Annotated in this window: 101 protein-coding genes, 1 pseudogene and 2 riboswitches (2 of these 104 only partly in view); of the genes and pseudogenes, 49 read left to right on the forward strand and 53 right to left on the reverse strand. The window is 73.2% G+C overall.

The genetic code is table 11. The annotated features are described in order from the left end of the window. Window positions 1-239: the end of a type I glutamate--ammonia ligase gene (gene glnA / locus ACZ6Y7_RS16985; RefSeq protein WP_402223083.1), read on the forward strand. 1,123 nt of this gene lie to the left of the window's left edge; the window shows 239 of its 1,362 coding nt (coding positions 1,124-1,362); the start codon falls outside the window, past its left edge; its stop codon occupies window positions 237-239. Between the two features lie 186 nt (window positions 240-425). Continuing rightward, complete coding sequence (locus ACZ6Y7_RS16990) at window positions 426-1,553, forward strand: hypothetical protein (RefSeq protein WP_465758656.1); 1,128 nt, start codon at window positions 426-428, stop codon at window positions 1,551-1,553. An 82-nt stretch (window positions 1,554-1,635) separates the two neighbouring features. Here ACZ6Y7_RS16990 and ACZ6Y7_RS16995 read toward each other — a convergent pair whose 3' ends face one another. After that, entirely contained in the window at window positions 1,636-2,424 is a 789-nt protein-coding gene (locus tag ACZ6Y7_RS16995) for a class E sortase (protein ID WP_465758657.1), read from the reverse strand. Between the two features lie 209 nt (window positions 2,425-2,633). Between ACZ6Y7_RS16995 and ACZ6Y7_RS17000 the strand changes: the two genes are divergently transcribed. After that, the gene (locus ACZ6Y7_RS17000) at window positions 2,634-5,675 is read left to right on the forward strand and encodes a bifunctional [glutamine synthetase] adenylyltransferase/[glutamine synthetase]-adenylyl-L-tyrosine phosphorylase (protein ID WP_465758793.1); all 3,042 of its coding nucleotides are present in this window, start codon (window positions 2,634-2,636) and stop codon (window positions 5,673-5,675) included. Window positions 5,676-5,753: 78 nt separating this feature from the next. On the opposite strand, the gene ACZ6Y7_RS17005 is transcribed toward ACZ6Y7_RS17000, so the two are convergent. Beyond that, window positions 5,754-6,722, reverse strand: a complete 969-nt coding sequence (locus ACZ6Y7_RS17005) for a phosphatase PAP2 family protein (RefSeq protein WP_465758658.1) — start codon at window positions 6,720-6,722, stop codon at window positions 5,754-5,756. A gap of 316 nt (window positions 6,723-7,038) precedes the next feature. Between ACZ6Y7_RS17005 and pulA the strand changes: the two genes are divergently transcribed. From pulA to ACZ6Y7_RS17025, 4 genes are all read left to right on the forward strand, one after another. After that, complete coding sequence (gene pulA / locus ACZ6Y7_RS17010) at window positions 7,039-12,570, forward strand: pullulanase-type alpha-1,6-glucosidase (RefSeq protein ID WP_465758659.1); 5,532 nt, start codon at window positions 7,039-7,041, stop codon at window positions 12,568-12,570. A 557-nt stretch (window positions 12,571-13,127) separates the two neighbouring features. Next, window positions 13,128-15,458 carry a M4 family metallopeptidase gene (locus ACZ6Y7_RS17015; RefSeq protein WP_465758660.1) on the forward strand — a complete coding sequence of 777 codons (2,331 nt, stop codon included), beginning with the start codon at window positions 13,128-13,130 and terminating at the stop codon, window positions 15,456-15,458. Between the two features lie 369 nt (window positions 15,459-15,827). Then, window positions 15,828-17,591, forward strand: coding sequence for a carbohydrate-binding module family 20 domain-containing protein (locus tag ACZ6Y7_RS17020; RefSeq protein ID WP_465758661.1), 1,764 nt, complete (start codon window positions 15,828-15,830; stop codon window positions 17,589-17,591). Between the two features lie 191 nt (window positions 17,592-17,782). Then, complete coding sequence (locus tag ACZ6Y7_RS17025; protein ID WP_465758662.1) at window positions 17,783-18,004, forward strand: hypothetical protein; 222 nt, start codon at window positions 17,783-17,785, stop codon at window positions 18,002-18,004. Window positions 18,005-18,066: 62 nt separating this feature from the next. Here the strand turns inward: ACZ6Y7_RS17025 and ACZ6Y7_RS17030 are convergent, their stop codons facing one another. Then, window positions 18,067-18,810 (reverse strand): SDR family oxidoreductase, encoded by a 744-nt coding sequence (locus ACZ6Y7_RS17030; protein WP_465758794.1) that lies wholly within the window; start codon window positions 18,808-18,810, stop codon window positions 18,067-18,069. 445 nt (window positions 18,811-19,255) lie between these two features. On the opposite strand from ACZ6Y7_RS17030, the gene ACZ6Y7_RS17035 reads away from it, so the two are divergent. The 4 genes from ACZ6Y7_RS17035 to ACZ6Y7_RS17050 all read left to right on the forward strand — a co-directional run bounded on the left by ACZ6Y7_RS17035 (window position 19,256) and on the right by ACZ6Y7_RS17050 (window position 22,369). Next, on the forward strand, window positions 19,256-20,308 hold the full coding sequence (locus ACZ6Y7_RS17035; RefSeq protein WP_465758663.1) for an alpha/beta hydrolase: 1,053 nt from the start codon (window positions 19,256-19,258) through the stop codon (window positions 20,306-20,308). 319 nt (window positions 20,309-20,627) lie between these two features. Next, complete coding sequence (locus tag ACZ6Y7_RS17040) at window positions 20,628-21,458, forward strand: hemerythrin domain-containing protein (RefSeq protein ID WP_465758664.1); 831 nt, start codon at window positions 20,628-20,630, stop codon at window positions 21,456-21,458. A 227-nt stretch (window positions 21,459-21,685) separates the two neighbouring features. Then, complete coding sequence (locus ACZ6Y7_RS17045; RefSeq protein WP_465758665.1) at window positions 21,686-22,090, forward strand: hypothetical protein; 405 nt, start codon at window positions 21,686-21,688, stop codon at window positions 22,088-22,090. 66 nt (window positions 22,091-22,156) lie between these two features. Then, a complete protein-coding gene (locus tag ACZ6Y7_RS17050; RefSeq protein WP_465758666.1) occupies window positions 22,157-22,369 on the forward strand; it encodes a hypothetical protein in 213 nt (70 codons plus the stop codon). Between the two features lie 35 nt (window positions 22,370-22,404). Here the strand turns inward: ACZ6Y7_RS17050 and ACZ6Y7_RS17055 are convergent, their stop codons facing one another. Next, a complete protein-coding gene (locus ACZ6Y7_RS17055; RefSeq protein WP_465758667.1) occupies window positions 22,405-22,950 on the reverse strand; it encodes an FHA domain-containing protein in 546 nt (181 codons plus the stop codon). 214 nt (window positions 22,951-23,164) lie between these two features. Then, window positions 23,165-23,725: a DUF1697 domain-containing protein gene (locus ACZ6Y7_RS17060; RefSeq protein WP_465758668.1), complete on the reverse strand. Its 561-nt coding sequence runs from the start codon at window positions 23,723-23,725 to the stop codon at window positions 23,165-23,167. Window positions 23,726-23,827: 102 nt separating this feature from the next. Here ACZ6Y7_RS17060 and ACZ6Y7_RS17065 point away from each other — a divergent pair, with 102 nt between their 5' ends. Beyond that, window positions 23,828-24,298: a pyridoxamine 5'-phosphate oxidase family protein gene (locus ACZ6Y7_RS17065; RefSeq protein WP_465758669.1), complete on the forward strand. Its 471-nt coding sequence runs from the start codon at window positions 23,828-23,830 to the stop codon at window positions 24,296-24,298. A 37-nt stretch (window positions 24,299-24,335) separates the two neighbouring features. Here the strand turns inward: ACZ6Y7_RS17065 and ACZ6Y7_RS17070 are convergent, their stop codons facing one another. Beyond that, complete coding sequence (locus ACZ6Y7_RS17070) at window positions 24,336-24,692, reverse strand: arsenate reductase family protein (protein ID WP_465758670.1); 357 nt, start codon at window positions 24,690-24,692, stop codon at window positions 24,336-24,338. A gap of 325 nt (window positions 24,693-25,017) precedes the next feature. Here ACZ6Y7_RS17070 and ACZ6Y7_RS17075 point away from each other — a divergent pair, with 325 nt between their 5' ends. Beyond that, window positions 25,018-25,326: a hypothetical protein gene (locus tag ACZ6Y7_RS17075; RefSeq protein ID WP_465758671.1), complete on the forward strand. Its 309-nt coding sequence runs from the start codon at window positions 25,018-25,020 to the stop codon at window positions 25,324-25,326. Further along, a complete protein-coding gene (locus ACZ6Y7_RS17080; RefSeq protein WP_465758672.1) occupies window positions 25,326-26,138 on the forward strand; it encodes a PP2C family protein-serine/threonine phosphatase in 813 nt (270 codons plus the stop codon). Before ACZ6Y7_RS17075 ends, ACZ6Y7_RS17080 begins: the two co-directional genes overlap by 1 nt. Window positions 26,139-26,187: 49 nt before the next feature. Here the strand turns inward: ACZ6Y7_RS17080 and ACZ6Y7_RS17085 are convergent, their stop codons facing one another. From ACZ6Y7_RS17085 to ACZ6Y7_RS17125, 9 genes are all read right to left on the reverse strand, one after another. Beyond that, window positions 26,188-26,958, reverse strand: coding sequence for an FAD-binding oxidoreductase (locus ACZ6Y7_RS17085; RefSeq protein ID WP_465758673.1), 771 nt, complete (start codon window positions 26,956-26,958; stop codon window positions 26,188-26,190). Window positions 26,959-27,011: 53 nt separating this feature from the next. Next, window positions 27,012-28,259 carry an MFS transporter gene (locus ACZ6Y7_RS17090; RefSeq protein ID WP_465758674.1) on the reverse strand — a complete coding sequence of 416 codons (1,248 nt, stop codon included), beginning with the start codon at window positions 28,257-28,259 and terminating at the stop codon, window positions 27,012-27,014. Between the two features lie 172 nt (window positions 28,260-28,431). Continuing rightward, window positions 28,432-29,682 carry a hypothetical protein gene (locus ACZ6Y7_RS17095; RefSeq protein ID WP_465758675.1) on the reverse strand — a complete coding sequence of 417 codons (1,251 nt, stop codon included), beginning with the start codon at window positions 29,680-29,682 and terminating at the stop codon, window positions 28,432-28,434. Next, on the reverse strand, window positions 29,679-30,866 hold the full coding sequence (locus ACZ6Y7_RS17100; protein ID WP_465758676.1) for an ATP-grasp domain-containing protein: 1,188 nt from the start codon (window positions 30,864-30,866) through the stop codon (window positions 29,679-29,681). Before ACZ6Y7_RS17100 ends, ACZ6Y7_RS17095 begins: the two co-directional genes overlap by 4 nt. After that, on the reverse strand, window positions 30,863-32,119 hold the full coding sequence (locus ACZ6Y7_RS17105; RefSeq protein ID WP_465758677.1) for an ATP-grasp domain-containing protein: 1,257 nt from the start codon (window positions 32,117-32,119) through the stop codon (window positions 30,863-30,865). The genes ACZ6Y7_RS17100 and ACZ6Y7_RS17105 overlap by 4 nt, the downstream gene beginning before the upstream one ends. Before the next feature lie 88 nt (window positions 32,120-32,207). Next, window positions 32,208-32,963, reverse strand: a complete 756-nt coding sequence (locus tag ACZ6Y7_RS17110) for an iron-containing redox enzyme family protein (RefSeq protein ID WP_465758678.1) — start codon at window positions 32,961-32,963, stop codon at window positions 32,208-32,210. Between the two features lie 36 nt (window positions 32,964-32,999). Continuing rightward, window positions 33,000-33,272 carry a 2Fe-2S iron-sulfur cluster-binding protein gene (locus tag ACZ6Y7_RS17115; RefSeq protein ID WP_465758679.1) on the reverse strand — a complete coding sequence of 91 codons (273 nt, stop codon included), beginning with the start codon at window positions 33,270-33,272 and terminating at the stop codon, window positions 33,000-33,002. A gap of 12 nt (window positions 33,273-33,284) precedes the next feature. Continuing rightward, the gene (locus ACZ6Y7_RS17120) at window positions 33,285-34,223 is read right to left on the reverse strand and encodes a 2-dehydropantoate 2-reductase (RefSeq protein WP_465758680.1); all 939 of its coding nucleotides are present in this window, start codon (window positions 34,221-34,223) and stop codon (window positions 33,285-33,287) included. Between the two features lie 29 nt (window positions 34,224-34,252). Beyond that, window positions 34,253-34,417, reverse strand: a complete 165-nt coding sequence (locus tag ACZ6Y7_RS17125; RefSeq protein WP_465758681.1) for a hypothetical protein — start codon at window positions 34,415-34,417, stop codon at window positions 34,253-34,255. A 278-nt stretch (window positions 34,418-34,695) separates the two neighbouring features. Here ACZ6Y7_RS17125 and ACZ6Y7_RS17130 point away from each other — a divergent pair, with 278 nt between their 5' ends. Then, complete coding sequence (locus ACZ6Y7_RS17130; RefSeq protein WP_465758682.1) at window positions 34,696-35,613, forward strand: LuxR C-terminal-related transcriptional regulator; 918 nt, start codon at window positions 34,696-34,698, stop codon at window positions 35,611-35,613. A 91-nt stretch (window positions 35,614-35,704) separates the two neighbouring features. Here the strand turns inward: ACZ6Y7_RS17130 and glnA (ACZ6Y7_RS17135) are convergent, their stop codons facing one another. Continuing rightward, window positions 35,705-37,117 carry a type I glutamate--ammonia ligase gene (gene glnA, locus ACZ6Y7_RS17135; RefSeq protein WP_465758683.1) on the reverse strand — a complete coding sequence of 471 codons (1,413 nt, stop codon included), beginning with the start codon at window positions 37,115-37,117 and terminating at the stop codon, window positions 35,705-35,707. 287 nt (window positions 37,118-37,404) lie between these two features. On the opposite strand from glnA (ACZ6Y7_RS17135), the gene ACZ6Y7_RS17140 reads away from it, so the two are divergent. After that, window positions 37,405-37,872 carry an RDD family protein gene (locus ACZ6Y7_RS17140; RefSeq protein WP_465758684.1) on the forward strand — a complete coding sequence of 156 codons (468 nt, stop codon included), beginning with the start codon at window positions 37,405-37,407 and terminating at the stop codon, window positions 37,870-37,872. A gap of 105 nt (window positions 37,873-37,977) precedes the next feature. Here ACZ6Y7_RS17140 and ACZ6Y7_RS17145 read toward each other — a convergent pair whose 3' ends face one another. From ACZ6Y7_RS17145 to ACZ6Y7_RS17175, 7 genes are all read right to left on the reverse strand, one after another. Beyond that, on the reverse strand, window positions 37,978-38,676 hold the full coding sequence (locus ACZ6Y7_RS17145; protein ID WP_465758685.1) for a DUF4191 domain-containing protein: 699 nt from the start codon (window positions 38,674-38,676) through the stop codon (window positions 37,978-37,980). A gap of 123 nt (window positions 38,677-38,799) precedes the next feature. Next, entirely contained in the window at window positions 38,800-39,000 is a 201-nt protein-coding gene (locus ACZ6Y7_RS17150; protein ID WP_465758686.1) for an SCO2195 family GlnR-regulated protein, read from the reverse strand. A 260-nt stretch (window positions 39,001-39,260) separates the two neighbouring features. Then, window positions 39,261-40,214 carry a lipoyl synthase gene (gene lipA / locus ACZ6Y7_RS17155; protein ID WP_465758687.1) on the reverse strand — a complete coding sequence of 318 codons (954 nt, stop codon included), beginning with the start codon at window positions 40,212-40,214 and terminating at the stop codon, window positions 39,261-39,263. A gap of 167 nt (window positions 40,215-40,381) precedes the next feature. Then, window positions 40,382-41,179 (reverse strand): lipoyl(octanoyl) transferase LipB, encoded by a 798-nt coding sequence (gene lipB / locus ACZ6Y7_RS17160; RefSeq protein WP_465758688.1) that lies wholly within the window; start codon window positions 41,177-41,179, stop codon window positions 40,382-40,384. A 254-nt stretch (window positions 41,180-41,433) separates the two neighbouring features. Then, entirely contained in the window at window positions 41,434-43,353 is a 1,920-nt protein-coding gene (locus tag ACZ6Y7_RS17165) for a helix-turn-helix domain-containing protein (RefSeq protein ID WP_465758689.1), read from the reverse strand. Between the two features lie 66 nt (window positions 43,354-43,419). Further along, on the reverse strand, window positions 43,420-44,802 hold the full coding sequence (locus tag ACZ6Y7_RS17170) for an MFS transporter (protein WP_465758690.1): 1,383 nt from the start codon (window positions 44,800-44,802) through the stop codon (window positions 43,420-43,422). A 133-nt stretch (window positions 44,803-44,935) separates the two neighbouring features. Continuing rightward, complete coding sequence (locus tag ACZ6Y7_RS17175; RefSeq protein ID WP_465758691.1) at window positions 44,936-45,697, reverse strand: 3-hydroxybutyrate dehydrogenase; 762 nt, start codon at window positions 45,695-45,697, stop codon at window positions 44,936-44,938. A gap of 309 nt (window positions 45,698-46,006) precedes the next feature. Between ACZ6Y7_RS17175 and ACZ6Y7_RS17180 the strand changes: the two genes are divergently transcribed. Continuing rightward, entirely contained in the window at window positions 46,007-47,917 is a 1,911-nt protein-coding gene (locus tag ACZ6Y7_RS17180) for a regulator (RefSeq protein WP_465758692.1), read from the forward strand. A gap of 42 nt (window positions 47,918-47,959) precedes the next feature. Here the strand turns inward: ACZ6Y7_RS17180 and ACZ6Y7_RS17185 are convergent, their stop codons facing one another. From ACZ6Y7_RS17185 to ACZ6Y7_RS17200, 4 genes are all read right to left on the reverse strand, one after another. Next, window positions 47,960-49,189 carry a cation:proton antiporter gene (locus tag ACZ6Y7_RS17185; protein ID WP_465758693.1) on the reverse strand — a complete coding sequence of 410 codons (1,230 nt, stop codon included), beginning with the start codon at window positions 49,187-49,189 and terminating at the stop codon, window positions 47,960-47,962. After that, window positions 49,186-49,338 (reverse strand): hypothetical protein, encoded by a 153-nt coding sequence (locus ACZ6Y7_RS17190; protein WP_465758694.1) that lies wholly within the window; start codon window positions 49,336-49,338, stop codon window positions 49,186-49,188. The genes ACZ6Y7_RS17185 and ACZ6Y7_RS17190 overlap by 4 nt, the downstream gene beginning before the upstream one ends. A 258-nt stretch (window positions 49,339-49,596) precedes the next feature. Beyond that, complete coding sequence (locus ACZ6Y7_RS17195; protein ID WP_465758695.1) at window positions 49,597-50,928, reverse strand: FAD-dependent oxidoreductase; 1,332 nt, start codon at window positions 50,926-50,928, stop codon at window positions 49,597-49,599. A gap of 476 nt (window positions 50,929-51,404) precedes the next feature. Beyond that, the gene (locus ACZ6Y7_RS17200; protein ID WP_465758696.1) at window positions 51,405-52,310 is read right to left on the reverse strand and encodes a TIGR01777 family oxidoreductase; all 906 of its coding nucleotides are present in this window, start codon (window positions 52,308-52,310) and stop codon (window positions 51,405-51,407) included. A gap of 64 nt (window positions 52,311-52,374) precedes the next feature. On the opposite strand from ACZ6Y7_RS17200, the gene ACZ6Y7_RS17205 reads away from it, so the two are divergent. Both ACZ6Y7_RS17205 and ACZ6Y7_RS17210 read left to right on the forward strand, forming a co-directional pair. Further along, on the forward strand, window positions 52,375-52,872 hold the full coding sequence (locus ACZ6Y7_RS17205) for a GNAT family N-acetyltransferase (protein WP_465758697.1): 498 nt from the start codon (window positions 52,375-52,377) through the stop codon (window positions 52,870-52,872). A 96-nt stretch (window positions 52,873-52,968) separates the two neighbouring features. Continuing rightward, the gene (locus ACZ6Y7_RS17210) at window positions 52,969-54,096 is read left to right on the forward strand and encodes a DUF2510 domain-containing protein (protein WP_465758698.1); all 1,128 of its coding nucleotides are present in this window, start codon (window positions 52,969-52,971) and stop codon (window positions 54,094-54,096) included. 145 nt (window positions 54,097-54,241) lie between these two features. Here ACZ6Y7_RS17210 and ACZ6Y7_RS17215 read toward each other — a convergent pair whose 3' ends face one another. The 7 genes and pseudogenes from ACZ6Y7_RS17215 to cobU all read right to left on the reverse strand — a co-directional run. Then, window positions 54,242-54,757: a DUF4240 domain-containing protein gene (locus ACZ6Y7_RS17215; protein WP_465758795.1), complete on the reverse strand. Its 516-nt coding sequence runs from the start codon at window positions 54,755-54,757 to the stop codon at window positions 54,242-54,244. 125 nt (window positions 54,758-54,882) lie between these two features. Then, on the reverse strand, window positions 54,883-56,649 hold the full coding sequence (gene sucB / locus ACZ6Y7_RS17220) for a 2-oxoglutarate dehydrogenase, E2 component, dihydrolipoamide succinyltransferase (RefSeq protein ID WP_465758699.1): 1,767 nt from the start codon (window positions 56,647-56,649) through the stop codon (window positions 54,883-54,885). An 81-nt stretch (window positions 56,650-56,730) separates the two neighbouring features. After that, a complete protein-coding gene (gene lpdA / locus ACZ6Y7_RS17225) occupies window positions 56,731-58,137 on the reverse strand; it encodes a dihydrolipoyl dehydrogenase (protein WP_402223504.1) in 1,407 nt (468 codons plus the stop codon). 380 nt (window positions 58,138-58,517) lie between these two features. After that, window positions 58,518-60,020, reverse strand: a complete 1,503-nt coding sequence (locus tag ACZ6Y7_RS17230; RefSeq protein ID WP_465758700.1) for a leucyl aminopeptidase — start codon at window positions 60,018-60,020, stop codon at window positions 58,518-58,520. 259 nt (window positions 60,021-60,279) lie between these two features. Then, complete coding sequence (locus tag ACZ6Y7_RS17235) at window positions 60,280-61,071, reverse strand: adenosylcobinamide-GDP ribazoletransferase (RefSeq protein WP_465758701.1); 792 nt, start codon at window positions 61,069-61,071, stop codon at window positions 60,280-60,282. A 102-nt stretch (window positions 61,072-61,173) separates the two neighbouring features. Continuing rightward, the gene (locus tag ACZ6Y7_RS17240) at window positions 61,174-62,298 is read right to left on the reverse strand and encodes a nicotinate-nucleotide--dimethylbenzimidazole phosphoribosyltransferase (protein WP_465758702.1); all 1,125 of its coding nucleotides are present in this window, start codon (window positions 62,296-62,298) and stop codon (window positions 61,174-61,176) included. Window positions 62,299-62,326: 28 nt separating this feature from the next. Next, window positions 62,327-62,887, reverse strand: a pseudogene (gene cobU / locus ACZ6Y7_RS17245) (bifunctional adenosylcobinamide kinase/adenosylcobinamide-phosphate guanylyltransferase); the annotation flags it as partial. 108 nt (window positions 62,888-62,995) lie between these two features. On the opposite strand from cobU, the gene ACZ6Y7_RS17250 reads away from it, so the two are divergent. Further along, window positions 62,996-63,196 (forward strand): hypothetical protein, encoded by a 201-nt coding sequence (locus tag ACZ6Y7_RS17250; RefSeq protein WP_402223496.1) that lies wholly within the window; start codon window positions 62,996-62,998, stop codon window positions 63,194-63,196. Between the two features lie 27 nt (window positions 63,197-63,223). Here ACZ6Y7_RS17250 and ACZ6Y7_RS17255 read toward each other — a convergent pair whose 3' ends face one another. Next, complete coding sequence (locus ACZ6Y7_RS17255; RefSeq protein WP_465758796.1) at window positions 63,224-63,964, reverse strand: methyltransferase domain-containing protein; 741 nt, start codon at window positions 63,962-63,964, stop codon at window positions 63,224-63,226. Window positions 63,965-64,122: 158 nt separating this feature from the next. Next, the gene (locus ACZ6Y7_RS17260; RefSeq protein ID WP_465758703.1) at window positions 64,123-64,722 is read right to left on the reverse strand and encodes a DUF3043 domain-containing protein; all 600 of its coding nucleotides are present in this window, start codon (window positions 64,720-64,722) and stop codon (window positions 64,123-64,125) included. Window positions 64,723-65,023: 301 nt separating this feature from the next. Here ACZ6Y7_RS17260 and ACZ6Y7_RS17265 point away from each other — a divergent pair, with 301 nt between their 5' ends. Continuing rightward, window positions 65,024-65,830, forward strand: coding sequence for a PspA/IM30 family protein (locus ACZ6Y7_RS17265; protein ID WP_465758704.1), 807 nt, complete (start codon window positions 65,024-65,026; stop codon window positions 65,828-65,830). A 37-nt stretch (window positions 65,831-65,867) separates the two neighbouring features. Next, on the forward strand, window positions 65,868-66,161 hold the full coding sequence (pspAA, locus tag ACZ6Y7_RS17270) for a PspA-associated protein PspAA (protein WP_465758705.1): 294 nt from the start codon (window positions 65,868-65,870) through the stop codon (window positions 66,159-66,161). A 125-nt stretch (window positions 66,162-66,286) separates the two neighbouring features. Here the strand turns inward: pspAA and nadA are convergent, their stop codons facing one another. Beyond that, the gene (nadA, locus tag ACZ6Y7_RS17275) at window positions 66,287-67,471 is read right to left on the reverse strand and encodes a quinolinate synthase NadA (RefSeq protein WP_465758706.1); all 1,185 of its coding nucleotides are present in this window, start codon (window positions 67,469-67,471) and stop codon (window positions 66,287-66,289) included. A gap of 219 nt (window positions 67,472-67,690) precedes the next feature. Here nadA and ACZ6Y7_RS17280 point away from each other — a divergent pair, with 219 nt between their 5' ends. The 3 genes from ACZ6Y7_RS17280 (at window position 67,691) to ACZ6Y7_RS17290 (ending at window position 70,783) form a co-directional block, all read left to right on the forward strand. Continuing rightward, the gene (locus tag ACZ6Y7_RS17280; protein WP_465758707.1) at window positions 67,691-68,614 is read left to right on the forward strand and encodes an NADP-dependent oxidoreductase; all 924 of its coding nucleotides are present in this window, start codon (window positions 67,691-67,693) and stop codon (window positions 68,612-68,614) included. Window positions 68,615-68,759: 145 nt separating this feature from the next. After that, on the forward strand, window positions 68,760-69,224 hold the full coding sequence (locus ACZ6Y7_RS17285; RefSeq protein WP_465758708.1) for an Lrp/AsnC family transcriptional regulator: 465 nt from the start codon (window positions 68,760-68,762) through the stop codon (window positions 69,222-69,224). A 191-nt stretch (window positions 69,225-69,415) separates the two neighbouring features. Further along, window positions 69,416-70,783: a pyridoxal phosphate-dependent decarboxylase family protein gene (locus tag ACZ6Y7_RS17290; RefSeq protein ID WP_465758709.1), complete on the forward strand. Its 1,368-nt coding sequence runs from the start codon at window positions 69,416-69,418 to the stop codon at window positions 70,781-70,783. Between the two features lie 110 nt (window positions 70,784-70,893). On the opposite strand, the gene ACZ6Y7_RS17295 is transcribed toward ACZ6Y7_RS17290, so the two are convergent. After that, window positions 70,894-71,754 (reverse strand): GNAT family N-acetyltransferase, encoded by an 861-nt coding sequence (locus ACZ6Y7_RS17295; RefSeq protein WP_465758710.1) that lies wholly within the window; start codon window positions 71,752-71,754, stop codon window positions 70,894-70,896. Between the two features lie 246 nt (window positions 71,755-72,000). On the opposite strand from ACZ6Y7_RS17295, the gene erpA reads away from it, so the two are divergent. Further along, window positions 72,001-72,354, forward strand: coding sequence for an iron-sulfur cluster insertion protein ErpA (gene erpA, locus ACZ6Y7_RS17300; protein WP_316520866.1), 354 nt, complete (start codon window positions 72,001-72,003; stop codon window positions 72,352-72,354). 68 nt (window positions 72,355-72,422) lie between these two features. Here the strand turns inward: erpA and ACZ6Y7_RS17305 are convergent, their stop codons facing one another. Further along, window positions 72,423-73,112, reverse strand: coding sequence for a hypothetical protein (locus ACZ6Y7_RS17305; RefSeq protein ID WP_465758711.1), 690 nt, complete (start codon window positions 73,110-73,112; stop codon window positions 72,423-72,425). A 123-nt stretch (window positions 73,113-73,235) separates the two neighbouring features. Next, complete coding sequence (locus tag ACZ6Y7_RS17310) at window positions 73,236-73,442, reverse strand: hypothetical protein (protein ID WP_465758712.1); 207 nt, start codon at window positions 73,440-73,442, stop codon at window positions 73,236-73,238. 277 nt (window positions 73,443-73,719) lie between these two features. Here ACZ6Y7_RS17310 and ACZ6Y7_RS17315 point away from each other — a divergent pair, with 277 nt between their 5' ends. Further along, on the forward strand, window positions 73,720-74,697 hold the full coding sequence (locus tag ACZ6Y7_RS17315; protein WP_465758713.1) for a carbohydrate kinase family protein: 978 nt from the start codon (window positions 73,720-73,722) through the stop codon (window positions 74,695-74,697). Here the strand turns inward: ACZ6Y7_RS17315 and ACZ6Y7_RS17320 are convergent. Continuing rightward, complete coding sequence (locus ACZ6Y7_RS17320; protein WP_465758714.1) at window positions 74,690-76,087, reverse strand: aminotransferase class V-fold PLP-dependent enzyme; 1,398 nt, start codon at window positions 76,085-76,087, stop codon at window positions 74,690-74,692. The two genes, ACZ6Y7_RS17315 and ACZ6Y7_RS17320, sit on opposite strands and share 8 nt — an antisense overlap. A gap of 363 nt (window positions 76,088-76,450) precedes the next feature. On the opposite strand from ACZ6Y7_RS17320, the gene ctaC reads away from it, so the two are divergent. The 4 genes from ctaC (at window position 76,451) to ACZ6Y7_RS17340 (ending at window position 80,918) form a co-directional block, all read left to right on the forward strand. Then, entirely contained in the window at window positions 76,451-77,305 is an 855-nt protein-coding gene (gene ctaC / locus ACZ6Y7_RS17325) for an aa3-type cytochrome oxidase subunit II (RefSeq protein WP_465758715.1), read from the forward strand. After that, a complete protein-coding gene (ctaD, locus tag ACZ6Y7_RS17330) occupies window positions 77,302-79,077 on the forward strand; it encodes an aa3-type cytochrome oxidase subunit I (RefSeq protein WP_465758716.1) in 1,776 nt (591 codons plus the stop codon). The genes ctaC and ctaD overlap by 4 nt, the downstream gene beginning before the upstream one ends. Then, window positions 79,077-79,493, forward strand: coding sequence for a cytochrome c oxidase subunit 4 (locus ACZ6Y7_RS17335; protein ID WP_465758717.1), 417 nt, complete (start codon window positions 79,077-79,079; stop codon window positions 79,491-79,493). Before ctaD ends, ACZ6Y7_RS17335 begins: the two co-directional genes overlap by 1 nt. A 168-nt stretch (window positions 79,494-79,661) precedes the next feature. Then, on the forward strand, window positions 79,662-80,918 hold the full coding sequence (locus ACZ6Y7_RS17340; RefSeq protein WP_465758718.1) for a L,D-transpeptidase: 1,257 nt from the start codon (window positions 79,662-79,664) through the stop codon (window positions 80,916-80,918). Between the two features lie 42 nt (window positions 80,919-80,960). Here ACZ6Y7_RS17340 and ACZ6Y7_RS17345 read toward each other — a convergent pair whose 3' ends face one another. The 5 genes from ACZ6Y7_RS17345 to ctaE form a co-directional block, all read right to left on the reverse strand. Next, entirely contained in the window at window positions 80,961-81,332 is a 372-nt protein-coding gene (locus tag ACZ6Y7_RS17345; RefSeq protein ID WP_465758719.1) for a GntR family transcriptional regulator, read from the reverse strand. 110 nt (window positions 81,333-81,442) lie between these two features. Beyond that, window positions 81,443-83,101: a cytochrome bc1 complex cytochrome b subunit gene (qcrB, locus tag ACZ6Y7_RS17350; protein WP_465758720.1), complete on the reverse strand. Its 1,659-nt coding sequence runs from the start codon at window positions 83,099-83,101 to the stop codon at window positions 81,443-81,445. After that, entirely contained in the window at window positions 83,098-84,150 is a 1,053-nt protein-coding gene (qcrA, locus tag ACZ6Y7_RS17355; protein WP_465758721.1) for a cytochrome bc1 complex Rieske iron-sulfur subunit, read from the reverse strand. Before qcrA ends, qcrB begins: the two co-directional genes overlap by 4 nt. An 8-nt stretch (window positions 84,151-84,158) precedes the next feature. Then, entirely contained in the window at window positions 84,159-84,968 is an 810-nt protein-coding gene (gene qcrC, locus ACZ6Y7_RS17360) for a cytochrome bc1 complex diheme cytochrome c subunit (RefSeq protein WP_465758722.1), read from the reverse strand. Between the two features lie 187 nt (window positions 84,969-85,155). Next, window positions 85,156-85,776 carry an aa3-type cytochrome oxidase subunit III gene (gene ctaE / locus ACZ6Y7_RS17365; RefSeq protein WP_465758723.1) on the reverse strand — a complete coding sequence of 207 codons (621 nt, stop codon included), beginning with the start codon at window positions 85,774-85,776 and terminating at the stop codon, window positions 85,156-85,158. 396 nt (window positions 85,777-86,172) lie between these two features. On the opposite strand from ctaE, the gene ACZ6Y7_RS17370 reads away from it, so the two are divergent. The 3 genes from ACZ6Y7_RS17370 (at window position 86,173) to ACZ6Y7_RS17380 (ending at window position 89,588) form a co-directional block, all read left to right on the forward strand. After that, complete coding sequence (locus tag ACZ6Y7_RS17370) at window positions 86,173-86,598, forward strand: response regulator (protein WP_402223459.1); 426 nt, start codon at window positions 86,173-86,175, stop codon at window positions 86,596-86,598. Window positions 86,599-86,771: 173 nt separating this feature from the next. Then, on the forward strand, window positions 86,772-87,848 hold the full coding sequence (trpD, locus tag ACZ6Y7_RS17375) for an anthranilate phosphoribosyltransferase (protein ID WP_465758724.1): 1,077 nt from the start codon (window positions 86,772-86,774) through the stop codon (window positions 87,846-87,848). A gap of 192 nt (window positions 87,849-88,040) precedes the next feature. Then, a riboswitch (SAM riboswitch) is annotated at window positions 88,041-88,159 on the forward strand. Between the two features lie 52 nt (window positions 88,160-88,211). After that, window positions 88,212-89,588: an aminotransferase class V-fold PLP-dependent enzyme gene (locus tag ACZ6Y7_RS17380; RefSeq protein ID WP_465758725.1), complete on the forward strand. Its 1,377-nt coding sequence runs from the start codon at window positions 88,212-88,214 to the stop codon at window positions 89,586-89,588. A gap of 54 nt (window positions 89,589-89,642) precedes the next feature. On the opposite strand, the gene ACZ6Y7_RS17385 is transcribed toward ACZ6Y7_RS17380, so the two are convergent. Next, window positions 89,643-89,924 (reverse strand): Lrp/AsnC ligand binding domain-containing protein, encoded by a 282-nt coding sequence (locus ACZ6Y7_RS17385; protein ID WP_030240061.1) that lies wholly within the window; start codon window positions 89,922-89,924, stop codon window positions 89,643-89,645. Between the two features lie 41 nt (window positions 89,925-89,965). Then, window positions 89,966-90,748, reverse strand: a complete 783-nt coding sequence (locus ACZ6Y7_RS17390) for a rhomboid family intramembrane serine protease (protein ID WP_465758726.1) — start codon at window positions 90,746-90,748, stop codon at window positions 89,966-89,968. A gap of 201 nt (window positions 90,749-90,949) precedes the next feature. On the opposite strand from ACZ6Y7_RS17390, the gene ACZ6Y7_RS17395 reads away from it, so the two are divergent. The 6 genes from ACZ6Y7_RS17395 to ACZ6Y7_RS17420 all read left to right on the forward strand — a co-directional run bounded on the left by ACZ6Y7_RS17395 (window position 90,950) and on the right by ACZ6Y7_RS17420 (window position 98,232). After that, window positions 90,950-91,213, forward strand: coding sequence for a hypothetical protein (locus ACZ6Y7_RS17395; RefSeq protein WP_465758727.1), 264 nt, complete (start codon window positions 90,950-90,952; stop codon window positions 91,211-91,213). Window positions 91,214-91,585: 372 nt separating this feature from the next. Then, on the forward strand, window positions 91,586-92,896 hold the full coding sequence (locus tag ACZ6Y7_RS17400; protein ID WP_465758728.1) for an NYN domain-containing protein: 1,311 nt from the start codon (window positions 91,586-91,588) through the stop codon (window positions 92,894-92,896). A gap of 197 nt (window positions 92,897-93,093) precedes the next feature. Next, window positions 93,094-94,131, forward strand: a complete 1,038-nt coding sequence (locus ACZ6Y7_RS17405) for a C40 family peptidase (RefSeq protein ID WP_465758729.1) — start codon at window positions 93,094-93,096, stop codon at window positions 94,129-94,131. Between the two features lie 338 nt (window positions 94,132-94,469). After that, window positions 94,470-94,623: riboswitch (cyclic di-AMP (ydaO/yuaA leader) on the forward strand. Between the two features lie 10 nt (window positions 94,624-94,633). Then, complete coding sequence (locus ACZ6Y7_RS17410; RefSeq protein ID WP_465758730.1) at window positions 94,634-95,755, forward strand: NlpC/P60 family protein; 1,122 nt, start codon at window positions 94,634-94,636, stop codon at window positions 95,753-95,755. 225 nt (window positions 95,756-95,980) lie between these two features. Then, the gene (locus tag ACZ6Y7_RS17415) at window positions 95,981-97,027 is read left to right on the forward strand and encodes a C40 family peptidase (RefSeq protein WP_465758731.1); all 1,047 of its coding nucleotides are present in this window, start codon (window positions 95,981-95,983) and stop codon (window positions 97,025-97,027) included. Window positions 97,028-97,062: 35 nt separating this feature from the next. Continuing rightward, complete coding sequence (locus ACZ6Y7_RS17420) at window positions 97,063-98,232, forward strand: hypothetical protein (RefSeq protein WP_465758732.1); 1,170 nt, start codon at window positions 97,063-97,065, stop codon at window positions 98,230-98,232. 97 nt (window positions 98,233-98,329) lie between these two features. Here the strand turns inward: ACZ6Y7_RS17420 and ACZ6Y7_RS17425 are convergent, their stop codons facing one another. Continuing rightward, window positions 98,330-99,700: a glycosyltransferase 87 family protein gene (locus tag ACZ6Y7_RS17425; RefSeq protein ID WP_465758733.1), complete on the reverse strand. Its 1,371-nt coding sequence runs from the start codon at window positions 99,698-99,700 to the stop codon at window positions 98,330-98,332. A gap of 217 nt (window positions 99,701-99,917) precedes the next feature. On the opposite strand from ACZ6Y7_RS17425, the gene ACZ6Y7_RS17430 reads away from it, so the two are divergent. Continuing rightward, on the forward strand, window positions 99,918-101,054 hold the full coding sequence (locus ACZ6Y7_RS17430; RefSeq protein WP_465758734.1) for a glycosyltransferase family 4 protein: 1,137 nt from the start codon (window positions 99,918-99,920) through the stop codon (window positions 101,052-101,054). A 92-nt stretch (window positions 101,055-101,146) separates the two neighbouring features. Here the strand turns inward: ACZ6Y7_RS17430 and ACZ6Y7_RS17435 are convergent, their stop codons facing one another. Then, on the reverse strand, window positions 101,147-102,940 hold the full coding sequence (locus ACZ6Y7_RS17435) for an AMP-dependent synthetase/ligase (protein ID WP_465758735.1): 1,794 nt from the start codon (window positions 102,938-102,940) through the stop codon (window positions 101,147-101,149). 335 nt (window positions 102,941-103,275) lie between these two features. On the opposite strand from ACZ6Y7_RS17435, the gene ACZ6Y7_RS17440 reads away from it, so the two are divergent. From ACZ6Y7_RS17440 to ACZ6Y7_RS17460, 5 genes are all read left to right on the forward strand, one after another. Beyond that, window positions 103,276-103,737, forward strand: coding sequence for an SRPBCC family protein (locus ACZ6Y7_RS17440; protein ID WP_465758736.1), 462 nt, complete (start codon window positions 103,276-103,278; stop codon window positions 103,735-103,737). A gap of 24 nt (window positions 103,738-103,761) precedes the next feature. Further along, on the forward strand, window positions 103,762-104,934 hold the full coding sequence (locus tag ACZ6Y7_RS17445; protein ID WP_465758737.1) for an ArsA family ATPase: 1,173 nt from the start codon (window positions 103,762-103,764) through the stop codon (window positions 104,932-104,934). Window positions 104,935-105,109: 175 nt separating this feature from the next. Further along, window positions 105,110-105,508 (forward strand): DUF5304 family protein, encoded by a 399-nt coding sequence (locus ACZ6Y7_RS17450; protein WP_465758738.1) that lies wholly within the window; start codon window positions 105,110-105,112, stop codon window positions 105,506-105,508. 192 nt (window positions 105,509-105,700) lie between these two features. Beyond that, window positions 105,701-106,645 carry an ROK family glucokinase gene (locus ACZ6Y7_RS17455; protein WP_465758739.1) on the forward strand — a complete coding sequence of 315 codons (945 nt, stop codon included), beginning with the start codon at window positions 105,701-105,703 and terminating at the stop codon, window positions 106,643-106,645. A 133-nt stretch (window positions 106,646-106,778) separates the two neighbouring features. Further along, complete coding sequence (locus tag ACZ6Y7_RS17460) at window positions 106,779-107,585, forward strand: endonuclease/exonuclease/phosphatase family protein (RefSeq protein WP_465758740.1); 807 nt, start codon at window positions 106,779-106,781, stop codon at window positions 107,583-107,585. Window positions 107,586-107,813: 228 nt separating this feature from the next. On the opposite strand, the gene ACZ6Y7_RS17465 is transcribed toward ACZ6Y7_RS17460, so the two are convergent. Beyond that, entirely contained in the window at window positions 107,814-108,542 is a 729-nt protein-coding gene (locus tag ACZ6Y7_RS17465) for a hypothetical protein (protein WP_465758741.1), read from the reverse strand. A 10-nt stretch (window positions 108,543-108,552) separates the two neighbouring features. Continuing rightward, entirely contained in the window at window positions 108,553-109,347 is a 795-nt protein-coding gene (locus ACZ6Y7_RS17470) for an alpha/beta hydrolase (RefSeq protein ID WP_465758742.1), read from the reverse strand. Window positions 109,348-109,538: 191 nt separating this feature from the next. On the opposite strand from ACZ6Y7_RS17470, the gene ACZ6Y7_RS17475 reads away from it, so the two are divergent. Genes ACZ6Y7_RS17475 through ACZ6Y7_RS17485 form a run of 3 tightly spaced genes read left to right on the forward strand, consistent with a single transcriptional unit; the run spans window position 109,539 to window position 112,311 of the window. Beyond that, on the forward strand, window positions 109,539-110,366 hold the full coding sequence (locus tag ACZ6Y7_RS17475) for a lysophospholipid acyltransferase family protein (RefSeq protein ID WP_465758797.1): 828 nt from the start codon (window positions 109,539-109,541) through the stop codon (window positions 110,364-110,366). A gap of 29 nt (window positions 110,367-110,395) precedes the next feature. Then, complete coding sequence (macS, locus tag ACZ6Y7_RS17480; protein ID WP_465758743.1) at window positions 110,396-111,616, forward strand: MacS family sensor histidine kinase; 1,221 nt, start codon at window positions 110,396-110,398, stop codon at window positions 111,614-111,616. Next, entirely contained in the window at window positions 111,613-112,311 is a 699-nt protein-coding gene (locus ACZ6Y7_RS17485; protein ID WP_465758744.1) for a response regulator, read from the forward strand. The genes macS and ACZ6Y7_RS17485 overlap by 4 nt, the downstream gene beginning before the upstream one ends. 86 nt (window positions 112,312-112,397) lie before the next feature. Here the strand turns inward: ACZ6Y7_RS17485 and ACZ6Y7_RS17490 are convergent, their stop codons facing one another. Beyond that, a protein-coding gene (locus ACZ6Y7_RS17490) for an anthranilate synthase family protein (RefSeq protein WP_465758745.1) crosses the window boundary here: on the reverse strand, window positions 112,398-112,516 show its 3' end. It continues 1,819 nt past the right edge of the window; the window shows 119 of its 1,938 coding nt (coding positions 1,820-1,938); its start codon lies beyond the right edge, outside the window; the stop codon is at window positions 112,398-112,400.

Consider the following 112,516-nt stretch of genomic DNA (forward strand, 5'->3'; position numbering starts at 1 on the left):
CCGGTGCCGACGACGACGTGTGGGCGCTGACCGACTCCGAGCGCCGCGCCCTCGGCATCCAGCCGATGCCGCAGAACCTCGGCGAGGCCATCGACCTGATGCAGCGCAGCGAGCTGGTCGCCGAGACGCTGGGCGAGCACGTCTTCGACTTCTTCCTGCGCAACAAGCGCCAGGAGTGGGAGGAGTACCGCTCCGAGGTGACGCCGTTCGAACTGCGCAAGAACCTCCAGGTGCTCTGACGCCCGGTCAGGCACCCGTCGGGCCCGCTCCGTTCGGAGCGGGCCCGCGCCGTTCCTCCGGGCGGGGGTCCTCCGCGCTCGCTAATCCGTTGAGCCGATGTGATGACTCTGCAGCGGTGCGCGCCGCGACCGGGTGGCGCAGGGACGTATTCAGAAGATCCGTTTTGCGGATCATCCTGGAGTGTCATGCGTACTCGAATCACCACCCTGGTCCTGTCCGGACTCGCCTCGGCCACCCTCGTGCTGGGCGCCGGTCACACGGCCCACGCTTCGACCTTCGTCGACCACGGCACGGCCGCCGAGCCGGCGGAGGCCCAGGGCGCATGGGTCGACAGCCTCCTGAGCTTGGCCGGCGAGAGCACGGGCTCCGGCACCTGGAGCGTCACCAGCCGGAGCCTCACCCAGTGGGACGCCGCGGGCCCGGCCGACACCGCCGAGCAGGTCGACCCGTCCCTGGCGGTCGAAGGCAGCCCCGAGCGCGGCCAGTCGATGGACGAGCCGTCGGCGCTCGGGCTCCCCGGGACCCTGGGGGCCGGCGGCGAGTCCTGCGAGCAGGGCCCGCACGGGAACCCCGGGGGCCCGGACTGCGTCTGCCCCCACGGTGAGCACGGTGAGCACGGTGAGCACGGTGAGCACGGTGAGCACGGTGAGCACGGTGAGCACGGTGAGCACGGTGAGCACGGCCACGGGGACCACGGCGAGCACGGCGACCACGGCGGGCAGCAGCAGGGGCAGGGCAACGAGCAGAACCAGGGCCAGGGCCAGAACCAGGGTCAGGGGCAGGACCAGGCGCAGGGCCAGGACCAGAACCAGGCGCAGGGCCAGGACCAGAACCAGAACGTGGACCAGAACCAGACCGGGCAGCAGAGCCAGGGTCAGGACCAGCACGTCGACGTGACGGTCATCGTGCAGAACAACCTCAACAACAGCGCGAACAACAGCGCCGCCAGCACCTCGAACAACAGCTCCACCAGCAACTCGAGCAACGCCGCCAACAACTCCGCGACCAACAACGCGAACAACCACGCGCAGAACAGTCAGGCGGCCTCGCAGTCCAGCACCATGGCGAACCAGCAGAGCCAGGCCAACCAGCAGTCCGCGTACAACCTGAACAAGGTCAAGTTCGTCGCGCAGGCGCGGCCGTCGTACCCGGCGCCCCACCACGGCGGGTCCGGGCACGAGTCGAAGCCCGCACACCACCACGGGGAGCTGGCCCACACCGGCTCCGAGGGGACTCCGGTCATGCTCGGGCTCTCCGCCGCGCTCCTCGCGGCGGGTGCGGCAGCGATGAGGTTCGGCCGCCGCCGCGCGTGAGGGAACGCAAGGTCAGCGACGGGCGCCGCCCCGGCCGGTCATCGGCCGGGGCGGTGTGCTGCCCGCGTCCGCCGGACGGGCGCTACCGCAGCTCGGGGGGCGGTGTGCGGGCCGGGTCCACCGGCTCGTCCCGGACCAGGCTGCCCCAGACGGCCATGCGGTACAGCGAGGTGTAGACGGGCGTGCAGGTGGTCAGGGTGATGTAGCGGCCCGGACCGGTGTACGGGGAGCCGCCGGGCACCGGGGCGATGACGCCGGTGTCGGTCGGGGAGGTCTCGGGGAGCGTCGCGTCGACGCGGTAGACGTACCAGCGGTCGCGGGTCTCCACGACCAGGGGGTCGCCAGGCTTGAGCCGGTCCAGGTCGTGGAACACCGCGCCGTGGCCGTCCCGGTGGGCGGCGAGGGCGAAGTTGCCCTGCTCCTCCCACGGCATCGCCGCGGCGTACGGAGTGGTGTAGGCCCCCGCGACGCCCTCGGAGAGGGTGTCGTCGTCGGTGCCGAGCTTGATCATCACCTGGTAGCCGGCGCCCAGCGCCGGGGCGTGCAGGAAGCCGATGCCGCCGTCGGCGCCGACGGGGGGCGGGGCTGCCGGGCCCGCCGGGGCGGTCGGCGCGGCCGCGGGGGCGGCCGGTCCGGTCGGGGCGACCGCGGGGGCCGCCGCCGACCAGCTCCGGCGCAGCTGCTCGGCGGCGGCTCCCGCGTGCCGGGCGGCCGTGAGGTCCGTCCACCAGAGCGAGTACGCGACCAGCAGGGCGAGCAGCACACCGGCGGTGAACAGCACGTCGCCGAGCACACCGGCCGCGACCCGCAGCGGGCGTCGGCGCGCGGACGCGGTGGGGGAGCCCTCGCCGAGGGTGTCCTGGCTGGTCATGCGGGTACTCCACCGTGTCCGGAAGGCGGCGGGCAAGGCGACACGCCACCTCGGCGGGCGGAGGGCCGGTCCGCGGCCGCGCCCGGCGGTGGACCGCGAGGGCGCGTAACCTGCTAGGGCCTGTCGTCGAACTCCCGTCGTCCGCGCGGAGGACGCCCGCGGACGGGGAGTTCGAGGACGGGTCCTTGGGCGGACGGACGGAGGGGCCGATGGCGGTGGACGAGCAGCGGACCGGGAGCCGGGTCAGCCGGCCGGAGAACCGGCTGGTCCGGCGCGGTTTCGGCGACCCGGCGCGGGCGGTGCGGCTGCTGGACGGCCCCGGCCTGGAGGGCCTGGCCGACGACCCCGTGCTGCTGGACGCGCTCGGCGCCACCGCCGACCCGGACCAGGCGCTGCTCGGCCTGGCCCGGTTGATGGAGGCCGCCGACGAGACCGACCGGCACACCCTGCGCGACACCCTCACCACCTCCAAGCCGCTGCGCGACCGGCTGCTCGGCGTGCTCGGCGTCTCCACCGCGCTCGGCGACCACCTGGCCCGGCACCCGCACGACTGGCACGTGCTGGTCACCTTCGAACTGCGCGACATGCACCCCGGCCCGGAGGACTTCCACCGCGCGCTGACCGAGGGCGTCCGGTCCGGGGGCGCCGGACGTGAGGGCGACCGCAGCCCGGCGGACGCGCTGCGGATCGCCTACCGCCGCTGCCTGCTCGCCATCGCCGCCCGCGACCTCACCGGCACCACCGACCTGGCCCGGACCGCCGCCGAGCTCGCCGACCTGGCCGGCGCCACCCTGCAGACCGCCCTGGAGCTCGCCGCCGAGCAGGACCCGGAGGCCGCCGCGGCCTGCCGGCTGGCGGTGATCGGCATGGGCAAGTGCGGTGGACGCGAACTCAACTACGTCTCGGACGTGGACGTCGTCTTCGTCGCCGAGCCGCGCGAGGGCGTGGACGAGCACCAGGCGATCAAGGCCGCCACCCGGCTGGCCGCGGCCCTCACCCGGCTGTGCGCGGACACCACCGGCGAGGGCACCATCTGGCCGGTGGACGCGAACCTGCGGCCCGAGGGCCGCAACGGCCCGCTGGTGCGCACCCTGGCCAGCCACCTCGCGTACTACCAGCGCTGGGCCAAGACCTGGGAGTTCCAGGCCCTGCTCAAGGCCCGCCCGGTCGCCGGGGACGCCGAGCTCGGCGCCGCGTACGTCGAGGCGCTCGCCCCGCTGGTCTGGCAGGCCGCGGCCCGGGAGAACTTCGTCGCCGACGTGCAGCAGATGCGCCGCCGGGTCATCGACTCCATCCCCGTCACCGAACTGGACCGCCAGCTCAAACTCGGGCCGGGCGGGCTGCGCGACGTCGAGTTCTCCGTCCAGCTGCTGCAGCTGGTGCACGGCCGCACCGATCCGGCGCTGCGCAGCGGCAACACCCTGGAGGCGCTGGCCGCGCTCTCCCGCGGCGGGTACGTCGGCCGGGCGGACGCCGCCTCGCTGGACACCGCGTACCGCTTCCTGCGCTCGCTGGAGCACCGGATCCAGCTGCACCGGCTGCGCCGCACCCACCTGATGCCCACCGGGGAGGAGGACCTGCGCCGACTGGCCCGCTCGCTGGCCGCGCTGATCAACGACGACACCCGCGCCGACCCGGTGGCCGCGCTGCAGCGGGAGTGGAAGCGGCACGCGGTGGAGGTCCGGCGGCTGCACGAGAAGCTGTTCTACCGGCCGCTGCTCGACGCCGTCGCCGAGCTGCCGCCGGGCGCCGCCGGGCTGAGCCCGGACGCGGCCCGGGCCCGGCTGGAGGCGCTCGGCTACGCGGACCCGGCGGCCGCGCTGCGGCACATCAGCGCGCTCGCCTCCGGGGTGAGCCGCAAGGCGGCGATCCAGCGCACCCTGCTGCCGGTGCTGCTCGGCTGGTTCGCCGACTCGGCCGACCCGGACGCCGGGCTGCTGAACTTCCGGCAGGTCTCCGACGCGCTCGGCCGTACGCCCTGGTACCTGCGGCTGCTGCGGGACGAGAGCGCCGCCGCCGAGCAGCTCGCCCGGGTGCTGTCGGCCGGCCGGCTCGCCCCCGACCTGCTGCTGCGCGCCCCCGAGGCGGTGGCCATGCTGGGCGATCCGCAGGGCCTGGAGCCGCGCGGCCGGGCGGCGCTGCAGTCGGAGGTGCTGGCCGCCGTCGGCCGGGCCGGGTCCACCACCGCCGCGGTGGCCGCCGCCCGCTCGGTGCGCCGCCGGGAGCTGTTCCGTACGGCCGCCGCGGACGTCCTCGGGCGGCTCGGGGAGGACCCGGCGCAGGCGCTGGACGCGGCGGGGGAGGCGCTCACCGCGCTCAACGCCGCCACCCTGCAGGGCGCGCTGAGCGCGTGCGTGGCCGGCTGGGAGGCCGAGCACGGGGACCTGCCGACGCGGATCTCGGTCGTCGCGATGGGCCGCTTCGGCGGCCACGAGCTGGGCTACGGCTCGGACGCGGACGTGCTCTTCGTCCACGAGCCGCTGCTCGGTTCGCTGGAGGAGGAGGCCGCCCGGGCCGCCCAGGCGGTCTGCCACGAGCTGCGCGCCCAGCTGGGCGCGCCCTCCACCGAGCCGCCGCTGCTGGTCGACGCGGACCTGCGGCCGGAGGGACGCAGCGGACCGCTGGTGCGCAGCCTCGCCTCGTACGCGGCGTACTACCGGCGCTGGTCGCACGCCTGGGAGAGCCAGGCGCTGCTGCGCGCCGAGCCGGTGGCCGGGGACGAGGAGCTGGGCACGCGGTTCCGGCAGCTGATCGACCCGCTGCGCTACCCGGGCAACGGGGTGCCGGAGCGGGACCTGGTGGAGATCCGCCGGATCAAGGCCCGGATCGAGGCCGAGCGGCTGCCGCGCGGGGCCGACCCCACCACCCACACCAAGATCGGCCGGGGCGGGCTGGCGGACGTGGAGTGGACGGTGCAGCTGCTGCAGCTCCGGCACGGGCACGAGCTGCCGGCCCTGCGCACCACCCGGACCAGGGCCGCGCTGGCGGCGGCGGTGGACGGCGGGCTGGTGCGGCGGGAGGACGCGGAGGTGCTGGACGCCGCCTGGGTGCTGGCCTCCCGGGTGCGGGCGGCGGTGATGCTGGTGCGCGGCCGGCCCGGGGACAGCTTCCCCGGGGAGGCCCGGGAGCTGGCCGGCGTGGCCCGCTACCTCGGGTACGGCGCCGGGCACAGCGGGCAGCTGCTGGACGACTACCGGCGGACCACCCGGCGGGCACGGGCGGTGGTGGACCGGCTGTTCTACGGGCTCTGAGCCGTTCGCGACAGGGGCCCGGGTGCGCGGAAGGGGCCCCCGCACGGGAGGCCCCTTCGTGGTGAGGTCGGGTACCGGTCAGCGGCGCGCGGTGCTGACCGCGGGCTCGCTCCACTGCTCGGGGACGGTGATCGGCCGGTCCGCCTCCGTCTCCCGCGCGGGGACCTGCGGCAGCTTGTAGACCCACTCGTGGTACAGCCAGCGGGCCGCGAGGAACCCGACCGCCAGGCACAGCAGGCCGCCGACGGCGTCCATCCAGAAGTGGTTGGCGGTCGAGACGATGACCACCAGAGTGGCGAGGGGGTACAGCAGACCGAGCGCCTTGACCCACGTCCGGCGGGCCAGGAAGAAGATCGCCAGGCCGCACCAGGTCGACCAGCCGATGTGCATCGAGGGCATCGCCGCGTACTGGTTGGAGACGTGTGCGGCGGGACCGGAGGCCATCGAGCCCCAGGTGCCGTGGGTCTTCACGGTGTCGATGAAGCCGCCGTCGGTCATCAGGCGGGGCGGGGCCAACGGGAAGAAGTAGAAGCCGACCAGGGCGATCGCGGTGGTGACGAACAGGACGGTGCGGGCCGCGACGTAGCGGCCGGGGTGACGGCGGTACAGCCAGACCAGCACACCGATGGTGATCACGAAGTGCAGCGTCGCGTAGTAGTAGTTCATCCCGGTGATCAGCCACCCGACGGCGTCCACCGCGTGGTTGACCGAGCGCTCGACGGCGATGCCGAGGTGCTGCTCCAGGTCCCAGATCCAGCCCGCGTGCTTCTGGGCTATCGCCTCCTGCTCGGGGACCGCGTTGCGGACGATCGAGTAGATCCAGTAGCTGATCCCGATCAGGGCCAGCTCGAACCAGATCCGCGGCCGGGCCGGTGACCGGCGCTGCTCGCGGAGGCGGTTGCGCAGGGCCGCGCCTCGGGACTGGGCGGCACGGGTGGCTCCGTCGGGCAGCCGGCCGGGGAGGACCGTCGCCGCCTCGGAACCGCCACCGCTGGCCTCGTCGGCGCGCCGGGCGTCGCCTCGCTGGATCTCGGTCGGTTCCCCCATGGACGAGAAGTCTGCCAGACCGCTCGTAGCCGTCTGCTCATCCTCTGGAAGTGGATTCTTCACCGGCTGTCCCCCTTGAGGGCTAGGGGCCGGCTCCCACCGGGGTAGGGGGTGCTCGGGGTTCTGGTGCATACCGGTGGGACGGACATACGTCCCATTGTCACGCGCGTCGCTCCGGGGGAGTAATCGGGGGGCCCGAGACGGTCCAGGGCCTGGATTTTTCCGGTACGAAACGGTTTCTGCATCTTGCTGAAACATATTGCAGCCCGCTAGCTTCCTGGGAACCCGATCGCCCCTTCCCCTCAGGGAGCCCTCCGTGGCCGATGCCCCGCTCCGCCCCCGGCGGAGCAGATCCCCCCGCAGATCCCCTCGCAGACCCGGCCGCACGGCCGTCCTGCTGGCCGCCGCGCTGACCGCCGCCACCCTCGGCAGCGCCCCCGCGGCCCTCGCCGCCGCCCCGCCGGCCCCGCCCTCCGACGCCGCGCTCGCGGCCACCGCCGGGCGGCACGACCTCAGCCGCGAGCAGTTCTACTTCGTCCTCCCCGACCGCTTCGCGAACGGGGACACCGCCAACGACACCGGCGCCACCCTCCCGGACGGCGTCACCGGCGGCCGGCTGGAGAACGGCTTCGACCCGGCGGACAAGGGCTTCTACCACGGCGGTGACCTGGCCGGACTGATCCAGAAGCTCGACTACATCCAGGACCTCGGCACCACCGCGATCTGGATGGCGCCGATCTTCAAGAACAAGCCGGTCCAGGGCAGCGGGGCGGACGCCTCCGCCGGGTACCACGGCTACTGGATCACCGACTTCACCCAGGTCGACCCGCACTTCGGCACCAACGAGCAGCTCAAGGAGCTGATAGCCAAGGCGCACGCCCGCGGGATCAAGGTCTTCTTCGACGTCATCACCAACCACACCGCCGACGTCATCGACGCCGCCGAGCAGCAGCACGGCTACCGCTCGGCCGGCGCCTACCCGACGCTCGACGCGGACGGGAACCCGGTGGACGAGACCGCCGTCGCCGACGCGGGAGCGCCCTGGCCGCGGATCACCAAGGACTCCTTCCCCTACACCCCCGTCTTCCGCACCCCCGGCGACGCGAACGCCAAGACCCCGTCCTGGCTCAACGACCCCTCGCTCTACCACAACCGGGGCGACTCGACCTTCGTCGGGGAGTCCGCCACCGAGGGCGACTTCAGCGGCCTGGACGACCTCGACACCCAGAACCCCCGGGTGGTCAAGGGCTTCGAGAAGGTCTACCAGCAGTGGGTGAAGGACGCCGGCGTGGACGGCTTCCGGATCGACACCGTCAAGCACGTCAACATGGCGTTCTGGCAGCAGTGGGCTCCCGCTCTCAAGGACTTCGCCGCCAAGCAGGGCAACAAGAAGTTCTTCATGTTCGGCGAGGTCTACTCCGGCGACCCGGCGATCACCTCGCCGTACGTCACCAAGGGCAAGCTGCAGGCCACCCTGGACTTCCCGTTCCAGGGCGCCGCCCGCTCCTACGTCTCCCAGGGCGGCTCCGCCAAGGCCCTGGCCGACGTCTACGGCCAGGACTACCGCTACACCAGCGCCGACACCGACGCGTACGAGCTGCCGACCTTCCTCGGCAACCACGACATGGGCCGCTTCGGCTCCTTCCTGCTCGCCGACAACCCGGGCGCCGACGAGGCCACCCTGCTCAAGAAGGACCGCCTCGGCAACGAGCTGCAGTTCCTCACCCGCGGCCAGCCCGTCGTCTACTACGGCGACGAGCAGGGCTTCACCGGTGCGGGCGGCGACAAGGACGCCCGGCAGGACATGTTCGCCTCCCGGACCCCGTCCTACAACGCCGATAGGGTGCTCGGCGGCCCCTCCGGCCCGGCCGACCGGTACGGGCAGGGCGGGCAGCTCTACCAGGGCATCGCGGGCCTGGCCAAACTGCGCCGCGACCACCCGGCGCTGGCCGACGGCGCCCAGGTCGAGCGCTACGCGGCCGACGGCCCGGGCGTGTACGCCTTCTCCCGGATCGACGCGGGGCAGCAGGTCGAGTACCTGGTGGCGGTCAACAACGCCACCGAGGCCAAGACCGTCACGCTGGACACCTTCTCGGCCGGCATGGGCTTCGACCGGATCTACCCGGCGGCGGGGGAGAGGGCGACCTCCGGGGCCGACCGCATGGTGACGGTGACCGTCCCCGCGCTCTCCTCCGTGGTGTTCAAGGCGGCCGGCCGGCTCGCCGCCGCCGACGCGGCGCCGCAGCTCTCGGTGCGGCCGCCCGCGGACGGCTCGACCGGCCTCGTCACCGTCGGCGCGAAGGTCGACGGCGGCGGCTTCGCCCGGGTGAGCTTCGCCGCGCAGATCGGCAACGGGCCCTGGCAGACGCTGGGCACCGCCGACACCGGGAAGTACGCCGTCACCCAGGACCTGGGCGCCGTCGCCCCCGGCACGGTCGTGCGCTACAAGGCCGTCGTCCAGGACTCCGGCGGCCACCTGCGCTCCGCCACCGCGAGCTTCACCACCGGCACCCCCGCGCCCACGCCGGTGCCCACCGCGGGCGCCCGCCCGTACGCCGTCGTCCACTACAACCGGCCGGACGGCGACTACGACGGCTGGAACCTCTACGCCTGGGGCGACCTCGCCGACGGCGAGGGCACCCCGTGGCCGGCCGGACACGCCTTCACCGGGCGGGACGCGTACGGCGCCTTCGCGTACGTGCGGCTGAAGCCGGGCGCCTCGGACGTCGGGTTCATCGTGGAGAAGAACGGCGTCAAGGACGTGGACGCCGACCGGCACCTCGACGTGGGCAGCACCGGCGAGGTGTGGCTGAAGCAGGGCGACCCGGCGGTGCGCACCGCGAACCCGGGCCCGGCGAACACCCCGCCGGCGAACACCGCCGTCATCCACTACAACCGGGCCGACGGCGACTACGACGGCTGGGGCCTGCACGACTGGACCGGCGCGGCCACCCCCACCGACTGGGGCAAGCCGCTGATGCCGGCGCGCCGCGACGCCTTCGGCGCCGTCTTCGAGGTGCCGCTGGCCCCCGGTGCGACCAGCCTCAGCTACATCCTGCACCGGGGCAACGACAAGGACCTGCCCGCCGACCAGTCGCTCGACCTCGCGGTCAACGGCAGGGAGGTCTGGATCCTCGGCGGCCGCGAGGGGTACCTGCTGCCGCAGAACCCGGCCGCGTCCTCGCAGGTCGACCTCGGCAGCGCCAAGGCGCAGTGGATCGACGCGAGGACCGTCGTCGTCCCGGCGAACTACGGCGCGGGCGACGACGCCCTGGCCGGCGGCACCAGCGCCCAGCTGGTGTACGACCCGGCGGGCGGCATCCGGGCCGACAAGGGCGTGCTGAACAAGCCCGGCCAGTGGCTGCGGCTCACCCCCGTGAAGGGCGGGCTGACCGACGCGCAGAAGGCGAAGTACCCGCACCTGGCCGGCTACCGGGCCTTCACCGTGGACGCCCGGGACACCGCCCGCGTCCCGGCCGCGCTGCGCGGTCAGCTGCTGTTCACCGAGCACCTGCCCAGCGGCGCCGTCCTGGCCGCGACCGGGGTCCAACTCCCGGGCGTGCTGGACGACCTGTACGCCGGGCGGACCGCCAAGGTCGACTTCGGGCCGGCGTACTACGACGGCAAGGTGGCGCTCTCGCTCTGGGCGCCGACCGCGCAGGAGGTGTCCGTCCAGGTCTTCGACGGCCCGACCGGCGGAAGCCCGAGGACGCTGCCGCTGAAGCGGGACGACGAGACCGGCGTCTGGGAGATCGTCCGGGACAAGCGCGAGTTGGACGGCAGGTACTACCTGTACCAGGTGAAGGTCTGGGCGCCCTCGGTGCAGCAGCTCGTCGTCAACACCGTCACCGACCCGTACTCGGTGGCGCTGTCCACCGACTCCACCCGCAGCCTGGTCGCCGACCTGGACGCCAAGGAGCTCAAGCCGGCGGGCTGGGACGACCACGCCCGCCCGCAGGCCGTCCCGCCCGCGCGGCAGCAGATCCAGGAGCTGCACGTCCGGGACTTCTCGGTGGAGGACCCGACCGTCCCGGCCGCCGAGCGCGGCACCTACCTGGCGTTCACCGAGTCGCAGTCGGCCGGCATGCGGCACCTGCGGGAGCTGGCCGCCGCCGGGGTGACCACGATCCACCTGCTGCCGACCTTCGACATCGCCACCATCCGGGAGAACCGGGCCGAGCAGAAGCTGCCGGCCTGCGACCTCAAGTCCCTTCCCGCGGACGGGCCGAAGCAGCAGGAGTGCGTGGCGGCCGTCGCCGCCGACGACGCGTACAACTGGGGCTACGACCCGCTGCACTACAACGTGCCGGAGGGCTCGTACGCCACGGACCCCGGCGGCACGGCCCGCACCGTGCAGTTCCGGCAGATGGTGCAGGCGATGCACGCGGCCGGGCTGCGGGTGGTGCTCGACGTGGTCTACAACCACACCGCCGCCGCCGGGCAGGCCGAGCACTCGGTGCTGGACCGGGTCGTCCCCGGCTACTACCAGCGGCTGGACGCCAACGGCAAGGTGACGACGGACAGTTGCTGCGCCGACACCGCGCCCGAGCACGCCATGATGAACCGGCTGGTGGTCGACTCGGTGACCCTGTGGGCCCGTGAGTACAAGGTGGACGGCTTCCGCTTCGACCTGATGGGCCTGGACCCGAAGTCCACCATGCTGGACGTGCAGGCCGCGCTGCGGAAGATGACGCCGGACTCGGACGGCGTGGACGGGAAGAACGTCTTCCTCTACGGCGAGGGCTGGAACTTCGGCGCCGTCGCCGACAACGCCCGGTTCGAGCAGGCCACCCAGGCGAACATGGCAGGCACCGGCATCGCCACCTTCGACGACCGGATCCGCGACGCCGCCCGCGGCGGCAACTTCATGCTCGGCTCCGCGCCGCAGCAGGGCTTCGCCTCGGGCCTGTACACCGACCCGAACGGCTCGCCCGCGAACGGGACCCCGGAGCAGCAGAAGGCCCGACTGCTGCACCAGATGGACCAGCTGAAGGTGGGGCTGACCGGCAACCTGGCCGGGTACGCCTTCACCGACAGCTCCGGGAAGGCCGTCACCGGCGCCCAGGTCGACTACAACGGCGCCCCGACCGGGTACGCGGCCGAGCCGGGCGAGGCGGTGGAGTACGTGGACGCCCACGACAACACCGACCTCTTCGACGCCCTCGCGTACAAGCTGCCGACCGGCACCGCACCCTCCGACCGGGCCCGGATGCAGGCGCTCGGGCTCTCGCTCACCGCGCTCACCCAGGGCGCCGGCTTCGCCCAGGCGGGCAGCGACCTGCTGCGCTCCAAGTCGCTCGACGCCAACTCCTACGACTCGGGCGACTGGTTCAACGCGATCCACTGGGACGCCGCCGCGGGCAACGGCTGGGGCCGCGGCCTGCCACCGGCGGCCGACAACAAGGAGCTGTGGCCGACCGCCCAGTCCCTGTTGGCGAACCCGAAGCTGACCGTGGGCGCGGCGGACATCCGGGCGACCTCGGCGCAGTACCGGGAGTTCCTGCGGATCAAGCAGTCCTCGCCGCTGTTCTCGCTGCCCACCCTGGCCGCCGTGCAGCAGCGGCTGTCCTACCCGCTCTCCGGCACCGCCGGCGAGACGCCCGGTGTGATCACCCTGCACCTGGACGGCACCGGGCTGGCGGGGGCGGAGAAGGGCCTCACGGTGGTCTTCAACGCGACGCCCACCGCGCAGGCGCAGACCGTGGCGGCCCTGCGCGGCACGGACCAGGCGCTGCACCCCGTCCAGGCGGGCGGGGCGGACCAGGTGGTGAAGCGGTCCGGTTTCGACGCCGCGACCGGGACGTTCACCGTGCCGGGCCGCACCGTGGCGGTGTTCGTCCAGCACTGATCGGTGCACGACGCGATTCCCGGGCCCCGTACCGCCGTTGAGGCGGTGCGGGGCCCGGTTCCGTTCCGGCCGCAGAATGGCCGGAAAGCTCCACTGGCACGGCCGGAACTGTGACGTGCCGCGCCCGTTCGGCGCTGCGGGCCGCCCGGCGGTACGACCGGCGGCCCCGACCGCTGGTCAGTGACCGCCGATAGTGATCGAACCTTGCGCCGGGCATGAAAACCGTGTTCACGAGTTTGCAAAGGCGTAGCACAACTGACGAACCGCCATGCATACGGTTTCGGTAATGAATCGGCCAATCGGTGGCATGCATCTGTCATTGCCAGCCGGTTTGCTGCCACGATTCCTCCCGGCTGCAGACGAGGGGGCCCCACCTCCCGGTGCAGCTGTTCCAGCCAAGGTGCAGCGCGTCCCGACCTGCAACGGGTTGTGAGCACCGCAACCCGCGAAAACCGCACCCCCGTCGCACCCGCCGGGGGCCCCCACTGCGCCGCAACCCCGCGGCCCAGGTTCTCTCCACCGTGCGCGACCCAGCGCCGGTCGGAAAAGGAGTCCGCATGTCCCGTTACGCTCACGCCCGGAAGGCGGCGGTCGTCCTGGCCGCCTCCACGGCGCTGCTGGTCACCGGCATACCCGTGATCGCCCAGGCGGCCACGCCGGACGCGCCGGCCGTCGTCGCCGCGCAGCAGAGCCGGGCCGCGCTGATCGCCTCGGCGAACCAGCAGACCGCCTCCCTCGCCCAGGCACTCGGCCTGAGCGGCCAGGAGAAGCTGGTCACCAAGGACGTCGTCCAGGACGCCAACGGCGGTCGCCACCTGCGGTACGAGCGCACCTACGCCGGACTCCCCGTCCTCGGCGGCGACCTGATCGTCCACCAGGACGCGGCCGGCGCCACCAAGAGCGTGACCAAGGCCAGCGAGGCCAGCCTCGCGGGCGTCGACACCACCCCGGCCCTGGCCGCGCCGAAGGCCCAGGCCGCCGCGCTGGCCGTCGAGGCGGGCTCGGTCGACACCGCGCCGCGACTGGTCGTCTGGGCCGCCGACGGCACCCCGAAGCTCGCCTGGGAGACGGTCGTCAACGGCCGCGAGTCCGACGGCACCCCGAGCAAGCTGCACGTCGTCACCGACGCCAAGACCGGCGACGTCCTCAGCAAGGCCGACGGCATCCAGCGCGGCTCCGGCACCGGCGTCTTCGTCGGCAACGTCCCGCTGACCACCACCCAGAGCGGCTCGACCTACTCGCTCAAGGACGCCAGCCGCGGCGGCCAGTACACCACCGACATGAAGAACGGCACCTCCGGCAACGGCACGCTGTTCTCCAAGTCCTCCGACACCTGGGGCAACGGCCAGGCCAGCAACCGCGAGTCGGCCGCCGTGGACGCCCAGTTCGGCGCCGCGGTCACCTGGGACTTCTACAAGAACACCTTCGGCCGCAACGGCATCCGTAACGACGGCGTCGGCGCCATGAGCCGGGTCCACTACGACACCGGCTACGTCAACGCGTTCTGGGACGACTCCTGCTTCTGCATGACCTACGGCGACGGCTCGGGCGACACCCACCCGCTGACCGAGCTCGACGTGGCCGGCCACGAGATGAGCCACGGCGTCACCGCGGCCACCGCCAACCTGAACTACTCCGGCGAGTCCGGCGGCCTCAACGAGGCCACCTCGGACATCTTCGGCAACATGGTCGAGTTCTACGCGAACCTGCCCGCCGACAACCCGGACTACCTCGTCGGCGAGCTCATCGACATCAACGGCAACGGCACCCCGCTGCGCTACATGGACAAGCCCTCCAAGGACGGCCAGTCGGCCGACTCCTGGTACTCGGGCGTCGGCAACCTGGACGTGCACTACTCGTCCGGTGTCGCCAACCACTTCTTCTACCTGCTGGCGGAGGGCAGCGGCGCCAAGGTGATCAACGGCGTCAGCTACAACAGCCCGACGGTCAACAACATCACCGTCACCGGCATCGGCCGGGACAAGGCGCAGCAGGTCTGGTACAAGGCGCTGACCGCCTACATGACCTCCACCACCAACTACGCCGCCGCCCGCACGGCCACCCTGAACGCGGCCACCGACCTGTACGGCGCGAACAGCGCCGAGTACAACGCGGTCGCCACCGCCTGGGCCGCCGTCAACGTCGGCAGCCTGCCCAACCCGGGCGGCGTGACCGTCACCAACCCGGGCAACCAGTCGACCGCCGTGGGCACGGCCGTCAACCTGGCCATCAAGGCCTCGGGCGGCACTGCCCCGCTGTCCTACTCGGCCACCGGCCTGCCGGCCGGCCTGGCGATCAACGCCTCCACCGGCGCGATCACCGGCACCCCGACCACCGCGGGCACCTCCAACGTCACCGTGACGGTGAAGGACTCGGCCGGCAAGTCCGGCACGACCAGCTTCACCTGGACCGTGACCAGCGGTGGTGGCGGCACCTGCACCCCGGCGCAGCTGCTGGGCAACGCGGGCTTCGAGACCGGATCCGCCGCGCCGTGGACCTCCACCTCGGGCGTGGTGGACAACAGCGCGAGCCAGGCCGCGCACGGCGGTTCGTGGAAGGCGTGGATGGACGGCTACGGCTCCAGCCACACCGACACGCTGTCGCAGACGGTGAGCATCCCGGCGGGCTGCAAGGCGACGCTGAGCTTCTGGCTGCACGTCGACACCGCGGAGACCGGCACCACGGCGTACGACAAGCTGACCGTGTCGGTGAACGGCACCACGCTGAAGACCTACTCCAACGTGGACGCCGCGAGCGGCTACCAGCAGCGCAGCTTCGACCTGTCGGCCTACGCGGGCCAGACGGTCACCGTGAAGTTCAACGCGGTCGAGGACTCCTCGCTGCAGACGAGCTTCGTGATCGACGACACCGCCGTCCAGACCGGCTGAGGCCGGACCGGCTCCTCGCGGGGCCGGTGAACCAGGACAGGTGAGGGGCCCGGCAGCCACGGCTGCCGGGCCCTTGTCGTGTCCGACGCGGGGTGGGTGGTGCCGACGCGCCCGTGGGTCGTGCCCGAAGCGGACGCCGGGTGGCGCCCCGGGCGGAGGCCGGTCGTGCCCGAAGCGGGTCGGCGTCGGGCCCGTACCGCGCCCGTGTGGGCCTGGACCGCCTGCGGCCTGCAGAAACGTTACTGTCCTACATCTTGACGATGTCTCCCGGCGATCCTAGGTTCGGCGCTGCAAGTTTCCGGCAAGTTACAGAAACTTCCTGCAGGCTTCACCTCGGCTGCCCCACCCCAGCCACCCCCAGGAGACGACGTGGTCACCACCGCCCCCATCCGCCCCCGGCCCTCGACCGGGAGGACCCGCAAGCCCGCGCGCGCGGCCGGCGCCCTCGCCGCGTCGGCGGCGCTCGCGCTCTCGCTCGCCACCTCCCTGGGCGCCCCCGCCGCCCAGGCCGCCCCGCCCGCGAACAACGGCAAGGACGTCACCGCCACCCTCTTCGAGTGGCGCTTCGACTCCGTCGCCCAGGCCTGCACCTCGACCCTCGGCCCGAAGGGCTACGGCTTCGTCGAGGTCTCCCCGCCGCAGGAGCACATCCAGGGCCCGCAGTGGTGGACCTCCTACCAGCCGGTCAGCTACAAGATCGCCGGCCGGCTCGGCGACCGCACCTCCTTCAAGAACATGGTCGACACCTGCCACGCGGCCGGCGTCAAGGTCATCGCCGACGCGGTGGTCAACCACATGTCGGCGGGCTCCGGCACCGGCACCGGCGGCACCGCGTACACCAAGTACACCTATCCGGGCACGTACCAGGACCAGGACTTCCACGGCTGCCGCCAGCCGATCACCAACTACCAGGACCGCACCAACGTGCAGACCTGCGAGCTGGTCAACCTCTCCGACCTGGACACCGGCAGCGCGTACGTCCAGAGCACCATCGCCCACTACCTGGACGACCTCGGCTCGCTCGGCGTGGACGGCTACCGGATCGACGCCGCCAAGCACATCGCCGCCGCCGACCTCGCCGCGATCAAGGCCAAGACGGCCAACCCGAAGGCCTACTGGGTCCAGGAGGTCATCTACGGCGCCGGCGAGCCGATCCAGCCCGGCGAGTACACCGGCAACGGCGACGTCGACGAGTTCCGGGTCGGCACCGACCTCAAGCGGATCTTCACCAGCGACAAGCTCGCCAACCTCAACGGCTGGGGCGCCTCCTGGGGCTACCTGCCGAGCGACCAGGCGCGCAGCTTCGTCGACAACTGGGACACCGAGCGCAACGGCTCCACCCTCAACTACACGTACGGCAACACCTACACGCTGGCCAACGTCTTCCTGCTGGCGTCCACCTACGGCTCGCCCAACATCTACTCCGGCTACTCCTTCACCAACAAGGACGACGGCCCGCCGAACGGCGGCACCGTCAACGCCTGCTACCAGGACGGGTGGAACTGCACCCACGCCTGGCGGCAGATCGCCAACATGGTCGGATTCCGCAACGCCGTCGCCGGCACCGGGGTGACCAGCTGGTGGTCCAACGGCAACAACGCGATCGCCTTCGGCCGCGGCAACAAGGGCTACGTCGCCATCAACCACGAGAGCGGCGCGATCACCCAGACCTTCCAGACCGGGCTGCCGGCCGGCACCTACTGCGACGTCCAGCACGGCGACCCGCAGCCCGGCGGCGGCTGCACCGGCCCGACGTACCAGGTGGGCGCCAACGGGCAGTTCACCGCGACGGTCGGCGCGGGCGACGCGATCGCGCTGTACGTTCAGCCCGGTACCGCCGTGTCGGGCGCCTCGTTCAACGTCAACGCGACGACGGCCTTCGGGCAGAACGTCTACGTGGTCGGCGACATCGCGGCGCTCGGCGGCTGGGACCCGGCGAAGGCGCTGCCGCTGTCGTCCGCCGGCTACCCGGTCTGGTCGCTGGCGCTCTCGCTGCCGGCCGGCACCTCGTTCCAGTACAAGTACGTCCGCAAGGACGCGAACGGCGCGGTGACCTGGGAGTCCGGCGCCAACCGGACGGCGACGGTGCCCGCCGGCGGGGTCGTCACGCTGAACGACACCTGGCGGCCGTAGGACACCTCCGGCCGTCGGCCCGCCGCTGTCGGCCCGCCGCCGTCGGCCCACCGCCGTCGGCCCACCGCCCGTCCGGTGCCGTCCGGCCGCCGAGGGAACCCCGTCAGCCTGACCTGACGGGGTTCCCCCGTGGGGGTGGACGCGTCGTTGCGGACCCCCGGCGCGGGGCGCGCCGCTGGCACCATCGCGGCATGAGCACCGCCCCCCTCGTCCTGGACGTCGAACTCCGCGGCGGCCGCTGGGACGGCCACCGCAAGCGCGTCAACGCCTCCGCCCCGCCGCCCGCCCTGCGGATGGTGCTCCGGGCCGAACTCCCGGCCGCCGAGTGCGGCGAGTACTGGCCGACCACCAGCGTCTACCGGTTGGACGAGGACGGCGGGGTGCTGCGCTACCGGCACTCGCACGACGAGTGAGCGCGCCGTGACCACGCGGGGATGGGCGCCGTGAGGGCGTTCCCGGGGCTCCGGCCCCGGTGTCAGCCGCGCCCGATGTACGGCATGGCCGTCGCCATCACCGTGGCGAACTGCACGTTCGCCTCCAGCGGCAGCGCGGCCATGTGCCGGACGGTGCGCGCGACGTCGGCCACGTCCATGGTCGGCTCGGGGGCGATCCGGCCGTCCGCCTGGCGGACGCCGGCACTCATCGCCGCCGTCATGTCGGTCGCCGCGTTGCCGATGTCGATCTGCCCGCAGGCGATCCGGTACGGGCGGCCGTCCAAGGACAGCGACTTGGTCAGGCCGGTGACCGCGTGCTTGGTCGCGGTGTAGGCGATCGAGTGCGGGCGCGGGACGTGGGCCGAGATCGAACCGTTGTTGATGATCCGGCCGCCCTGCGGGTCCTGGGCCTTCATCTGCCGGAACGCCGCCCGGGCGCACAGGAAGGCGCCGGTCAGGTTGAGGTCGACCACCGCGCGCCAGGCCTCGACCTCCAACTCCTCCACCGGGACGGCCGGGCCGAAGCTGCCGGCGTTGTTGAACAGCAGGTCCACCCGGCCGTGGCGCTCGGCGACGGCGGCGAACAGCGCGTCCACGGCGGCCGGGTCGGTGACGTCGGTCGGCAGCACCTCGGCCCCGGCGCCGCAGAGCCGGGCGGTCTCGTGCAGCGGCTCGGCCCGGCGGCCGGCCAGCACGGGCAGCCAGCCGGCCGCGGCCAGCTCGACCGCGACGGCCCGGCCGACGCCGCTCCCGGCTCCGGTGACGATGGCGATCTGCTGCGGCATGGCACTCTCCTCGGTGGCGGTGGCGGTGGCGGTGGCGGTGGCGGTGGCCCGGTCGGTGGCGATGGTCACAGCCGGGGCTGCGGCCGGTCCCGGGAGAGATCGTTCCGGATCCGGCGGCCCTCGTCACTGGTCGAAAGCACCCAAAACGCGGCGTCCGGACGGGCTCGTGGCTGTGACCCCCGCCGTCCGGCCCCCGCCGTCCGACGGGCGCCGTCAAGGGCTTTACCCGATCGCGAACAAACATTGGATTCCCGGTGGCCGACGCGCAACCGGCCCGCCCCGGCCCACGTCATAAGATCGCAGGAAGGCGCGCCCCCCCGAAGGACGGCGCGCCACCATTCCGGGGGCCGCACCAGCGCCGCGCCTCCGGGTCTGTCCGGCCCCACCGGGGGGCCGCCGCCCGGTCAGACGGACCGGGCGCGACATCGGTCGGAGAGTCCTCACCGTGCTTAGGCAGTCGTCCCGTTCCCGTGCCGTCCTGTCCGGCGCCGCCGTCCTCGCCCTGGCCGCCGCGCTCGCGGCCTGCGGGAGCTCCGGTGGTGGGAAGAGCAACGACAAGGCGGACGCCCCGGCCGCGGCCGGAAGCACCTCGGGCACCCCGAGCGCCGCCGGTGCCGCCTCGGGCACCCCGGGCGCCGCGTCGCCCACCGTCGGCAGCGGCAAGGTGCTGATGCCGACCGGCCCGGCCGCCACCCTCGCCAAGGCCCGGGACACCGCCGCCGGACCGATCTTCCTGACCACCGTGACCGGCGCGAAGTCCGGCGTCTCCGGCAAGGTCTGGGTCTGGCTGCCGCCCGAGTACAACGACCCCAAGTACGCCAAGGTCGGCTTCCCGGTGCTGACCCTCTTCGCCGGCGGCCAGAGCAACGGCTACAACACCTGGACCGACAACCAGCTGCCGATCCAGGAGGAGAACGAGCGGCTGGTCAAGGAGGGCAAGTCCCACCCGTTCATCATGATCATGCCGGTGCAGAACTTCAACGGCGACGAGAAGAACGCGCTGGACTGCTCCGACATCCCGGGCCAGCCCAAGATGGGCACCTGGATGGCCGAGGACATCCCGGACTTCGTCCGCGCCAACTTCCGTACGGTGGCGGGTCGCGACGGCTGGGGCGTGATGGGGGCCTCCACCGGCGGCTTCTGCAGCGCCAAGCTCGCCCTGCAGCACCCCGAGGTCTACAAGGCCGCGGTGCCGATCGACGGCTACTTCATCCCGGACTCGCTGCTCTGGAAGGGCCACGACGCCGAGCGCGCGGCCAACAACCCCGACGTGCTGGTCACCCAGGGCAAGGCCGACGTGAAGATGCTGGTCACCGCGGGCGGGGCCAACCCGTACGAGACCAAGGTGGTCAAGTCCTGGGTGGCCAAGGCCGTCCCGCCGGTGGCCATCACGTACTACGAGCAGCCCGGCGGCAAGCACCTGACCTCGGACTTCAAGAAGATGATCCCGGACACCCTGGAGTGGCTGACCAAGAACCTGGCCGGACCGGCCGACTGAGCCGGCCCGCGCCCCGGGGGCCGACGGCTCCTCCCGCGACCCCGCGACCCCGCGACCCCGCGACCCCGCGACCCCGCGACCCCGCGACCCCGCGACCCCGCGACCCCGCGACCCCGGCCCCCGACCGCCCGACCCCCCGACCGCCCGAGCGGTCAGGGGGTCGCGGTCTGTCGGGGGGCCTCCTGCACCCCTGGTAAACGCCCTGACCTGCGCGTCAATCGGACATTGATTCGCTTCTGATCGACTGCGGGCACCTTGGCTGGGGTGGTCCTCACCGGCCGCCACCACCCGTCCTGCCCCAAGCCGTGAAGAGAGTGCCATGCCCATCCACCTGCTGCCCCAGCCCGCCCCCGCCGTGCCCGAGCAGGGTCAGCCCGGCGCCGACCCCCGGGGCGCGGACGCGTACGGGCGGTCCGCGGACGACGACCCGGACACCGCGCGGTTCGCCGGGTTGCGGCTGGTGCACGCCGCACTCCGCCGGGACCTCGCCCGGCTGCCCAACGCGCTGCGTCTGCTGCAGCCCGAGGAGGAGCACAAGGGCGAGGCGCTGCTGCGGCACTGGAACTTCATCACCGCCATGCTCACCTGCCACCACGAGCAGCAGGACACCCGGATCTGGCCGATCGTGCGCCGCTTCGCGCCCGAGCTGCGGCTGCTGCTCAACTGGCTGGAGGCAGACCACCACAACCTCGACCACTCGTTCACCCGGGTCACCACACTGGTGCGGATCGCCAGCCGGGACACCGGCAGCGCCTGGCCGGTCGCGTACGCGATGGAGGACCTGGCGGCCCGGCTGGAGACCCACCTGCGGATCGAGGAGCGCCAGTTGCTGCCCCGGATGGAACGGGTGGTCGCCGACGGCTCCCGGCTCGGCGGCCTGGGCGAGCTGCTGGACCTGCTGCGGGCGGCGGACGGACCGGGCACGGCGGACGCGCTGGCCTGGCTGCTGGACGGCGTCGAGCCGGCTGCGGTGGAGCGGCTGCTGGCCGAGTGCGACGACGACGTGGCCCGGAACTGGCCGCACTGGAAGGCGACCTACCAGCGCTGCACGGCGCCGCTGTGGGGGCCGGGCGCCGGTGCGGAGGACGGCGCGGCCGTCAGCGGTGCCGAGGGCGTCGTCGGCGGCGCCGTGGGGGCCATCGCCGACTGACCGCCGGTCCTTTTCGCGGGCCGTCGATCTACGCGCGTGGCATATGCCGCCCGGCTATGCCGGCGGACCGTCCGTTCGCCGGGCCGATGGTCAACTGCCGCTGTCCCCTAGGGGATTGGGTCCGGTTCCTTCGGGGTTCGATCGCCCGGCCGATCCGGGTCGGACCAGGGCAGGCCTCCCGCCGACGGCCGATGGCGGGCCGGCTCCGCCCGGTTACCGTCGACGACGTGACCACAGCGAGCAGCAGCAGGGCCGAGGCCCACCGCACCAGCCGGCGGACCCGCTTCCGGTTCGGCACCACGTTCCTCGCCGCGGGCGCCGTCCTGACGCTCGGCGTCGGACTGGCCGCCTGTGAGGGCGGCGTGGCGCTCTGCCCGGACGACCACACGTGCACCGTCGGCATCAAGACCGACGGCGCGGACGCCTCCAAGACCGTCAAGGTCTTCGACGGCGACAACCCGGTGCGGATGACGGTCGGACACATCACCGACGAGTCGGCCGAGGTGACCATCGGCGGCGACAAGAAGACCGTCCACGAGGGCTCCGAGACGACCGTCGGCACGCTCAAGGTCACCATCCGCAAGGCGGACAAGGGCGACCACGTCGCCGAGGTGCACGTGGAGCGCGACTGACCCCTTCGGCGGCCGGCCCGGGTGCCCCCGTCGTCGGCGGCCCGCCCGGGGAGGCCCAGCCGCGCGGTGCCACCGTCCGAGCGGACGGGCGGCAGCCGGCTGTTCGTCAATCCGCTGACGGCGATCCACTTCGGCGTCGCCGTCGAGGCGCTGGCCGCCGAGAACCGCTACCTGGACCGGCTGGAGGACACCGTGGTGATGCGCCAGCTCGCCACCGTCATCGCGCGCTTCCAGGACGACCTGCCCCGCCAACGGCCGCCCCGGCAGTTCCCGCACTGAGCCCCCCGGGGCGGTCGGCGCCGAGTGGTGCTCCGTCAGGCCGCGGAAAGCCGGAACTCCAGGTTGCCGAACCGCACCTGGTCGCCCGGCCGGACCCGCACGCCGCCCGCGATCCGGCGCCCGTTGACGTGGGTGCCGTTGGTCGAGCCCAGGTCGTACAGCACCCAGCCGCCGTCCTCGTACCGCAGTTCGGCGTGGTGCCGGGAGACGGAGGCGTCGTGCAGCCGCAGCCCCGAGCCGGGGATCCGGCCGATGGTCAGCAGCGCGGCGCCGGCCTGCGGCAGGCTCAGACCGGGCAGCCGCTCGGTCCGCCAGGCCCGGTTGATCCGGTCGCCGAAGCCGGAGACCCGGCCGACCGTGCGCAGCACGAAGCGCTCGACCGGCCCGCCGGTCGGCAGCCCGGCCACCGCCGCGTCCAACTCGCTCCGGCTGGTGGCCTGCAGGACGATGTCCATCCGGCCGAGGAAGGTGTCGTGCGAGAGCCGCCCGCTGCCGGCGCCGTCCTTCAGTACCCCGAGCGCCTGGTCCCGTTCGGCGTCGGAGGGGCGTACCCGGCCGGTGGGGTACTCAGGAGGCGTCATGGCCGAATTGTCGGCGCGGCCGACCGGGGCTGTCCAGATCACGCCGGGCGCGGGCGCTTCGTTCGTACGTCACGGGAGTCCAGACGCGCCGTCCGGTCACGCGGTTCCGTGCCGCCGGCCGGGCGGTTCCATGCCCACTGCCACCCCGTTGCGTGCCGTCGGCCACGCGCTTCCATGCCGTCGGCCGGGCGACCCTCGCAGGCCGTACGGGTCGTCAGGCCTTGCGGGCGGCGGCCAGGATCTTCTCCGTGGTGTGCAGGAACCGCGAGGTGACCGAGCCCCGGTAGGCCTTGCCGAACAGGTCCTTGGTGACCCACTTGCCGTTCTGCAGGTGGACCACCACGTACGCCGCCCCCGGATCGGCGCCGAGCACCTCGACGTCGCCCTTGGGCGAGCGGTACGGAAGGGCCAGCCCGGCGGGCAGCGGCTCGGAGAGGAAGGCGACGACGAGCCGGACGTCCGGCGTGACCTCGACGCCCCGGAACGGCTCGGCGGCGAGCAGCTGGGCCACCTCGTCGACCGTCCGCAGCATCACCGGCACGGGGTAGCCGAGCGCCTGCTCCAGGTGCTGCTCGATCCGCCTGGTCAGCGCGGCGCGCTCCGGCCCGTCGGCCCGGCCCTCGGTGGTGAAGAAGACGTTGCCGCTCTGGATGTACGAGCGGACGTTCCCCAGCCCCAGCTCGGCGAAGAGCGCCCGCAGCCGCTCCATCGTCACCGTGCGGCCGCCGACGTTGATGGCCCGCAGGAACGCGATGTACGTGGTCGTGGTGGTCACCCCGCCAGTCTGGCACCGGCCTGTGACAACGGCCCGACCGGTACCGCGCCGGTCCGTACCGGAGGGAGGGCGGCTGTCGGTGCCCGGTGCCAGACTGGCGCCATGGCTACCTGGCAGGACTTCGAGCAGCAGGCTCCGGATCTGGCACCCCTGGTGCGGGCCCGGTTCGAGGCGGCGAAGCACCACGTCCTGGCGACGCTGCGCAGGGACGGCTCGCCCCGGGTGAGCGGGACGGAGGTCGACTTCGTCGGCGCCGACCTGTGGCTCGGGTCGATGTACGGCTCGGCCAAGGCGCGCGACCTGCAGCGCGACGCCCGCTTCGCCCTGCACGCGCACCCGGGGGACGAGACCCTGGCCGGCGGGGACTCCAAGGTCTCCGGCCGGGCGGTGGAGATCACCGACGAGACCGAACTCGCCGCGTTCGCCGCCGACCTGCCCGAGCCGCCGCCCACCCCGTTCCACGCCTTCCGGCTGGACCTGGAGCAGGTGGTGCACACCGCCGTCGAGGGCGATCACCTCGTCGTCCACAACTGGCACCCGGGCCGGCCGGTGGAGCGGATCCAGCTCCGCTGACCGGCCCGGCGGCGGGCCGCGGCCCACCTCACGAGCCCTACGGCAGAACGGACTTGAGCGCCTCGGGGGTGCGGGCCACGACGGCGTGACCGTCGTCCGCGGTGATGATCGGGCGCTGGATCAGGATCGGGTGCTCGGCCATCGCCGCGATCCAGCGGGCCCGCTCGCCCGCCTCCTTGGGCCAGTCCTTCATCCCGAGGTCCTTCGCGGCCTGCTCGTCGGTGCGGGTGATGTCCCAGGGCTCCAGGCCCAGGCGCTGCAGCACCTGCTCCAGCTCGGCCGCGGTCGGCGGCTCCTCCAGGTAGCGCCGCACGGTGTACTCGACCCCGGCGTCGTCCAGCTCGCCGAGGGCGGTCCGGCACTTGCTGCACCGCGGGTTGATCCAGATCTCCATGCCGGCCAGCCTACCGACCCGGCCCCGCCCGCCCCGGGAGCCGGCTGCGGGGAGCCTCCCGCCCCGGGAGCCGCCCGTGGCGGAGCCGGCCGGTGACGTCCGCCGGCCCCTGCCGCCGAACGCCCGCCCGCCCCGGCCGGTGGGCGTCCGCCGACCGTCCGCCGACCGGGGCGGGGAGGGGGCGACGCGGCCCGTCCCGTCCGGCTCCGCGGGACGGGACGTTCGGCCGTTCGTGGCTGGGCCGTTCGTGGGAGAGCATGGAGGGACGAAACCGGCCATTTCGGATGTCGCCCCCGGGACGGTCGCCAGCCAGGAGGTCCCGCCCGTGCCCACCGCACCCCGCCCCTCGCGCCCGGCCGTGCTGGAGCCGCGGGCGCCGCGCTGGGTCCCGTGGCTCCCGGTCGTCCTGCTGACCCTGGACCTGCTCGCCGAGGCCGTCGTCCCGGACGCCGTCGCGGCCGGCTTCCTGCTGACCGCGCTGCCCGTGGTGGCCGCGTTCAGCTACGGCCCGGTGCTCACCGCCACCGCCACCGGCGGGTCCCTGGCGCTCCAGCTCGTCCTGGCCCTGGTGCCGGCCACCTCGACGAGCAGCACCACGTCTGGGTCTACATCGCCACCCTGCTCTCCGGGGTGATGGGCACCGCGCTGTCCTGGCAGCGCACCCGGCAGAACCGCCACCTGCTGCAGGCCCGTACGGTCGCCGAGACCCTGCAGCGCACGGTGCTGCGGCCGGTCCCGGAGCGGGCGGGCGGACTGCGGGTGGCCGGCCTCTACCGCCCCGCGCAGGCCGACGTGCTCGTCGGCGGGGACCTGTACGAGGTCTGCGACACCCGCTTCGGCGTCCGGGTGCTGCTCGGCGACGTCCGCGGCAAGGGCCTCGGCGCGGTCCGTACGGTCGCCGACGTGCTCGGCGCGTTCCGCGCGGCCGCGCACGACACCCCGGGGCTGGTCGACCTCGCCGACCAGCTGGACCGCGCGGTCCTGCGCGACGCCGCCGACCGGGGCGACGACGAGCTGTTCGCGACGGCCGTCCTGCTGCAGTACCGCCCGGGCTCCGACTGCGTGGAGATCGTCAACCGCGGCCACACCACCCCGCTGCTGCTCGGCGGCGGCGCGATCTCCCCGGTGCCCTGCGCGGACGAACTCCCGCTGGGCCTCGGCCACCTCGGCCCCGCCGAGGAGCGCGGGAAGCCGGTCGCCGTCGCCCTGCCCGCGGGCCACACCGTGCTGCTGTACACCGACGGCGTCAGCGAGGCCCGGGACGCCACCGGCACCTTCTACCCGCTGGCCCCGCGCCTGGCCGCCCTCGGGACCACCGCACCCGACCGGCTGGTCTCCTTCCTCGCCCAGGACGTCCACCGCTACGCGGGGCTGCTCGCCGACGACCTCGCCGTCCTCGCCCTCACCCCGGACACTCCTTGGCGCGGGCGTCCCGACACCCCGTGACGCCGGGCCGCGAACGGCGTGGTCCGGTGCCACGGGGTGTCGGGGTGCGTCACAGTCCCGCGAGGGCCGCCACCACGAAGCGCTCGCAGTGGACGCGACGCCGTTCGACCCCGGCGTCCGCGAGGAACGACCCGACGGCGGCGACCAGGCCGGCGGGGCCGCACAGGTAGTACTGCAGCTCCGGGTCCGCGGTCGCGCAGCCGGCCGCGTCGATCAGGGCCGGCAGCTTCTCGGGGACGATCCGCCCGGTGCGCAGCGGATCGTCCCCGGACTCGCGGGAGAGCACGTGCAGCACCGTGAAGCGCTCGGCGTGGCGGCGCCCGAGCTCGGCCAGCTCGTCGGCGAACAGCACGCTCTCCGACGTGCGGTTGCCGAGGATCAGCGCGAACTCGTCACCGCGCCGCAGCGCGGCCTCGGCCATCGCGAGCACCGGGGTGATGCCGGAGCCCGCGGCGACCGCGAGGTGCCTGCGTCCGGGCCGCAGCCGGAACCGGCCGGTCGGCGGCAGGACGTCGACGGTGTCACCCGGGCGCAGCCGGGCGTGGGCGAACTCGCCGAAGCCGCCCGGGCCGAGCAGTTTGACCGCGATCCGCAGCGAGGCCGGGGCGTGGTCGTCGGCCGGCGGGGCCTGGCAGATCGAGTAGGAGCGGCAGACGTCCTCGCCGTCCGCGTCGGTGCTCCGGACCATGACGTACTGGCCCGGCTGGTACCGGAACTCCTCGCGGAGCGCGGCGGGGACGGCGAAGGTGACGGTGACGGCGTCCTCGACCGGCCGGCCGATGTCCTGGACGGTGAGCGGGTGGAAATCCTGGCGACTCATCGGTCTTCCTCGGTTGCGGGTCCGGGTCTCGGGGACCGGAGGTGGGCAGGACGTCAGGCCGCGACGGCGGCCTCGGCCGGGCGGGCGGTGACGGCCCGGCCCTGCAGGGGGCGGAACAGCAGCAGGTACGCGACGACGGCCAGCGCCGCGACCGCGAAGAAGAGCGCCTGTACGGGCAGCCACCCGCCGACCACCGCGACCAGCAGTCCGGAGAGCGGCATGGTGCTCTGGTTGAGCAGCACGATCAGGCTGATCACCCGGCCGCGTTCGGCCTCCTTGATCCAGTGCAGCCGCTCGATCCGGATGAAGACGTTGAAGAGCCCGCACATGCCGATGCACAGGCCGTAGCCGAGCACGTAGAGCGGGAAGAGCGGGGCCACGGCGACCAGCGTGCCGCCGACGGCGATCGCCGCGAACGAGACGATGCCGATCCGGTAGACCGAGACCCTGCGCAGCAGCCACGGCATCAGGAACAGGGTGGCCAGCGAGAGCACCCCGACCGTCATCTGGAGCGAGGCGAAGACGCTGTCGCTCTGCCCGAAGTGCCCGACGGTCAGGGCCGCGCCGGTCGCCGTGGAGATGCCGACCATGAGGTTGACCGTCATCGTCAGCCCGACCAGGGAGAGCAGGACCGGCTCGGCCCGCAGGCTGCGCACACCGACCCGCAGGTCGTGCAGCACATTGCGCCGTTCCGCCCCGGCGCCCCCGGCTGCCCCTGCCGTGGCCGGGGCCGACTCGCCGAGCCCGCGCAGCGAGAGCACCCCGCACGAACTGACGGCGAAGACGAGGGCGGCCGCCCAGAGCAGGTCGGCCGGCCGGATCCAGATGAGCAGTGCCCCGCCCGCCGCCGGCCCGAGCACCCCGGAGCCGCTGTTGATCATCTGGAGCAGGCTCTGGGCCTTGGCGAGGTCCTCCTTCGGCACCAGCTGCGGCACGGTCGACTCCAGCGCGATGAACGCCTGGGCGTAGCAGAAGGCGCACAGCGCCATCAGGGCGGCGGTCAGCTTGAAGGTCTCGCCGGGCCACTGGCCCAGCGCCAGGGCGGTGAGCAGGCAGGCGGCGGCGCGCAGGACGTCGGCGGTGGTGTAGAGCCGGCGGCCGCCGACCCGGTCGGCCAGCAGCCCGGCGAGGGGGAGCGAGGTCAGCCGTGGCAGCCATTCGATCAGGAAGGCCAGTCCGGACATCGTCACGCTGCCGGTGGCGTCGTAGACGATGAGCGGCACCGCGAACTGCAGCAACTGGTCGCCCAGCGTGGAGAAGACGCGCGAGCCCAGGAAGACCCAGATGCGCCGGTTGTACATTCCGCCTCCTCGGGGACGGTTGCGGTGCGCCCCCGACGGTGCGTCACCGGATGGTGGTCGGATCCGCCCTCGGATCGGTGGTCACCGGTCCTGCGGTCACGGATCCTGACGGCGGTCACCGGTTCTGGCGGTGGCCACCGGTCCTGACGGCGGTCGTGGATCCTGACGGCGGTCACCGGTCCTGGAGCGTGATCCGTGCCTCGATCGCGGAGGCGAGGCCGTCGAGCCGGTCCACCAGGGTCTTGGCGTCGTCCGCGGTCAGGACGATGTGGCCGACGAACCCCGCGTTGTCGGTGACGTCGGCGCTCACCCGGTCCGCGGGCGAGACGGCGAAGGCCGCCCGGTGGAGCGGGATGTCGAGCGAGTCGGCGAGCGCCCGGACGTCGGGCAGCGAGGCCAGCACGCCGTCGCCGGGGGCGCGCAGCATGCGGATCCCGCTGAACGCGCGCGGCTCCGGCCGGCCGGGCCGGAACTCGCCGGTCACCGCCCAGCGCAGCCACGCCCGCCACGGGTCGAAGTCCTCGAAGGACAGCCGGGCGAGGTCCCAGATGTGCATCCCGCCGGGGCGCATGTTGGTCTCCACCGCCGAGACGCCCTCCTCGCGCAGGAACAGCTCGTTGTGGAAGGCGCCGTTGCCCGGCGAGACCAACTGCCGTACGTGCTCGCCCGCCCGGTCCAGGTCGGCCGCCAGGTCCGGCTCCAGCGGGGCCGGCACGATCTGCTGGACCTCCGCGCGGAAACGGTCCTGCGTGGTGGTCTTCTCGGTGAGCCAGCGGGTGCCGCCGACGAAGTCCCAGCTGTACTCGCGGGCGTCGCGCACCAGCGTCTCGACCATCACGCCCGAGTCGTGGTACGGCGCGAGTCCGGCCCAGATCTCCGGGCACCGGGCGAGGTCCGGAACCACCTGGCAGCCACGGCTGTTGCCCTCGTTCGCCGGCTTGGCGAACGCCGTGCCGCCGAGCCGGGCGACCGCCGCCTCGAACTCGCCGAGGGTGCGGGCGGGCAGGCTCAGCAGCGGCCGGAAGCCGTCCGGGTGCGTCGCGGCGGCGGCCTCGAGCCCGCGGTAGTGCCGCTTGTCCAGGCCGGCTTCGGCCTCGCGGGGTTCGGCGCCGGGCAGCGCGAAGTGCCGGGCCAGCCAGGCGCCCAGCGGGACGCCGCGGTCGGAGAAGGGCAGGACGCCGATCGGCCGCAGGCCGCGCCGGCCCAGTTCCGCGGCGACGGGCCGGACGGCTTCGGCCGACTCGACGGCGCCGAGCGGGGCGACCAGCACCACGTCGGCGGCGTCGTGGTCCTGCGGCTTCGCCTGCTCGGTGATCAGCACGAGCCGGGCCCGGTAGGCGCTGTGGCAGAGGTCGCGCAGTTTGGCGATGTCGTAGATGCGGGTGTTGTTGTACCCCGTCACCACCAAGCACGGGTTGCTCATCGCTGCTCCATGACTGCCGGCCCGGAGGGCGCCCCGGCCGGCTGGGTGAGGATCTCACCGAGGGTGCGGAGCACCTCGGGTGCGCTGCCCTGGACCACCCCGGACAGCGGCGTCGCCGCGGTGGCGTAACTGATCCGGCCCGCGTGCGCGGCGGGGCGGGGGTTGTGGACGTAGGAGCGCAGTCGCGTCCCGAACCGCTGCGGGTCGAAGTCGACGGCGGCCCGCTCCGTCCGGTGGTGCCCGGGGAAGACGAACCAGCCGTAGTGGTCCTGCGACGGCCGCGGCTCGACCGGCCCGGTGTCGCCCCAGAGCTGGTAGCGCAGGTCGGCCTGGTAGAGGTCGACGCCGGTGCGGAGCTCGAAGGTCTCGGCGACCCCGGCCCCGCCGATCCGGCTGGCGGTCTCCAGGAAGCGGAAGCGGCCGTCGGGCTCGCGGATGGCCTCGAAGTGGAAGCAGCCGTGGCGCTGTCCGAGGGCGGCCAGGGTGCGGCGCAGCAGGTCGACGGCCTCCGGCTGGTCGGGGGTCTGGGCGGAGCCCAGCGGGCTGCCGTGCGCGTAGGCGAGGCAGTCGCCCACGTAGACGCTGCTGACCAGGGCCAGGAGCTCCCCGTCGCGCAGGCAGCCGTCGAGGTGCCAGATCTCGCCCGGGACGAACTCCTCGACGAAGACCGCGTCCGGGTCCGGCACGGCTTCGAGCCGGTCGAGGACGGCGTCGGCCGGGCCCAGTTCGATGCCGGTGCTGGAGGCCTCCAGCCGGGGCTTGATCAGGTAGGTGCCCTCGCGCGGCGGGTCGGCGCGGAAGGCCTCGACGCTCCGGAACGCGGGCTGCGGGATCCCGGCCCGTTCGGCGAGGGTGCGCATCAGCCACTTGTCGCGGACCGGGAGCACCGCGCCCGGCAGGTCGCCGGGGATGCCGAACTTCTCCCGCAGCAGGGCGGCCGGCAGCAGGTCGTACTCGGAGCGGGCGATCAGCCGGTCGGCGTCGGCGAGCCAGTCGCCGTGGCGCTCGATCATCGCCTGGATGTCGTCGGTCGGGACGCCGAGCAGGCGGCGCTCCGCGTCGGCGGGCAGCTCGTCGAGGCCGTCGGCGGCGCTGAGGTAGCGCACCGTGTGCTGCCGGTGGTCGACCGCCAGGTCGTAGCGGATCTTCCGGAAGGGGATCCGGTGCAGGATGACGATGTTCACGCGCTGTACTCGATTCTGAGGTGCGACTCGCTCTCGCGGAGGAACGCGTCGAGGGCGTCCGGGCTCAGCGAGGTGACGTCCCACAGCGCCTGGCCGACGAAGATCTCCCGGTCCACGTCCGGCAGTCGCTCGCCCTCCCGGACGAACAGCTTGTCCTCGACCAGGTCGACCGGTACGGCTCCGCGGGCCACCCGTGCCACTCGCCGGCCGGGCTCGCCGTAGAAGACCCGGAAGAACGTGCTGCGTTCCTCGCCCGCCGGCGGCTCCGCGGGCCGTCCGAGCAGCTGGTCGATCCAGAGTTCCAGGACGTCGACGCCGCAGTGCCGCAGCGTGCTGGCCACGATGTACGCCCCGCCGATCCGCGGGTTGACCTCGACGATCTCCCAGCCGCGACCGCGCTGGAACCTGGCCTCCACGTGGTGGACGCCGGTGTCCACGCCGAGGGCCCGCAGGCAGCGCTGGACGTGCTCGACGCCCAGCCGCACCTCGGCCGGGTCGAGGGAGCGCGGCGGGCAGACGCAGGCGTTCTCCAGCGTCGTCCGGCCGGCCTGGCGTATGTCGACCTTCTCGTGCACGGCGTGCACGGTCATCACGTCGCCGGTGACGCTGGTCTCGAAGCTGCACTCGACGCCGTCGATGAACTCCTCGACGATGAACGACGGTTCGCCCTCGAAGACGCCGGCGTAGGCGCGGTCCGCGCAGGCCTGCTGCCAGAGGGTGTCGAGTTCGGCGACGCCGGTGAGCCGGTCGGCGCGGAAGGCACCCATGGAGGCCAGCCCCTCGCGCGGCTTGACGAAGTAGCGGGACTTGTCCTCCAGCGCGTCGAAGCGCGCCTCGGTGAGGGGCCAGGCGGCCACCTCCGACAGCCCCTGGACGCGCAGGAAGGTGCGCATCGCCAGCTTGTCGCGCACGCCCCGGACGGTCTCCTCCGACAGGTCGGGGGTGCCGATCCGGCGGTTCGCGTAGGCCATCAGCACCCGGTAGGCGTCCCAGACGGTCAGGCAGCCGAGCAGCCGCACGCCGTCCGCCGAGAGCTCCGCCAGGAACCGGTCGACGTCCGAGCCGCGCAGGGCGGGCGCGTCGGTGATCCGCACCAGCTCGACCTCGTCCTGCCAGGCCGCCTCCACCTCGCGGGTCGGGCTCGATGACAGCACGTACGCCCTGATCCCGCGGCGCTTGAGCGCGGCCGCCAGTGGCGGCACCATCGACATCAATTGGTGGGAGAGGATCAGGAATCCAGTTTTCTCAGCCACGTGAACGAATCCTCTTCTCGACCGCCCGGCCGCCCGCGGTGCGGCGGGCGGCCGGGCAGGGTTACCGAGTGGTGCGGGACGGTGCGGTTCAGGCGGCCTTGGCCGCTTCGTCGCCGAAGCGCTCGTACAGGTCGACGAAGAACATCTTCAGCAGCTCCTGGATCTCGGCCAGGTAGCGCTTGATGTCGACGATGTCCTGCTCGCTCTCGATGAAGAGGCTGAGGATGTCCCACATGTCCTGGGTGTGGTCCTCGACCAGGTCGGTGTTCAGGTGCGAGGCCTGGCCGACGATCATGTCCTTGCCGAGGGACTCGGACATCGCCTTGATCTGCTTCGGGGTGATCTTCTGGGTGGTGTACTCGACCAGGTAGCTGTAGCAGATCACGCCGAGCGGCTTCTCGTGCTCCGCGACGAAGTAGAGGTAGCCGGCCAGCAGGCGGGTGTGGAAGTTCGGCTCGGTGGCGAAGATCTCCTCCGCCGAGATGCCGACCTTCTCGGCGTCCTTCACGAAGAGCGTGTCGTGCAGCATCTCCTCGTCCTGGTAGGCCGCGTAGAGCTGGGCGGCCTCGGCGTTGATGCGGGTGATCTTGTGCAGGGCGTTGGCCTGCGCGGTGCGCATCAGCCGGATGCGCCAGGCGTGCTCGACCAGCGTCTGCTTGTAGTACGCCAGGTTGACGTCGCTGCCCTCCAGGTGGCGCGCGTACGGAACGGTGGCGTTCCACTCCTCGATCTTCCCGTCCAGGAAGGTGTCGATCTCCTGCTTCACGCGCTTGCTGTCCTCGCCGGACAGGAAGGGCTTGCGGCGCAGCAGGGCGGTGTCGGTCAGACGGTTCTTGTTCTCCATGACGGATCCCTCCAGTGGGTATGGACTGCTGGTTGATTAGTTGATTTCGAAGAGGACGGCGTCGCCGTAGGCCCGGCTCTGGCAGGCGAGCCGCACCGCCGGGTCGTCCATTTCGAGGAGGTCGAAGAGGCGTTCCTCATGGGGAGTCCGGGGCGACAGGTTGTCGCCGCCGCTCACCACTCGAACCGCACAGATCCCGCATTTCCCGGACCGGCAACCGAAGGTGATGTAATCCCCCATCTCCTTCAGGTCGACGTGGCCCTCGAAATCCACACTCTCTTCGGCGTTGACAAATTTCAGATTGGGCACGATGTACCTCGGTTACGGCCAGTCGGTGGTCAGCGCGGTCTGGGCCGCGCGCAGACTCAGCACCTCGTACAGGAACCGGTTGACCGGGGTCGCGGTGTCCGTCCTCGCGCCGAGGCGGACCACGGCCCCGATCCAGGCCTCGATCTCGGACGGCTTGCCCGACCGGATGTCGCGGTGCAGCGAGGAGATGCCGCCCGGGGGCTGCCGGTCCAGCAGCGCCATGGTGGTGTCCACGACGTCCGCCGGCAGCCGGACGCCCAGCGCCTCGGCGACGCGGTGGACCTCCGTCATGGCCTCGACGAGCAGCCGCCGGGTGCCCGGGTGGGAGCGCAGTGTGCCGACGGGTGCGTCGGCCACCGCGCCCAGCCCGCCCGGCGGTGCGACGAGCAGGAACTTCGTCCAGAGGTCCGCCCAGATGTCCTCGGCGACCACCGGGTTCAGCCCGGCGTCGCCCAGGGCGTCGCGCAGCCGCTCCACCCGTTCGGTGACGCGGTTGTCCCACTCGCCGAAGGTCAGCGTCCCGGCCGAACCGACGTGGTGGATCCGGCCCGGGCTGTCGAGGTACGCGATGACCTTCGCGACGCCGGGCAGCACCGCGTCACGGCCGAAGACCTCGGCGACCTCCTCGGGCGTCAGCACGCCGTTCTGCAAGGTCACCACCGCCGTGCCGGGCCCGATCAGCGGCCCCGCCCCGGCCAGGGCCGAGGGCGCCTGCCACGTCCTGACGCCGAGGAGGACGTAGTCGACCCGGCCGATCTCCCGGGCGTCGGCGGTGGCCCGCACCGACCGTACGGAGAAGCCCTCGGTCGGGCTCTGCACGGTGAGTCCGTGCCGCCGGAGGGCCTCCAGGTGCGCGCCCCGCGCGACGAAGTGCACGTCCCGCCCGGCCGCCGCGAGGCGACCGCCGAGATACCCGCCGAGCCCCCCGCTGCCCACCACCGCGATTCTCACGGCGACCCCTCGTGGAGTGGCGAGGTGGGCTACGAACGGACGGGCGCGTTGCCCCACTGCGAGTCGGCCACCGTGGCCGCGGTGCCCGGACGCCCGCTGTGCCCCGGACCGCCGGCGGCGAAGCCGATCACGGCCAGGGCGCAGACGGCCGCCGCGATCGCTGCGGCGAAACGGTGAACAGTGGACTTCGGCATAGCGGCCCCCGTACTTTCGAGTCTCCCGGGGAGTCGTTTTCCCCGTTGCGCCCATCCTGTCGAGAACCGGGCCCGGGTGGCCAGCGGATTGGCCTGCACGAATGCGCGCTGCACTGTTGTGAGGCCCCCCCGGGGGCCATCATGAAGCCGACCTATGATGCACAATCATGCGCTGCACTTCTATGAACCAGGGCCAAGCCTGCCCGAATACGGACAACCCGGATTACTCGGGTGGCGCTGGATTGTGCGAAGCCGCGCTGCAGTTTTACCGAACTGCCGTGGCAGAGCAGGCCGTTCCGCGCGCGGACACACCCGACTGTCTGATCGCCTTGCGGCTCATGGCGGAAAGCCCGGAAAATCCGGAGCTCGTCCATGTGCTGCCGCCGTCGACGGCCTCCGGCTTCGTCGTCCGGCCGATGGAGCGCAGGATCGCCGCGCTGGAGGAGGCCGCCCGTTCCACCCGGGCCGTCTTCACCGCGCTGGAGGGCGTCTACGCGGACGCCAGGCGGCGCGAGAAACCCGGGTACGCGCTGCTGCAGGGGTCCGAGACCATCAGCGACGTGCTCGGCGCGGCGGTGGACGGCTGCCGGACCGAACTGCTCACCGCCCAGCCCGGCGGCGCCCGCCCGCACGAACTGCTGGAGCGCGCGCTGGAGCACGAGATCCCCAGGCTCCGGGCCGGGGTGGTCCAGCGCACGCTCTACCAGCACGCCGTGCGCTCGGACTCGCCCACCATGTCCTACATCGAGCGGATCACCGAGGCGGGCGCCCAGGTGCGGACCACCGCCGAGGTCCTCGACCGCCTGGTGGTGGTCGACCGCGAGGTCGCCTTCATCCCGGTCCAGGACGAGCGGAGCACCGCCGCCCTGGAGATCCGCCAGCCCGCGATCGTCCGCTACCTGGTGCGGGTCTTCGAGCACGCCTGGGACCGCGCCATCGTCATCGACGGCTCCCTGCGCCGCAGCGCACCGATCACCTCCGACGTCCAGCGCGCCATCCTGCACGGCATCATCTCCGGCGAGACCGACGAGAGCGTCGCCCGCCGCGTCGGCATGAGCCGGCGCAGCGTCGCCGAGCACGTCCGCAAGATCTCCGAGCGCCTCGGCAGCAACAGCCGCGCCCAACTCGGCTACCTCATCGCCATCAACGGCCTGCTCGACAACCTCGGCGACGCCCCCGCCCCGCCCGGCCCCTGACACCCCGCGGCCACCCGCCGCACAACGACCCCGGCCCGGCACCCGCGGAGATCCGCGAGCACCGGGCCGGAGCCGTACGCCGGGCGCGTGCCTACAGGTCGTAGTAGAGCTCGAACTCGTGCGGGTGGGGCCGGAGGGCGATCGGGGCGATCTCGTTGGTGCGCTTGAAGTCGATCCAGGTCTCGATCAGGTCCGGCGTGAAGACGTTGCCGGCGAGCAGGTACTCGTGGTCGGCCTCCAGCGCCTCCAGGACGGCCGGGAGCGAGGAGGGCACCTGCGGGACGTTGGCGTGCTCCTCGGGGGCCAGCTCGTAGAGGTCCTTGTCGACCGGCTCCAGCGGCTCGATCTTGTTGCGGATGCCGTCGAGGCCGGCCATCAGCATGGCGGAGAAGGCCAGGTAGGGGTTGGAGGACGGGTCCGGGGCGCGGAACTCGATGCGCTTGGCCTTGGCGTTGGAGCCGGTGATCGGGATGCGGATCGCGGCCGAGCGGTTGCGCTGCGAGTAGACCAGGTTGACCGGGGCCTCGAAGCCCGGCACCAGGCGGTGGTAGGAGTTCACCGAGGGGTTGGTGAACGCGAGCAGCGAGGGGGCGTGCCGCAGCAGGCCGCCGATGTAGTAGCGGGCGGTGTCGGAGAGGCCGGCGTAGCCCTGCTCGTCGTAGAAGAGCGGCGAGCCGTCGGTCCACAGCGACTGGTGGACGTGCATGCCCGAGCCGTTGTCGCCGAAGATCGGCTTCGGCATGAAGGTGGCGGTCTTGCCGTTCCGCCAGGCGACGTTCTTGATGATGTACTTGAACAGCATCAGGTCGTCGGCGGCGTGCAGCAGGGTGTTGAACCGGTAGTTGATCTCCGCCTGGCCGGCCGTGCCGACCTCGTGGTGCTGGCGCTCGACCTCCAGCCCGGCCTTGGCGAGCTCCAGCGACATCTCGGCCCGCAGGTCGGCGAAGTGGTCGACGGGCGGCACCGGGAAGTAGCCGCCCTTGTACTTGACCTTGTAGCCGCGCGCGTCGCCCTCGGCGGCGCCGCTGTTCCAGGCGCCGGCCTCCGAATCGATGTGGTAGAACGACGCGTTGGCGCTGGTCTCGAAGCGGACCGAGTCGAAGACGTAGAACTCGGCCTCGGGCCCGAAGTACGCGGTGTCGGCGATGCCGGAGGAGGCGAGGTAGGCCTCCGCCTTCTTGGCGACGTTGCGCGGGTCGCGGCTGTACGCCTCGCCGGTGACCGGGTCCTGGATGAAGAAGTTGATGTTGAGGTGCTTCTCGGCCCGGAAGGGGTCGAGGCGTGCGGTGGCGAGGTCCGGGACGAGGGCCATGTCGGACTCGTGGATGGCCTGGAAGCCGCGGATCGACGAGCCGTCGAACATCAGGATCTCGGACGGATCGAAGGTCGCCGCAGGTACGGAGAAGTGCTGCAAGACGCCCGGCAGGTCGCAGAACCGGACATCGACGAACTTCACGTCGTTGTCCTGGATGAACTGCTTCACTTCGGCGGCGTTGTTGAACATCCATCCTCCTCGGCGTGCGAATGGGGCTCACCCTAGGAATGGGTCGTTTCCGGCCGGTGACCCGCTCGTTTCCTCGATGTTAACCACGCCCCCGTGCCGGGCGGCAAAGACGTACGGGACGGGGCAAATCACCCCGCCCACCTGGGCCGCCCCCCGCAAGTGGTCTGGACCACTGGTGGGGCGGCGGGGAACGCCCCGCACGGGGGATTCACCCGGTCGTGGACGGGCGCCCCGCCCGGAGGGGTGCCGGTGACGGCGCGCGCCGTCAGCCCGGTTAGTGTGGATTCGTGGACACCAGAGAAGCGTTGGGATCGTGGATCGACGGCCCCAAGGCGGCCGCCGAGAAGATGGGCGCCGACTTCGGCTACCGCGGCGAGCGCCTCGGACTGCCCGAGGAGGGCCCCGGCTCGCTGGCCGGCCCCGGCCGCCGGATCGGCGCGCTGTTCGTGGACGGCTGGCTCGTCTCCCTGATCTCGTACGGCCTGATCGCCCGCGGCGACGCGGGCGAGGCCAACCTGTGGACCTGCCCGTTGTTCTTCCTCGTCGCGGCCCTGCTGCTGGCCACCACCGGCACGACGGTCGGCAAGCGGCTGTTCGGCCTCCGGGTGGTCCGCCTGGACGGCGGCCGCGCGACCATCCCGCAGGTCCTGCTGCGCACCCTGCTGCTCTGCCTGGTGGTGCCCCCGCTGGTCTGGGACCGCGACACCCGCGGCCTGCACGACAAGGCGGTCGGCACCGTCGAGGTCCGGATCTGACGCCCTGGCCCCTCGGGACGGCGAAAGCCCGGCCCCCTCGGGACGACGAAACGGCCCCGCCGCGGAGCTTCCGCGGCGGGGCCGTTCTGGTGTGGTCGGGGGAGGTCAGCGGGCCTGGCCGCCCTTGGGCATCCGGGCGCCCTTCGGCATCGGGCCCTTGGGGATCGGCGCCTTGGAGAGCAGGTCGCCCAGCGCGCGCAGCCGGTCGTTGGTCTCGGTGACCTGGGCGGCGGTGATGGCGCGGGGCAGGCGCATGAGGTGGATCTGCAGCTTCTTCAGCGGGATCTCGCCCTCGCCGTTGCCGACGACGATGTCGTGCACCGGCACGTCGCCGACCACGCGGGCCATCTTCTTCTTCTCGGAGGCCAGCAGCTGGCGCACCCGGTTCGGGTTGCCCTCGCCGATCAGCGCGATGCCGGCCCGGCCCACCGCGCGGTAGACCGCGTCCTGGTTGCGGGTGACCGCGACCGGGGTGGTGTTGGAGCTCCAGCCGCGCCGGATGTTGTTCAGCACCGCCGCGACGGCGCCCGGCTGCCCCTCCATCTGCCCGAACGCGGCGCGCTCGGCCCGGCGCCCGAAGACGATCGCCATGGCCAGCACGGCCACGATGAAGCCCAGGATGCCCAGGTAGACGGGGTGGTCGATCGCGAAGCCGATGGCGAGGAACACGCCGAAGGTCAGCAGGCCGACGCCGGCGATGATCAGGCCGATCTTGGTGTCGACCTTCTTGGTCATGGTGTACGCCAGGCGGATCTGCTTCAGTCGCCCGGGGTTCTCGGATGTTTCCCTCGCCATAACGCTCATGGTACGTGGCACCGGTACGGGATATCCAAGCCCGGGTACCCGTTCGCCCGAACCGTGACCCGTGTGCCCGCACACCGTCGCGCACAGCGACGTCGCGGCTCCGGCGCCCCGGGCGCCGCGGCCTCAGTGCCGTACGGACCTGGCTTCGGCCGGTTCCGCCGGCCCGGACGCCGCCACCGCGTCGTGCCGGCGGTCCGCCGCGTACCGGCGGTTCTCGCACACGGCCGCCCAGGCGTTGCGCCGGGCGTGCCGCTGGCCGGGCGCCAGCAGGACGCTCTCGGCGAACCGCAGCGCCGCCCCCATCGACCGGATCCGCATCTCCATGCCGAACAGCTCCTCTCGTGGCCGGGCTCCGCCGAGCTCGGCTGAGCCCGGTCCAGCTCTGCCCGGACCGGCCGAGCTCGGTTGCGCTCGGTCGGGCGTGGCCGGGATGAATCGAACGCTCGCCGGGCGTCCATCGTCCCCACCTCGTGTTACCAGCCCGTGACCAGGCAGTCAAAGCGTGGTGAAACCCGGAAGGGCGGAGCCGTGGCTCCGCCCTTCCAATGGCTCAAACCCGACCGGGGCCCGTCGGTGCCCGACCGTCAGACCGCGGCCTGCTCGCGCCGCTCCAGCGCCTGCCGGTACAGCCGGCCGGCCCGGTACGAGGAACGCACCAGCGGGCCGGACATGACGCCCGCGAAGCCCAGCTCCTCGGCCTCCTCCTGGAGCTCGACGAACTCCTGCGGCTTGACCCAGCGCTCCACCGGGTGGTGGCGCAGCGAGGGGCGCAGGTACTGGGTGATGGTGATCAGCTCGCAGCCGGCGCCGACCAGGTCGGCCAGGGCCTGGCTGACCTCCTCGCGGGTCTCGCCCATGCCGAGGATCAGGTTGGACTTGGTGACCAGCCCGGCCGCGCGGGCCTGGGTGATGACGTCCAGCGAGCGCTCGTAGCGGAAGGCCGGGCGGATCCGCTTGAAGATCCGCGGCACCGTCTCGACGTTGTGCGCGAGCACCTCGGGACGGGAGGAGAAGACCTCGGCCAGCTGCTCGGGCACGGCGTTGAAGTCGGGGATCAGCAGCTCGACGCCGGTGCGGCCGCCCGCGCGGTCGGCGGTCATCGCGTGCACCTGGCGCACGGTCTCGGCGTACAGCCAGGCGCCGCCGTCCTCCAGGTCGTCGCGGGCGACGCCGGTGATGGTGGCGTAGTTGAGGTCCATGGTGACGATGGACTCGGCGACCCGGCGCGGCTCGTCGCGGTCGAACTCGGCGGGCTTGCCGGTGTCGATCTGACAGAAGTCGCAGCGGCGGGTGCACTGGTCGCCGCCGATGAGGAAGGTCGCCTCGCGGTCCTCCCAGCACTCGAAGATGTTGGGGCAGCCGGCCTCCTGGCAGACCGTGTGCAGCCCCTCCTTCTTCACCAGCGACTGGAGGGCGTTGTACTCCGGGCCCATCTTCGCGCGGGTCTTGATCCACTCGGGCTTCCGCTCGATGGGGGTCTCGCTGTTGCGGACCTCCAGGCGGAGCAGCTTCCTGCCGTCGGGCGCGACAGCGGACACGTGCGACTCCTAGAACTAGACGGGGTACCCCCAGGGTACGCCTGTGGTTGTACGGCCTTCGCCGGGCCTGCCGCCCTGCAATCGCAGGGCAACGCGGCTACCGGTCAGTAGATTCCCAGTGCGCGGCCGGATTCCCGCCCCCTCGGGGCGTCGGCGGCACCGGAGCGTCAGCGGCTGAGCGCCGGTTCGGGCAGTTCGGCGAAGAGCTCGGCCAGGTGCCGCTCGACCACCGGCGCCGCCTCGGCGACGGGGAGCCCGCGGTCCAGCTCGCCGGAGAGCGAGGCCACGCCCGCGTCCCGGATGCCGCACGGCACGATCTTGTCGAACCAGGTCATGTCCGGGTCGCAGTTGAGTGCGAAGCCGTGCATCGTCACCCCGCGGGCGACCCGCACGCCGATCGCGGCGAGCTTGCGGTCGTCGCCGCGCTGCCCGGCGTTGGAGGGCGCGTACTCGGGGCCGGCCAGTCGGGGGTCGATGCCCAGCGGCAGGCCCATCCGCAGGGTCAGCTTGCCGATGTCCACCACCTGGGCCGGGTCGACCACGGCGTCCGGGATGGACCGCCCCAGCACCCACACCCCGCTGCGGCCCTCGACCCGGGTGGTCTCGACGCCGAACTCGGCGGCCGTGCGGATCAGGGCCTCCTCCAGGCGGCGGACGTAGGCGATCACGTCGATCGGGTCGGGCAGCTTGACGATCGGGTAGCCGACCAGCTGGCCGGGGCCGTGCCAGGTGATCTCGCCGCCCCGGTTGACCTCGACCACCGGGGTGCCGTCCAGCGGCAGGTCGGCGGGGTTGGTGCGCTTGCCCATGGTGTACACCGACTGGTGCTCCAGCAGCAGGACGGTGTCGGGGATCTCGTCCGCCACCCGCAGCGCGTGCAGCCGCTGCTGCTCCTCCCACGCCTCCTGGTAGGGGACGTGGCGCTCGCCTATGCCCATGCGCACGAACCGCACGTTCTCGCTCATGCGCCCGCCTCGCCGCGCTCGGCAGCCGCTTCGCGAGACGCGCTGCCCCCGATCGTTCGCTCGCTCCGCTCGCTCACCGTCTTCGCTCCTTGCCAGGCGTTCGAGACCAACCTCGCCACTGTACGCCCAGCCCGAGCCGTCCCCCTCAGCCGCCCGCGAGCGGCCGGCGCCGCCCAGTCGCCCGTGCGCGTCCCACCTCAGCCGCCCGTGCGGGGCCGTCTCGCCTCAGCCGCCCGCGAGCGGGCCGGCTCCGCTCAGCCGTCCGCGAGGAGCTGCAGCCGAAGGGCGAGCTGGAGCTCCAGCGAGCGCTCCGGGTGGTTCCAGTCCCGCCCGAGCAGTGCCTCGACCCGGTCCAGCCGCTGGACCACCGTGTTCACGTGGACGTGCAGCTCGTCCTTGGCCCGGGTGAGGCTGCCGCCGCAGTCGAAGTAGGCGCGCAGGGTGCGGACCAGCTCGGTGCCGCGCCTGGCGTCGTAGGCGAGCAGCGGGCCGAGCGTCGCCCCGACGAAGCCGTCCACGTCGTGGCCGTCGCCGAGCAGCACCCCCAGGAAGCCGAGCGCGCGGGCCGAGGCGCCCTCCCCGGCGCGGCCGAGCACCCGCAGCGCCCGTACGCAGCGCAGGCCCTCGGCGTAGGAGGCGGCCAGCGCGGTCGGTCCGGCGCAGGGGCGGCCGGCGCCGACGGTGACCGGGAACCCGGCCAGCCCGGCCAGCCGTTCGGCGGCCTGCCGGGCGCTCTCCTCGGGGTCGTCGCTGGTGCCGGTCTCGACCGGCACCAGCAGCACCACCGCCTCGGCGTGCTCGGCGCTGACGCCCCGGGAGCCGAACAGGTACCGCCGGGCCGCGCCCGCCAGCCGGCCCCGGTCGACGTCGGCGGAGCCGGTCGGACCGGCGGGTTCCGCGACCAGCACCAGGTGCGGCCGGGCGAGGTCCACGCCGAGCCGGCGGCCGCGTGCGGTGAGTCCGGCCGGGTCGCGGCCGGGCGCGGCCAGCAGGTCGGTGAGCAGCTCGCCGCGGACCCGGTTCTCGGTCTCGGCCACCGAGCGGCGCAGCAGCAGGAGCAGCGCGGTCACCACGCCCGCCCGCTCGAACAGCCGCCGGTCGGCGTCGTCGAGGTCGGGCCGGCCGCGCAGCACCAGGGTGCCGAGGGTGTCGTGCCCGGCGAGCACCGCGCAGACCCACAGCTCGCCGTGCCGTACGGACCGTCCTTCGGTACGGGAGGCGGCGACGGCCGCGGCCAGTTCGGCGGCGGGCGCGGAGCGTCCGGCCAGTGGCTCTCCCTCGGCGTCGAGGACCGCTATCTCGCCGTCCAGGAGCGCCGCGACGGCGGCGGCGACGTCCGGGACCTCGGCGCCGCGCAGCACCAGGTCGGTGAGCCGGTCGTGCGCCTGCTCGGCGCGCTGGACGGCGGCGGAGTGCGCCCGGACCAGCTCGTTGGCGGCGTTCAGCTCGGCGAGCGCGGCCCGGGTGTCGGCCAGCGACTTGGCGGTGTCCAGGGCGATCGCGGCGTGCGCGGCCAGCGTGCAGAGCAGCGCGACCTCGTCGGGGGAGAAGGCGCGGGGCGAGCGGTCGGCGGCGAACAGCACCCCGATGACCTTCCCGCCGAGCAGCAGCGGCACCCCGATGATCGCCACCAGGCCCTCGTCCAGCACGCCCGCGTCGATCGTGCCGGTGTGGTGGAAGCGGTCGTCGGTGCGGTAGTCGGGGGTCGCGTACGGCCGGGCGGTCTGTGCGACCAGACCGCCCAGGCCGTCGCCGAGGCTGAGCCGCAGGGCTTGGAACAGGACGGACACCGAGCCGTCGGTGACCCGCATGTAGGTGTCGCCGGCGGCTTCGTCCGGCAGGGTCAGGTACGCGGTGTCGGTGCCGAGCAGCATCCGGGCCCGGCGGACGATCGCCTGGAGCACGGTGTCCAGGTCCCGGGAGGCGGCGAGGTCCCCGGCGGTGTCGAACAGGGCGGTCAACTCGGCCTCGCGGCGCCGGTGTTGGCGCAGGGTGCGGTGCACCCGCAGGGCCTGCCAGGTGGCGTCGTCGATCTCGGCGAGGACGGCGGCCGGCGCCCCGCGGCGGCGGGCGTCGGCCAGCACCTCGGCGAAGTCCTCGGTGGCGGCTCCCGAGGCGAGCAAGTCGAGCAGCCGCCGCAGCGCGGGCGCGGCGCCCTCGTGGGGGTGGTCCATGGTGCGTGCCGCCAATCGGCGTCGGTCCGTCGATTCCGGGGACTCGCGATGGTAGCGGCTCAACCCTCAGGCCACGGCGGGCTTTCCGGGTGCCGAGGCGTCCTGCGGCTGCTCCTGCGGGCCGGTCCGCTCCTCGATCCCGGCGAGGTCCTGCCCCCTGGTCTCCCGTCCGCACAGGACGGCCAGGACGGTGACGGCCGCCGCGATGGCCACGTACACCGAGATGGGCGTCGAGGTGCCGTAGTCCTTGAGCAGCGCGGTCGCGATCAGCGGCGCCGGGGCGCCGGCCGCGACCGAGGCGAACTGGGCGCCGATCGAGGCGCCCGAGTACCGCAGCCGGGTCGCGAACAGCTCGGAGAAGAAGGCGGCCTGGGGTGCGTACATGGCGCTGTGGAAGACCAGCCCGACGGTCACCGCGAGGACCAGGGAGCCGAAGGAGCGGGTGTCCACCATCCCGAAGAAGACGAACGCCCAGACCCCGACCCCGATCGCGCCCGCCAGGTACACCGGCTTGCGCCCGACCCGGTCCGAGAGCGCGCCGAACAGCGGGATCAGCGCGAACTGGACGGCCGAGGCGATCAGGACGGCGTTCAGCGCGCTCTGCTTGCCGAAGTGCGCGTGGCCGACGGCGTAGGCGAGCACGAAGGTCGTCATCACGTAGTAGGAGATGTTCTCCGCCATCCGCGCCCCCATGGCCACCAGCACCTCCCGCCAGTGGTGCCTCAACACCCCGACCAGCGGAGCCCGTTCGGCCTCCGGGCGGTTCGCCACCGCCTGCCGGAACAGCGGGGACTCCTCCACCGCGAGCCGGATCCACATCCCGACCCCCACCAGCACCGCGGACAGCAGGAACGGCACCCGCCAGCCCCAGGACAGGAAGGCCGCGTCCGACTGCACCGAGGTCATCAGCGACAGCACCCCCGCCGCCAGCAGGTTCCCGGCCGGCGCGCCGCCCTGCGGCCAGGAGGCCCAGAAACCGCGCCGCCGCCGGTCCCCGTGCTCCGACACCAGCAGGACGGCCCCGCCCCACTCACCGCCGAGCGCGAAGCCCTGCACCAGCCGCAGCGCCGTCAGCAGCACCGGCGCCGCGATCCCGGCCGTGTCGTACGTGGGCAGCAGCCCGATCGCCGTGGTCGAGCCGCCCATCAGCAGCAGGCTCACCACCAGCAGCCTCTTCCGCCCGACCCGGTCCCCGAAGTGCCCGAACACCAGGGCCCCGAGCGGTCGCGCGGCGAACCCGATCGCGTAGGTCAGGAAGGACAGCAGCGTCCCGGTCAGCGGATCGCTGTGCGGGAAGAACAGCTTCCCGAACACCAGCGCCGCCGCCGTCCCGTAGAGGAAGTAGTCGTACCACTCGATGGTCGTGCCGATCAGGCTGGCTGCCACCACTCTCGGGAGGGAGCTCGGGCGCGCACCGCGCGCAGCCGTACCGCTTGCAGAGGCGTTCATGTGCCACCACTTCCAGGGCCGGGGGAGACGATGTCGCCACAAGGTAGGAATCCGCGGGGCGGAGGCCCATGTGGCCGGGCCATACAGCAGCGGGTCGTTTCGTGGCGTCCGGAACCATGACCCGTCAGGTCGGTCAGTGCGCCGTCCAGCCGCCGTCGAGCGGGAGGCTGGCGCCGGTGAGGTAGGAGGCGGCGGGGGAGCAGAGCCAGAGGGCGAGTTGGGCCACCTCGTCGGGTTCGATGAGGCGCTTCACGGCGGTGCGGTCGAGCATGATCCGCTCGACGACCTCGTCCTCGCGGATGCCGTGGGCCAGGGCCTGCGCGGCGATCTGCTTCTCCACCAGGGGGGTCCGGACGTAGCCGGGGTTGATGCAGTTGCTGGTGACGCCGTACGGGGCGCCCTCCAGGGCGACGGTCTTGCTCAGGCCCTCCAGGGCGTGCTTCGCGGTGACGTAGGCGGACTTGAAGGCGCTGGCCCGCAGGCCGTGGACGGAGGAGACGTTGACGACCCGTCCCCACTCCCGCTCGTACATGTGCGGCAGGGTCCGGCGCAGGATCCGGAACGGGGCCTCGACCATGACGCGTTGGATGAGCGTGAAGCGGTCGGGCGGGAACTCGTGCACCGGCGCGATGTGCTGGAGCCCGGCGTTGTTGACCACGATGTCGGCGTCGCCCGGCAGGGCGTCCACGGCCTCGGGGTCGGAGAGGTCGGTGACGATGGCGCGTCCGCCGATGCGCCGGGCGAGCTCCTCGGCCGGACCGGCCGCGAGGTCGACGACGTAGACCCGGGCGCCGGCCCCGGCGAAGGCCTCGGCGCAGGCCCGGCCGATGCCCGAGGCGGCTCCGGTCACCAGGGCCGTGCGGCCGTCGAGCGGGCGGGCTGTAGTGGTGTCCATGGCCGAGAACGGTAGGAATCCGGCGGTCCGGCTCCCATGTGGCGGGGCACCACAGCATCCCGCCGGACTGTGGCGCCAACCACTACGACCCTCGATCGACGGTTCGACCGCGGAAGGCCAAACCCATGGTGACCGTGCTTCCCCACAATGGGCGCGGTTGCTTCACCCGTTCGGAGGATTGCTCGGTCAGATCCACCCATAGCGCCCGAATGCTCGCTACATTCACGCCGATTCCCGACAGGGGGCGCCGCCCCAGGCCGCCGAAGTGCTGGTAGAGCCCGGTGCGACGTCCGAGAGGTGTTGACAGACATGCCCCAACGGCCTGCAACCGACAGCCCGGCGTACGGACCGCTCGACCCGCTCGGCCAGCACCGAGGTCCGGTCGGCCGGACCGTTCCGGACGCCCCCGACGCCCTGGCTACCGACGCCCTGACCGGCGACACGCTGACCGCCGACGATCCGACCGCCGACGAACTGCGGCTGCCCGCGCAGGCCACACCCGACCGGCACGAGACCCCCGTCACCCCCGTCACCCCCGCGCCCGCGCGGACCACCGGCCACTCCGGACCGGCGCCGCAGAACGCCCAGCTGGCCGCGCTGATCGAGGAGGCCGGCTTCTCGCACGCCGGCCTGGCCCGCCGGGTCGACCAGCTCGGTCTGGAGCACGGCCTGGACCTGCGCTACGACAAGACCTCGGTGACCCGCTGGCTGCGCGGCCAGCAGCCCCGCGGCGCCACCCCGGCCCTGATCGCCGAGGTCTTCACCCGCCGCCTCGGCCGCCGGCTCACCGCCCAGGACCTCGGCCTGGACGCCTGCGCCCCGGTCTACGCCGGACTGGAGTTCGCCGAGACCCCGCAGGAAGCGGTGGACATCGTGGCGAGCATGTGGCGCAAGGACAACGGCCCGCAGTCCGAGCTGCGCCGGATCGCCTTCACCCCGGCCGGCCTGGTCGTCCCCAGCCGGGACTGGCTGATCGGCCGCACCGACGAGCGGGTCGCCCGGGACGGCTCCACCCTGGTCCGCCCGGACACCGCCACCGGCCCCCCGCCGGCCGGGGCCGGCTCCGGCACCTCCGCCCAGGGTGCGCCCGGGGCGTCCCCCGCCGGCCCGGCGCGCGGCCCGGCCGGCGGCGCCCCCGGCGCGCACGGCGGCCCCGGGCCGCACAGCACCGGCGGACCGCCCACCGCGCGTAGCACGGCCGGGACGACCGGTACCGCCCCCACCATCGGCCGGGTGCCCACTCAGAGCCGCCGCCCGCCGGTCGCCGTCGAGCCGCCGTACACCGACCCGGCCCGCGAGTCGCGTCCGGCCCTGCGGGTCGGCCGCGGCGACATCGCGGCGATCCGCGCCGTCGGCGACCTCTTCCGCGCGCTCGACCACGCCTACGGCGGCGGCCACGCCCGCCAGGCGCTGGTCCGCTACCTGGAGAGCGAGGCCGAGCCGATGCTGCGCGGCCGCTACGGCGAGCAGATCGGCCGGGCCCTGTTCGGCGCGGTCGCCGATCTGACCAGGCTGGCCGGCTGGACGTCCTTCGACATCGCCGCGCACGGCCTCGCCCAGCGCTACTTCGTCCAGGCCCTGCGGCTGTCCCAGGCCGCCGGGGACCGCGCGCTCGGCGGCTACGTGCTGGTGACGATGAGCCAGCAGGCCGTCCACCTCGGCCACGGCCGGGAGGCGGTCCAGCTCGCCCGGGTCGCCCAGCAGGGCGTGGGCACCGCCGTCCCGCCGGTGGTCCAGTCGCTGATGCACGCCGCCGAGGCCCGCGGGCACGGCCTGCTGGGCGACGTCCGGTCCTGCACCACCGCGCTGGTGCGCGCCGAACGGGCGCTCGCGGCGTCCCGCACGGGCGACGAACTGCCCTCCTGGGCGCGCTACTTCGACGAGGCGCAGCTCTCCGACGAGTTCGCCCACTGCTACCGCGACCTGCAGCAGTGGCGCACCGCCGCGCAGCACGCCGAGAAGTCGCTGCGGCTGCGCTCACCCGCCTACGCGCGCAGCCGGATCTTCTGCCGGCTGGTGCTGGCCACCGCCCGGCTCGGCATGGGGGACCTCGACGAGGCCTGCACCATGGCCACCGACGCGCTGCGGGCGGCCGGGGAGATGCGCTCGGCCCGCTCGCTGGAGTACGTCCGGGACTTCCACCGCCGCCTCACCCCCTACCGCGGCAGCCCGGTGGCCCGCGCCTTCGAGGAGACGGCCCGTCAGGCGGGGGTGATCTGACCAGGGCGGCGATCCGACCCGCCGGGCTCCGGGCCGGGCCCCTCACCAGCTCTCGGCCCGGACCCTCGGCTTCCCCGCCTCGTCCGCCACCGGCGGCCGGACGTCGGCGCGCACCCGCTGCGCCGCCAGCGGGAACAGCAGCACCGACAGCATCCCGGCACCGACCAGCGCCGCCGCGGTCGAGGACGCCAGGTGCCCGGCGTCCACCTCGATAGTGGTGATCACCACGACCAGCGGCAGCGCCGTCGCCCCGTAGAGGGCGAGCGCCGCGCGGTCGCGCCGGCCGAGCCCGGCCGGGGCGAGCAGCCCGGCCGGCAGTCCGCGCACGAGCAGGAAGAGCAGCAGGAACAGCGGGACGAGCAGCAGGGTGCCCGGGTCGTCCAGCAGGGCGTCCAGGTCGAACTTCATCCCGCTGACCACGAAGAAGACCGGCACCAGGAAGCCGAAGCCGATGCTCTCCAGCTTGGCCTCGATCACCTCCTCCTCGGCCCGCCGGACGTCGGAGAGCAGCAGCCGGGAGACGATCCCGGCGGTGAAGGCGCCGAGCAGCATGTCGAGGTCGAGCCAGAGCGCGGCGGCGACCATGGCGGCCAGCACCAGGATCACCGCGCGGATCGCGAACTGCCCGGAGGTGCGCAGGGTCCGTTCGATGAGCCGGGTTGTCCAGGCCGGCCGGGGCCGGCGAGCGCCGAACACGGCGACCGCGGTGATCACCGCGAAGGCGCCGAGGATGACCGCCGTCCGGGCGGGCGAGTTCCCGCTGAGCAGCACGGCGATCGCGATGATCGGCGCGAACTCGCCGACCGCCCCGGTGGCCATCACCAGGGAGCCGAAGGGCGTGGGCAGTTCACCGGAGTCGCGGAGGATCGGCAGGATCGTGCCGAGCGCCGTGGTGGTGAGCACCAGCCCCGCGAAGGCGCCGTCCAGCGGGCTCCGGTTGACCAGCGCGCCCACCCCGAGGCCCACGACCAGCGAGACCAGCCACGCGGCGCCCGCCCGTTTCAGCGGGCCGCCGCGCAGCTTGCCGAAGTCGATCTCGTACCCGGCGAGGAACATCAGCATGGCCAGGCCGAACTGGGAGAGCGCGTCGACCAGGGTGTCGACGTGCGCCCAGCCCAGGACGTCCGGGCCGATCAGCACTCCGAGCACGATCTCGACCACCACGGTCGGTACGGCGATCCACCGCAGCAGCCGGTCGGCGAGCAGCGGCGCGGCCACGGCCGCGGCGGGGATCAGGACCAGCGTCAGCGGATCGGGGGCCCCGGCGCTCACCGGACGACCAGCGGCCGCGCGGCCGGCACCACCACCCGGGAGGCCGGCACCACCCGGGAGGCCGGAGCCTGTCGGGTGGTCGGCGCCTCCCGGGAGTCCGGAGCCGTCCGAGGGGTCGAGATCATCCGATGAGCGGTCAGATCGGTCACATCGGGCATCCTGGCACGCCGTCGGTCTGTCACCCCGGCAGACCGCTGGCGTGTCCGGACACCGCCGGACGGGGGCCGACACGGCGGGGTGCGAAGCCCGCGAGCCCCCAGCTCGAAGCCCGAAGCCCGAGCCCGGAGCCCGGAGCCCGGAGCCCGGAGCCCGGAGCCCGGAGCCCGGAGCCCGGAGCCCGGAGCCCGGAGCCCGAGCCCGGAGCCCGAGCCCGGAGCCCGGAGCCCGAGGTCCGAGCCCGCGAGCCCTCAGGCCGCCGCCTCCGCCTCCCGTGCGTCGGCCCGGATGCCGAGGTCGCGCAGCACCGCCTGTGCCGCCCGCCGCCCGGAGACCAGCGCGCCCTGCACGGTGCTGGTGTCCCGGTGGTCCCCGGCGACGTACAGCCCGGCCAGCAGGCGCACCGGGCGCCGGGTGTTGTGCGGCGGGGGCATGGCCGGCAGCGCGTCCGGGACGTGCCGCACGCTGAGGAACTGCCAGCCCGTCGTCGAGGTGTCGTACAGCTCGGCGAGCCGGGCCCGGACGGCCGGTTCCAGCCCGGCCGGGCCGCCCGCGTCGAAAGAGCGCCGCCCGAGGACGGTGGTGGCGACCAGTGCCTGGCCGGCCGGTGCGTAGGACGGGTGCAGCTCGCTGAGCACCAGCGATTGCGAGACCAGCGGCGGGTGTCCGTTCGGCCGGTCACCGTCGAGCAGCAGCACGGGCTCGCCCAAGGGGGTGCGGTCGGCCGTGTGGTAGAAGGTCGTGACGGGGTGGAAGTCCGGCAGCCGCAGCCCGGGCAGCAGCTCGGCGGCGGAGCGGGCGTCGGTGGCGACGACGACGGCTTGGGCGCCGATCCGCCCGTGCGCCAGGGTCTCCACGCCGTCCGCGGCGATCGCGGTGACCCGCACCCCGGGACGGACGGTGCCGGCGGGCAGGGCGGCGGCCAGTTGGGCCGGTACCGCCGCGATCCCGCCGGCGGGCAGACAGAGCCGGCCGCGGGCGTACGAGCGCAGCACCAGGTCGGCGACCCGGCTGCTGGTACCGAGTGCCGGGTCGGCGAGCAGGGCGCTGAGCAGCGGGCGCAGGAAGCCGTCGACGGTGCGCGGGGCGAGGCCGTGGCCGGTGAGCGCGCGGGCGGCGGTGGTCTCCGGCCGGGCCTGCAGCCGACTGACCGGGGTGGCGGCGAGCCGGCCGAGCCAACTGCCGAGCCGGGCCTTGTCCAGCGGGCTGCCGAGCGGGGCGCGGGTGGCGGCCTGCCGGGCGGCGGTGAGTTGGGGGTCCCCGGCGCGGTACCGGCGGCCGCCGCTGTGCACGAGTACGCCGGGCGCGAGCGGGCGCAGGTCGAGGCGGTCGAGGTCGAGCGTGCGGCGCAGTTCGGGGAAGGCGGTGTTCAGCAGGTGGCTGCCGTCGTCGAGCCGGAATCCGTCCAGCTCGCGGGTGGCCATCCGGCCGCCGATCCGGTCGGTGCTCTCCAGGACCTGAACGGTGAGGCCGTGGCCGGTGAGCGCGCGGGCGGCGGCCAGGCCCGCGAGTCCGGCGCCGACCACGACGACGTCCGGGTCGGACGGCCGACGGGCACGGCGGGTGAAGTCGTACGTGGGCACTGGCGTGCTCCCTCCCTGGTCCCGGGGCTCCGGCCGACGCAGGCAGCGGGGTGCCGGGACACGGTCCGAGGAGGGTGATGCCCAGTCAGTGTGAGCATCAGACAAGCGCATCGAGCCTGATTCGAGACTCGGCTGGGGTTGTGCCGCAACGGGCGGGGCGCGGTCACGGACAGTGCGCCGTGGCGGCCGGGTTCGGGGGTCGACGGGCGCGCACGGTCACCGGGGGCGTGCGACGCGCCCGCCGTGTGCTCCCGTGCGCCCCCTTCCGGAGCCCCGTCCGACCCCCGCCCGGCATATGCCCCTGGCCAGCGCGGATGCCGTAGCCCGAGGTACGCACCGGGCCGCGCGCGCGTACGCCGGGCCCGGTCGAGCGGCCCCGCTCCCGTAGCTGTCCGCGCTACGGCGGAGCGCCGCGCCGGAACCGCCCCGCTCCCCGCCCGAGCCCGCGCTCCCGCCCGCGCTCCCCGTGCGCAGCGTCAGAGCGCCGCGAGCACCGCCGAGTAGACGTCCGGGTGCGTGAACCGGAAGCCCGCGTCCATCAGCCGCTTGGGCACCACCCGGTGGCTGCCGACCACCTCGACCGCCAGCTCGCCCAGCACCACCTTGAGCACCGCCTCCGGCACCGGGAACGGGGTCGGGCGCCGCAGCGCCCGCCCGAGCGCGGTGGTCAGCTCGGCGTTGGTCGCCGGGTTCGGCGCCGTCAGGTTGAAGGCGCCGGAGAGGTCGTCGTGGTCGAGCAGGAAGCGCAGCGCGGCCACCTCGTCGTGCAGCGAGATGAAGCTCCAGTACTGCCGCCCGTTGCCGAGCCGCCCGCCCAGGCCCAGCTTGAAGAGCGGGAACAGCCGCCCGCCGGCCCCGCCGGCCGCGGACAGCACCATGCCGGTGCGGGGGTGGACGACCCGGATCCCGGCCCGCTCGGCCGGCCGGGCGGCGGCCTCCCACTCCAGGCAGACCTCGGCCAGGAAGTCGTCGCCGGCGGGGGAGTCCTCGTCGACCACCTCGTCGCCGGTCTGTCCGTACCAGCCGACCGCGGAGGCGCTCACGAACACCTCCGGCGGCTCCTTGAGCCCGGCCAGCGCGACGGCCAGCGTCTCGGTGCCGTAGACCCGGCTCTCCCGGATCTCCCGCTTGTAGGAGTCCGTCCAGCGGTGGTCGCCGACCCCGGCCCCGGCCAGGTGCACCACGGCCCGGACGCCGGCCAGCCCGTCCCGGTCGACCTCGCCGAGCAGCGGGTTCCAGCCGATGGCCGTACTGCCGTCGGGCTGCGGGCCCGTCCTGGAGCGGTGCCGGACCAGCCGGACCACCTCGTGGCCGTCCGCCAGCAGGGAGCGGACCAGCGCCGAACCGATCAAACCCGTGGAACCCGTGACAGCGATGCGCATGCGTCCATCCTCGCAGCCCACATCTCCCTGTCGCGTGCGCATCCGCCTCATTAGCATGTCGCGCATGTCCGCCGACGATCTGATCATCCGTCCGGCGCAGCCCGAGGACGAGCGCGAACTGGCCGCCCTCAACCGCGCCGCCTGGTCCCCGTTGTCCGACGTCTCCCCGCAGCCGCCCGTCGAGGACGTGGTCTTCGACGAACGCCACACCCCGGAGCAGTTCCTGCTGGCCGTCCTGGGCGGCCGGATCGTCGGCTACGTCCGCCAGGTGCCGCCCACCCCGCTGGCCGCCAACCGGCACGTCCGCCAGATCCAGGGGCTGGCCGTCGACGCCGCCGCCCGCGGCCGGGGCGTCGGCCGACGCCTGGTCGAGGCCGCCTGCGAGGCGGCCCGCGCCGACGGCGCCCGGAGGATGACCCTGCGCGTGCTCGGTTGGAACGCCCCCGCCCGCCGCCTCTACGAGAGCTGCGGCTTCGTCGTCGAGGGCTCGCTGGCCGAGGAGTTCCTGATCGACGGCCGCTACGTGGACGACATCTGGATGGCCCGCCGACTGGCCGGCTGAGGCCGTTTCGCCGGTGCTCCGTCAGGCCGGGGGCGGTGCAGAGTCGTGACAGTCCCGCCCTGTCTCGACCGCCGCCACGCCGGGTACCGTACGGCCGTGAGCAACTCGACGCCTCCCGGGTGGTACCCGGTCCCGGGTGCGGACGGCACCCCCGGTCACGAGCGCTGGTGGGACGGCAACGCCTGGACCAGCGAGGTCCGGCCGCTCCAGGGCGGCGTCGCGGGCGGGCTCCCCGACGCCCCGACGCAGACCTGGCAGCCCACCGACCGGAAGCCCGGCTACGGCTACCCGGGCGGCGCCGCGGCCCCGCCTCCGGCGTACGGCTACCCGGGCCAGGACGCCTCCCCGGCGCCCGGCTACGGCTACCCCGGCCAGGACGCTTACCAGGGCCAGGGCGGGTACCCCGGCCAGGACGCCTACCAGGGCCAGGGCGGGTACCCCGGCCAGGCCGGCTACCCGACGACGCCGAACTACGGGTACCCCGGCCAGGGCTACCCGCCGGCCCCGGCCAGGAACAGGTCCGGCATGATCATCGGCATCGCGATCGCCGTGCTGGCCGTGGGCGGGACCATCGCCGGGATCGTGCTCAGCGGCGACGGCGGCGACCCCAAGGCGGACCCGACCCCCACGGTGACCGTCACCCAGAGCGACCGCCCCTCGCCCAGCCCCACCCCGACCGGGCCCACCACCAGCCCGACGGCGCCCGCGCCCAAGCCCGCGCCGGTCCTCAAGAGCACCGTTCCGGACCCGCAGCACGCGATCACCGTCCCGGTCTTCGACGGCTGGGACGCGACGACCGACGGCGCGCACTCCACGGTCTTCCTCGGCACCGGCCGCTACACCTGCCCGGACGGCAACTCCTGCATCCGCGGTCAGTTCTCGGTCGAGAAGGACACCGTCCAGGGCAGCACCGCCAAGGCGGCCGCCGACACCGCGATGCCCACGTACGCCGCGCAGATCTTCACCGGGATCACCTCGCACACCGACGCCGGTTCCGGGTCCGTGAGCGTCGCCGGGGTGTCCGGCTACGCCACCCGCTGGCACGTCCTCACCTCGGACGGCACCCAGGGCTACGTCCTGCTGGCCGCCGTGCCGGCCAAGGGCGGCGGCTACGTGGTCTTCGAGGGCGGCGTGGACGACCACCCGTCGGCGCCGGACGCCTCGGTGCTGGACCAGATCCTCAAGGGCGTCAAGCAGGACAGCACGTCCGGCAGCTCCACCTGAGCGGCTCCACCCGAGCACGTTGGCTCCACCCGAGCACGCGGCGCGCCCCGAGCACACGGCGCGTCCCGAGCACACGGCGCGCCCCGAGCACACGGCGCGCCCCGCAGGACCTCGCCGGGTCCGCGGGACGCGCCGTGGGCCCGGCTCAGTCCCCGTAGCGTTCCCAGAGCTTGGGGAAGCGCTTCGCCATGACGTCCGGGTCGTCGAAGTCCAGCGCGGCCCCGGCAGGCCGGCCGGCCTGCCGCCCGCCGACCTCGGGCAGCGGCAGCCCGGTCAGCTGCTCGTACGCCTCGTCGGCGGCGTAGCCGAGGTCCTCGGCCTCGCCGTCCTCCTCCTCGTCGAACTCGGGCAGCAGGTCCGCCAGGTCGTCCGGCTCGGCCAGCCCGCCCTCGAAGACCTCCCGGCCCTGGCCGATCAGCCAGCAGCGGAAGTAGTCGAAGGTGTCGTCGGAGGCGCCGTCCAGCAGCAGGTAGGCCGCGCCCCAGAGGTCGTAGCGGTAGGCGCGCTGGAACCGGGCCTCGAAGAGCCGGGCGAAGTCGATCACGTCGTCCGGGGTCAGTTGGACGAGCCGCTCCACCAGCCGGTCGGCCTGTTCGTCGGGGTCGCCCTCGGCGGCGTCCCGGGTCTCGTCGATGATCTGCCAGAAGTCCGTCTCGTCCATCACCGCTCAAGCATCCCCGTTCGGCCGCCCGCGCGCATGCCACGACCCGGCGTGCCCGGATGCCGAAACGGCGGAACCCCGCGCCGTCCGGGGACGACGCGGGGTTCCGCAGGACCGTGGAGGGGTCAGAGGCCGAGCTCGACCTCGAACTCGCCGGCCTCCAGGATCTCCTTGACCGCGACCAGGTAGCGGGCGGCGTCGGCGCCGTCCACCAGGCGGTGGTCGTAGGAGAGCGACAGGTAGGTCATGTCACGGATGCCGATGGCGGTGCCGCCGTCGGCCTCGATGACCACCGGACGCTTGACGGTGGCGCCGATGCCCAGGATGGCGGCCTGGTTCGGCGGCACGATCACGGTGTCGAACAGCGCACCGCGCGAACCGGTGTTGCTGATGGTGAAGGTGGCGCCGGACAGCTCGTCCGGGGTGATCTTGCTGTCGCGGACCTTGCCGGCCAGCTCGGCGGTCTTCTTCGAGATGCCGGCGATGTTGAGGTCGCCCGCACCCTTGATGACCGGGGTCATCAGACCCTTCTCGGAGTCCACCGCGATACCGATGTTCTCGGTGTCGAAGTAGGTGATGGTGCCCTCGGCGTCGTTGATCCGGGCGTTGATGACCGCGTGGGCCTTCAGCGCCTGGGCGGCGGCCTTGACGAAGAACGGCATCGGGGACAGCTTCACGCCCTCGCGGGCGAGGAAGGAGTCCTTGGCCTTGGCCCGCAGCGACATGATCTTGGTGACGTCCACCTCGACCACGCTGGTCAGCTGGGCCTGCTCGTGCAGGGCCTTCATCATGTTGTCGCCGATGACCTTGCGCATGCGGGTCATCTTGACCGTCTGGCCGCGCAGGGCGGACGGCGCGGCGGCGGCCTTCGGCGCGGCGGCCGGAGCGGCGGCGGCGACCGGGGCCGGAGCGGCCTTGGCGGCCTCCGCGGCGGCGATGACGTCCTGCTTGCGGATGCGGCCGCCGACACCGGTACCGGCGACGGAGGACAGCGCGACACCGTGCTCGGCGGCGAGCTTGCGCACCAGCGGGGTGACGTAGGCGTCGCCGTTGTCGGCGGCGGGGGCGGCCGGAGCAGCCGGGGCGACCGGGGCCGGAGCGGCGGCCGGAGCCGGGGCAGCGGCGGGGGCCGGAGCCGGGGCAGGAGCGGCGGCAGCCGGAGCCGGAGCCGGGGCAGCCGGAGCCGCCGGAGCCGGAGCGGGAGCGGCAGCCGGGGCCGGAGCGGCGGCCGGAGCGGGAGCGGCGGCCGGGGCCGGGGCGGCGGCGACCGCACCCGCGGCGCCGATCAGCGCGAGCTGCGCGCCGACCTCGGCGGTCTCGTCCTCGCCGACCAGGATCTTCACCAGGGTGCCGGCGACCGGCGACGGGATCTCGGTGTCGACCTTGTCGGTGGAGACCTCGAGCAGCGGCTCGTCGACCTCGACCGTCTCACCCTCGGCCTTCAGCCAGCGGGTGACGGTGCCCTCGGTGACGGACTCGCCCAGGGCGGGGAGCAGCACCGGGGTGGCGTCGCCGGCCGGAGCGGCCGGGGCGGCGGCGGGGGCCGGAGCAGCGGCCGGAGCCGGAGCGGCGGCCGGGGCCTCGGCGACCGGAGCCGGGGCGGCGGCGGGCGCTGCCTCGGCGGCGGGGGCCGGGGCGGCGGCGGGGGCGCCGGAGCCGTCGTCGATGATCGCCAGCTCGGCGCCGACCTCGACGGTCTCGTCCTCGCCGACCTTGATCGAGGAGAGGATGCCGGAAGCCGGGGCCGGGATCTCGGTGTCGACCTTGTCGGTCGAGACCTCGAGCAGCGGCTCGTCGACCTCGACACGCTCACCCTCGGCCTTCAGCCAACGGGTGACAGTGCCCTCGGAAACGCTCTCGCCCAGCGCGGGCAGTGTTACTGAGACCGCCATGGTTTCAGCGACTCCTATCAAGTCTTGCGTACGGAAGTACTTGCGTACGGGAAGTACCGGAAAAGGTGGGGTGGGGCGCGATCAGTCGTGCGCGTGCAGCGGCTTGCCGGCCAGCGCCAGGTGCGCCTCGCCCAGGGCCTCGGACTGGGTCGGGTGCGCGTGGATGAGCTGCGCGACCTCGGCCGGCAGGGCCTCCCAGTTGTAGATCAGCTGGGCTTCGCCGACCTGCTCGCCCATGCGGGCGCCGACCATGTGGACACCGACCACGGCGCCGTCCTTGACCTGGACGAGCTTGATCTCGCCGGCGGTCTTCAGGATCTTGCTCTTGCCGTTGCCGGCCAGGTTGTACTTGAGGGTGACGACCTTCTCCTTGCCGTACAGCTCGACGGCCTTGGCCTCGGAGATGCCGACGGAGGCCACCTCGGGGTTGGAGTAGGTCACGCGCGGGACGCCGTCGTAGTCGATCGGCACCGGCTTGAGGCCGGCCAGGCGCTCGGCGACCAGGATGCCCTCGGCGAAGCCGACGTGGGCCAGCTGCAGGGTCGGGACGAGGTCGCCGACGGCGGAGATGGTGGGCACGTTGGTGCGCATGTACTCGTCGACCAGGACGTAGCCGCGGTCCATCGCGACGCCGTTCTCCTCGTAGCCGAGGCCGGCCGAGACCGGGCCGCGGCCGATGGCGACGAGCAGCAGGTCGGCGTCGATCTGCTTGCCGTTCTCGGTGGAGACGCGGACACCGGTCTCGGTGTACTCGACGCCGGAGAAGCGGGCCTTCAGCTCGAACTTGATGCCGCGCTTGCGGAACGCGCGCTCCAGCAGCTTGGAGGAGTTCTCGTCCTCCAGCGGGACGAGGTGCGGCAGCGCCTCGACGATGGTGACCTCGACGCCGAAGGACTTCCAGACGGAGGCGAACTCGACGCCGATGACGCCGCCACCGAGGATGACGGCCGACTTCGGGATGCGGTCCAGCTTGAGGGCGTGGTCCGAAGAGATCACGCGGTTGCCGTCGATCTCCAGGCCCGGGATCGAGCGCGGCACGGAACCGGTGGCCAGGACGATGTGGCGGCCTTCGATGCGCTGGCCGTTGACGTCCACCGAGGTCTGCGAGGAGAGCTTGCCCTCGCCCTGGATGAAGGTGACCTTGCGGGACGCCACCAGGCCCTGCAGACCCTTGTACAGGCCGGCGATGACGTCGTCCTTGTACTTGTGGACGCCGTTGATGTCGATGCCCTGGAAGGTGGCCAGCACGCCGAACTCGGCGGCCTCCTTCGTCTCGTCCGCGATCTCCGCGGCGTGCAGCAGCGCCTTGGTCGGGATGCAGCCGCGGTGCAGGCAGGTGCCGCCCAGCTCACCCTTCTCGACCAGGGCCACGCTCAGGCCCAGCTGAGCGGCGCGGAGCGCCGCGGCGTAACCGCCGCTTCCGCCTCCGAGAATGACTACGTCGAAAACGGTGCTGGCGTCGTTCGCCACGTCACGTCCTCCATGCATGGGGTGGGTCGCCGGGCCGGTCGCGGTCCGGTGGGTCGGAAGCCTTTGTGGGGCGCCCAGTCGTGCCGGAAATACATCTTCGCACTTGTTCGCGGTGGCTGATGTCCGGGTCCACCGCGGGGGTGTCCCGCAGCGTGGTCACCGGGGCGGGAATACCCCCCACGGATGGGCATCATCGCAGCTCAACGCGGTATTGACAGCCGCCGGACGGGAACCTTCCGCGCGGTCCGCGGCCCCCTGTTCCGCAGTGTGGAACAAAGTTTCGCCCGCAGCGAACAGGGGTGCGGCCCGCCGGGCGGGCTTACCCGCAGGTAACCCCCTGGGAACGCCGACGGGGCCCGGCGCACGCGCGCCGGGCCCCGTCGCAGCGGGTGGCTCCGTCAGGCCTTGCCGTTCGCCGTCCGCTCGGCGAAGGCGAGCAGGGTGCGCACCCCGCTCGCGGTGCCGCCCTTCGGGGTGTAACCGAACGGAGCACCCTCGTGGTACGCCGGACCGGCGATGTCCAGGTGCGCCCAGTCGGTGCCCTCGGCCACGAACTCCTGCAGGAACAGGCCGGCCACCAGGCCGCCGCCCATCCGCTCGCCCATGTTGGCCAGGTCGGCGATGGTCGACTCGGTCATGCCCTTGCGCAGGTGGGCGGGCATCGGCATCGGCCAGGAGTCCTCGCCGACCTCGCCGGCGAGGGCGTGCAGGTCCGCGCGCAGCTCGTCGCTGTTGGACATCACGCCGAAGGTCCGGGTGCCCAGGGCCATCACCATGGCGCCGGTCAGGGTGGCCACGTCGACGATGACGTCCGGGTTCTCCTCACCGGCCCGCACCAGGGCGTCGGCCAGCACCAGGCGGCCCTCGGCGTCGGTGTTCAGGACCTCGACGGTCTTGCCGCCGTAGATCCGCAGGACGTCGCCCGGGCGGACGGCCGAGCCGGACGGCATGTTCTCGGCCAGCGCCAGCCAGCCGGTCACGTTGACGGCCAGGCCCAGGCGCTTGGCGGCCACCACGGCGGCGAACACGGCGGCGGCGCCGGCCATGTCGCACTTCATGGTCTCGTTGTAGCCGGCCGGCTTCAGCGAGATGCCGCCCGAGTCGTAGGTGATGCCCTTGCCGACGAACGCCAGGGTGCTCTTGGCCTTCGGGTGGGTGTAGGCCACCTTCACCAGGCGGGGCGGGTTCACCGAACCGCCGCCGACGCCCATCAGGCCGCCGTAGCCGCCCTTGGTCAGCGCCTTCTCGTCCAGCACCTCGACCTTGAGGCCGTGCTCCTTGCCGACGGCCTGGACGGTCGCGGCGAAGCTCTTCGGGGTCAGGTCGTTCGGCGCGAGGTTGACCAGGTCGCGGGCGCGGTTCATCTCCTCGCCGACGGCGGCGGCGCGCTCCACGGCGGCCTTGGCGTCCTTGCTGCCCTTGCGGGGGGCCAGCACGACCAGCTCGCCGACCGGCTCCTTGCCGTTGCCCTTGCCCTTGTACGTGCCGAAGGCGTACGAGCCGAGCAGACCGCCCAGCGCGACCGCCTCGACCTCCGTCGCGGACTCGGCCGGCAGGGCCAGCGCGGCCTTCTTGACGCCGGCCAGGGTACGGGCGGCGACACCGGCGGCGTGGCGCAGCGCCTCCGCCTCGAAGCCCTCGTCGCCCCCCTCGCCGAGGCCGACCGCGAGCACGAACCCGGCCTTCACACCGGCGGGGGAGGGGACCTTCACGGCCTCGCCCTCGGCACCGGTCGCGCCCAGGGTGCCGAGGATCTCGGCCAGCTTGCCCTCGAACGCCTCGTTCACGGCCTCGGTGCCGGGGGCCAGCACGACCCCCTTCGGGCCCTTCGCGACACCGATCACCAGGGCCTCCGCGCGCAGCGAGGCGGCGGAGGAGGTGCTCACAGACAATGCAGTCACGTAATGCGTCCTGTTCTTTCGCGGTCCACGGCCGGTCACGGCGCGGATGCCGCACCGGCGCAGCCCGCCGTCGCAGGCGCCGTCCGCCGGCGGGCCCCGGGTCCGGGCCCCCTGGCGCGCGCGCCGACCGGAAGCGGTCGCGCACACCAGAGGCCCCGGCTCCTCGGGTACGCGCCGGGCGGGCAGGACCTGCCACGGTGCAGGGCTGCGGTGCTCCACGCATGGTAGTCCGCATGGTGGGATCACGCGCCGCCCGGTGTCAGCCGAGCAACGCCAGGGCGAACAGCGTGCCCGTGGCGGCCGTCTCCGCCGTCGCCCCGAGCACGTCGCCGGTGATGCCGCCGAGACGTCGCACGCACCGCGCCAGCAGCAACCGGGCGCAGCCCAGCCCGATCAGGAGAGCCAGCGGCAGGCGGAGAGTTGACCAACCGTCGGACGCCCCGAGCGCGGCCAGGACGACCGCGGCGCCGGCCGTGGCGGCGAGCGCGCCGACGGGCGTCACGGTGCCCGCCACCACGGCGCCCAGCCCGCCCGGCCGGGCGGCCGGCACCGACCGGAGGCAGCCCCAGGCGAGCGCGCACCGGGCGGCCGTCGCCGAGGCGAGCACCGCGAGCGCGCCGCGCAGCGGCGCGTGCCCGAACTGTCCGGCCAGCGCGACGACCTGCGCCAGCAGCACGAGGACCAGGGTCAGCACGCCGAACGGGCCGATGTCGGACTGCTTCATGATGCGCAGCGCGTCCTCGGCCGGCTTCCCGCTGCCCAGCCCGTCCGCGACGTCCGCCAGGCCGTCCAGGTGCAGTCCCCGGGTCAGTGCGGCGAGCGCCCCCACCGCCGCCACCGCCCCGAGCGGTCCGCCCGCCCGCCAGGCCACCAGCGCCCCGGCCCCGGCCGCGACCGCCCCGAGCACCAGCCCCACCACCGGGGCCGTCACCATCGCGCGCGCGCCGGCCGCCCGGTCCCACCGCTCCACCCGCACCCGCAGGACGGACAGGGTCCCGAAGCCGAACCGCAGCCCGTCCCCCCAGGTGGCCCGCTCACCGCGGTCCGTCATGAACGCGTTCCTCTCACCACGGGTCCGAACGCGGGAACGCCCCTTCGCAGGGGCGTTCCCGGACGGGTCGGGCGGCCGCCGCGGGGACGCGGGGCGCCGCGCCTACAGTTTGCGCAGCAGGTCCGCGGCCGAGGGCAGCTTCGGCTGCTCCTGCGGCTCCCGCGGTGCGGCCGGCACGTACGGCTTGGGAGCCTCGTCCGCGAGCGCGTCGCCCGCCGCCTGCAGCAGCGGCAGCGCCAGCAGCGCGCCGACGCCCTCGCCCATGGTGATCCCCTGGTCCTGCAGCGGTGTCAGGGTCAGCCGGTCGTACGCCTTCGCCTGCGCGGGCTCGCCGCTGGACTGCCCGGCCCGCCACCACTCGGGCGCCCGGAAGGCGATCCGCTGCGCGACCAGCGCGCAGGCCGCCGAGACCACGCCGTCCAGCACCACCGGCAGCCGTCGGGCGGCCGCCTGCAGCAGGAAGCCGGTGATCGCCGCGAAGTCGGCGCCGCCGGTGGCGCCGAGCAGCGCCAGCTGGTCGCCGAGCACCGGCCGGGCCCGCCGCAGCGAGTCCCGGATGGTGGCGCACTTGACCATCCACACCCGGTCGTCGATCCCCGAGCCGCGCCCGGTGACCGCCGCCGCGTCCGTTCCGCAGAGCGCGCCGATCAGGACGCCGGCCACCGTGGTGGCACCGACTCCGAGGTCGCCGAGCAGCACCAGGTCGGTGCCGGCGTCGGCCTCCTCGTCGGCGACGGCCATGCCGGCCCGGAAGGCCCGGGCGGTCTCCTCCGGCGTGAGCGCGTCCTCGACGTCGATCCGCCCGGAGCCGCGCCGGATCCGGTGGGCGACCACCTCCTCCGGGAAGTCGGCCGGGTCCGCGTCCACCGCGACGTCGACGACCCGCACCCCGGCGCCGTAGCGCGCGGCCAGCCGGGCCACCGGTGCGGTGCCGTCCAACACGTCCCGCACCCGGGCCGCGGTGCCGCCGCGGGCGGGCATCCGGGAGACGCCGAGCGCCGCGACGCCGTGGTCGGCGGCGAACAGCAGCACCTTGGGCGCGGAGACCGGCCGTACCGGGGAGCGCCCCTGCACGGAGGCCAGCCAGCTGCCCAGCTCCTCCAACTTGCCGAGCCCGCCGCGCGGGCGGTCGGCCGCCTGCCAGCGCTCCTCGGCGGCCCGCCGGGCACTCTCGTCGGGGCGCTCGACGAGCGAGGAGAACGTATCGAGATCCACGGTGGTGTCCATCGTCCGGAAGGCTACACGCCGCGGATGTTCAGCCCGCGGCTGGCTTGACGGTCAGCACCTGCCCGGCCACGACCAGCAGGACGCGCTCGGAGGCGTCCGCCACGGCCATGTTGAGCCGGCCCAGGGTGTCGCGGAAGCGCCGCCCGGCGGCGGTGCCCGGGACGACACCCATGCCGACCTCGTTGCTCACCGCGACGGCCGTCCGCGGCGTGGCCGCCCAGGCCCGCGCCAGCGCCTCGCAGCGCCGCTGCACCGCGCTCTCGCCCCCGCCCGCCCAGACCCCGTCGTCCCAGGCGCCGCACTCGTCCATCACCGTGGTCAGCCACAGGGCCAGGCAGTCGACCAGCACCGGCGCGGGGTCGGCGGGGTCGGCCAGGACGGCCTCCAGGTCGCAGGTCTCGGCGGTGCGCCAGCTCGCCGGCCGGCGCTCCCGGTGCAGGGCGACCCGCTGGGCCCACTCGGCGTCGCCGTCCCGGGTGCCGCCGGTGGCCACGTACAGGACGTCCGGCCGGTCGGCGAGCAGCTGCTCGGCGCGGGTGGACTTGCCGGAGCGGGCGCCGCCGAGCAGCAGCGTGCGGGGGAACGGGGGGTGGGTCGCCATGCCGCCCATCCTGCCGGACAGGCATACGGAAGATCGGGCCGGGCAGGCTAAGGTGCGCAGCAACACAGGCGGCGTCGTCGGCGGGAGGAGCCGGGCATGGCGTGGACGTGGCGGTACGAGAAGGCGGACGGCAGCGTGGTGACGCCCGGCGGCGGCCAGGAGGAGTTCGCCGGCCAGGGGGACGCCGAGACCTGGATCGGGGAGAGCTGGAAGCAGCTCGCCGAGGACGGCGTCGACACGGCGGTGCTCCTGGAGGACGACCGGGTCGTCTACGCGATGAGCCTGCACGAGGGCTGAGCCCGGATCGGGGCCGCGCCCTCGGGCCTACTTGGCCCCGATCACGTGCAGCAGCGCGGCCACCTGCCGGTACGGGTCGGTGCGGCCGGCCCGGTCCTCGGCCTCGAGCAGCTGGGCCAGCTGCCGCCCGTCCACCGGCGGGGCCGCGTCGTCGGGGGCGTTGTCGGTGAAGACCCGCACGCCGTACCAGTGCCTGATCGGCACCGACACCTCGGAGAGGGTCACGGAGAGGTCGGCGAGCCGGTCGGCGCGGGCGGCCAGCCCGAGCCGGTTGTAGTACCGGTCGCTCTCGAAGGCGTGCAGGGCGGCCCGCCAGTCCCCGGCGGCGGCGGGCCGCAGGGCCAGCGCGTCGCGGTTGCGGACCAGCAGCGAGAGCAGCCCGCCGGGCGCCAGCAGCCGGGCCAGCGAGGCGATCATCGGGTCCGGGTCGGGCAGGTACATCAGGACGCCGTGGCAGAGCACCACGTCGAAGCTGCGCGGGCCGAACCAGCGGCCGCACTGGTGGCCGTCCCCGCTGAGCAGCTGCAGCCGGCCCCGGACCTCTGGAGGCTCCGCGGCGAGCGCCCCCTGGGCGACGCCGAGCGCGACCGGGTCCGAGTCGATCCCGGTGACGTAGTGGCCGGCCCGGGCCAGCCGCAGCGCCTGGGTGCCCTGGCCGCAGCCGATGTCGAGGACGCGCTGCGCGCTGCGCCCGGCGAGCTGTTCGGCGAGCTGGCGGGTGACGAGCTCCTGGCGGACGAAGTTGCGCAGCCCGCCGAGCCGGTCCAGCCAGGCACCGGTGCCGCCGGCGAAGGAGCCGCTGCGCGAGGGCAGCCGGCGCTCCTGGGCGAGCCGGTCGTGGCCGCCGTCACCCTGCCCCGGCAGCGCGTACAGGCCGGGCCCCTCCCAGGAAGGCGGGGCCCAGCCGGAGTCGACCGGTTCGGCGGTCAGGGCTTCTCCCCGCGCCGCACCTGCGGCTTGGGCAGGCGCAGCCGGCGCATCTGCAGGGTGCGCATGATGCCGTAGGCGACGGCGCCGCGGGTGTCCTCGTTCGGGAAGCGTCCGGCGAGCGCCTTGCGCAGGCCGAAGCCCAGGCGGACGAAGTCCAGGATCACGAAGACGAAGAACAGCAGGAACAGCAGGGTGGACAGCAGCTGGATCTGGCTCACCTTGATGATGCTGAGCACCAGGATGACCACGGCGGCCGGCAGGAAGAACTCGGCGAGCGACCAGCGGGCGTCGACGTAGTCGCGGACGAACCGGCGGACCGGGCCCTTGTCCCGGGCCGGCAGGTGCCGCTCGTCGCCGCTCATCAGCGCCTGGCGCTGCTTCTCGCGCTCGACGCGCATCCGCTCACGACCCTGGCGGGCGGCCTCCTTGCGGTCCTTGGGCACCGTCACCCGGGTGCGCCGGTGGGCCTCGGCCTCGTTGCGCTTGGGGGTGGGGCGGCCCTTCTTGGCCTCGGGGTGGCGGGCCTGGGGCGTCTCGTCCTGCTTCTCCAGCACGGTGGCGGAGGCGGCGGCATCATCTGAACGGCGTCGGAACACACCACCAGCGTACGGGGTGCGGAGCCGCTTCCACGGGTGCCCTCCGAACCGAGCGCATATCGATACCGCGGGGCAGCCGCCCGAACCGGGTTTCCCGGGGGCTTCCCGTAGGGGATCAGTCGGATGGACGATGAGGGGGATGAGGGGCGGATCCACCCGGGGGAGGAGGAAACGCCACTGGTCGCTGTAGCAGTCTTGTTGCAGGCAGGTGCACTGCGGCGACGGGCTCGCTGCACATACACTCGTCGTGTCTGGTAACGAGATAGAGACCGCAGGCCGGAGAAGGGGGCACCCGAGGCCCATGAGCGACGGAATCATGAAGCGTATGGGGCTGATCTTCCGCTCCAAGGCGAACAAGGCCTTGGACCGGGCGGAGGATCCGCGTGAGACGCTCGACTACTCGTACCAGAAGCAGCTCGAACTGCTGCAGAAGGTACGCCGTGGCGTCGCGGACGTCGCGACCTCGCGCAAGCGCCTCGAACTCCAGCTGACCCAGCTCCAGCAGCAGTCGGCCAAGTACGAGGACCAGGGCCGCAAGGCGCTGTCCCTCGGCCGCGAGGACCTCGCCCGCGAGGCACTGACCCGCAAGGCCAACATGCAGTCCCAGATCACCGATCTGGAGACGCAGTACCAGCAGCTGCAGGCCGAGGAGGAGAAGCTCACCCTCGCCTCCCAGCGGCTGCAGGCCAAGGTGGACGCCTTCCGCACCAAGAAGGAGACCATCAAGGCGACCTACACCGCCGCCCAGGCGCAGACCCGGATCGCCGAGTCCTTCTCGGGCATCTCGGAGGAGATGGGCGACGTCGGCCTGGCCATCCAGCGGGCCGAGGACAAGACCGCCCAGATGCAGGCCCGTGCCGGGGCCATCGACGAGCTGCTCGCCTCCGGCGCGCTCGACGACGCCAGCGGTCTCGGTCGCAAGGACGACATCGAGGCCGAGCTGGAGCGCGTCGCCGGCGGGTCCGACGTCGAGCTGGAGCTGGCCCGGATGAAGGCGGAGCTGACCGGCGGCCCGTCGTCGTCCGGCCCGGCCGCGATCGAGCAGGGCAAGCCGGAGGCCCAGCCGCAGCAGCAGCAGGACACCCCGCGCATCAACTACAACAAGTGATCTGAGCTCGACCCCACGAACCAGGGAGACGCACGGCATGATCATGAGGGTCATGGGTGAAGGGCAGTTCGAGGTGGGCGAGACCCACCTGAACCTGCTCAACGAGCTCGACGCCGAGCTCGTCACCGCAGTGGACTCGGGGGACGAGGAGCTCTTCCGCCAGGCCTACGGCAAGCTGCTGGACGCGGTGAAGCAGTACGGCACCCCGGTGCCGCTGGATTCGCTGGAGCCGTCCGAGCTGATCCTGCCGAGCGCCGACGCGACGATCGACGAGGTCCGCGAGCTGCTGATGGCCGACGGCGAGGGCGTGATCCCGGGCTTCCCCGAGTAGCCCTGCGGCTGCCGCCAGACGAAAGGGCGGGCCCCCTCCGGTGGGAGGGGGCCCGCCCTTCGTGTGCTGGTCGGTCGGGGCCGTCCGGTCGGGTGATCCGGTCGCGGTGGTCCCGACCGGCCCGGCTACGGCAGGGCCAGCATCCGGTCCAGCGCCGCCTTGGCGTACTTCTCGGTCTCCGGGTCCACGGTGATCACGTTCGGCACCCGGCCCTCGACCAGCGACTCCAGCGCCCAGACCAGGTGCGGCAGGTCGATCCGGTTCATGGTCGAGCAGAAGCAGACCGTGCGGTCCAGGAAGACGATCTCCTTGTCCGGGTGCGCCTTGGCCAGGCGGCGGACCAGGTTGAGCTCGGTGCCGATGGCCCACTTGGAGCCGGGCTCCGCGGCGTCCAGCGCCTTGATGATGTACTCGGTCGAGCCCACCATGTCGGCGGCCGTGACGACCTCGTGCTTGCACTCGGGGTGGACCAGGACGGTCGCGCCGGGGATCCGCTCGCGGACGTCGTTCACCGAGTCCAGGCTGAACCGGCCGTGCACCGAGCAGTGGCCGCGCCAGAGGATCATCTTCGCGTCCCGCAGCTGCTCGGCGGTCAGGCCGCCGTTCGGCTTGTGCGGGTTGTACAGGACGCAGTCGTCCAGCGAGAAGCCCATCTCGCGCACCGCGGTGTTGCGGCCGAGGTGCTGGTCGGGCAGGAACAGGACCTTCTGACCCTGCTCGAAGGCCCACTCCAGGGCGCGCTTGGCGTTGGAGGAGGTGCAGATGGTGCCGCCGTGCTTGCCGGTGAAGGCCTTGATGTCGGCGGAGGAGTTCATGTACGAGACCGGGACGGTCACGTCGGCTATGCCGGCGTCGGTCAGCACGTCCCAGCACTCGGCGACCTGCTCGGCGGTGGCCATGTCGGCCATCGAGCAGCCGGCCGCGAGGTCCGGCAGGACGACCTGCTGGGCGTCGGTGGTGAGGATGTCCGCCGACTCGGCCATGAAGTGCACGCCGCAGAACACGATGTACTCGGCCTCGGGGCGGGCCGCGGCGTCGCGGGCGAGCTTGAAGGAGTCGCCGGTGACGTCGGCGAACTCGATCACCTCGTCGCGCTGGTAGTGGTGGCCGAGGATGAAGACGCGGTCGCCGAGGGCGGCCTTGGCGGCCCGGGCGCGCTCGACGAGGTGGGGGTCGGAGGCCGGAGGGAGGTCACCCGGGCACTCGACGCCGCGCTCGCTGTTCGGGTCGGCCTCACGGCCGAGCAGCAGCAGAGCGAGCGGCGTCGGAGTGGGGTCGACGCCGGAGGTCTCGGTGATGGTGGTGGTCACGGGCGGGTGCCCTTCTGTGCGGCCGATCGAGCGGTGAAGCCTTTTCGTCTAACTGACACTATCTATGATAACCGCTTAGTGTCAGAGTGACGATGGCCATCCTGTCGATGTGACGAGAACCGCTCGCCGGATCGGACCCTTGCGGCGCCCGATGCCCGGTTTGGGGGAGTCCGGGCGTGGCCGAATCGATATTTCGAAGCTCCAGGGTATGGCTGAGCCATGAAAGCAATCGCGATCAATCGCTACGGCGGGCCCGAGGTGGTCGAGTACACCGAGCTGCCCGACCCCAAGGTCGGCCCCGACTCGGTCCTGGTGGAGGTCCGGGCGGCCGGGGTGAACCCGGTGGACTGGAAGGTCCGGGACGGCGCCCTGGACGGCATGCTCGACGCGCACTTCCCGCTGGTCATGGGCTGGGACGTGGCCGGCGTGGTCCGGGCGGTCGGCGGCGGGGTCACCGAGTTCGCACCGGGCGACGAGGTCTACGGCTACGTCCGCAAGGACGCCGTCGAGCACGGCACCTACGCCGAGCTGGTCTCCGCCCCGGTCCGCACCCTGGCCCGCAAGCCGGCCGCGCTGGACTGGGCGCAGGCCGGCGGTCTGCCGCTGGCCGGGCTCACCGCGCTGCAGGGCCTGCGGGCGCTGCGGCTCGCCGAGGGGGAGACGGTCCTGGTGCACGCCGCGGCCGGCGGGGTCGGCCACCTGGCGGTGCAGCTGGCCCGCGCCCTCGGCGCCCGGGTGATCGGCACCGCGGCCGAGCGCAACCACGACTACCTGCGGGGCCTGGGCGCCGAGCCGGTCGCCCACGGCGAGGGCCTGGCCGAGCGGGTCCGCGCGCTCGCCCCGGGCGGGGTGGACGCGGCCCTGGACCTGGTCGGCCGGGGCGCCGTGCAGGTCTCGGCGGGCCTGGTGGCCGACCCGGGCCGGATCGCCTCGGTCGCCGACTACGGGGTCAAGGCCCTCGGCGGCCGGTACGTCTGGGTCCGTCCGGACGCCGAGGGCCTCACCGAGCTGGCCGCGCTCGCCGACGACGGCCGGCTGACCGTCACGGTCGCGTCGACCTTCCCGCTGGCCCAGGCCGCCTCCGCCCAGGCGCTCAGCGCCGAGGGCCGCACCCGGGGCAAGATCGTCCTCCTGGTGGAGTGAGGGCCTCTCGGTCGCCGGTCCGTCATCCATCTGCGGTGAACTCGTTCAGGTCATCCGCCAGAATGGTGGCGAACCGTTTCGGCACCGGCGGCCGCCGCCGCGACGCCCCGCCGAACCCTCGCACGACCCGTGGAGCCCCGCACCGATGAGCAGCAGCCGAGCGCACGAGGTGATCGGGGCCGACCTGGACGAGACCGACCGGCTGCTGCTCGCCCGGCTCGGCCGCGACGGCCGCGCCTCGTACGCCGAGATCGGTGTGCAGGTGAACCTCTCCGCCACCGCCGTGCGCCGCCGGATCGACCGGCTGCGGGCGCGCGGCGTGGTGCGGGGCTTCACCGTGGTGCTCGACCCCGCGGTGCTCGGCTGGCAGACCGAGGCCTTCGTCGAGGTCTACTGCCGCGAGCGCACCGGCCCCGAGGAGATCCTCGCCAGCCTGCGCCAGTTCCCCGAGGTCGTGGCCGCCTGGACGGTCACCGGCGACCCGGACGCCCTGGTCCACCTGCGGGCCGCCGACACGCGCCACCTGGAGGCCGTCATCGAGCGGATCCGGCGGGAGCCCGGCGTCCAGCGCAGCCGCTCCTCGGTGGTCCTCTCCCAGCTCATCGGCTGACCCCGGACGCGTGCGCAGGAATCCTGCGCGTACCGGCCCGAAGACGCTCGAAACCTGCCTGACCAGCCGCGTTCCGACGCGCGGCGAAGCACTCCGGCTGCCTACGCTGATCACGTCCGGTCGTTGCGGTGAAGCCCCCGCCGACCGGGCCGGATCTCATACCCGACACCCACAGCCGAGAGGGACCCGCCGTGTCCGCAGCCCCCGACCGCATGCACCGGCCCGACAACGAACTGGTCGACCTGGTTTTCGACTACATGCGGGAGCGGCTGCAGTACGACCCCGTCCCGCTCGACCACCCCGGTGACGGCGAGCACCTGCGCGCCCAGCTGTCCGGCCTGCTGAACCAGGACGGCAACAACCCGGTCGACGTGCTCAAGCTCTACGACCACGAGCTGTCCCGCGCGGTCATCTCCGCCGACAGCCCGCGCTACCTGTCCTTCATCCCGTGCGCCCCGACCAAGGCCGCGCTGCTGTTCGACATGGTGGTCTCCTGCGCCTCGCTGCAGGGCATCTCCTGGCTGGAGGCGGCCGGCGCGATCGCCGCCGAGAACCAGGTGCTGCGCCTGATCGCCGACCGCGCGGGCATGCCCGAGACGGCCGGCGGCACCTTCGTCTCCGGCGGCTCGGCGGGCAACCTCTCCGCGCTCGTGGTCGCCCGCGACACCGCCCGACGCCGCCTCGGCGTCGGCCCGGAGGCGCGGCTGCGGATAGCCGTCGCCGACCAGGTGCACTCCTCGGTCAAGAACACCTTCAACATCATCGGCGTCGAGGCCTTCAAGGTCCCGACCGTGAACCGCCGGTTCACCGGTGAGGCGCTGCGCGCCGCGCTGGCCGCCGACCCCCACCCCGAGACGGTGATCGCCGTCGTCGGCACCGCCGGCACCACCAACGAGGGCATCGTCGACGACCTGGCCGGCCTGGCCGAGGTCGCCCGCGAGCGTGACCTGTGGTTCCACGTGGACGGCGCCTACGGCGGTGCGGGCCTCTTCGCCCCCTCGGTGCGCGAGCGCTACAACGGCATCGAGCACGCCGACTCCTTCGTGGTCGACCCGCACAAGTGGCTGTTCGCCCCCTTCGACTGCGCCGCGCTGATCTACCGCAACCCGCAGCTGGCCCGCGCCGTGCACACCCAGGACGCCTCCTACCTGGACGTCCTGCACACCGAGGGCGACGAGTGGAACCCCACCGACTACGCCTACCACCTCACCCGGCGCGCCCGCGGCCTGCCGCTCTGGTTCTCGCTCGCCGTGCACGGCGTCCAGGCCTACACCGACGCCATCGAGGCCGGCCTGACGCTCGCCCGGGACACCGCGCAGCTGATCCGCGAGAGCGACCACCTGGAGCTGCTGTTCGACCCGCAGCTCTCGGCGGTCTGCTTCAAGCGCAAGGGCTGGACCAACGACGACTACTACCGCTGGTCGCAGCAGCTGCTCGCGGACCAGATCGGCTTCGTCACCCCCACCGGCTGGGACGGCGAGACGGTCGCCCGCTTCGCCTTCCTGCACCCGGGCACCACCCTGGAGATGGTCAAGGAGATCCTGGACACCATGGTCTGACCGAGGCTCCCGCGCACGGCCCCACCGGCTCCCGGTGGGGCCGTGCGCGTCTCCGCACGCGCCGCCCCGGTCGTCCCGTCGTCCCGGTCGTAGCGGTCGTCCTGCCCGCGCTACAGGAACGCCGCGCTCGGCAGGTACGGCGTCGGCGGCCGCATGCCGCGCACCCCGACGAAGCCGCCGGCCCGCGGCGTCAGCCCGACCTCCAACCCGACGTCCAGGGCCCACTCCTGCTCGGCGGTCAGGAAGTCCACCCGCGCCTCGACCCCGTCCGGCACCCGGGCCAGCGCCTCGCGCAGCAGCCGGGCGGCGATCCGCTTGCTGGTGGCCGCGAGCAGCCGCACCGCGCCGCCGTCCCGGTAGCAGTAGCCGCTGCCGGCCAGCGCGTCGGCGATCAGCAGCTCCTCGAAGTGGCCCAGCATCAGCTCGTGGTCGGGCCCGTGCGCGGAGCCGCGCAGCCGTCGGTCCACCGAGTCCAGCAGGTGCAGGTGGGTGGCGTTGCCGCGGTGCACCGGGATGTCCCCGGGATCGACCAGCCCGCCCCGGTCCACCCGCCCGGCCAGCCGCATCGCCGGGTGCAGGGTGAACCCGGCCAGCCGGTAGCGGCGCGCCGCCGCGGGGGCGTCCGCGGCGCAGACCATCCCGCGCAGACAGCCCCGTGCGTGCGAGGCCGCCCGCTCCAGCAGCAGCCGTCCTACCCCCTTGCCCTGCGCGGACGGCCGGACCGCGTACAGGGACGGCGACCACAGGCCCTCCCGGCGCATCGACAGCACCACTCCGACCGGCTCCCCGCCGCTCTCGGCGAGCCAGCAGCCCCCGGGGTCGGTGCGCGCCAGGTGTCTCGTCCCGGCCAGCTGCAGCGGCGTCGGCGGCTCCGGCGTCCCGGCCCCGGCGGGGTCGGCGAACGCGGCGGCGGACAGCTCCTGGACGGCCTCCGCGTCCGCGGCGGTGTCCCTGACCGGGCGAAGGATCATGCCGACCATCCTGGCGCCCGACGGCCCGCCGCGGGGCCGGTTCACCCGGATCCACGGCTCGGGCGGTGACCGGTCCTCCCGGGTTGTGCGAGCATGGGGAGCGTATGGGACGCGGGTGGCACACCCGGTCCACGGAAAACCAGCCGCGAACAGGCCGCAGAAATCCATCGCCGCCCGGGAAATGAATCCGGACGGCCGTTGGTTGGCACTGGCGGTAGACCGTCGTCAAAGACCGGGAGAAAGCAGATGACCGTCCAGGACGAGACCACCGTCGAGAGTGGCATCCTCCTCACCGATGCCGCCGCGGCCAAGGTCAAGGCCCTGCTGGAGCAGGAAGGCCGCGAGGACCTGGCGCTGCGCGTCGCCGTCCAGCCCGGTGGCTGCTCCGGCCTGCGTTACCAGCTGTTCTTCGACGAGCGCTCGCTCGACGGCGACGTGATCAAGGACTTCAACGGCGTGAAGGTCGTCACCGACCGGATGAGCGCCCCGTACCTGGGCGGCGCCACCGTCGACTTCGTCGACACCATCGAGAAGCAGGGCTTCACCATCGACAACCCGAACGCCACCGGCTCCTGCGCCTGCGGCGACTCGTTCAGCTAAGCCCGCTGCGAAGAGGCGGCCCCGGGAGCTCCCGGGGCCGCCTCTTCGTCGTTCCCCCCGCCGTGCGGCTACTGCCCGGCGACGTCCGGGGTCACCGGGTCCGGCCCGGCGTGCGGGTCGGCGTCCAGCGGGACCTCCTGGCCGCTGGTCCTGTCGACCACCGTCCGCCCGGTCAGCGGGGAGCGCAGATCGGCCGACACCGACTGCCGCTTGGCCAGCGCGTTGCAGACCTGCCCGGGGCCCACGGTGGGCGGCCCCGCCACGACCGTGACGCCGACCCGGCCCGGCTGCGACTCGTCCGCCTTCAGCGCGTACTGGGTGCAGACCCCGCCGAAGAAGTACACGGTCAGCTTGGTGGTGCCGTCCACCCGGTAGGACACCGGCGGGCGCGCGGGGGCACCCGAACCGTTCGGGTTCGGCTCACCCGGCGCGATCCCGTTGGCCGGGGGAGTGCCCGGTGCGGGCTGCGCGGGGGCGGGCGCGCCCGGGTCGGGCACCGTACCGGTCGGCGGTTTCGTCGGCTGACCGGGGTCCGCGGGGCTCCCGGTCGGAGCCGCCGCGGAGGCGCCACCGGAGGGCACCGGGGCCTGCGGGGAGGCGCTCGCCGAGGCCGAGCCGGTGGCCGCGCCACCCGCCGCCGAGTCCGAGGCGGGCTTGCCGTCCCCGTTGCAGCCGGCCACCGTCACCACCGCCGCCAGCGCCAGGCCCGCCAGGGCCACCACCCGCCGACCACGCCGGGGCATCGTCTCCAGAACCATCTGCACATCCTCCCGAGAGCTCAACGGCGCCGCCTCCTCGGCCGCTCCGCGCGGATGTGACGTGGCCCGGACGGATCCGGTTCCGCTCCCGTCGGGCAGGGGTTCGAGCGGCCGGGCAGCGGTTCAGAAGCCGTACTCGGCCATCCCGGCGACCACCCGCTGCGCCCCGGAGGGGACGCGGAAGCCGGCGGACACGGGGGCGGCGGGCTCGGGCCGGGCCGCCAGCAGCGGCCAGAACCGGCGCAGCCGACGGGAGGAGTCCACCAGGGCGTCGAGGGTCTCGCCGTCCTCGGCCCGCCAGGAGGGCAGGGTGGAGTGGTCGGTCGTCATCGGGCATCGCTCCGATCCGGATCCGTGGCGGCACTGCCACGGTCGACGTCGGGCCCGCCCGCGCGGCGGGCCTCCTGTGGCCGACCCTAGGCGGGCCCCCTCCCGCCCACCAGTGCTACCCGGAGGTAGTACACGTTCGACGGCGACGAGTGCCACCATGGCCGTGCGGGGCGCCCACTTGCGGCGGCCTTGCCTGGTCGCCCTCCCCGGCCCGGTACCGTAGGTGGGTTCGTCCGCGCCTGTCCGCTGGCCCCGCAGCACCCTGAGGAGACCTTCCGTGCGTATCGCCGTCGCCGGCTCGATCGCCACCGACCACCTGATGACGTTCCCCGGCCGGTTCGCCGACCAGCTCGTCGCCGAGCAGCTGCACACCGTGTCGCTGTCCTTCCTGGTCGACACCCTGGACATCCGCCGCGGCGGGGTCGCCCCGAACATCGCCTTCGGCATGGGTGTGCTCGGCCTCCGCCCGATCCTGGTCGGTGCCGCCGGCGCGGACTTCGCGGAGTACCGCAGCTGGCTGGAGCGCAACAACGTGGACTGCGAGTCCGTCCACATCTCCGAGACCCGGCACACCGCCCGCTTCATGTGCACCACGGACGAGGACCACAACCAGATCGCCTCGTTCTACACCGGTGCCATGGCCGAGGCCCGCAACATCGAGCTGAAGCCGATCGCCGACCGCGTGGGCGGCCTGGACCTCGTCCTGATCGGCGCCGACGACCCGCAGGGCATGGTCCGCCACACCCAGGAGTGCCGCACCCGCGGCTACGCCTTCGCCGCCGACCCCTCCCAGCAGCTGGCCCGCCTGGAGGGCGACGACATCCGCGAGATCGTGGACGGCGCCGCGTACCTCTTCACCAACGAGTACGAGGCCGCGCTGATCGAGACCAAGACCGGCTGGGACGCCGAGGAGCTCCTCACCCGCGTCGGCACCCGGGTCACCACCCTCGGCAGCAACGGCGTCCGGATCGAGCGCAAGGGCGAGGCGCCGATCCTGGTCGGCTGCGCCCGGGAGGAGGCCAAGGTCGACCCGACCGGCGTCGGCGACGCCTTCCGGGCCGGCTTCCTGGCGGGCCTGTCCTGGGACCTCGACCTGGAGCGCGCCGCCCAGCTCGGCTGCATGCTCGCCACCCTGGTCATCGAGACCGTCGGCACCCAGGAGTACGAGCTGCGTCCGAGCGGCTTCCTGAAGCGCTTCGAGGACAACTACGGCGCCGAGGCGGCCGCCGAGATCCGCGCGCACCTGGTCAAGTAGTCCGCCGCACGACGAGGTAGGCCGAGCCCCGGTCGCCGCCGTAGTCGGCGGCCGGGGCCTCGCCCGCGTACTCCTGCCCGCGCATCTCGCACCAGGCCGGGATGTCCAGCCGCGCCGCCTCGTCGTCGGCCAGCACGGCGACCGTGCCGCCCTCCGGCACCTCCCCGATCCGCTTCGCCAGCTCGATCACCGGCAGCGGACAGCGCTTGCCCAGGGCGTCGATGACGAGGGTCTCCCCCCGTACCTCAGGAGCCGGCAGGTCCAGCCCCAGCGGGGCCCGGACCCCGGCGACCAGCTCCGGCAGCACCGTGAGGAAGCGGTCCACGTCGGCCTCGGCCGTTCCGGGCGGCAGCGAGACCCGGACGTTCCCCTCGGTGAGCACCCCCATCGCCGCCAGCACATGGCTGGGCGTCAGCGTGGAGGAGGTGCAGGAGGAGCCGGAGGAGACCGCGAAGCCCGCCCGGTCCAACTCGGTCAGCAGGACCTCGCCGTCCACGTACAGGCAGGAGAAGGTGACGATGTGCGGCAGCCGCCGCACCGGGTCGCCGACCACCTCGACCTCGGGCACCAGCTGCGGCACCCGCGCCCGGATCCGCTCCACCAGCGCGTGCAGCCGGGCGTTCTCCTGCTCGGCCTCGGCCCGGACGGCGCGCAGCGACGCGGCCGCGGCCACGATCGCCGGGACGTTGACGTAGCCGGGCACCCGGCCGCCCTCGCGCTCGTCGGCGGGCAGCGGCGAGGCGTACCGGACGCCCTTGCGCACCGCCAGCACCCCGACCCCGGGCGGGCCGCCCCACTTGTGCGCGCTCGCGGTCAGCAGCGACCAGCCCGCCGGGACGTCCACCCGCCCGGCGCTCTGCGCCGCGTCCACCAGCAGCGGGACGCCGGCCGCGGCGCACAGCTCGGCGACCTCGCCGACCGGCTGGACCGTCCCCACCTCGTGGTTGGCGCTCTGCAGCGCGGCGAGCGCGGTGTCCGGGCGCAGCGCCGCGGCGAAGGCGGCCGGGTCGACCCGGCCGCCCCGGTCCACCGGCACCACGGAGACCTCGCCGCCCGCGCCCGTGTGGCGCTCGGCGACGTGCAGCACGCTGGAGTGCTCGACCGCGGAGTGCACCAGGTGGCCGCCGCGCCGCCGGTTCCCGGCCAGGGCGCCGAGCAGTCCGAGCTGGACGGCCTGCGTCCCGCTCGCTGTGAAGGCGATCTCGTCGGCCCGCGCGCCCAGCGCCGCGGCCACGGTCTCGCGGGCGGCGTCCAGCAGCATCCGGGCCTGGCGGCCGGAGCGGTACAGCCGGGCCGGGTCGGCCCAGCCCTCGTCCAGGGCGGCGGTCAGCGCCTGCCGGGCGACGGGGTGCAGAGGGGCCGTGGAGGCCGCGTCGAAGTACACGGTCACATTTAACGACACACCCGGCGGCCTTTCCGGCCCGGCCGTTCGGCTCACCCCCCGTCAGTCGATCACCCCGAATGTCCGCTTCGTCCGCGTCCGACGGGCCGTCACGGGCGTTGTCCGAGGTCATCCCCCGATCGGGCGTACGGACCTCGAATGCCTACGATGACCTGCGACGCAGCCCCTGCCGGGCCTGATCGGGCGACCGGGCGGCGCGTTACCGGGGGCTGCCCGTCAGGAGCGCATAAGGCTGGAGTAGGGTTTGGCCCGCATAAGCATTCAAACCGTGCCCGTGGACGGGTCGCCGGGGAGGCTCACAATCCTCCGCGGGGCGACGCGAAGGCGGGCGAGACTTCGGGAAGGCGCTACGTGAGTCCCAACGGCTCCGACCGCTCGCCGCGGCGCACGATGCGGCGGAAGCTGCCTCAGGCGCTGGCACTGGGCCTCGTCATCGCGACCGCCACCGGCTGCTCGGCCAACGACCTCCCCAGGCTTGGCCTCCCGAGCCCCGTCACCAAGGAAGGGCCGATGGTCCTCCAGATGTGGCAGGGGTCCTGGATCGCGGCGCTGGTGGTCGGCGTACTGATGTGGGGTCTGATCATCTGGAGCGTGATCTTCCACCGGCGCAAGCGCACCGGCGTGGAGGTCCCCCCGCAGACCCGGTACAACGTGCCCATCGAGGCGCTCTACACCGCGGTCCCCATCATCATCGTCTCGGTGCTCTTCTACTTCGTCGCCCGTGACGAGAACAAGCTGACGCACGTCTCCGAGAAGCCGCAGCACTACGTGAACGTGGTCGGCTTCCAGTGGAGCTGGGCGTTCAACTACGAGAACACCGAGACCCCTGACCCGGCCAACAAGGACGCCGCGTACGAGGTCGGGACGCCCAAGGACGCTCCGACGCTCTGGCTGCCGGTCAACGAGACGGTGCAGTTCCGTCTCACCTCGCGTGACGTCATCCACGACTTCTGGCCCGTCAACTTCATGATGAAGATGGACGTCGTGCCGGGTGTGGTGAACAAGTTCGAGGTCACCCCGACCGTCAAGGGCGACTACGTGGGCAAGTGTGCCGAGCTCTGCGGCACCGACCACTCGCGCATGCTGTTCAACGTCAAGGTCGTCGACCGCGCCGACTACGACAAGCACCTGGCCGAACTCCGCGCCAAGGGCCAGAACGGTGCGGTGCCCTCCGGCCTCATCGGCATGGGAAGTGAAGAGAAGTGACCATCCTCAACGAGCCCGCCGCGGCCGGCGGGGGCGCCGGTGCCGTCACGGTCGGGGCGCAGCGGACCCGCAAGCCGGGTTCGACCATCATCAAGTGGCTGACCACCACTGACCACAAGACGATCGGCACCCTGTACCTGGGCACGTCGTTCGCCTTCTTCCTGATCGGCGGCATCCTCGCCCTGGTCATGCGCGCCGAACTGGCTCGTCCCGGGACCCAGATCCTGTCGAACGAGCAGTTCAACCAGGCGTTCACCATGCACGGCACGATCATGCTGCTGATGTTCGCGACGCCGCTGTTCGCGGGCTTCGCGAACTGGATCATGCCGCTGCAGATCGGTGCCCCGGACGTGGCGTTCCCGCGTCTGAACATGTTCGCGTACTGGCTGTACCTCTTCGGTTCGACCATCGCGGTGGCGGGCTTCCTGACCCCTAACGGCGCCGCCAACTTCGGCTGGTTCGCCTACTCCCCGCTGTCGGACGCGGTGCACTCGCCCGGCGTCGGCGGCGACATGTGGATCATGGGTCTGGCCTTCTCCGGCTTCGGCACGATCCTCGGTGCGGTCAACTTCATCACCACGATCATCTGCATGCGCGCCCCGGGCATGACGATGTTCCGGATGTCGATCTTCGTCTGGAACGTCCTGCTGACCTCGGTGCTGGTCCTGCTGGCCTTCCCGGTCCTGGCCGCCGCGCTGTTCGCCCTGGAGGCCGACCGCAAGTTCGGCGCCCACGTCTTCGACCCGGCCAACGGCGGGGCGATGCTGTGGCAGCACCTGTTCTGGTTCTTCGGCCACCCCGAGGTGTACATCATCGCGCTGCCGTTCTTCGGCATCGTGTCGGAGATCATCCCGGTGTTCAGCCGCAAGCCGATGTTCGGCTACTCCGGTCTGATCGCGGCCACCATCGCGATCGCCGGTCTGTCCGTGACGGTGTGGGCGCACCACATGTACGTCACCGGACAGGTCCTGCTGCCGTTCTTCTCGTTCATGACCTTCCTGATCGCGGTCCCGACCGGTGTGAAGTTCTTCAACTGGGTCGGCACCATGTGGAAGGGCTCGCTGAGCTTCGAGACCCCGATGCTCTGGACGGTCGGCTTCCTGGTCACCTTCCTCTTCGGTGGTCTGACCGGTGTCCTGCTGGCCTCCCCGCCGATCGACTTCCACGTCTCGGACTCGTACTTCGTCGTCGCCCACTTCCACTACGTGGTCTTCGGCACCGTCGTCTTCGCGATGTTCGCCGGCTTCCACTTCTGGTGGCCGAAGATGACCGGCAAGATGCTGGACGAGCGCCTCGGCAAGATCACCTTCTGGACGCTGTTCTTCGGCTTCCACACCACCTTCCTGGTGCAGCACTGGCTCGGCGCGGAGGGCATGCCCCGCCGCTACGCCGACTACCTGGCCGCGGACGGCTTCACCACGCTGAACACCGTCTCGACCATCGGCTCCTTCGTGCTCGGCCTGTCGATCCTGCCGTTCCTCTACAACGTCTGGAAGACCGCCAAGTACGGCGAGAAGGTCACCGCGGACGACCCGTGGGGCTTCGGCCGCTCGCTGGAGTGGGCGACCTCCTGCCCGCCGCCGCGGCACAACTTCCTCACCCTGCCCCGGATCCGCTCCGAATCCCCGGCCTTCGACCTCCACCACCCGGAGATCGCCGCGCTGGACTACCTGGAGAACCACGGTGAGCCGGCCAAGCACCTCGCCGGTGTGACCCCGGCGAAGTACGACGCCCCGAAGCTGGGCAAGGGCAAGCAGGAGGGTGACGCCTGATGAAGGAACAGGGAAAGATCTTCCTGGGCCTGTCGGTCTTCGTGCTGGCCATGGCCATCACCTACGGCCTGTGGACCAACAACTCGGGCCCCGGCCTGGAGGCCGCCGGCACGACCGCGCTGTTCCTGGCCTTCGGCCTCTGCGCCTTCATCGGGTACTACCTCGCCTTCACCGCCCGCCGGGTGGACAGCGGCGCGGGTGACAACCCCGAGGCCGAGGTCGTGGACGACGCCGGCGAGCTGGGCTTCTTCGCCCCGCACAGCTGGCAGCCGCTGTCGCTGGCGCTCGGTGGCGCGCTCGCCTTCCTGGGCGTGATCTTCGGCTGGTGGCTGATGTTCTGGGCCGCCCCGATCATCATGATCGGCATCTTCGGATGGGTCTTCGAGTTCTACCGCGGCGAGAACCAGAACCAGTAGGTTCCGCTTCAGCCACAGGGCCGGTCCCCCCGCACGGGGGACCGGCCCTGCTGCGTCTCCGGGGGTGACGGACTCACTCAGCCGGGTGAAGGCCGGGCCGCTCGGATGTCGCTTCGCCGCCAGGCGTTCCTACGATCTGATCAATCGTGCGAACCCTCGGAGGCGGTCATGGCCGACAGGCGCGGAATCGCTGGTATAGGCAGCATCTCGCTGGCCCTCGCAGTGCTGGCCCCGCTGGCCGCCTGTTCGTCCGGTGAGGACGAGTCCGCCGGGCCGCACCGGATCGACGCGGGCCCGCTGGTCCGCCTCTCGGCCGACGGCAAGGTCGACCCCTCCCAGCCGGTCACCGTGACGGCCGTCGAGGGCAGCCGGCTCACCGACGTCACCGTGGTCGGCCCGGACGGCCGGGTGGTCGCGGGCCGGCTGGCCGACGACCAGCGCAGCTGGCAGACCACCGGCCGGCTGAAGGCCGCCACCGCCTACTCCGTCCGGATATCCGCCGACGACGGCAAGGGCGGCCGCGGCGACACCACCCGGGGCTTCAGCACCCTGGAGGCCCAGCGCCTGCTCACCGCCAAGCTCGGCCCGGACTCCTCCGGCAGCGGCGTCTACGGGGTGGGCCAGCCGCTCACCGTGCAGCTCTCCGAGGCGGTGAAGGACCCGCAGGCCCGTCAGGAGGTCGAGCGCGACCTGACCGTCACCTCCCAGCCCGCCGTCACCGGCGCCTGGTACTGGGTGGACGACAAGAACCTGCACTTCCGCCCGGAGGAGTACTGGCCGGCCGGGACGACCGTCTCGCTGGCCTTCGACGGCACCGGCAGCCGGATCGCGGACGGCCTGTACGGGGGCGACCGCAGTTCGCTGAAGCTGCGGATCGGCCCGCGGGTCGAGTCGGTGGTCGACGCGGCCGCCCATGAGCTCACCCTGAAGCGCGACGGCGAGGTGGTCCGGACCATCCCGGTCACCACCGGCAAGCCCGGCTTCGACACCCGCAACGGCGTCAAGGTGGTGCTCGGCCAGGAGCGGTCCGTCCGGATGAGCGGCGAGACCATCGGGATCGCCGCCGGCAGCTCGGAGGCGTACGACCTCGACGTGCAGTGGGCCACCCGGGTGACGTGGAGCGGCGAGTACGTCCACGCGGCGCCCTGGTCGGTCGGCTCGCAGGGCGTGGCCAACGTCAGCCACGGCTGCACCGGGATGAGCACCGAGAACGCCAAGTGGTTCTACGACAACACCCGGGTGGGGGACCTGGTGACGGTGGTGAACAGCCAGGGCGCCGCGATGGAGCCCTTCGGCAACGGCTTCGGGGACTGGAACGTCGCCTGGACGGACTGGGTCAAGCACAGCGCCGTCGGACAGCCCGTCAGCACCACCGCACCGGCCTCCCAGGCCCCCGCCGCGGGGATGATCCGTCCGGAGGTGTGAGCCCGGAGGGGTGGCGGGCGTGGCGCCGCCCCACCGGCCCCGTCAGGCCTCGGGGTAGGCCAGCCCCAGGGCGGTGACCACGGCGGCCAGGGCGTCCGCGTGGGAGAGCCCGAGGCGGGTCGCGCGCTCGGCGTACTCGCCGGCGGCCGCCGCGGCCAGCCGGTGCGCGGTGTCCCCGGCGGCGGCGATCAGGGTGCCGCGCCGGCCGTGGGTCTCCACCACGCCGTCGGCCTCCAGCTCCCGGTAGGCCCGGGCGACGGTGCCGGCGGCCAGCCCCAGCTCCTCGGCCAGGGCCCGCACGGTGGGCAGCTTCAGCCCGGCCGGCAGCTCCCCGCTGCGGGCCCGCTCGGCGATCTGGGCGCGGATCTGCTCGTACGGGGGAGTGGCGGACGCGGGGTCGACGGAGAGCTGCACGGGAGGCTCCTGGGGCGCGGGCTGGTACGGGGCTGGCGGATGCGGAAAGCCCGAGGGCCGCCGACCAGGTGAACTCTGGTCGGCGGCCCTCGGGGTGACGCGGTACGGGATCAGTGGTGGCCGTGGCCGCTGGTGATCTCGTGGTGCTCCTCGGCGGTCGGCTTGGGGATCTGGCCGCCCTCGCCGTAGTAGCCGCGGGAGAGCTTGGCCCGGGTGCGGGTGAGGACGCCGGCCTTGCGGGCCACGCCGTTCTCGTCCGTCTGGGCCGGCAGCTCGATCGGCTGGTTCTGCTCGTGCGCGGTGAGCTTGTACAGGTCCTTCTGCGGCAGCTGCGCGTGCACCTCGATGAACTCGCCGTGCGGCAGGCGCTTGATGACACCCGTCTCGCGGCCGTGCAGCACCTTCTCCTTGTCACGGCGCTGGAGGCCGAGGCACCAGCGCTTGGTGACGATGAAGACGACGACCGGGACCACGAAGAAGCCGACGCGGACGAAGTAGGTGATCGAGTTGATCGACAGGTGCAGGTGGGTGGCGAACAGGTCGTTGCCACCACCGATCAGCAGCACCAGGTACAGGCTGATCCAGGCGGCACCCAGGGCGGTGCGGACCGGGGCGTTGCGCGGACGGTCCAGGATGTGGTGCTCGCGCTTGTCGCCGGTGATCCAGCCCTCGATGAACGGGTAGACCGCGATCGCGACCAGGACCAGCGGGAAGATCATCAGCGGGACGAAGACACCCAGGTTCAGGGTGTGGCCCCACAGGCTGATCTCCCAGCCCGGCATGACGCGGATCAGGCCCTCGGAGAAGCCCATGTACCAGTCGGGCTGGGCGTCGGTGGAGACCTGGTCCGGACGGTACGGGCCGTAGGCCCAGATCGGGTTGATCGAGGCGATCGCCGAGATGGCGGCGATGATGCCGAAGACCAGGAAGAAGAAGCCACCGGCCTTGGCCATGTAGACCGGCATCAGCGGCATGCCGACGACGTTCTTCTCGGTCTTGCCCGGGCCCGCCCACTGGGTGTGCTTGTGGTAGAAGACCAGGATCAGGTGCGCTACCAGCAGGCCGAGCATGATGCCCGGGATCAGCAGCACGTGGATGGTGAAGAACCGCGGGATGATGTCGTGGCCGGGGAACTCGCCGCCGTACAGGAACATCTGCAGGTAGGTGCCCACCAGCGGGACGGCGAGGATCGCGCCTTCCATGAAGCGGATACCGGTACCCGACAGCAGGTCGTCCGGCAGCGAGTAGCCGAAGAAGCCGTCGAACATGCCCAGGACCAGCAGCAGGAAGCCGAAGACCCAGTTGATCTCGCGCGGCTTGCGGAACGCGCCGGTGAAGAACACGCGCATCATGTGCACGAGCATCGCGGCCACGAAGACCAGGGCGGCCCAGTGGTGGATCTGACGGATCAGCAGACCGCCGCGGACCTCGAAGCTGATGTCCAGCGTCGACGCGTACGCCTCGGACATGCCGATGCCCTTGAGCGGGACGTACGAGCCGTTGTAGATGACCTCGCCCATGGAGGGCTTGAAGAACAGCGTCAGGTAGACGCCGGTCAGGATGATGATGACGAACGAGTAGAGGCAGATCTCGCCCAGCATGAAGGACCAGTGGTCCGGGAAGATCTTCCGCAGGTTGGCCTTGGCGAGGGAGTAGATCCCCAGCCGGCCGTCCGTCCAGTCAGCAGCCGCTTCCCACTTGTTGGCGGGATTGGCGCGCGTGCTGGAGGGCTTGGCGGCACCGGTCTTGGTGCTGCTCGCGCTACTCATCGAGCACGCTCCCAGTAGCTCGGGCCGACGGGCTTCTCGAAGTCGCCGGTGGCGACCAGGTTGCCCTTCTCGTCAGTGGTGATCTTCAGCTGCGGCAGCGGGTGGCCGGCCGGGCCGAAGATGACGCGGGCGCCGTCCGCCAGGTCGAAGGTCGACTGGTGGCAGGGGCAGAGCGCGTGGTGGGTCTGCTGCTCGTACAGGCTGATCGGGCAGCCGACGTGGGTGCAGATCTTGGAGTAGGCGAGGATGCCCTCGAAGCCCAGCTCCTTGGACTTCTCGTCCTTGATGTCCTCCGGCGCGATGCGGACCAGCATCAGGGCGTCCTTGGCGATCCGCTGCTGGAAGTCCTCGTCGTGCGTGGACAGGCCCTCCGGCATGGCGAACGTCAGCGAGCCGACGAGGACGTCCTCGGGCTTCATCGGCTGCATGGTGTTCATGTTGACGAGCTGCAGGGGCTTGGTCTCCGTCGCCTCCTTCCAGCCGGTCTCCTTGAGCTTCTTCTCCGGGAGGGGGCCCAGGTCGCGGAGCAGGACCACGCCGGAGAGCGGGACCAGCGCCATCGACCCGATGAGGGTGTTGCGGATCATCTTCCGGCGGCCGAAGCCGGACTCGGCGGCACCGGTCTTGAACTGGTCGATGACGTCCGCGCGGACCTCGTCGGAGGCCTCGATCGGGTGACGCTCGGCCGGCAGCTCGACGTCCGACATCAGGGTGCGGGCCCAGTGGACCGCGCCCGCGCCGATCATGAAGAGGGCGACGCCCAGGGTCAGGCCGAGCGCGAAGTTCAGCGCGCTGACGTGGCCCAGCGGGAAGATGTAGACGATCTTGTCCGGGTCGATGGCCACGTACGAGGCGATGAAGCCGACGGTGGCGATCATCGAGACCACGAACATCAGCGAGACCTGGCGCTCGGCGCGCTTGGCGGCCCGCTCGTCGATGTCGGTGCGACGGGGCTCGTGGGCCGGCAGGCCCGGGTCGGCGAACGGGTTGCCGTGCTCGGCCACCTCGCCGGCGGAGCCGTGCGACTCCGGGAGCTTCTCTTCTGACATGTCGTGGCTCATGACTTCTTGGCCTTGGTGGTGTGGGCGGCGACCCAGATCGCGACCGCGATGAGCGTGCCGAGACCGAAGATCCAGCCGAACAGACCCTCGGTCACCGGACCGAGGCTGCCCAGCGTGAGACCACCGGGGTTGGGCTCTTCGCTAGTGGTGTGGCGGACGAAGGCCACGATCTGCTTCTTCTGCTCCTCGGGCATGGTGGTGTCCGGGAACGACGGCATGTTCTGCGGGCCGGTCTGCATGGCCTCGTAGATGTGCTTGGCGTCCACGCCCTCCAGCGACGGGGCGTACTTGCCCTTGGTCAGGGCACCGCCCTGGCCGGCGAAGTTGTGGCACTGGGCGCAGTTGGTGCGGAACAGCTCGCCACCCTTGGAGATGTCCTCGGGGTTGGTCGAGGTGTACTGCTCCTCCTTCGGGGTCACCGGGCCGGGACCGAGGGAGGCGACGTAGGCGGCGAGCTGGTCGATCTCGGCCTGCGAGTAGATGTTCTTCTTGCGCGGCACCTGGGCGCCGGGCTGCTGGGCCGGCATGCGGCCGGTGCCGACCTGGAAGTCGACGGAGGCGGAGCCGACGCCGACCAGGCTCGGACCGTCACTGCTGCCCTGGCCGTTCAGGCCGTGGCAGGAGGAGCAACCGACGGCGAAGAGCTTCTTGCCCTCATCGATCGCGAGCGACTGCGCGGCGACGTCGGCCTGCGCCTTGTCGGCGGGCGCGAACGCGGCGTACAGCCCCCCGGTTGCCGCCAGGGCGAGAAGTAGGACGACCAGCGCCGCCAATGGGTGGCGCCGTCGTGCGGAGAGCTTTTTCACGGAATAACCCCGGTGTCAGGATCTGGTCGACTGGTGGGTGCACCCGGCGGCCGGTCTGGCCGGCACGAGGCGGCCTGTCTAGGGCTGCGCGCGCGGTCGGTCGGTGGGAGCGTCGGCACCGGCAGAAGCGGCCCGTCGCCGGTGAGGGCGGGGGCCGCAGCCGGTGGCCAGCGACCTGATCAGCTGGTTACTTGATCAGGTAGATGGTCGCGAACAGGCCGATCCACACGACGTCGACGAAGTGCCAGTAGTACGACACGACGATCGCGGCGGTGGCCTGCTCGTGCGTGAAGCGCTTGGCTGCGTACGTCCGTCCCAGGACCAGCAGGAAGGCGATCAGACCACCCGTCACGTGCAGGCCGTGGAAGCCGGTGGTCAGGTAGAACACCGTGCCGTACGGGTCGGAGGACAGGGACAGGCCGTCCTCCTTGACCAGGTCGGTGTACTCGTACACCTGGCCGCCGATGAAGATCGCGCCCATTGCGAACGTGAGGATGAACCACGCCCGGAGCTTCTTCACGTCACCGCGCTCGGCAGCGAAGACACCGAGCTGGCAGGTGAGCGAGGAGAGCACCAGGATCGTGGTGTTGACCGAGGAGAAGGGCACGTTGAGGGCGTGGGCCTTCTCGGTCCAGAACTCGGCTCCCTTGACGGAGCGGAGCGTGAAGTACATCGCGAAGAGGGCCGCGAAGAACATCAACTCGGAACTGAGCCAGACGATCGTTCCGACGCTGACCATGTTCGGCCGGTTGACCGATCCGTGCGCGTGCCCGGTTTCTACTGCTGTTGCTGTCGCCACGACGGACATTATGTCGGTCCCTTATTCCGTCTTCACGCCGGGGGGTGTCCCTCGGAGTGTCCGGTGCGTGCGGTATGCCCGCTTGGGGGGCGGCGGGGTGCCCGGACGGGGGCTGAGCAGCGGCGTGTCCCTTTTCTGACGGTTCCTCGGAGCGGCCCGCGACCCCGTTGCCCGGCGCGTCGTTGCACGGTCGGAGTAGCCGGGAGAGGTAGGGGAGCGGCGCCCGGGTCGGCCGTACGGGTGGACCGCGCGGCTCCGGGTGACGGGCCCTCCGCCGGCCGGGTGAGCGCCGGGCGCGGCGGCTTGAGGAGGAAGGTGCGCGAGGGGGGCTCGGCGGCGGGTGATCGGGAGTAGCATCCGGATCAGGCGAACGTGGTCCGGATCACACTTGAGGGAGCAGGGTCCATGGCGTACACGACCGATGAGACGCTCACCGTCCTCGTCTACAGCGACGACCGCAACACCCGCGAGCAGGTGCTGACGGCGCTCGGCCGCCGGCCCGCCGAGGATCTTCCGGAGCTGTCCTACCTGGAGTGCGCGACCACCCCCGCGGTGCTCAAGGCACTGGAGAAGGGCGGCGTGGACCTCTGCGTGCTGGACGGCGAGGCGGTGCCGGCCGGTGGACTGGGGCTCGGGCGCCAGTTGAAGGACGAGATCTACGGCTGCCCCCCGGTGCTGGTGCTGATCGGCCGGCCGCAGGACTCCTGGCTCGCCGCCTGGAGCCGGGCCGACGCGGCGATCTCCCACCCGGTGGAGCCGGTGGCGCTGGCCGAGGCGGTCGCCACCCTGCTGCGGGCGCGGCTGGCGAAGCGGGCCCCGGCGGCCCGTTGAGCGGAGCGGGCCCGACGGCCCGTTGAGCGGAGCGGGCCCGACGGCCCGTTGAGCAGGGGCGTCTCAGATCCAGAGAAGACGGGGCCGTAGGGGCCGCGCCGCTCGATAGGCTGACTCCATCCGTACGGACGTCCTCCGGAGCCCGGGGGAACCGACAACAGCTGGAGTCAGCCATGGTGAACGTGAACCCTGCGAACGGCGGTAGCGACCCCGCGCAGGTGGTCCGCTCCTGGCCGGACCTCCTTGCGGCGCTGTTGAAGGGGGAGGACCTCGACCGCTCGTCCACCGCGTGGGCGATGGACCGGATCATGAGCGGCGAGGCGTCCCCCGTCCAGGTGGCCGGCTTCATGGTCGCGCTGCGGGCCAAGGGCGAGACGGTCGACGAGGTCACCGGTCTGGTGGACGCGATGTACGCGCACGCCGAGCCGCTGGACATCCCCGGCCCGGCGGTGGACATCGTCGGCACCGGTGGCGACCGGGCGAAGACCGTCAACATCTCCACGATGTCGGCGATCGTCGCCGCGGCGGCCGGCGCCAAGGTGGTCAAGCACGGCAACCGGGCCGCCTCCTCGTCCAGCGGCTCCTCGGACGTGCTGGAGAAGCTCGGCGTGGCGCTGGACCTCTCCGCCCGGCGGGTCGCCGAGGTGGCCGACGAGGTCGGGCTCACCTTCTGCTTCGCGGCGAAGTTCCACCCCTCGATGCGGCACGCCGCCACCGCCCGGCGCGACCTCGGAGTGCCGACCGCGTTCAACATCCTCGGCCCGCTGACCAACCCGGCCAGGGTCACCTCCCACGCGATCGGCTGTTTCGACACCCGGCTGGCCGGGCTGATCGCCGGGGTGCTCGCCCGGCGCGGCTCGACGGCGCTGGTCTTCCGCGGCGACGACGGGCTGGACGAGCTGACCATCACCACCACCTCGCAGGTGTGGGTGGTGCGCGACGGCGTGGTCACCGAGACCTCCTTCGACCCGCGCGACGTCGGCATCGAGCTGGTCGGCATCGAGTCGCTGCGCGGCGGGGACCCGGCGTACAACGCCGAGGTCGCGCGCCGGCTGCTGGCGGGGGAGCACGGGCCGGTCCGGGACGCCGTCCTGCTCAACACGGCGGCCGCGCTGGTCGCGCTCGACCTGGGCGAGGCACCGCTGGCGGAGCAGCTCGCCGCGGGCATGGCGCGGGCCGCCGAGGCCATCGACTCGGGTGCCGCGCAGGAGCTGCTGCGGCGCTGGTCGGAGGCCACCAGCCGGAACTGACGCGGTCGTCGGGGGCCCGTGCCGGTGCGCCGGTGCGGGCCCCCGGGCTGTCGGCCGCGCTGCCTGGAGTCGAAGGGTCGCGCCGGTGCCGAGAGCGGGGAGCCACCGGCGGGGCGAGCGGGCGAGTGGCAGCTGTCCGGATGGTGGATGGTCGTTTGACCACCCGGCGGACGCGACCTAGAGTCATCGCCAGGTCATGAGTGGCAGCGACAAGCCCCAGCTTGCTGTCCGGCAACCCTCCGTCCGTGGCGGGGTGCCCTGGGTGAGGACCGGGTCGCCACGGCAAACCGTCCGTGCGACAAGCGCGGACGCCCGACGACTTGCACTCCCGGGGTCCCCTACCCCGTGAAGGAGTGCATCCCGATGTCCCTCTCCCTCTCCACCTCCGCCTCCACCGAGGTCCTCGCCCCGCTCGCCGTGCTGGGCGCCGACGTCCAGGTCCCGCTCGCCAGCGGGGAGAAGGTCGGCTACGCGGCGCTCGACTACGCGGCCAGCGCGCCGGCGCTGCAGCGGGTGTGGGACGACGTCGCCGCGTACGCGCCGTACTACGGCAGCGTGCACCGCGGCGCCGGGTACCTGTCGCAGCTGTCCACCGACCTCTTCGAGCAGAGCCGCCGCACCGTGGCCGAGTTCCTCGACCTGCGCGAGGGCGACCAGGTGGTCTTCACCCGCGCCACCACCGACTCGCTCAACCTGCTGGCCGCCGCCGTCCCGGCCGGCACCCGGGTGTTCGCCTTCGAGACCGAGCACCACGCCTCGCTGCTGCCCTGGGCGCACGCCGGACTGGACGTCACCTACCTGCGGGCCCCGCGCTCGCGGGCCGAGGCGGTGGCCGCCCTGGACGCCGCGCTCGCCGGGGCGCCCGAGGGGCCGAAGCTGCTCTGCGTCACCGGCGCCTCCAACGTGACCGGCGAGCTGTGGCCGGTCGCCGAGCTGACCGGGACGGCGCACCGGCACGGCGCCCGGGTGGTGCTGGACGCCGCCCAGCTGGCCCCGCACCACCGGGTCTCGGTGCGCGAGCTCGGCGTCGACTGGATCGCCTTCTCCGGCCACAAGCTCTACGCGCCGTTCGGCGCCGGGGTGCTGGCCGGCCGGGCGGACTGGCTGGACGCGGCCGAGCCGTACCTGGCCGGCGGCGGGGCGACCCGGACGGTGGCCCGGGAGGCCGACGGCTCGGTGGCCGTGCAGTGGCAGACCGGCCCGGCCCGGCACGAGGCCGGCTCGCCGAACGTCATCGGCGCCTACGCGATCGCCTCGGCCTGCCGGGCGCTGCGGGAGGCCGGCTTCGACGCGCTGGAGGCGCGGGAGCGGCAGCTGGTCGAGCGGCTGACCGCCGGGCTGGCGCGGATCCCGGAGGTCAAGGTGCTGAACCTGTTCGGGGAGGGCTCGGCCCGGGTCGGCGTGCTGTCCTTCGTCGTCCGGGGCTGGAACAGCTCGCACTTCTCGGCCGCGCTGTCCGCCGAGTACGGCATCGGGGTGCGCGACGGCCTGTTCTGTGCCCACCCGCTGGTGCGGACCCTGCTCGGGGACGAGGACGTCGCCCCGTCCGAGTGCGGCGCGCCGGAGCCGTCGCTGCCGGGCGAGCGCAGCCTGAACGCGATCCGGGTGAGCTTCGGCGCCGGGACGCCGGACGAGCACGTCGACCGCTTCCTGACCGCCGTCCGGGAGCTGGTCACGGACGGCGCGGCGTGGAACTACCGCAACGAGGGCGGCCGTTGCGTCGCGGACAGCCGACGGTAGGGCTGAGCCGCCGACTGAGCCGCCGCGAGGGCTGAGCCGCCCCGCTGCTCGTCGTCACTCGTCCAGGCCGAGGGCGAAGGCGGCTTCCAGGTCGTGCTGGGAGTAGGTGCGGAAGGCGATCTGGGTCTCGGTGTGGGCCACGCCCGGGACCTTGTTGAGCCGGCCCGGGATGACCTCCGCCAGGTCGTCGTGACGGCGCACCCGGACCATCGCCACCAGGTCGTAGCCGCCGGTCACCGAGTACACCTCGCTGACGCCCTCGATGGCGGCGATGGCTTCGGCGATCTCCGGGATGCGGTCGACGCTGGTCTTGATCAGGACGATGGCGGTGATCACTGTTCGGGCTCCTTCGTGGGGTGCCGCCAGCGTATCGGGCGTCAGCCCGGTCGTCTCGAGGGGTGGCGGACCACCGTGCAGGCGTACAGGAAACCGGCCGAGAAGCCGATCACGTGGACCAGGTAGGCCACCCCCGGGCCCGCCGCGTGCACCGACCACCACTGCAGGGCGAACCAGAGGCCCAGCACCAGCCAGGCCGGGAAGCGCAGCGGCAGGAAGAACAGCAGCGGGACGAGCGTGGTCACCCGGGCGCGCGGATGGAAGCGCAGGTAGGCGCCCAGGACGCCGGAGATCGCGCCGGAGGCTCCGATGAGCACCCGGGTGGAATCCGGCGAGTGCGCCTCGGCGAGCGCGAAGCCGTACGCGGCCAGGCTGCCGACGGCCAGGTAGAAGAGGGCGTACCGGGCCCGCCCCACACGCCGTTCCACGGTGGGGCCGAAGACGTGGAGGAAGAGCAGGTTGCCCAGCAGGTGCAGCCAGCCGGCGTGCAGGAAGAGGCCAGTGAGGGCGGACAGCGCCGGGTGCTTGCCCGGGGTCGGGGCGGCCGGGCAGCCGGGGACGGGCTCCGGGGCCTCGGCCAGCTGTGCGGCGGTCAGCGCCCGCCCGGTCAGCAGCTCGGCCGGGACGGCGCCCCAGCGCTGCTCGTACCGCTGCTCCGCGCAGACCCGGGCCTGGCCGGTGCCGTACAGCGGGTTGAGCCCGGCGGCCGGGCCGAGCAGGAAGACCAGGGTGTTGACCGCGATGAGGCCGTAGGTGACCACCGGGGCGGGCGCCTGCGGCCGATCGCCCCGCTCGGCGGTGTGGTCGGGGGCCGCGAGCGCCATGCGGCCAAGCATCCCTCGGGGCGCCGCAGGTGACACGGCGGTTTACGGCAGGTGGACTAGCCCCGGTATTCCGCTGACCGGTGGTCGTGATGGTTGCCCCAGGCAATAGGCTTGGGCCGGGCATTCCCGCCTCCCGCCGCCGACGCCGGGGCTCCGGGGGGAGCGCCTCGCCCACGCAGGGACCACCCGAGAGGACCCCCGATGACCGTCCCCGCCCTGACCCCCGAGACGCGCTGGCGCTGCACCCTGTGCGGCAACCTGACCCGGTTCGACGTGACCCGCACCGCGCGGGTGACGGAGTTCCTGCACTTCGACCTGGCCGGTGATTCCAAGGTCGAGGAGACCGAGGTGCTGAGCGAGACCGTCGAGTCGGTCCGGTGCCGCTGGTGCAACGCCGTGGACCAGGTCGAGCTGGTGGCCCGGCCGGGTGCCGAGGACGTGGAGGCCCCTGCCGAGCAGGGCTGATCCCGGTACGGGCGGTGGGCGGTGCGCGGCGCGCCCGTCCGCCGCACGGGACAATACAGAACAGACAAGACGCACGGAGCGTGACGACAGGGGGCGGTCGCGGCCGTACCCCGCCGGAACAGGATCGGAGCCGAGGACGTGGTGGACGCAGCGAAGGAGCCCGGCGAAGCGCAGGGACTTCCGCCCGCTGCGCAGGCGCAGGCGTCGGACCCGGGGACGGGCCCGACGGAGAGCGCCGCGTCCGGAGCGGTCGAGCCCGCGGGCGCAGACGGGTCCGAGCGCTCCGAGCGCTCCGGGCGCTCCGAGGGTTCCCAGGGTCCCGAGGGTTCCGAGAGTTCCGAGGGTTCCGCGGGGGTCCCGGCCGAGCGGGCCGTGGAGAAGCTGGACCGGCCGCTGCCCGAGGGCGTGCGCCGACGGGTGGTCGGGCTGGCCTCGGACGCGCTGGGCGGGCTGCCGCCGGGGGAGCTCCCGCAGAGCCTGCGTCAGTACGTGAAGTTCACCCCCGCGCGGCGGGCCAAGTACGCGGCGACCGCGCTGGCGGCGGCGCTGGAGGCGGAGCCGGCCTTCCGGCTGCGGATAGCGGAGCGGCTGCGGCTGGGGCAGCCGGACCTGGTGCGCGCCCTGGAGTCGGGCACCGTCCCGGGGGCCGCCGATCCGATGGACGTCGCGGCCGCCGCCTACCTGGTGCGCTCGGCGGGCTGGAGCCGGCTGGTCGCCGAGGCGGGCGAGGAGGCCGAGCGGGCCGGCGCCGAGGACGCCGCCGCGGAGGCGGCCCGGCTGGTGGAGAAGCTGCAGGCCGAGCTGGCCGAGGTGCGGGCCGCCGCGCGCGCGGACCTGGAGCGGCAGCGCGCGGAGTTCGAGGGCGTCCGGCGGGAGGCCGAGTCGCTGCGCAAGAAGGTGCGTTCGCTGGAGAGCGACACCCGCCGGGCGCAGGCCGAGACGCGCCGGCTGGCCGGCGAGCTGGAGGCCGCGAAGGCCCAGGGCGCGGCGGAGCGCTCCGCGGCCGAGACCGAGGCGCGCCGGCTACGGCACCGGGTCTCCGAGCTGGAGAACGCCGCCGAGCAGGGCCGCCGGTCGGCCCGCGAGGGACGCAGCGTGGAGGACATGCGGCTGCGGCTGCTGCTGGACACCGTGCTGCAGTCGGCCCAGGGGCTGCAGCGGGAGTTGGCGCTGCCGGTGTCCCAGATCCGCCCCGCGGACCTGGTGGAGGCGGTGGTGCCGGGGGCGGCCTCGCCGCACGACGTGGCGCGGCGGGGGCTGGCCGAGGACGACCCGGCGCTGCTGGACCAGCTGCTGGCGATCCCGCAGGTGCACCTGGTGGTGGACGGCTACAACGTGACCAAGACCGGCTATCCGACGCTTCCGCTGGAGCAGCAGCGGATCCGGCTGCTGGGTGGGCTGGCGATGCTGGCCCAGCGCACGCAGGCGGAGGTCACCTGTGTGTTCGACGGGCAGGACCTGGACGTGCCGGTGATCATGGCGCCGCCGCGCGGGGTGCGGGTGCGGTTCAGCCGGACCGGGGAGACCGCGGACGAGCTGATCCGCCGTCTGGTGCGGGCCGAGCCGCAGGGGCGTCCGGTGGTGGTGGTGTCCGCCGACCGGGAGGTCGCGGAGGGCGTGCGGAAGGCGGGCGCGCGCCCGGTGGCCTCGGTGTTGCTGCTGAACCGGCTGGCCCGGCCCTGAGTGTCGGGGGCGGCATGACGCCTGGTCAGAAGCGGGTTCGCGGTCGTGTGCGGGTCCCGTGAAGTCAGTGTGGGAAACCGAGTTCACGCCTTCGGGGGAGTGGCAAAACGGGTAGATCTTCACTAGGGTCTGGCGTCAAACCTATTTTCCGGAATCTCATCCAATCGGGTGAGTCCGATGGAAGAAGGAGCCGGTCCTTGGCCTCCCACCGCCGTCCCAAGCAGCCGAGCCGCGCGCGGATCTCCGTGCTCACCGCTGCCGCTGCGACCGCGGTCGCCCTCTCCGCCCAGGTGGCGGCGCACGCCGCGCCGCAGCCGAACAAAACGGACGTCAAGGCGCAGATCGACCAGCTCCAGGAGGAGCAGGAGCAGGCGGCGGAGAAGTACAACGGCGCCAAGGAGCGGGCCGACCAGCTGCGCAAGCAGGCCGACCAGCTGCAGGACCAGGTGGCCCGCGGCCAGGAGCAGATGGCCCAGCTGCAGAGCGGTCTGGCCGAGGTGGCGGGCGAGCAGTACCGCACCAACGGCATCGACCCGTCCGTCCAGCTGATGCTCTCCTCCGACCCGTCCGGCTACCTGGACAAGGCCTCCACCGTCCAGCAGGCCAGCACCACCCAGGCCGAGGCGCTCAAGGGCCTGCTGGACCAGCAGCGCCGGCTGGACCAGGAGAAGGCCGAGGCGGCCGCCGTGCTGGCCTCGCTGGACGCGACCACCAAGGACCTGAACCAGGCCAAGGCGGACGTCAACACCAAGCTGAAGGCGGCCCAGGACCTGCTGAACTCGCTCAGCGCCGCCGATCGCGCCGCGCTGAAGGCCCAGCAGGCGCAGGACGACCGCGCCTCGCGCGGCAGCGACCGGGTCGACCTGAGCAGCCTGCCGCCGGCCAGCGGCTACGCGGCCGTGGCCGTGGCCAAGGCGATGAGCAAGCAGGGGTCGCCGTACGTGTGGGGCGCCACCGGGCCGACCACCTTCGACTGCTCGGGCCTGATGGTCTGGTCGTACGGCCAGGCCGGCGTCTCGCTGCCGCGCACCTCCCAGGAGCAGGGCCACTACGGCACCCGGGTGCCCTCGCTGGACCAGGCCCAGCCCGGCGACCTGGTCGTCTACGGCGCCGACATGCACCACGTCGGGATGTACATCGGCAACGGCATGGTGGTCCACGCGCCGCACACCGGTGACGTGGTGAAGGTGATGAAGGCCGATGCGATGCCCATCAACACGATCCGCCGGGTCTGACACCCCGACACGCCGCCGGGCCGCTGTCCGGGGGCTGTGATCCGCGCCACCCTCCGCAGGGGGTGGCGTCCGGGTTTTCGAGCGTTTCACGGCTCCGGGGTGAGGCCTGATCAGCCTTGCGTGCGGCGGCGGTCACCATCGGTCATTTTCACAAAAGAACTTGGGTAATCTTCCGTCTTTTTTCTGACAAGGATTTGAACCGATCACGGTTCAGTTACTAGGGTCGTGCCCCGAACCACCGCACTGTCGATCACCCAGCAAGGGGTGGCGGCGGTGGTTACCGCCGAGTTCGCAAGGCAGCGGGGCAGGTCGAAGCGACTGCCGACAGGGGAGCCCAGTGGTCGGGGGCGCTGCGGAGCGGAGCCGGGGAACCACGTTCCTCCGGGGTGAATCGGCGCCAGGTCGGCCGGTGGAACGGCCGTGAGGCGTCGTAGGGCATGCTTCCGGCCCGAACCCGTCAGCTCACCCGGTAGGCGGACGTAGGAAGAAGGAGTCCGCCTTCGTGGCGTCCCATCGTCGTCCCAAGCCCGCGAGTCGTGCCCGCGTCTCGATCCTGACCGGCGTCGCCGCGGCAGCCGTCGCGCTCTCCGCGCAGTCCGGCGCCCACGCCGACCCGCAGCCGACCAAGGACCAGGTCAAGGAGCAGGTCGACCAGCTCAACGAGCAGGCCGAGGTGGCGACCGAGCAGTACAACGCCGCCCAGGAGAAGCAGCAGGCCCTGGAGAAGCAGGTCGCCGGCCTGCAGGACCAGGTGGCCCGTCAGCAGGCCCAGGTGACCGACCTGCAGGGCGGCCTCGCCGAGATCGCCGGGGAGCAGTACCGCAACGGCGGGATATCCCCGACCGTCCAGCTGATGTTCTCGTCCAGCCCGGACAACTTCCTCAACCAGGCCGGTGCGCTGAACCAGGCCGGGGACACCCAGAAGAACCAGCTGAAGCAACTCCAGGAGCAGCAGCGCAAGCTCGACCAGGACCGCACCGAGGCCCAGGGCAAGCTCGCCGAGCTGGAGTCCACCACCCAGCAGCTGAAGGCCTCCAAGGAGGAGGTCCAGAACAAGCTGAAGGCCGCCCAGGACCTGCTCAACACCCTGACCGAGCAGGAGCGCCAGGCGCTGCGCGCGGCGGAGGAGAAGGCCGCCGCCGACGCCAAGGCCCAGGCCGACGCCGCGAAGGCGCAGCAGCAGGCCGCCGACCGCGCCTCGCGCGACAACGGCCGCAGCGACCTCTCCACGCCGACCTCCACGCCGGTCGCCAAGCCGCCGGCGCCCGGCAGCTCGCGCGGTGCCGCCGCGCTGTCCGCCGCCGCGTCCAAGATCGGCAGCCCGTACGTGTGGGGCGCCACCGGCCCGAGCTCCTTCGACTGCTCCGGCCTGATGGTCTGGGCGTTCAACCAGGTCGGCGTCTCGCTGCCGCGCACCTCGCAGGAGCAGGCCCACGCCGGCACCCGGATCGGCACCGACCTGTCCCAGGCCCAGCCCGGCGACCTGCTGATCTTCTACTCGGACGCCCACCACGTCGGCATCTACGCCGGCGGCGGCCAGGTGCTGCACGCGCCCAAGCCGGGCGCGTCGGTCCGCTACGAGGCCGTCACCAACATGCCGCTGTCCGGCATCGTGCGGGTCTGACCCCCGCTCCGCGCCACCAGGCCCGGTCTTCCGTCACGGAAGGCCGGGCCTGCGGCTTTGCCGGCGGCTCGGGCTGATGTCCGATTAGGGGTCGAATATTCGGGTCCGGAGGGGTTTGGACTCGCTTGCCCGGACTCGCTAACGTCTGCCACCGGACTCCCGCTGAGGACCGCGCGCAGTGGTGCGGCGGCGGGACCGCGCCGCAGGATTGGAGCCGCTGCCGCCATGCCCGTGCACCGCCGTTCCCAACTGCTCGCCCGTGCGCTGGTGCTGACGGCGGCAGCCACCACCGCGCTGGGCGTGGCGACCAGCGGCAGCGCCCAGGCCGCCCCCGGCAGCCCGGACCCGGCGGACCGCAAGGACGTCAAGGCGCAGGTCGAGCAGCTCTACGACGAGGCCGAGCAGGCGTCGGAGAAGTACAACGCCGCCCAGGAGGCCCAGCGGAGGCTCCAGGGCGAGACCACGATCCTGCAGGGCGAGATCGCCGTCGCCCAGGACCAGCTCAACGAGCTGCGCGGCGACCTGGCGACCGTGGCCGGGGCCGAGTACCGCGGCGGGGGGATGAACCAGACCGCCCAGCTGATGCTGTCCCCCGACCCGGAGGGCTACCTCGCCCGCGCCCGGACGATGAGCCAGGCCTCGGAGCGGCAGCAGGAGACGCTGCACGAGCTGGTCACCCGCCAGCGCCGGCTCGACCAGCGGCGCACCGAGGCGACCGCCAAGCTCGCGGAGCTGGAGGAGGCCCGCCGCTCGCTCGCCGACAGCAAGCAGCAGATCCAGCAGCGGCTGGCCGCGGCGCAGAAGCTGCTCAACAGCCTGGGCAGCGCCGAGCGGGCCCGGATGGCCGCCCAGGACGCCCGGGAGGCCGAGCAGCGCGCCACCCGCGGCCTCGACCGGCTGGACCTCGGCACCACCCCGCCCGCCTCCGAGCGCGGCGCGGCGGCGCTGGCCGCCGCGGTGCGCATGATCGGCTCCCCGTACGTCTACGGCTCCACCGGGCCCCGCTCGTTCGACTGCTCCGGTCTGATGTACTACAGCTGGCGGCAGGCCGGAGTGACCCTGCCGCGCACCTCGCAGGCCCAGGCGTACGCCGGCCAGCGGGTCAACCTCTCCGAAGCGCGACCGGGAGACCTGGTGATCTTCTACCGGGACATGCACCACGTCGGCATGTACGCCGGCGGCGGTGTGATCGTGCACGCCCCCTACCCGGGCGCCAAGGTGCGCTACGAGAGCGTCAACGCCATGCCGGTCTCGGGGGTGGTCCGGCTCTGAGCGCGTCGCCGTCCGGCACCGCCGGACCCGACCCCGTGCCCATACCCCGCCGCGGGCTGTCCCGGCGGGGTGCGCTGCTGCTCGCCGCCGGAGGGCTGGCCCAGCTGTCGCTGCCGCCGCTCGCCCCGGCGGCGGCACCGGCCCGGCAGGAGGCCGACCGGCGGACGGAGGCGGCGGCGGTGCTCGCGGAGCGGGCGCGCTCGCTGGCCGCCCGGTCGGGGCTGCCGGTGGCCTCGGCGGCGTACCGCAACCTGGTGGTGCTCGACGCGGGCGGCGGGCCGGACCGGCTGACCGCCGCGGCCGACCTGGCGGTGCGGATCGCCGGGTACGACGACGACCCCGTGGTGTACCCGCGCCGGATCGAGCTGGCCCGGGCCCGGGACGGCTGGCGGGTCGAGCGCGAGGAAAGCGCGAGCGGGCCGCCGGCGCTGTGGGACTTCGGGCCGGCGCGGTCGGCGGCGGGCGAGCGCTGCCTGGTGCTCGGCTCGGCCGACGGCCCCGACCCGGCCGGGCTGGTCGCCGTCGGGGACCGGGCGGTGCCCGCGGTCGAGGAGGTCTGGGGTGACGCCTGGGCCGGCCGACTGCTGCTCGAACTGCCTGCCACCGAGGAGCAGTTCGCCCGGCTGCTGGAGGGCGACCCGGCCGCCTGGTCCGGCATGGCGGCGGTCACCGTGGCGGCCCCCGGCGCGCCCCGGCACACCCCGGCGGACCGGGTGCTGGTCAACCCCGAGGCGTACGGGCGGCTCAGCGGCTTCGGCCGGCAGGTGGTCGTCACGCACGAGGCCACCCATGTCGCGACCAGGTCCGACACCAGGCCGTGGACACCGCTGTGGCTCTCCGAGGGCGTCGCCGACTGGACCGCCTACCGCGACTCCGGCCGCGGCCCCCAGCAGATCGCCCCCGAGCTGGCCCGGGACGTGGCCGCCGGGCGGCTGCCCGCCGACCTGCCGGAGGACCGGGCCTTCGCCGCCGGTGCCACCGGCATCGCCCAGGCCTACGAGCAGTCCTGGCTGGCCTGCGAGCTGATCGCCCGCCGCTACGGCCCGCAACGGCTGGTCGCCTTCTACCGGGCGGTCGGCGCGGCCGACGGATCGGGCGAGGACCGCGAGCGCCGTACGGACCGGCTGCTGCGGGTCGAACTGGGCGTCGGCCTGGTCGAGTTCACCCGGCTGTGGCTGGCCGAGGTGGCGGCACTGAAGGACTGATGCCCCCGGGACGCCCGCCGGACGCCCACCGAACGTCCCCTGGCACCGCCAACCCGCCGACCTGCCGACACCCCCCGCCGCCCCCGGGGAGACCGGCTCAGCGCCGCTGCTCGGCCGGTGCGCCGGGACGGTCGATGCCGTCCAGCAGGTCCTGCTCGTACGCGATGCCCGGACGCACCGGGTAGCCGGAGGCCGGCAGCGCGGCGGGCTCGCGGTCCAGCACCACGGTCGCCGGCAGCGGCGCCTCGCCGCGGGTGGAGCGCCAGAGCCGGAGGCAGGAGAGCACGGTGGCGGCCACCAGCAGCAGGTTGCGCGCCGCCAGGACGGCGATCGCGGCCGGGTCGCTGGCCAGGACCTGGGTGAACATGGTCGGGAACTCGACCAGCGTCAGCGGGCAGGCGAGCAGGATCAGCAGGGCCACCGGCCGCTGGCTGGTGCCGCGCACGGTCAGGCAGACCGCCGCGACGCCGACCAGCCACACCAGGTACTGCGGGCTGATCACCCGGCTGGTCACCACGAAGACCAGCAGCGCGCAGAGCGCCGCGTCGTACATGGTGGCCGCGTTGCGGCGCTGGGAGGTGAAGCGCCACAGCAGCAGCCAGAGGAAGCCCAGCACGGTGCCGGCCATCATCACCTTGCTGACCACCGGGACCCACGGCCCGAGCATCTCGGGGGAGCCGTAGTTCATGGTGACCTTGCCGTCCCAGCCGCCGGCGATCCGGGCGAGGTGCAGCGGCAGCGCGCCGACCGACTCGACCTCGATGCCGCGCTCCTTCTGGAAGGTCAGGAAGTCGAAGGCGCCGTTCATGCCCGCCGCGAGCAGGAAGCCGATCGAGACCGCGGTGGCCCCCGCGAGCGTCCAGGAACGGCGGGTACGGCGGCCGGAGGGGGTGCCGATCAGGCCGAGCAGCGGCCAGACCTTGACGATGCCCCCCAGGCCGAGCAGCAGCCCGCCGACGGCCGGGCGGCGGATCAGCGCCAGCAGCCCGGCCAGGGCGACCGCGGTGACGATGACGTCGAAGCGGTTGTAGATCATCGGGCCGAGCAGCGGGACGCCCACCACCCACATCCAGGCGCCGGTCAGCGCCCGGCCCCGGCGCAGGCCGGTACGGACCAGCAGCGCGGCCGCGGCGGCGTCGGCGATCCCGCAGATCACCCAGAACGAGACCAGGTACGACCAGGGCAGCAGGCCCGGTAGCAGGATCACCAGGGCGGCGCCCGGCGGGTACTGCCAGGTGACGTCGTCGAACGGGAAGGTGCCGGTCTGCAGCACCCCGTACCAGGCGTGGTAGATCATCCACACGTCGGCGGTGACGTCACCGCCGGGCGGCTTCAGCACGCCGGTGACCAGCAGCACCAGCAGGGTGCGGGTGGCCACCCAGGTCGCGCCGAGAGCGGCGAGCGCCCCGAGCGGGCGGCCGAGACGGCCGCGCGAAGAACCGGGCTCGGTGGCCGGGGCCAATTCCACTGCGCTCCCTCGTTCGTCTCGGACGTCCCCACCGGAGGCGTCGTACCGACGGACGCCCGGGCCGCGTTCTGGTGCGGCGGCCTAGGTACTAGGACTGACCCGGGGGTCAAACGGTTGCCGTGCACGGTTCCGTTCCCGGCGGGTCATGGTGTTGACCTATCGTACGGATCACCCAGCGGTACACCGCGCACCCCCCGACCGAGCGAGCCGTGGCCCGATGCACAGAACCTTGATCGTCACCAATGACTTCCCGCCGCGTCCGGGGGGCATCCAGGCCTTCGTCCACAACATGGCCGTCCGTCAGCCCGCAGGGAGCGTGGTGGTGTACGCCTCGACCTGGCGGGACGGCAGCGAGGTGCGGCGCTTCGACGCCGAGCAGCCGTTCCCGGTGATCCGGGACCGCACGAAGGTGATGGTTCCCACACCCCGGGTGACCCGGCGGGCCGCCGAGATCCTGCGCGCCGAGAAGTGCGACTCGGTCTGGTTCGGCGCCGCCGCGCCGCTCGGCCTGATGGCGCCCGCGCTGCGCCGGGCCGGGGCCGGGCGGCTGCTCGGCATGACCCACGGGCACGAGGCCGCGTGGGCCCAGCTTCCGGTCTCCCGGCAGCTGTTGCGCCGGATCGGCGCGGGCACCGACGTGCTGACCTACCTGGGCGAGTACACCCGCTCCCGGATCGCCGCCGCGGTGGGGCCGCAGGCCGCGGACCGGATGGTGCAGCTGCCTCCGGGGGTGGACGAGACGGCCTTCCACCCGGACTCCGGGGGCGCCGAGGTCAGACGCCGGCTCGGGCTGGCGGACCGGCCGGTGGTGGTCTGTGTCTCCCGGCTGGTGCCGCGCAAGGGTCAGGACACCCTGATCGAGGCGATGCCGCAGATCCTCGCCGACGTGCCGGACGCCGTGCTGCTGATCGTCGGCGGCGGCCCGTACCGGGCGGACCTGGAGAAGCTGGCGGACGCCAGGGGCGTACGGGACTCGGTCCGGTTCACCGGCTCGGTGCCGTGGGAGGAACTGCCCGCCCACTACGGTGCCGGGGACGTCTTCGCGATGCCCTGCCGGACCAGGCGCGGGGGGCTGGACGTCGAGGGCCTGGGCATCGTCTACCTGGAGGCCTCGGCGACCGGCCTGCCGGTGGTCGCGGGGGACTCCGGGGGTGCCCCGGACGCGGTGCTGGAGGGCGAGACCGGGTACGTGGTGCCCGGCGGCTCGGCCCCGGCGACGGCCGAGCGGATCGTCCGGCTGCTGCGGGACGAGGAACTGCGCCGGCGGATGGGCGAGGCCGGTCGGCGGTGGGTGGAGCGCTCCTGGCGCTGGGACCTGCTGGCCGGACGGCTCACCTCACTGCTGGAGGGCTGAGGGCCGCGGGCCCGGCCCGCGCCACGACGGGCCCCGCCTCCTTCCTGGGGAGGCGGGGCCCGTCGTCGTCTGCGGCCGGCGCGCGGTGCCGGTCACTTCTGGTAGAGGGCCTCGATGTCGGCGGCGAAGTCCTTCAGCACGACGTTGCGCTTGAGCTTCAGCGAGGGCGTCAGGTGGCCGCTCTCCTCGGAGAACTCGGTGTCCAGCAGGCGGAACTTCTTGACCGCCTCGGCGTGCGAGACGGCCGCGTTGCCGTCGTCCACGGCGGACTGCAGGGCGGCCAGCAGGTCCGGGTCCGCGGCGAGGTCGGCGACGGTGGCGTCGGCGGGCTTGCCGTTGAGCTCCTTCCACTTCGGGAAGAAGTCCGGGTCGACGGTGATCAGGCAGGCGATGAAGGGCTTGCGGTCGCCGACCACCATGACCTCGCCGACCAGGGCGTGGGCCCGGATCCGGTCCTCGATCACGGCCGGGGCGACGTTCTTGCCGCCGGCCGTGACGATGATCTCCTTCTTGCGGCCGGTGATGGTCAGGTAGCCCTCGGAGTCCAGCGAGCCGAGGTCGCCGGTGGCGATCCAGCCGTCCTTGAGGGTGTCGGCGGTGGCTTGCGGGTTGTTCCAGTAGCCGGTGAAGACGTGCGGGCCCTTGAAGAAGACCTCGCCGTCCTCGGCGATCCGGACCGAGGCCCCCGGCACCGGCTGGCCGACCGTACCGATCTTCGGCTTGTCCCACGGGTTGAAGGCGGTGGCCGCACAGGTCTCCGTCAGGCCGTAGCCCTCCAGGACGGTGAAGCCGATGCCCCGGTAGAAGTGGCCCAGGCGCTCGCCGAGCGGGGCGCCGCCGGAGATGGCGTGGGTGGCCCGGCCGCCGAGGGCGGCGCGCAGCTTGCTGTAGACCAGCTTGTCGAAGACCGCGTGCTTGAGCCGCAGGACCAGGCCCGCGCCGCCGGCGTCCAGCGCCCGGCTGTAGGCGATCGCGGTCTCGGCGGCCTTGTCGAAGATCTTGCCCTTGCCGTCCGCCTGGGCCTTGGCGCGGGCGGTGTTGTAGACCTTCTCGAAGACTCTGGGCACGCCCAGGATCAGGGTCGGCTTGAAGGCCGCCAGCTCGGCGGTGACGTCCCGGATGTCGGAGACGTGGCCGAGCTTGATCGGGGCCATCGCCGGGGCGATCTCGGCGATCCGGGCGAGCACGTGGGCCAGCGGCAGGAAGAGCAGGACGGAGCTCTCACCGGTGCGGAACAGCGGGGCGAGGCGCTCCACCACGTTGCCGCACTCGGCCAGGAAGTTGCCGTGGGTCAGCTGACAGCCCTTCGGGCGGCCGGTGGTGCCCGAGGTGTAGACGATGGTGGCGATCGAGTCGGAACCGGCCGTGGCGCGGTGCTCGGCGACGGTCTCGTCCGGGACCTCGCGGCCCGCCTCGGCCAGCGCGGCGATCGCGCCGCGCTCGATCTGCCAGGTGTGCTTCAACTCCGGCAGGCGGCCGCGGACCTCCTCGACCACCGCGGCGTGCTGGTCGGTCTCGGTGAGCACGGCGACCGCGCCGGAGTCACCGAGGATCCACTCGACCTGCTCCGCCGAGGAGGTCTCGTACACCGGCACGGTGACGGCGCCGGCCGACCAGATCGCGAAGTCCAGCAGCGTCCACTCGTAGCGGGTCCGGGACATGACGCCCACGCGGTCCCCGGGGCGGATGCCGGCGGCGATCAGGCCCTTGGCCGCGGCCTGCACCTCGACCAGGAACTGGGCGGCGGTCAACTCCTGCCACTGGCCGTCCACCTTGCGGCTGAGCACCGCGACGTCCGGGTGCCGCTCGGCGTTCTGGTGCACGAGGTCGGAGAGGTTACCGCCGCTCGGTACCTGGTAGAGGGCCGGAAGGCTGAAGTCGAGCAAGACTGCTCCTCGTTCGCGACGCTGCGGGACGGCAGGACGTTACTGCCCGGTAGGCAGCTTCGACCAGGGGGGTCGGCCCCGGTGTTCGAAGTGTCACACCCGGCCGGGTCCGACCAGGCCGTGACCGGGTCGTTCGAATGGCACCCTACGACAGCCCCCCGGTGACCGGTCGGTAGCATGCTCGGCCGACCTGGACGGGAGTCCCGCGGACGCCCACGGGGCACGGCCCGCGCCGCTGACCCGATCGCCGGGCGCGATAGCCTGCTCCGGGCGGACCGGGCCGAGCGCGCCCCGGCCGGACCGGCAGGCAGAGTGACGACGCGGAGGGCCATTCCATGGCGGAGCACACCAGGTCGAGCATCACCATCGACGCGACCCCGGCCACGGTCATGTCCGTGATCGCCGACTTCGCCGCGTACCCGTCCTGGACCGGCGAGGTCAAGGAGATCGAGGTCCTGGAGACCGGCGGGGACGGCCGCGCCGCCCAGGTCCGGCTGCTGCTCGACGCCGGCGCCATCCGCGACGAGCACGTCCTCGCCTACACCTGGGACGGCGACCGCGAGGTCTCCTGGACCCTCGTGCGCAGCCAGATGCTCCGCTCGCTCGACGGCTCGTACACCCTCGCCCCGCTGGCCGGGAACCGCACCGAGGTGACCTACCAGCTCGCCGTGGACGTCAAGATCCCGATGCTCGGCATGATCAAGCGCAAGGCCGAGAAGGTCATCATCGACCGGGCCCTGGCCGGGCTGAAGAAGCGGGTCGAGGAAACCTCCGGCACGACGCCCTCCGAGGGCTGACGGCACGGAACGGGGGCCGACGGCATGACGGCGACACGCACCATCCTGGTCAGCGGCGACACGGGCGCGCCCGCGGTGGCCGCCGCCACCGCCCTGCACGCCGCCCGGCGCGGCCACCGCACCTGGCTGCTGGCCGCCGACGACCCGCACCGCGCGCTGGACTCAGTCCTCGGCACCCGGCTGGAGCCCGAACCGCTCCGCCACGCGCCGGGCCTGACCGTCTCCCGGATCGACGAGCAGGCCGCCTTCCGCTACGCCGTCGGCGAGCTCACCGGCCGGCTCAAGCCCGCACTCGACTTGCTCGGCGCCGAACAGCTCGACCCCGAGGAACTCACCGCCCTCCCCGGCATCGCCCGGCTCGCCCTGCTGCGCGCCCTGCCCGCCGCCGACCAGGACGTCCTGGTCGTGCTGGCCCCGCCGCCCGCCGAACTGATCGCCACCCTCGCCCTGCCCGAGCAGCTGACGCGCTACCTGGACCGGCTCGTCCCCGAGCAGCGGCAGGCCGCCCGGGCGCTGCGACCGCTGCTGGCCGGCCTGGCCGGGGTCCCGATGCCCGCCGACTGGCTGTACGAGGGACGCGCCAAGGCCGCCGCGGCGCTCGCCGAGTCCCGGGCCGCGATCACCGACCCCGGCACCAGCGTCCGCCTCGTCGTCCCGGCCGACGGTCACCCGTACGAGGGGCTGCGCCGCATCCGCGCCGGGCTCGCCCTGTACGGGCACCGGCCGGACGCCGTGGTCGTGCACGGCGCGCTGCCCGAGGCCGCCGCCTCCTCGCCCGACCCCTGGCTGGCCGCGCTGGCCCACCGGCGGCAGGAGGAACTGGCCGGGCTCGCCGCCGAGACCGACGCGCCCGTCCTGGTCACCGGCCTGGCCGACGCCACCCTGGAGGCCGTCGCCGACCGCCTCTACGGGGACGGCCCCGGGCCCGAGCGGCTCGACCCCGCGCCGTGGACGGTCGAGGACCGGCTCGCCGCGGACGGCCTGCTGGTCTGGCACCTCGACCTGCCCGGCGCCGACCGGGCCGAACTGGACCTCGTCCGCCGGGGCGACGACCTGGTCGTCGGCCTCGGCTCCCACCGCCGGGTGCTCCCGCTGCCCTCCGCGCTGCGCCGCTGCACGGTGGCCGGGGCGGGACTGCGGGCCGGCGTGCTCTCGGTGCGGTTCGCGCCCGACCCCGCGCTCTGGCCGCAGGGCTGACGTGCCGCCCGGCCGGGCCGCTCCGGCCGGGCCCCGGTCGGCACCCCCGGTCGGCGTCCGAGGACGGGCGGTCCGGGCGGTCCGGGCTTTCCGGCCCCTACGGGCCGTGCGGGCGGTCGGGTAGCGTCGGGCCGGAGGGCCGCGGGGTGCGGCCACGGCTGAGGAGGCGCCCGCGATGACCAGCACCGACGACCGCACCGAGCCCGCCGGGGACCGCACCGAGCCCGCCGGGGACCGCGCCGGGGCTCAGGATCACCCGTTCGGGCCGGAACTCGGCCCGCTGGTGGACGAGGTGCGCCGGTTCGCCACCGCGCTCGGCGAGAAGGCCCAGGAGACCAGCGCCACCACCCTGATCACCCTGTCCGGCCTGGCCGACCGCCTGCGCACCCAGCAGCCGGAGGTCTACTCCCACCTCGCCGCCGCCGGCTCCGGGATCGCCGCCGCGGGCGCCGAGCTGCTGGCCGCCTACCGCGCCGCGGTGGCCGGGCACGAGGGCCGCTGGACCGCCGGGCCCGGTGCGGCCGCCGAGAAGATCGACCTGGACGGGCCTGACGAGGCGTCCGCCAAGCAATGAAACCGTAACTTTCGGAGGGTGATCGCGTTGCTCCGATACGTCACGAAGAAGGAGATTAGATACGACTTTTGAAGGATTGCGGCCCAGTTGTCCCAGGATTGTCTTCGGATAATGTATGCGAGGCTGTGTACGGGGGCATGGTTGGGCGGTACCGTTCCGTCCAGCGGGAACGAGTGAATAGCTGAGGGACACATGGCTCTGACCATCGGCGTCGATGTCGGCGGGACCAAGATCGCGGCAGGCGTGGTCGACGAGGCGGGCGCGATCCTGGCCCGGACCAGGGTGCCCACCCCGGCCGACCCGCAGTGGGCGGTCGACGCCATCGCGCAGGCCGTGCGCGAACTCAAGGAGCAGCACCCCGGCGTCACCGCGGTCGGCGTCGGCGCCCCCGGCTTCGTCGACAGCAACCGCTCCACGGTGATCTTCGCGCCCAACATCGACTGGGAGAACGAGCCGCTGCGCGGCCGGATCGAAGAGCTCACCGGCCTGTCCGCGGTGGTCGAGAACGACGCCAACTGCGCGGCCTGGGCCGAGTTCCGCTTCGGCGCGGCCGCCGACCACCAGGACATGGTGCTGATCACCGTCGGCACCGGCATCGGCGGCGGCATCGTCCTGGACGGCCGGCTGCACCGCGGCCGCTTCGGCGTGGCCGGCGAGATCGGCCACCTCAACATGGTCCCGGACGGCCTGCCGTGTGGCTGCGGCGGCAAGGGCTGCTGGGAGCAGTACGGCTCCGGGCGGGCGCTGCGCCGCTACGGCCGGGAGAAGGCGGCCGCCGAGCCGGTGCGCGGGCGCCGGATGCTGGAACTCAACGACGGCGTGGCCGAGACCATCCGCGGCATCCACATCACCGAGGCCGCCGAGTCGGGCGACCCGCTCGCCCTGGAGTGCTACGCCGAGCTGGCCGACTGGCTGGGCCGCGGCATGGCCGACCTCGCGGCGCTGTTCGACCCGGGCGTCTTCGTGCTCGGCGGCGGCGTCTCCGACTCCGGCCGTCTGCTGCTCGACCCGGTCGCCAAGGCCTTCGAGCACTACCTGACCGGCGGGGTGCACCGCCCGCGCGCCGAGGTCGTGCTGGCCTCGATGGGCTCCGCCGCGGGCATCGTCGGCGCGGCGGACCTCGCCCGCACCCCCTGAGGTTCACACCCCGAGGACTCCACCCCCCTCCCAGCCCGCCGGCGGCGGTGCGACCGGGCCCCGACCAATCCCGGACGCGCCGCCGCCGTCGCATTACCGTCCTCAGGGTGACGACGTACCGGGGAGGGCCTTGATGAGCACCGCGACCGAGCACACCACCACCGAGCACACCGCCGAGCGCGCCGCGGCCGAGCACACCGCGGCCGCCGAGGCGCTGCCGCCGTCCGGCCCGCGCCGGGTGCGCCTGCTCAGCTACAACATCCGCTCGCTGCGGGACGACCGGCGGGCGCTGGTCCGGGTGATCCGGGCCTGCGCGCCCGACCTGGTCTGCATCCAGGAGTCACCGCGCTACTGGCGCCCCGAGGGCCAGGCCCGGTGGCTGGCCCGGCACACCGGTACGGTCGTCCTGGCCGGCGGGGGCCGCACCGCCGCCGGCCCGCTGCTGCTCGGCCGGCCCGGCGCGGTGGAGCCGCTCGGCGTGCACGACCGGCTGCTGCCCAAGAGCCGCGGACTGCACGCCCGGGGCTTCGCCACCGCGCTGCTGCGGCTGCCCGGCTCGGCGCCGTTCACCCTCACCAGCTGCCACCTGAGCCTGGACGCCGAGGAGCGGTACGGGCAGTTCGAGCTGCTGCTGGACCAGCTCGCGATCGCCGAACACGGCGTCGTGGCAGGGGACTTCAACGAGCACCCGGACGGGCCGGGCTGGCGGCTGCTGGCCTCCCGGCTGCAGGACGGGTACCCGACCGCGCCCTGGGGCGGCGAGTTCACGTCCGTCCCGGAGCGCCCCTACCAGCGGATCGACGCCGTCTTCGCCACGCCCGGGATCAGCGTCCTCGCCTGCGGGGTGCCGCACGGGCTGCCCGGGGTCACCGAGGCCGACCTGCGGGCCGCGACCGACCACCTGCCGGTGCTCGCCGTGCTGGAGCTGCCCGAGAGCTAGGGCGCGTCTGACAATTCGCGTCGGATCAGCGCGCGGCGTTGGGGTGCGTGCATCGCAAGGCGGAGGATGGGGGTACCTCCCGGCCGGAGGCTGGGGGAGAGTCCATTCGGTGGGGGCACCTCCCGGCCGGAGGCTGGGGGACATCGGCGACCGACGACAACGCGGCGAGGTGCGTGCCCCGGCGTCGCGCGCCCGGCGGGAATTGTCAGACACGCCCCAGGCCCTGCGTCAGACCACCGCGCCGTTGTCCGGGTCCTCCGGCTCGTCCTCGTCGCGGTCCCGCATCCGGGCGACCAGGGTGACGAAACCGCCGAGGAAGGCGGTGATCCCGACCCAGGCGGGCCAGCCGGAGATCTCCCGCCAGACCACCGCGTCGACCAGCAGCAGCGCGGGGCCGCCGAGCACGGCGAGCCAGGCGAACTTGGCGGTGACGTCGGCGGGGGGCAGCGGCGGGGGCTCCGGCGGGACGTAGTGGTCCTCGTCGGAGGCCTCGGCCAGCTCGAAGTCGCGCGGGCCCGCGCCGGCGGCCGGCAGGACCGGGCGGCCGGACCGGGGCCGGGGCTGCGGGGCGAGGTCGGAGAGGTCGTCCGGCTCGCCGCGGCCGTCCTTGTAGCCGCCCTTGCGCTCGTTCTGGGCGCGGAGGTTCTCGACCTCGGGCCAGTTCGGGTTGTTGAGGTCGACCGGGTCGTCGAACTGGGCGACCAGGGCGGCGAAGATCTCGTCCTGCTCGGCCTGGCTGCGTTCGGGCGCGCGACGCGGCCGGGGCTCGGCCGGGGTCTGTGCCGCGGCGTCCGCGGCGGCCTCCTTCGCGGGCGGGGGCGTCACGGCGCCGTCCGCGCCGGTACGGTCCGTCGGCGCACCGTCCGCGGCGGCACCGGCCGCGGCCCCGCCGTCCTTCGTCGCGCCGTCCTCGCGGGGAGCCTCGTCCCCGCCGCCCGCCGTGCTGCTCTCGTGCACTTCCGGCCCTTCAGCCATGGTGATCGTCCGATTCGACCCGGGCCGTGCCCGCCGCGTGCGCGGGGGTCAGCCGTCGGATGAAGTCCTGGGCGGCCGCGAATATTTCCGCCGCGTCGTGGTCCAGCGTCGCGACGTGGAAGCTGCGTCGGCACAACCGCTCCGTCACGTCGGTCGAGGATATCCGGGCCAGCACCAGGTCCGAGTTGGCCGGAGAGACGACGTGGTCCTGCGGACTGTGGAAGAGCAGCACCGGCTGGGTCACCTCCGGCAGGAGGCGCTGGACCTCCCGCCACAGCCGGCTCAGCGACCAGGCGGCGTGCAGCGGGGTCCGGTCGTAGCCGAGTTCGGTCACCCCTGGCTTGGCGATGTCGTTCGCGACCCCGGCCAGGCTCGGCACGAGGTGGCGCAGCACCGGAAGCAGCACACTCGCGGGGGTGTCCGAGCGCACCGACGGGTTGACCAGCACCAGTCCGGACACCGTCGGACCGTGCAGCGCGGCGAGCCGCAGTGCCAGCGCGCCGCCCATCGACAGCGCGCAGACGAAGACCTGTTCGCACTCGTCCGCGAGGACCAGCAGCTCCCGCTCGACCTCGGCGTACCAGTCCTCCCAGCGGGTCAGCTGCATGTCCTGCCAGCGGGTGCCGTGCCCCGGCAGCAGCGGCAGCGAGACGGTGTACCCGGCCGCGGCCAGCTCCTCGGCCCACGGGCGCAGCGACTGCGGCGAGCCGGTGAAACCGTGGCAGAGCAGCACCCCCACCGGTCCGCCGCGGTGGCGGTACGGTTCGGCACCGGGCAGCAGCGGCATGGCGGACTCCTTCGCGGGCGAGTGGCGCTGGGGGAGGGGACGCTGGAGGGGGAGCTGCAGGAATTCGCATCGTCCCACGCCCCGCGCGGGGTCGTACACCCCCTACGGCGGGGCCGGGCACAGCCGACCGCCGCGGGGCATTAGGATCGACCGGTCCGCATAACAGGAGGCCCGGGTTGTTCTACCGACTGATGAAGATGATCGTCGCGCCACTGCTTCGGATCTTCTTCCGGCCGTGGATCGAGGGTGAGGAGAACATCCCCACCGAGGGTGCGGCGATCATCGCGAGCAACCACCTGTCCTTCTCGGACTCGTTCTTCTTCCCCGCGCTGATCAAGCGCCGGGTGACCTTCATCGCGAAGGCCGAGTACTTCAACACCCCGGGCCTCAAGGGCCGGTTGACCGCCGCGTTCTTCAAGGGCGTCGGCCAGCTCCCGGTGGACCGCTCGGGCGTGCGCGGCGCCGGCGAGGCCGCGATCCGCAGCGCCATCGCGGTGCTGGAGCGGGGCGAGCTGTTCGGCGTCTACCCCGAGGGCACCCGCTCGCCCGACGGCAAGCTGTACCGCGGCAAGGTCGGCGGCCTGGCCCGCGTCGCGCTGGCGACCGGCGCCCCGGTGATCCCGGTCGCCATGATCGACACCGAGAAGGTGCAGCCGCCCGGCCAGGTGGTCCCCAACTTCGGCATCCGCCCCGGCATCCGGATCGGCCGCCCGCTGGACTTCTCCCGCTACCACGGCATGGAGAACGACCGCTTCATCCTCCGTTCGGTGACGGACGAGGTGATGTACGAGATCATGCGGCTCTCCGGCCAGGAGTACGTGGACATCTACGCGACCGCCGCCAAGCGGCAGATCGCCGAGGACAAGAAGAAGGCCGACGCCGAGCGCCGCGCCGCCGAGAAGGCGGAGAAGGCGGAGCGGGCCGAGGCGGAGAAGGCCGAGAAGGCGGAGCGGGCCGAGGCGGAGAAGGCCGAGAAGGCCGGGAAAGCGGAGAAGGACAAGGAGACCGGCTCGGCCTGACGGCCCGGCCGGGCCCGGGGGGAGGGTCGATGACGGACGGCGGCGGCAGAGCCGGCGCGGTGGGCGGCACGGTGGCGGCCGGCGGGATGTCCGTCGAACTCCCGCTGTGGCGGGCCATCTCCTACTTCCGGGTGCTGGCGCTGATCTACGCGCTGCTGCGGTACGTCAACTCGTACCTGCACTTCCTGCACCCGGTGGCAGGCTGGATCTTCCTCGGCGCGCTGATCCTGTGGACCCTCGCGACCACCCGGGCCTTCGCCGACCCCCAGCGCTGCACCTGGCCCGTCCTCGGCGTCGACCTCACCCTCGCCGTCACCGGCATCGTGATGAGCGGCCTGACCGACGCCCCGGCCCGGATCAGCCACGGCGCGCCCACCCTGCCCACCATCTGGGCTGCCGGGACGGTGCTCGGCTGCGCCGCGAAGGGCGGCTGGCGCCCGGCGGCGGCCGCGGGCTCGGTGATCGGCGTCGCCAACATCCTCGGCCACGGCGGGCCGACCGGCGACAACATCCACAACATCGTGCTGCTGATGGTCGCCGGGTGCGCCGTCGGCTACGTGATCGAGCTGGCGCGGGCCAGTGAGGCCACGCTCACCCGGGCGCTCCAGGTCGAGGCGGCCACCCGGGAGCGGGAGCGGCTCTCCCGGGACATCCACGACGGCGTGCTGCAGGTGCTCGCGCTGGTCCAGCGGCGCGGCGCGGAGCTGGGCGGGGGGACGGCCGGCGGCACCGGCGGCGGCGCGGACTTCGCCGAACTGGGCCGACTGGCCGGGGAGCAGGAGCGCGCCCTGCGCACGCTGATGACCGGCGGTCCGATCCCGGCGCAGCGACCGCCGGAGCCCGACGCCGCCGAGCCGCGCGACCTGACCGCGCTGATCCGCCCGTACGCCGACGAGCGGATCACGCTCTCCGCCCCCGGCACTCCGGTGCTGCTGCCCGGCCCGGCGGCGGCCGAGCTGGCGGCGGCGGTCGGCGCGGCGGTCGACAACGTCCGCCGGCACGCCGGGGAGGGAGCCCGGGCCTGGATCCTGGTCGAGGACGAGCCGGAGGCTGTCACGGTCAGCATCCGTGACGACGGGCCGGGCTTCGCCCCCGACCGGCTGGGCGAGGCGGAGCGGGCCGGCCGGCTGGGCGTCTCCCAGTCCATCCGCGGCCGGCTGCTGGATCTCGGCGGCACCGCCGAGCTGTACTCGGCGCCCGGGGAGGGCGTCGAGGTCGAACTGCGCGTCCCGAGGAAGGCCACGCCATGACCACCGACCAGCCGATGACCGATCAGCCGACGACCGACCGGCCGGTGCGGGTGATGGTGGTGGACGACCACCCGATGTGGCGGGACGCCGTCTCGCGCGACCTCGCCGAGGCCGGTCTGGACGTGGTGGCCACGGCGGGCGACGGCGAGGAGGCCGTCCGCCGCGCCCGCGCCTGCACCCCGCAGGTGGTCGTGCTGGACCTCAACCTGCCCGGGCTGCCCGGCGCGGAGGTGTGCCGTCAGGTGGTGGCGCACGACCCGGCGGTGCGGGTGCTGGTGCTGTCGGCCAGCGGCGAGCACCAGGACGTGCTGGAGGCGGTGAAGTCCGGCGCGACCGGGTACCTGGTGAAGTCGGCCGGGCGGGAGGAGCTGCTGGACGCGGTGCGGCGCACGGCCGTCGGCGACGCCGTGTTCACCCCGGGTCTGGCCGGCCTGGTGCTCGGCGAGTTCCGCCGGCTGGCCGCCGAGCCGGCCCCGGCCTCGGCGCCGGCCGCCCCGCAGCTGACCAACCGGGAGACCGAGGTGCTCCGGCTGGTGGCCAAGGGGCTGTCGTACCGCCAGATCGCGGACCGGCTGGTGCTGTCGCACCGTACGGTGCAGAACCACGTGCAGAACACGCTCGGGAAGCTGCAGTTGCACAACCGGGTGGAGCTGGTCCGGTACGCCATCGAGCAGGGACTCGACGACGGGGCGTGAGACCGGACGTGACCCGGTCGGCCCCGGGCGGCGGGCGTCCGCCCGGGGCGTGTCCGGTTCCGGTCGGCCCGCTGCCGGGCCGGGCGTCAGCGCCGTACGGCCGCGGCCTCGCGCAGCAGGCCCGCCACGATGTCCACGCCCTCGCGGGTGAGCACCGACTCGGGGTGGAACTGCAGGCCGGCGAAGCCGGGCCCGCGCAGGGCGT

This window comes from Kitasatospora sp. NPDC053308, from assembly GCF_055585785.1.

What these genes read in the sequence shown, in the direction of transcription:
- ACZ6Y7_RS16990 (WP_465758656.1), top strand. Translation starts at nt 426, where the DNA reads ATGCGTACTCGAATCACCACCCTGGTCCTGTCCGGACTCGCCTCGGCC.
- ACZ6Y7_RS16995 (WP_465758657.1), bottom strand. Translation starts at nt 2,424, where the DNA reads ATGACCAGCCAGGACACCCTCGGCGAGGGCTCCCCCACCGCGTCCGCG.
- ACZ6Y7_RS17000 (WP_465758793.1), top strand. Translation starts at nt 2,634, where the DNA reads ATGGCGGTGGACGAGCAGCGGACCGGGAGCCGGGTCAGCCGGCCGGAG.
- ACZ6Y7_RS17005 (WP_465758658.1), bottom strand. Translation starts at nt 6,722, where the DNA reads ATGGGGGAACCGACCGAGATCCAGCGAGGCGACGCCCGGCGCGCCGAC.
- ACZ6Y7_RS17015 (WP_465758660.1), top strand. Translation starts at nt 13,128, where the DNA reads ATGTCCCGTTACGCTCACGCCCGGAAGGCGGCGGTCGTCCTGGCCGCC.
- ACZ6Y7_RS17025 (WP_465758662.1), top strand. Translation starts at nt 17,783, where the DNA reads ATGAGCACCGCCCCCCTCGTCCTGGACGTCGAACTCCGCGGCGGCCGC.
- ACZ6Y7_RS17030 (WP_465758794.1), bottom strand. Translation starts at nt 18,810, where the DNA reads ATGCCGCAGCAGATCGCCATCGTCACCGGAGCCGGGAGCGGCGTCGGC.
- ACZ6Y7_RS17040 (WP_465758664.1), top strand. Translation starts at nt 20,628, where the DNA reads ATGCCCATCCACCTGCTGCCCCAGCCCGCCCCCGCCGTGCCCGAGCAG.
- ACZ6Y7_RS17055 (WP_465758667.1), bottom strand. Translation starts at nt 22,950, where the DNA reads ATGACGCCTCCTGAGTACCCCACCGGCCGGGTACGCCCCTCCGACGCC.
- ACZ6Y7_RS17065 (WP_465758669.1), top strand. Translation starts at nt 23,828, where the DNA reads ATGGCTACCTGGCAGGACTTCGAGCAGCAGGCTCCGGATCTGGCACCC.
- ACZ6Y7_RS17070 (WP_465758670.1), bottom strand. Translation starts at nt 24,692, where the DNA reads ATGGAGATCTGGATCAACCCGCGGTGCAGCAAGTGCCGGACCGCCCTC.
- ACZ6Y7_RS17080 (WP_465758672.1), top strand. Translation starts at nt 25,326, where the DNA reads ATGGGCACCGCGCTGTCCTGGCAGCGCACCCGGCAGAACCGCCACCTG.
- ACZ6Y7_RS17085 (WP_465758673.1), bottom strand. Translation starts at nt 26,958, where the DNA reads ATGAGTCGCCAGGATTTCCACCCGCTCACCGTCCAGGACATCGGCCGG.
- ACZ6Y7_RS17090 (WP_465758674.1), bottom strand. Translation starts at nt 28,259, where the DNA reads ATGTACAACCGGCGCATCTGGGTCTTCCTGGGCTCGCGCGTCTTCTCC.
- ACZ6Y7_RS17095 (WP_465758675.1), bottom strand. Translation starts at nt 29,682, where the DNA reads ATGAGCAACCCGTGCTTGGTGGTGACGGGGTACAACAACACCCGCATC.
- ACZ6Y7_RS17110 (WP_465758678.1), bottom strand. Translation starts at nt 32,963, where the DNA reads ATGGAGAACAAGAACCGTCTGACCGACACCGCCCTGCTGCGCCGCAAG.
- ACZ6Y7_RS17125 (WP_465758681.1), bottom strand. Translation starts at nt 34,417, where the DNA reads ATGCCGAAGTCCACTGTTCACCGTTTCGCCGCAGCGATCGCGGCGGCC.
- glnA (WP_465758683.1), bottom strand. Translation starts at nt 37,117, where the DNA reads ATGTTCAACAACGCCGCCGAAGTGAAGCAGTTCATCCAGGACAACGAC.
- ACZ6Y7_RS17145 (WP_465758685.1), bottom strand. Translation starts at nt 38,676, where the DNA reads ATGAGCGTTATGGCGAGGGAAACATCCGAGAACCCCGGGCGACTGAAG.
- ACZ6Y7_RS17150 (WP_465758686.1), bottom strand. Translation starts at nt 39,000, where the DNA reads ATGGAGATGCGGATCCGGTCGATGGGGGCGGCGCTGCGGTTCGCCGAG.
- lipB (WP_465758688.1), bottom strand. Translation starts at nt 41,179, where the DNA reads ATGAGCGAGAACGTGCGGTTCGTGCGCATGGGCATAGGCGAGCGCCAC.
- ACZ6Y7_RS17165 (WP_465758689.1), bottom strand. Translation starts at nt 43,353, where the DNA reads ATGGACCACCCCCACGAGGGCGCCGCGCCCGCGCTGCGGCGGCTGCTC.
- ACZ6Y7_RS17170 (WP_465758690.1), bottom strand. Translation starts at nt 44,802, where the DNA reads ATGAACGCCTCTGCAAGCGGTACGGCTGCGCGCGGTGCGCGCCCGAGC.
- ACZ6Y7_RS17175 (WP_465758691.1), bottom strand. Translation starts at nt 45,697, where the DNA reads ATGGACACCACTACAGCCCGCCCGCTCGACGGCCGCACGGCCCTGGTG.
- ACZ6Y7_RS17180 (WP_465758692.1), top strand. Translation starts at nt 46,007, where the DNA reads ATGCCCCAACGGCCTGCAACCGACAGCCCGGCGTACGGACCGCTCGAC.
- ACZ6Y7_RS17200 (WP_465758696.1), bottom strand. Translation starts at nt 52,310, where the DNA reads ATGCGCATCGCTGTCACGGGTTCCACGGGTTTGATCGGTTCGGCGCTG.
- ACZ6Y7_RS17205 (WP_465758697.1), top strand. Translation starts at nt 52,375, where the DNA reads ATGTCCGCCGACGATCTGATCATCCGTCCGGCGCAGCCCGAGGACGAG.
- ACZ6Y7_RS17215 (WP_465758795.1), bottom strand. Translation starts at nt 54,757, where the DNA reads ATGGACGAGACGGACTTCTGGCAGATCATCGACGAGACCCGGGACGCC.
- sucB (WP_465758699.1), bottom strand. Translation starts at nt 56,649, where the DNA reads ATGGCGGTCTCAGTAACACTGCCCGCGCTGGGCGAGAGCGTTTCCGAG.
- lpdA (WP_402223504.1), bottom strand. Translation starts at nt 58,137, where the DNA reads ATGCATGGAGGACGTGACGTGGCGAACGACGCCAGCACCGTTTTCGAC.
- ACZ6Y7_RS17235 (WP_465758701.1), bottom strand. Translation starts at nt 61,071, where the DNA reads ATGACGGACCGCGGTGAGCGGGCCACCTGGGGGGACGGGCTGCGGTTC.
- ACZ6Y7_RS17240 (WP_465758702.1), bottom strand. Translation starts at nt 62,298, where the DNA reads ATGGACACCACCGTGGATCTCGATACGTTCTCCTCGCTCGTCGAGCGC.
- ACZ6Y7_RS17250 (WP_402223496.1), top strand. Translation starts at nt 62,996, where the DNA reads ATGGCGTGGACGTGGCGGTACGAGAAGGCGGACGGCAGCGTGGTGACG.
- ACZ6Y7_RS17265 (WP_465758704.1), top strand. Translation starts at nt 65,024, where the DNA reads ATGAGCGACGGAATCATGAAGCGTATGGGGCTGATCTTCCGCTCCAAG.
- pspAA (WP_465758705.1), top strand. Translation starts at nt 65,868, where the DNA reads ATGATCATGAGGGTCATGGGTGAAGGGCAGTTCGAGGTGGGCGAGACC.
- ACZ6Y7_RS17280 (WP_465758707.1), top strand. Translation starts at nt 67,691, where the DNA reads ATGAAAGCAATCGCGATCAATCGCTACGGCGGGCCCGAGGTGGTCGAG.
- ACZ6Y7_RS17285 (WP_465758708.1), top strand. Translation starts at nt 68,760, where the DNA reads ATGAGCAGCAGCCGAGCGCACGAGGTGATCGGGGCCGACCTGGACGAG.
- ACZ6Y7_RS17295 (WP_465758710.1), bottom strand. Translation starts at nt 71,754, where the DNA reads ATGATCCTTCGCCCGGTCAGGGACACCGCCGCGGACGCGGAGGCCGTC.
- erpA (WP_316520866.1), top strand. Translation starts at nt 72,001, where the DNA reads ATGACCGTCCAGGACGAGACCACCGTCGAGAGTGGCATCCTCCTCACC.
- ACZ6Y7_RS17305 (WP_465758711.1), bottom strand. Translation starts at nt 73,112, where the DNA reads ATGGTTCTGGAGACGATGCCCCGGCGTGGTCGGCGGGTGGTGGCCCTG.
- ACZ6Y7_RS17310 (WP_465758712.1), bottom strand. Translation starts at nt 73,442, where the DNA reads ATGACGACCGACCACTCCACCCTGCCCTCCTGGCGGGCCGAGGACGGC.
- ACZ6Y7_RS17335 (WP_465758717.1), top strand. Translation starts at nt 79,077, where the DNA reads ATGAAGGAACAGGGAAAGATCTTCCTGGGCCTGTCGGTCTTCGTGCTG.
- ACZ6Y7_RS17340 (WP_465758718.1), top strand. Translation starts at nt 79,662, where the DNA reads ATGGCCGACAGGCGCGGAATCGCTGGTATAGGCAGCATCTCGCTGGCC.
- qcrB (WP_465758720.1), bottom strand. Translation starts at nt 83,101, where the DNA reads ATGAGTAGCGCGAGCAGCACCAAGACCGGTGCCGCCAAGCCCTCCAGC.
- qcrA (WP_465758721.1), bottom strand. Translation starts at nt 84,150, where the DNA reads ATGTCAGAAGAGAAGCTCCCGGAGTCGCACGGCTCCGCCGGCGAGGTG.
- ctaE (WP_465758723.1), bottom strand. Translation starts at nt 85,776, where the DNA reads ATGTCCGTCGTGGCGACAGCAACAGCAGTAGAAACCGGGCACGCGCAC.
- ACZ6Y7_RS17370 (WP_402223459.1), top strand. Translation starts at nt 86,173, where the DNA reads ATGGCGTACACGACCGATGAGACGCTCACCGTCCTCGTCTACAGCGAC.
- trpD (WP_465758724.1), top strand. Translation starts at nt 86,772, where the DNA reads ATGGTGAACGTGAACCCTGCGAACGGCGGTAGCGACCCCGCGCAGGTG.
- ACZ6Y7_RS17380 (WP_465758725.1), top strand. Translation starts at nt 88,212, where the DNA reads ATGTCCCTCTCCCTCTCCACCTCCGCCTCCACCGAGGTCCTCGCCCCG.
- ACZ6Y7_RS17390 (WP_465758726.1), bottom strand. Translation starts at nt 90,748, where the DNA reads ATGGCGCTCGCGGCCCCCGACCACACCGCCGAGCGGGGCGATCGGCCG.
- ACZ6Y7_RS17395 (WP_465758727.1), top strand. Translation starts at nt 90,950, where the DNA reads ATGACCGTCCCCGCCCTGACCCCCGAGACGCGCTGGCGCTGCACCCTG.
- ACZ6Y7_RS17415 (WP_465758731.1), top strand. Translation starts at nt 95,981, where the DNA reads ATGCCCGTGCACCGCCGTTCCCAACTGCTCGCCCGTGCGCTGGTGCTG.
- ACZ6Y7_RS17430 (WP_465758734.1), top strand. Translation starts at nt 99,918, where the DNA reads ATGCACAGAACCTTGATCGTCACCAATGACTTCCCGCCGCGTCCGGGG.
- ACZ6Y7_RS17440 (WP_465758736.1), top strand. Translation starts at nt 103,276, where the DNA reads ATGGCGGAGCACACCAGGTCGAGCATCACCATCGACGCGACCCCGGCC.
- ACZ6Y7_RS17445 (WP_465758737.1), top strand. Translation starts at nt 103,762, where the DNA reads ATGACGGCGACACGCACCATCCTGGTCAGCGGCGACACGGGCGCGCCC.
- ACZ6Y7_RS17450 (WP_465758738.1), top strand. Translation starts at nt 105,110, where the DNA reads ATGACCAGCACCGACGACCGCACCGAGCCCGCCGGGGACCGCACCGAG.
- ACZ6Y7_RS17455 (WP_465758739.1), top strand. Translation starts at nt 105,701, where the DNA reads ATGGCTCTGACCATCGGCGTCGATGTCGGCGGGACCAAGATCGCGGCA.
- ACZ6Y7_RS17460 (WP_465758740.1), top strand. Translation starts at nt 106,779, where the DNA reads ATGAGCACCGCGACCGAGCACACCACCACCGAGCACACCGCCGAGCGC.
- ACZ6Y7_RS17470 (WP_465758742.1), bottom strand. Translation starts at nt 109,347, where the DNA reads ATGCCGCTGCTGCCCGGTGCCGAACCGTACCGCCACCGCGGCGGACCG.
- ACZ6Y7_RS17475 (WP_465758797.1), top strand. Translation starts at nt 109,539, where the DNA reads ATGAAGATGATCGTCGCGCCACTGCTTCGGATCTTCTTCCGGCCGTGG.
- macS (WP_465758743.1), top strand. Translation starts at nt 110,396, where the DNA reads ATGACGGACGGCGGCGGCAGAGCCGGCGCGGTGGGCGGCACGGTGGCG.
- ACZ6Y7_RS17485 (WP_465758744.1), top strand. Translation starts at nt 111,613, where the DNA reads ATGACCACCGACCAGCCGATGACCGATCAGCCGACGACCGACCGGCCG.